Below are 115,343 nucleotides of genomic sequence, written 5' to 3'. Positions count from 1 at the left end.
TGCATGGCGATCTCGATATCCCGGTCGCTCTCGAACTGGAGGCGCTTCAGGTGAGGTGAGCGGCCCATCAACACAACCTCCAGCACGGTGAACGAGAATTGAAACGGTTGTTCCTGGGCGACGAAGGCGATACGGCGTGCGAGTTCGCTGCGTTTGAACGCGCCGATGGGGCGTCCGCTGAAGAACACCGTGCCGCTCTCCGGTTTGAGCAGTCCATCCATGAGCTTCAGCAGGGTGCTCTTGCCGGACCCGTTCGGCCCGAGGATGCCCACCAGTTCACGGCTCCCGATTTCCAGGCGGATCCCTCCGAGGGCCAGGGTGTCTTCGTAGCGATAGCTCACGTCGTCGAGGGTCAGGATCGGTTCCATTGGCTGCCTCGGGTCCGCAGAAGGATCACGAAAAAAGGAGCGCCCAGGAAGGCCGTCACGACCCCGACGGGCAGTTCGCTGGGCGAAACCACCCAGCGCGCGAAGGTGTCGCAGACGATCAGGAGGATGGCCCCCCCGAGGGCCGACACAGGGACGAGAAGCCGGTGATCCGGGCCGAACATCATGCGGGCGAGGTGCGGCACGATCAGTCCGATGAATCCGATCAGACCCGAAAGGGAGACGACCAGTCCGATCATCAGGGATACCAGCAGAAAACAGAGGAGCTTGGTCCTTTCGACGTCCACCCCCATGTGGCAGGCCGTCTCGTCCCCGAGGGTCATGAGATTCAGATCGCGGGCGAAGCCGTAAAGGATCGCCGCCGCCAGGATCACGACGGGCGCGATGATCGCCGACTGGCCGAAATGGCTTTGGGACAGGTCGCCGTAAAGCCAGAAGAGCATGGTGTGCAGACGGCTGTCTGTGGAGGTGGAGACGAAGAACATGATGACGGCGGTGAAAAAGGCGTTGATGATGACGCCCGTGAGCAGAATGGTCGAAGACTCCATCCCCATCCTGCGTCTGCCGAGAAGGAGGACGAGGAGGATGGTCACCAGTGCGCCCGCAAACGAAAAGACCGGGATGCCCAACTGAAAGCTGAAGCCGAGCATGATCCCGATGATGGCGCCCAGAGCGGCCCCGCTCGATACCCCGAGGATGAATGGTTCGGCGAGAGGGTTGCGGAGAAGCGCCTGAAAGACGGCGCCTCCGAGGGAAAGGGCGAAGCCCACGAGGCCGGCGAGCAGGACGCGTGGGAGGCGGACCTTGAGAACGATCAGCTCCGTTGTGCCGCCCGTACTTTCCCCCAACAGGGTGCGGCAGAGTGCCGAGAAGGAGATGTCGGCCGTTCCGAGCCAGAGAGAGAAGAGGATCGCCCCGCCGAGAAGACCGCTCATGACGGCTGAAATAAGAAGGACCTTGCCGGGGGTTACCCGTCGATGCAGGATCATGGCCGCTCCCAGAGGATTTCCGGGTGGATGAACCGGGCCGCCTCTTCGAGACCGTCTACGATGCGGGGCGAAGGGCGGTCGACGAGGTCCGAATCGATCAGGTGTACGCGGTGGCTGCGGGCGGCCGGGATGTCTGTCAAACGCAGCCAGCCCTGGCGGGCCTCTTCGAACCGGCCGCCGCGGTCCATGGAGGAGACCAGGATCACGTCGGGTCTCTGGCGGATGACCTCTTCCAGGCTGATCCTGGGGTAGGTGAAGGGCTCCTCGCTGAATGGGTTCCAGCCGCCGGCCAGGGTGATCAGGTCGTTCAGGAAGGTGTCCCGATTGATCGTCATGATGGGGCGCAGGTTGATCTGCACGAAGACCTTCGGCCGAGGCAGACCGCGGACCTTTTCCGCTACGCGTTCGGCGCGGGCCTTCAGGGCCTCGGCCGCCGCCGCGCCGTCCCGGGTGGCGCCGCAGACGCGCCCCAGGAGCGTGATGGTGTCCAAGGCCTCGTAAATGTTCCGCGGGTTGGTGGTGAAGACCCGGATGCCGGCGGTTTCGAGGGTCTCGACGACGCTCCGGCTGTTCCCATCCGCCGTGGCGATGACGAGGTCCGGGGCGAGGCTGATGATCTGCTCGATGTTCAGGTTGACATAGCTCCCGACCTTAGGCTTGCCGCAGGCCTCCGGCGGGTAGGTGCTGTATTGGGTGACACCCGCCACCCGGTCTCCCAGGCCCAGAAAATACAGGATTTCCGTGATGCTGGGGGCGAGGGAAACGATCCGTCGAGGGGGTGAGGGCACCGTAATGTCTTTTCCCGTTGCGTCTCGAAAAACCCCGGCCGATGCGGGGACCGCAGCCGATGCGAAAACAAGGCAAAGACAGGCGCAGAGATGGCGGATCAGCTTCATAGTAAAAAAAACCCCCGAATCACGTTCTGATCCGGGGATAGCCCTGTTCATATCCGAGAGATCCGGAGACAGCCGTCTTTCCGTCACGGCACGCATCTCCCTATCCAGGCAGGTCTTCTGACTTCTCCGCCCTTACGGCGGCCTTCCCATTCCGGTTACAGCGGAACAGTGGCTATCATGGCCGTAAGGTTCCCGCGTTTTTCAGCGGAGCGGAGTAACAGCGGCGGGCCCATCCCCGATTTGCACGGGGTTCCCTATTAAGCCTCGAAAGGCGCCTGAATAACCTTGAAGGGCTTCCCGCTCCGCAGGGATCGGGGCGCCCGCACACGCTTCAAAACCAGACAGGATGAGATGGATCAACACCGGGAAATGGAGCGAACACACGGCTGAACTTCACACCAAACCTGTCCTGCACCAGGACTCCCCACCAAAGCAGCAACGCCGCCTCGGCGCGATTTCCAGAGTGAAGCGAGTTTCACAATTCTTCCAAAAATTCATTATAACGCGAAAATTGAAATTTTGTCAAGCGGCAAAACACTCCTGGTACCTGGAGGGTGGTGCGGCACAATAAGACCGGGGAACAGCAGCGCCCTTATCTATAGATCAGATCCGTGAAACCAAAAGGGCAAGGCCCACCCGGACGGGTGGGCCTTGCGGATCCGCGAAGGTCTTGCTCCTATCGGCTCAGGAGGAATGCTATTGCAGGATAAAACCGAGGAAAGGCTCGCCGGAGGCCCGGTGACGTTCCATCTGGTTTCTAAGCTGATTGAGAAAGACCCGGAGGTCGAGGGGCGCAGCCTCTCCTACGCCACCTATGAACCCCATCACCTCATCCGTATTTTCGATCACGCCGTAGCCTCCCTGCACGACGCTTTGAACGGCTCCACGATTGGCCTTGACGAGCTGTCGGGCCTGGAGCAGCAGCCTCGGATGGGTCAAAAGCACCCGCAGGAAATTGTCCGCCTGGTTGTAAATCATACCCGAGCAAAACTGCCCGAAGGCGGTCTCGGCCATCACCTTGTCGCGATAGTCGCGGAAGAGGGCGAGGTCCCCGGCGACAGGGAACATGGTTCGATAGGCGGCGTACCAGTCGACGCTGGGGCCGTAGGCGCTCCCGTACTGGTAGGTCCAGTATCCGAACTGCACGTCACCGGCCAACTGGCTGTAGCCGATATTGAAATACCCGCCAAGGCCTCCCCAGGAGGACCCCCAGCTGTTCTTGCAGATAAAGGAACTGTTCGAGTCGTTCCACCCGACGACGAGGACGAAGTGGTTGCCTTCATATGTTCCGCTTGTCTTGGTGTAAACGCCGGTGCTGTAACTGTAAAAATCGCTGTAGACTTTATACCACACAACCACGGGGCCGTTGCTATAGATAGCGTTCTTGATCTCGGTGCTGGTCGCGACTTCACCGCTGTTTGCATAATCCCAATTTGTAAGATAATAGGCGTCATCCTGCCAGTTGGCACAGGCATTCGCGCAGGGTCCTTTGGTTCCGGTGTAGGGATAGCAGGATTCCACCGCTGTGCCGGGGTTCTTCAGGTAATCCGACGCGGTGCTGGCATAGCCGCCGGTGCAGTCACCCGCGGTGCTGCAGGAAAGCACGATCTGCTCCGAGAGGTCGAGAGTGGAGCCGGGAAGGCTGTTGGTGATCATGTACTTGGACTCGAGGGCGGCCACCGTCGCAAAGCAGAAACAGGAGCCGCACCCGCCCTGGTTCTTGACCGAACTGACGTAGTTTGAACCACTTATGTTGCGCCAGTCGTACTGGGATGGGAGGACGGTAAACAGGGGCGCCGCGGCCGGCACCTCGGCCTCGGGGCCGGCCGTCTCTTCCATGGCTCCCAGGAGCTTCCGGCGCTCTTCAGGGGTCATGCGTGTGATGGGGTTTTCGGCTGCGACCCAATCAGCCCCCGCGGCTTCGATGGCTGCGTTGATCTCGTCGATGGTCTCGGTGCAGAGCACGACGTTCGGTGAAACCAGGAACAACGCCGCCAGGATCACGAGGCCGGTGAGTGAAAATAGAGACCGTTTGTAATTTTTCATCCTTCTACCTCCTGATTCAGCAAAAAAAAAGTGGCCGCACCAAGGCGGATCAACATGCTCAATCCTGCTCACTCTGGCCGATCTGCGTATCGATTGGATCCTCCCACGATCCCTTGAATGGACGCAGAGCGCCACGATGTCTTTGGGTGAAAGGTCAGAAGTGAAAAAATCCTCCGGATAGCGCTATGGATAAGGTGAAATCTCTTCAGGTAACGATGAATCAAAACTCTTGGCAACAATTGGTCCGGTTGGGTTGATTGAATGGCTGCCCGATGATCAGGTACAGCTGATGGATTCCACGCATTGGTCAAGGAAATACGCATGGAAAACAAACAAATCAAAGGCTTGAGCGGAAGACATTCCCTGAATTTCCACGCAAGCAGATAGACGGATCAACATGGAAATCGGCCAAAAAGACCATTTCCGGATGGAGAGTGATCAAAAAATCTTCAGGCGAAACGGTGACATCTACCGGGCCTTCTCACTGGACGGACAGGCTTGAGGATTATCGCTGGGTGTTTTCAAAATAATCACTGCGATCAATCCCGGGAAAATCGAAAACGACCGGCGAACAGGTTCCTTTTTGAATGATTCCAAGCGTACAGTCGAAGCTTTTCCCGACCTCGATGCCATATTTCCGGAGAAATTCCGGTCCGGGATGCCAGGAATTGGTCAAGGTGAGCGATTGCTGCTGATTCTCCAGGTGAGCATAGGCGTGATCGAGTGTCTCCCCGGTGGTGAAGAGAAATCTGACTTCATATTGCTGGTAGGATGGTCCGCCTGTGGTTTTGGGGGCGCCGCTCTTCTCGATCGATACGATCTTTGCCTGCCCGCTGTAATGCTTGTAGGTGCATGGGCCGGTTGACAGGGATTTTTCCGTCGCTTGCTGGTGGTTTGCACAGGAAAACTGGGGCACGATGAAAACCAGCAGGGTCATACAAAAAAGCATTTTCCACATGTGTCGGTCCTCCTGAAAGAGATCGCTAGGCAGCCTCCACGAGGCACGGATGGAAGGTTCTCCTGGCTCCATGGCCAACCAGCAGGGTCCCCTGCTGCGCCGAATTCGAGATCGAAGGAAGGAGACTAAAGAATTGATTATCAAACACCTCGAAATTCATATCATCGAAAGCAGAAAGAAGCAATCAAAATTCTACCTTTTTCCATGTAAATCCCTACGGAGGTGCTGCCCATAAGCGGGATCGTTCTTACACGTTCTTAGTCGGTGTCAAGGCTGCGATTCCGCCCGGTTTCCATCCGGAAATGGTCTTTTTTGCCAATCTCGGCGTCAATCTGCACGTTTGCTTGTGCGGCGACCACCAGGTCGCCTCCGCGCAAGCGCTTGATTTCATTGATATTGGCAAAAAATCCTCATTTCCGGATTGGAAACTGGGTTGTACCGGGAAATCATTTCCGGATGGATATGAGGTAGTTTCCATCCGGAAATGGTCTTTTTTGCCAATCTCGGCGTCGATCTGCACGTTTGCTTGTGCGGCGACCACCAGGTCGCCTCCGCGCAAACGCTTGATTTCCTTGATATTGGCCAGACCGGGACCCGCCGCGAAGCGGTGGGACTGAGCACTCGAAGGGTGTGAAGAAAAATCCTCATTTCAGGATTGGAAACTGGGTTCTATAGGGAAATCATTTCCGGATGGACACGAGGTAAGTTTCCCGCCAGCCTGGGTCGGCATCCTGCAGAACGACCAGGAACGGAAGCCTCCCGACCAGGCAGGCAGAGGGCAGGAGAAAACCTCCTGCGGCATGAAATCGGGCGTCACCGGCGGTGCGGGGCCGGCCTTGCCGCCGACGCAGAGGCATGTTATGGTAGAAGCTATCCTCGCCGCGACTGATGTTGCTGCGTGCTGTTTTGCTGAGAAGCTCCGGCGCGGCTGCGTCGATGGGTCCGGAAAGCGACCCTTTGAAGTTCCATCGAGCCGTGGATGTGTGCTGGGAGAGGTAATAGCCATGAGGGATGAAGACAGGACGAAAGAAGAGCTGCTGCGTGAATTGAAGGAACTGCGCGGCCGTTTGGAGGTCTTGGAATCCGATTCGACTGCGGTGTCCGCCGATGATGCTCAACGAAAAAGAATGGAGGCGGAACTGCGCGAGTACGAGCGGAAATGGCGCGTGATCTTCGATCAGACCTTTCAGTTCATCGGTCTTCTGAACCCGGCCGGGACACTCCTGGAGGTCAACAGGACCGCTATACAGTTTACCGGTGCCCAGCCGTCGGATGTCATCGGTAAGCCGTTCTGGGATACGCCCTGGTGGCGGCATTCCAAGGCCCTGCAGGAACAGCTCAAAGAGGCGGTCCGGAAAGCGGCCTCCGGACAGTTTGTGCGCTTCGAGGTGACCCATAAATCAGTTGATGGCGAGGTGCGGTGGATCGATTTCTCACTGAAACCCGTGAGAAGCGAGCAGGGTGAGGTCATCTATCTCATCCCTGAAGGGCGCGATATCTCCGAGCTGAAAAAGGTGGAAAAGGAGCTCCAGCGCTACCGCGAGCACCTCGAACTGATGGTCAGGGAGAGGACGGCTCAACTGGAGGCGGCGAACCGGGATCTCAAGACAGAGACGCAGGAGCGCCGCCGGGCGGAAGAGGCGGTCAGGGAGAGGGAAAAGACCCTGGCCGAGATCGTACAGGGAAGCCCCATCCCGACTTTTGTGATCGACACGGAGCATGCCGTTACCCACTGGAACAAGGCGTGTGAAACCCTGACAGGCATCCCGGCGGGCCGGATGATCGGGACGCACGATCAGTGGCTCGCTTTCTATCCCAGCGAACGGCCGGTGATGGCGGACCTGATCCTCGATCAATCATCCGAGGCCGAACTGTCCGCCTACTACGGCGATTGCCACCGTCCGTCGGTTGTCAGGGAGGGGGCCTGGGAGGCCGAGCGGTTCTTTCCCGCCCTGGGTGAAAAGGGCAAGTGGCTTTTCTTCACCGCAGCGCCTTTGAGGCGTTCCGACGGCGGCATCATGGGCGCGATGGAGACCTTGCAGGATCTCACCGAGCGCCATTTGACCGAGGATGCCCTGAGACTCGACGAGGCCCGCCTCGAGGCCCTCCTGAAGCTCAATCAGATGAGCGAGGGGTCGATGCAGAAGATCGCCGGCTTCGCCCTCGATCAGGCCGTGGCCCTGACGAAGAGCAAAATGGGATATTTGGGCTTCGTCGATGCGGGCGACAGGACGTTGACCATACATGCCTGGTCGGAGGCGGTGGCGCGGGAGTGCACCATGGAGGAAAAACCCACCGTGTTCGCGCTGGATGCCATGGGTCTTTGGGGAGAGGCATTGAGGCAGAGAAAGCCCGTGATCACCAACGACTATTATGCTTCCAATCCTTGGAAGAAGGGCTATCCGCAAGGGCATCCGCGCTTGATCCGGCACATGAACACCCCCATATTCGAAGGCGAAAGGATCGTGGCTCTGGCGGGAGTGGCCAACAAAGCGGATGACTACGACGAGTCGGATGTCCGCCAGATCACCCTTCTGATGAACGGGATGTGGCGGCTTATGGAGCGGAGGCGGGCCGATGAGGAACTGCGGAGGCATCGCGACCATCTGGAGGAGATGGTGCGGGAGCGAACGGCGGATCTGATCGAATCGGAGGAGAAGTATCGCACCCTGGTCGAGAACGTGCCGCTCGTCGTCTACCGCGTGTCAAACGATGGAAAGGCGCTGTTCGTAAACCACTTCGTCAACGAGATCTTCGGCTACACCCCGGGCGAGATATTCCGCCGCCCCGAACTGCTCCTGAAGGATTGCGTATGCAGCGAGGACGTCGAGATCGTCACGGAACTCCGGGAAAAAACGCTCCATCGAGGGCAGGAGTTCCTGGCCGAGTACCGCATCCGGCACAAAAAGGGCCATGTCGTTTACGTGATGGATCACGCCATCCCGTTCGAATCGCCGGACGGCCGGGTCAAAGGTGCAGACGGGATCATCATGGATGTGACCAGCCGGGTCAAACTCCGGGACGAATTGGTGCGCGCCGAGGAGCAGAAGACGATTACAGAGGTCTCCGCGCGGCTGGCCCATGAAATCCGCAATCCGCTGGTGTCGGCCGGCGGTTTTGCGCGGAGGCTTTTGGGGACTATGGATCCAAACGATCCGAACCGCGCGAAGGTGGAGATCATCGTCAAGGAAGTCCGGCGTCTCGAGATGATTCTCCGGATGATCCTCAACTACCTTCAGCCGGTGAAGCTCTACCTTTCGAAAAGCGAGCCCAATACGCTTGTCGAGGACGCCCTGAACGCGGTCGAGACGGAACTGAAAGAGAGCCGCGTCAAGGTGCGGCTCGATCTCAGTCCTGATTTGCCCGAGGTCACCGTCGATCGGCTGCAGGTCGAACTTGTCCTGGAGACCCTGATCAAGCAGGCGATCAACCAGATCAAGGATGGAGAGGAGCTTTTTATCGGCACCTCGGCGGGTGACGGCGTCCTCAAACTGGTGATGAAATACCCGGTCCGGCATGTTGCGAGGGATGACGTCGAGCATTTCTTCTACCCGTTTACGTCCTCCGAAAAGGCCTACGACACGGCGGATCTGCCCCTTTCCAAAATCGTTGTCAACAAGCATGGGGGCGACATCGACGTCAGGCTCGAAAGGCCGGATACGCTTATCCTCCGGATTATGCTGCCCCTCTAGTTTCCATCCGGAAATGGTCTTTTTTGCCAATCTCGGCGTCAATCTGCACGTTTGCTTGTGCGGCGACCTTGCCGGGTCGCCTCCGCGCAAACGCTTGATTGCCTTGATATTGGCAAAAAATCCTCATTTCCGGGGTGGAAACTGGATCGTATAGGAAATCATTTCCGGGGTGGAAACTGGATCGTATAGGAAATCATTTCCGGGGTGGAAACTGGATCGTATAGGAAATCATTTCCGGGGTGGAAACTGGATCGTATAGGAAATCATTTCCGGGGTGGAAACTGGATCGTATTGGGAAATCATTTCCGGGGTGGATACCCTCTCTAGATCCTGTCCGGAAATGGTCTTTTTTGCCAATCTCGGCGTCAATCTGCACGTTTGCTTGTGCGGCGACCTTGCCGGGTCGCCTCCGCGCAAACGCTTGATTGCCTTGATATTGGACAAACCAGGGCTTTGTCGAGCGCGTTCTTCGAACGGTTGAAATTTTGATGAAAGCCATGCTTCGCCCGATAGGCTGCGGATGCCAGGAAATCGATCGGTTGCATGCAGGTCCGGGCGACTGCCCGGCGCGCCTTCAGGGACATGCCCGCATGATCTCACCCGAATTTTCCGCGGCCGAAAGCCCGCAGGCGTCAGTAGATCATACCGCCGACATAGACGCCGGCCCCCACGAAGAGATCGTGGTCGGGCACCCTGTAAATGAAGGTGGTCTTCTTGGCGGGTGTGGTTTTGCCCGGTTTGGGCCACATATAATCGACCCAGCCGCTGCTGCTGCTTCTGGCAAGGTTTACAAAATGGACAAAAAGGGCCTTGCCGGTGGGGTCGGTCAGCAGCAGGACATGATCGTATTTGGTCAGTTCGGGTTGCATGGGATGGGCAAGCATTTTTCCGTTGAGGTCCATCAGAAAAACGTATGAATCCTTCCAGACAAAGGGTCCTTTTGGATCGCCGATGAGCCTGATGGCCTCCTCCTGCCCCTGGGATATGATGGTTGCCGCGGCTTCGTAGCACTTTACGACGCATTCTTCTTTGGTCGCCGTCTCATCGGCGCGGAGAGGCGAGGGCAGAAAAAGCATGATCCCGAGGATCGCGATGACACGAAATAATGGCATGTTACCCTCCTTAAGAAAATGCAGATTTGGACTGTTTCAGAGACTTTCCCGCAGGGCGCCGGACGGCTCTGCCAAGCCTCCATTCGGGCCTGTTTTCGATCCGGCAGGCGGCGTTGTTCCGCGGCACTCACGTTCCGATCTCTACCGGATCCAGGGCCTTCCGACCGGGAGTACATCTCTTCCGAAGACCTGGGCGAAAATGACGTGGGCCATCATGTACCAGGCAGACAGGGCGCAGAACATCAGTTCGTAGCCGGCGATCTTGACCATCTCGGGATATCCGAAATGGGCAAGGTCCAGCAGGATGAAACCGATCAGGAGCAGCGTGAAAGTGACCGCCATGGCGCTGTGGATCTTCATGGCCGGTATCCACATAATGAAGGTGTAGAGCGTCCAGCCGATCAGAAACCATCCGGTGTCCCTGGTGTTGGAATGATAGATGTTGAAATGGTTGAGGATAAAGATGACCCCGAGGGCGATCCAGAAGGATCCGTAGGCTACGAATGCGCTGTATCCAAAGTTGTTCCCGGACTGGTATTCCTGGAACCCGGCGATCATCTGAGCCAGGCCGCCGAAGATAAAGGCGAGGGCGACGATCGGGCCCACGCCGCACCACCCGACGTTGTGGAACTGAAGGATCATCGTCGTCATTCCAAAACCTGCCAGGCCCACGACACCAGGATTCCCCTTGGGGTTTTCTCCGTTGGACATAAGGCACCTCCTCAGCGGCTAAGGTTTACGTTTCGACTGCTACCCGACAAACCACACTGGAGCCGCAGCGGCTTCGCCTCGGATCAGCTCCTTCGCAGCTCCCTGATTCCTTATATACATAGAGGGTCGACGGCATAGGACCTCTCTTTACCCGTGCGGGGTACTGACATCGGATCAAGGAGAAAAGTCGTTCCGTGTTGCTGTTTGGTCGAGATCGATGATCATGTGCCCTGGGACACGTTCGTGAAGCATCAGAAAATAGGGAAGATTCGTTCAATGAGGAATGGGGGGGCTGTTTCAGCCATCCTCGATGCACCGTGAAATCAAAAGAGGCCGTTTCTGCCTGACGGGCTCCGGAGCCTAGTGCGACAGCTCCGCCTGAGCCTGCGCAGATCAGAAACCACTTGCAGCACCATAGCACTTCGGAAAAGAATTGCAAGCGATTCCCGCCCGAGAACCAGGGCGATTGCAGCGCGGGACGGGTTGTCGGGCATCGGAAACCGCCTCGTGGAAAGCCGGCCTCAGTCGAGGGGTCGATTGCAGGTCGACGGTGCCTCATGGGTCACCGGTGAGACGAGGAGTTTCTGGGCAATCCCCCGGCCTAGGGCCATTCGGCTGCAATGGTGAGCGAAGATGAGGCTCCCCTGCCCGGCATTGCTGATGATTTCGATGGTGTCCCCCAGACGGAGCCCGAGGGCGGCCAGCCTGGCGCGCGAGAAGGCGCCGCTCACGATATCGCGGATGAGTACGACCTCGCCCGGTTTGGCCATCGAGAGAGGCATGAGGGGCTTTCTCTGGGCCATACACGCTTCGCAGAGGCCATAGATTTCCAGACGGTGTTGCAGGATGTGAAAGCCGTGCTGGGCGGCGATGGTTATCTGCAGCTTTTCGAGGTCATCGTTCACGAATTCCACGATCTTTCCGCATTTGGTGCAGATCAGGTGGTCGTGGTGGATACCCAGGTGCCGATGTTCATAGCGGATGGGTTGGTCGGCGAATTCCTTCCGCTGAGCAAAGCCGAGATCGACCATCCGGTGGAGGCATCGACGCACGAACTCGGGTTCGATCTCTTCGCCCCTCTTCTTCAGGAGACGGTAGATCTCTTCGAGCGTCATGTGCTCTTCGGAGCTAAGGAAGACGTCGATCACCTTGAGCCGGTCCTCGATTCGGTCGCAGCCGTCTGCTTCGATGAGCCTCCGGAAGTTTTCCTTCTCTAAAAAATCATTATTTCTCATAGTCAATGCGTTTTTTGCCCTTCTTCCTGGTCAATCCGCCGGTGGTTCGGGTACCGGGCTGGAGCCGGATGCCTCTCGGGTTGGGGGGACGAAACATGCCCGGGCGGTGCGTGGTGCTCCCCACCTCATGCTCCGGGGTGCTTCGCCGCTCGAGGCCCGCTCATGCGTGGACGTCGTCCGAGAAATAGCCGAGAAAGCCTTTGACCGCGTTGGCTGTAAAGGTCCTCTCCCGGGCCTGGGTAGGTGGATCCATGCTCTCGAATGCGGCAAGATTCGGGTCGTTTGATAGAAGCTCATCGACGCATCTGGCCAGGACATCTTCGCCACCCCGCCTCAGTTCGGCCTGGATGAGTTCCGCCCATAGCAGAAGCTGATGGCGGAAGGCAGTGAGCCAGTATCTGGAGTGCTCGTTCGAGCCGCAATGGGCATAGCAGATGGGCTGGTCCTCGAAGGAAAGCAGTCGGTCGACGCTTTGAAGACACACGTCGAGGAAAAAACGCGGCGGGGTCGCCGGCCTCAGGTAGTCGCGTCCGGAGATCCTGAAATAATTGCCCGCCGCCTCGCCTGCGAACATGCGGCCTCCGTAAAGGAAGCTGAGGTGATGAACGGCGTGGCCCGGGGTCTCGGCGATCGTCAGGCCTTCGATGGCGGAATCGGTATGGGCGATCAGGACCTCCGGCCGGATCGGACCGGGCGGACCGTAATGCTCGGCCAGTTTACCCAAGACCGCCAGACTGCCCTTCCACAACTTGTCGGGATTGACGAGGAAGGGGATGCCTTTGGCGTGGCAGATGACCTTCGCGGAGGGATAGGCCTCGAGAAGGGCGGCGAGCGCACCGCAGTGATCGATATGGATGTGTGTGAGCAGGATGTAGTCGAGGCGGGTCAGGCCGTGTGCCCGAAGGGAAGCGGTCAGACGGCCGGCTGTTCGGGCGGGGCCGACATCGACGACCAGGTTCACCGGCCCCTCGCAGAGCCAGGCACCGAAAAAAGGGGCAAAACCCGGGATGTCCTGTTCGATGGGAATGAGGTCAAAGGAAACGGAATCGGTCATATTGTGGGGTCGCTTTCATTTGGATACGGACAGGTGAATCCGGTTGTCCGCTCATGTCCCTGAAGACAAATCATATTAAAAGAATCAAAACCGGCAAGTCAAGCCGGCCTTTTGCCGTTGGAGCGACATATGTTCCGGAATACGATCCGGGTTCACCCGGGATGGAAAAGGTGCTATAGTGCCACCCTGGGAAAATGGGAGGGCCGCTTTTTTCCCGGGGGAGCCTTTGGTGTGGTCGCCGATTGCCCTGAAATGGGCAGGCTGTGCATCGAGGGGCTCTACGGCGTCGGGGCAAGATCCGTCAGGTGAACGCTCTCTCCGCTAAGACAGATCCCGTGAAGAAGCGGAAGGTTTTGCGGCCTGAAAGGGTTCCCGTGAGCGGAGGGATATGTCCATTGGGGGCAGGGGTTCACTCGCCGGGAATTGTCATGTGGTCCGGATGTGAAAGGAATATTTGCGAAAATGCCGGATGAAATCAGGAAAGTGGATCCAACGAAGCACCCCTTTCCCGTTCTCCTGGTGGAGGATGAGCCCGTGTCGCGGCGTCTGCTCGAACGTACGCTGCAGGGGGCGGGTTATGATGTCACGGCAGCGGGCGACGGATATGAAGCATTGGCCCTGTTCGATGAGCGTTTCCATCCGATCGTCCTGACCGACTGGGTCATGCCCGAAATGGATGGGCTCGATCTCTGCCGGGCTATTCGCACCAGGTTGGAACAAGGCTATGTGTTTCTGGTCATTCTGACAGCGAGGGATAGCAAGGACGAAATCATTCAAGGCCTCGAGGCCGGGGCGGACGATTATCTGACCAAGCCGTTTCATCGGGCGGAGCTGATCGCGCGCCTCAAGACCGGTGAGAGGATCCTGCGGCTCGAAAGGTCGCTCAAGGAGGCCAATGAGCGGATCAGGCTGCTCACGATCACGGATGCCCTGACGGGTTGCTACAATCGTGGATATCTCGATGAGAGGCTTCCGGAGGAGATTGTCCGGGCTTACCGCTATCAACGGCCCATTTCGATCATCCTCTGCGATCTGGATCATTTCAAGCGCTTGAACGATGTCTACGGACATCAGGCCGGCGACAACGTCCTCAGACAATTTGTCCGAAAGGTGCAGGCGGGGCTCAGAAGCCGGATCGACTGGGTGGCCCGGTACGGAGGCGAAGAATTCCTGATCGTGATGCCCGAGACGCCTTTCGATGCGGGCGTGGCAGTGGCTGAGCGCCTATGCAGGCAGTTGGCGGAGACCTCTATGGACATTGGCCGCGGCCAGGAAGTGGGGGTGACCGCCAGTTTCGGGGTTACGGGCTGCGATCCTCTGGCGGGCGACGAAGCGCCGTTATACGAGACGGTTCTGAACCAGGCGGACGAACTTTTGTATGCGGCCAAGCGCGCCGGCAGAGCGAGGGTCGTCGGGGTGCGATTCGACAAGGCCCGGTGACGGTGCTGCCGCAGCGGTCTTACCCGGTATCGAGGGCCGTGGCGCCCGGCGGTCATGGAGTCCCTGTCCTTAGAACCATCTCTAGAGGGCGCCCCCGGACGTAGATCTGCAGGGATTCGCTGAGCGATGCAGGCAGCGCCTCAGGGCCTCCGCGCACTGCCAGGAAGGTGGCCGGTCTGCCCGGGGCAAGAAACCCCAATTCGCTATCGAGGCCCAGAAGGGCGGCTCCCCGTGAGGTGCCGCACGCGACGGCCGCTTCAACAGGCAGACCTGCCTCCATCAAAAGGGACAATTCCTCGATCAGGCCCCGGCCATGATGGACGCCGAGGCTGCCGGCATCGCTGCCCGCTGCGATGGGGACTCCCAGGACATACGCCCGCGCGATCTGGTTGAGCTGGGCTTCGAGATTCCTGCGGCAGACGGGACGCTCAGGGTTTTGGGGGGCGAGGTTTCGGTCGTAGGCCTGCATGGTGACGGCGGTTGGAACCCAGGTGATCCCTTTTTCCGCCATCCCGGAAAGGTTTGCCTCTCCCATGAAGAAGCCGTGCTCGATGGAATCACAGCCGGCGACGATCGCCTCCTTTACCGGGAGCGCGCCGTTGGCGTGCACCATGATTCGCAGGCCCCGGGATCGGGCGGCGCGGAAGGCTTCCGCGAGTTCGGCGCGGCTGAACTGGGGCGGGGTTTCCCGGCCGAATTCTTTAAGGCTGTTCAGGCCCGACTGAACGATCTTGACGTGATCCGACGGGTCCTGATCGATGGTGATGGCCTGTGCCAGGGTTTGCCCCGGCGCAGGGCTTCGCCCGATGAGTCTGCCGTAGCGCCCGGGAGCATGCCAGGCACGGCCGGCGGCGCGGAGGGAAACCGGAAAAGGGGGGTGGACCGGCAGGTCTTTTTTATACTGGAGCGCGTAGGCGCCATAGTCGCCTCCGTCCCGGATCCCCAGAATCCCGTAGGTCAGGTGTGCGGTGAGATGGGTATGGATCAGGGGCTTCGTCTCTGCATAGGATGCCGCGAGTTGCCGGCGCCTTGCATCTTCGTCTCTTGTCCCGGATAGAGACAGATGCACGTGGCTGTCTATGAGAGGCGGCAGGATCGTGCAGGCGGTCAGATCGGCGACGGACCCGCCGACGCCCTCGCAACCCGTGGCGTCCGCTTGGATCGCCCGGATCAGGCCTTTTTCATCGACGCTCATGAGAACCCGTTTGCGGGCGCGGGCGCCGGCGCCGGTTCCGTCAAGAAACCAGCCTGCGAGGAACTGCCTTGAATGGTCCGATGGCGCGCGGAGATGATTCATACGAACGCTTTCCGAAATCGTGATCGCCGGCGGCTGCAGGTGCGGTGGGGAAGCATGTCTGCCGGTCTTTTCCCAGTTTCCTTCGAGTGCCCTTGTTTTGCAAGCCCTTTTGCGGGTGTTGCGCCTGATGCGCCATCGGGGGGCGGATGACGCTTGCTTACGGGTCTGAACTGTCTTTGCCCTTGACTCCGCTAATGGAATTCAATAAAAATAAACGTTTAATTTTCAGTGCAGACCTGTCTTAAAAAGGCGCCTGGGTCTGTGATTGGCCCAAAAGGCCATTTCCGGAAGGAAACTAACGAGTATCCATACGGAAATGATTTCCCTATAGAACCCAGTTTCCAATCCGGAAATGAGGATTTTTGGCCAATATCAAGGAAATCAAGCGTTTGCGCGGAGGCGACCTGTAGGTCGCCGCACAAGCAAACGTGCAGATTGACGCCGAGATTGGCCCAAAAGGCCATTTCCGGATGGAAACTAACGAGGCGGTGAGCGTGGCAAAAGCGGTGTCGAAAAGTGGAACGGTGATCGAAGAACGACTCGAAAAGGCCGAGAAGTTGAAAACCATGGGCGTGGATCTCTACCCTGCCGGGTTCCGGCCGTCCATGCGTATCGGGGAGGCCGCGGCTCGGTTCGGGGCCTTGGACGCGGACGCCCTGGAGGCCGATGAGGAGCTGCACAGACTTGCGGGGCGGATTGTAGCCTGGCGGGACTTCGGCAAGGCTGCGTTTATCCAGATCAAGGACGGCACCGGCCGCATCCAGGCCTATGTCAAGAAGGACAGGGTCAGCGAACGGGAATTCGAAATCTTCCGCTTGATGGATATGGGGGACCATATCGGATTGTGGGGGCGGTTTTTCCGGACTCGCACGGGTGAGTTGACGCTCCTCGCCGACCGTTTGCAGCTCTTGAGCAAATCCCTTCGTCCGCTGCCGGAGAAGTGGCATGGCCTGACGGATGTGGAAACCCGCTACCGCCAACGCTATCTGGATCTGATCGTAAACGATCCCGTCAAGGACGTTTTTCTCCTTCGCAGCCGGATCATTCAATCGATCCGCTCCTATTTTTTGGCCCGTGAGTTCCTCGAGGTCGAGACACCGATGATGCAGCCGATCCCGGGGGGGGCGACGGCGCGCCCCTTCAAGACCTATCATAATGCCCTCGGGATGCATTTCTATCTGCGCGTTGCCCCGGAATTGTACCTGAAGCGCCTGATCGTCGGCGGCATGGATCGGGTATTCGAGATCAACCGCAATTTCCGCAACGAGGGGATATCGGTCAAACACAATCCCGAATTCACCATGCTGGAATTTTATATGGCCCACGCGACCTTCGAAGACCTGATGGCGTTTACCGAAGGGCTGTTCACGCATGTGCTCCAGGAGATCTTCGGGCGTCTTGTGGTCGAATATCAGGGCGGGCAGATCGATTTCACCCCGCCCTGGAGGCGGCTTTCGCTTTTCGATGCCTTGAAAGAACTCGGCAAGGTCCCGGAGGCGGTCCTGCGCGACCCAGCCGAGGCCGTCCGCTTCGCGGAGCGTCAGGGAATTGCGGCTCAGGACAAGGAGGGGCACGCCAAGCTGCTGACGAAGCTCTTCGATGTCCTCGTGGAGCCGGAGCTGATCCAGCCGACGTTCGTCTCCGGTTATCCAACGGCCGTTTCTCCCCTGTCACGCCGCAACGACGAGGACCCGAGTCTGACCGACCGCTTCGAGTTGTTCATGGGCGGAAAGGAGATTGCCAATGCTTTCACTGAGTTGAACGATCCCGTGGACCAGCGGGGTCGTTTCGAGGAGCAGGTGGCCATGCGGGAGGCCGGCGATGAAGAGGCCCAGTTCATGGATGAGGACTATCTGACCGCGCTCGAATACGGTATGCCGCCCACGGGCGGTGAGGGCATCGGCATCGACCGCGTCATCATGCTTCTGACCGACTCGCCTTCCATCCGGGATGTGATTCTTTTCCCCCACATGAGAAATCGGTAAGCGATGTTTTTTGAGCTTTTCCTCGGGATCCGCTATCTGCGGACGAAACGCAAGGAGAGATTCATCTCCGTCATCTCGATTATTTCCATGGTGGGCGTGATGGTGGGCGTCATGGCGCTTATCGTGGTTCTGTCGGTGATGAACGGTTTTCGCGAGGATCTGCTCGGGAAGATCCTGGGCGTCAACTCCCATATTCTGGTGTTCAGCTATGACGGCCCCTTCAACGACCACGAGTCGGTAGGGGACCGGGTGAAGAAGGTGCCCGGGGTCGTCGCTGCGACCCCGTTCATTTACAGTCAGGTGATGGTGAACCATCACGGAAACGCCTCAGGCGCCATCCTGCGCGGGATCGATACGGCTACGGCGGGAAAGGTGGTCGCGATCCCCGAAATGCTCCGCGGAGGCTCCCTCGATCAACTGGACCCGGCCCCCGGTGCTCAGCCGGGCATCATCATCGGGAAAGAGCTTGCGCGTCAGTTGGGTGCCCTGGTCGGCGACGTGGTCTCGGTCCTTTCCCCGGAGGGCAAACTGACCCCGCTCGGGCGTGCGCCCAACACCAGCGAATACCGCCTGGTTGCCATCTTCGATTCAGGCATGTATGAGTACGATGCCTCCATGGCCTACGTCTCCCTCGCCGAGGCCCAGACTCTACTCGGAATCGGGAACAGGGTGACGGGCCTGGAATTGAGGGTCGAGGATCCGGATCGATCCGACCGTCTGGCCCGGGATGTCCAATCTTTCGTGGGCCCACCGTACTGGACGAAAGACTGGAAGCAGATGAACAAGAGCCTCTTTGCGGCATTGAAACTCGAAAAACTCACCATGTTCATCATCCTGACGATGATTGTTCTGGTGGGGGCTCTCAATATCATCAGCACCCTGGTGATGGTGGTGATGGAGAAGACCAAGGATGTGGCGATCCTGAGGGCGATGGGCGCCTCGGCGCGGAGTGTCATGGCGATCTTCATGCTGCAGGGACTGCTGGTCGGTGTGGTAGGGACGGTGGTGGGCCTGGCCGCCGGGCTCGGGCTGTGCGAACTCCTCGGGCGATATCAGTTCATCGATCTGCCCGCCGATGTCTACTATATCGCCAAGCTTCCGGTGCTGATCCAGCCGGGGGATGTACTGTTCGTAGCCGGCGCGGCGGTGATCATATCTTTCCTCGCCACGGTCTACCCATCCTGGCACGCCTCACGCCTGAACCCCATCAACGCCATTCGCTACGAATAGGCCGCAGGAAGACAATCCTCGGGAGCCCCGGTTTGCTGGTTTTGACGGATATCTACAAATCGTTCGAGCATCGCGGTAAGCGAATCGCCATCCTGAACGGATTGAATCTAAGGCTCGAGGCAGGCGAGTCCCTGGCTGTCATGGGGGCCTCGGGTGTTGGAAAATCCACCCTGCTTCACATCATGGGAAGCCTCGATCCGCCCACCAGCGGAAAGGTTACGTTCAACGGGGTGGACCTGTACGGGATGGACGAGGCCACTCTTTGCAGGTTCCGGAACAGGGAGATCGGATTCGTCTTTCAGTTCCACCATCTTCTACCCGAACTGAACGCGCTCGAGAACGTCATGATGCCGGCCCTCATCGCGCGGGTGCCAAAAGAGAGGTCTGTCAGGCTGGGGGTGGCCGCACTCGAAAAGGTCGGTTTGACCGGGCGGCTGGACCACCGGGCGGGAGAGCTTTCCGGCGGGGAGCAGCAGCGGGTCGCCATCGCAAGGGCGCTCCTGATGGAGCCGAAGCTGATCCTGGCCGACGAACCGACCGGGAATCTGGATGTTCAGACCGGGGAGGAGGTGTCCGACCTCCTGGTCCGTTTGAACCAGGACGAAAACATGGCCATGGTCATCGTGACCCATAACCAGAGGTTGGCGGAGAAGATGTCGAGGCGGATGGAGATCGTCAATGGGAAGATTTGCTGAAGGGGTTTTCTGGATGCTGAAGTCGGCTGGGATCTGCAGCGGGAATGCAGGTGTTGTGAGTGTGCTCCGTCTTGTTTTCGTTTTGGCGGCGTTGCTATCGCTGACCTCTCCAACGTCGGCGAGGGCAGAAGATGGGAAGGTGGCGGTCCTGCCCTTCAGGGTGTACGCCGACGCATCCCTGCAGCACCTCCAGGAGGGGCTTCAAAGCATGATCCGCGAACGGTTGGCCGCGCGGGATTTGGAGGTGCTCGGTACGGAGATGGTCAACCAGCACCCGAAGGTCTTCGATATACCCTTGAGTGCGGAGGCTCTGGCCCGCACGGGTCTGCAACTGGCGGTCCAGCACGTGGTTGCCGGTAGTATCACCCAGATTGGACAGCGCATCAGCATCGACGTAAAGGTCCTGGATATGGGCAAGCCCGAGTCCCCCGCGCTGATTTACATGGTGGCGGACAACGTGAATGCCCTGCCGGATACGACGGACGGCCTCGTCAAGAGCATCTACAACCAGATCACAGGTGCCGTTCAGGTGGATTCCCTGCTGGTGAAGGGCAATCAGCGGGTCGAGAGTGCGGCGGTCCTTGCGGTTGTTTCGACGCGCAAGGGAAGCATTCTGGACTATGCCGAGCTGGACAAGGATCTGCGCAGTATTTACAAAATGGGGTTTTTCACGGATGTCAGAGTCCAAACCGAGGATGGCCCCAGCGGCAGGATCGTCGTCTTCGAGGTGACCGAGAAGCCGTCGATCGGCAAGATCGTCTTCGAGGGCAACAAGAAGGTGGATTCCGAAGAGCTGACAAAGGAGGTTGGCATTCGCGCCTTCTCGATTCTGGACGAGACGGCGATCAAACAGAGCATCAACCGGCTTGCGGAATTCTATCGGAAGAAGGGGTATTACAACATTACGCTCGACTATCGGCTGGAGCCTCTTCCCAACAACCAGGTGCAGCTGACCTATTTGGTCGATGAAAAGGAGAAGGTTTACATCCAGAAGATCGCCTTCACCGGAAATACCCATTTTGAAGAGGATGATTTGAAAGATCTCATGGAAACCAGCGAAAAGGGTTGGTTTTCATGGGTGACGGACTCCGGCGTTCTGGACGAGAAAAAGCTCGAATTCGACACGCACAAGCTGACGGCCTCTTACCACAATGAAGGGTTTATCAAGGCGAGGATAGGGCAGCCCAGGATCGCCTATGACGACAAACTGGAGGGCCTTTCGGTGACGATCGATATCTTCGAGGGCGAGCGGTACAAGGTCGACACGGTCGGCGTCGAAGGGGAGTTGATCCAACCGGAAGAGGAGCTGTTGAAGCGGGTTGCCATCGGCAAGGAGCCTTACTTCAACCGGGAAGTCGTTCGCAAGGATATCCTCAACCTGGTGGACGTGTACAACGATGATGGCTTTGCGTATGCGGAGGTGACGCCCCTTACGAATGAGGACGATCAGGAGCACCTCGTCGATGTCACATACAAGATCACGAAGGGCCCGAAGGTGAGGTTCGAGCGGATCAACATCTCAGGCAACACCATTACGCGCGACAAGGTCATCCGGCGGGAACTCCAGGTGGTGGAAGGCGAGATCTTCAGCGGCAAGAATCTCAAGCGGAGCAATGAAAATCTGAATCGCCTCGGTTACTTCGAGAATGTGGAGGTCAAAACGGAAAAGGGGACCGAAGAGGATCAAATGGTCCTGGATGTGAAAGTGAAGGAAAAGCCGACCGGGTCTTTCAGTTTCGGCGGCGGCTACAGTTCGGTCGACAACGCCTTCGTGGCGTTTCAAATCGCGCAGGAAAATTTCATGGGGTACGGTCAGAAGCTTCAGGCCTCGGTGAGGCTCGGAGGTATATCCACCGAGTTCGACGTCCGGTTTGTAGAGCCCTGGTTTCTGGACAAGCCGCTCTCCCTGGGGGTAGATTTGTACAACTGGGAGCGTGAGTGGGACGAGTACGATAAAGACAGCATGGGCGGAAACGTCTCCCTGGGCTTTCCTGTAAAACTGGACAGCTATACGCGTGGGTTTTTCCAGTACACTTACGATGACTCCAACATTACCGATGTGGCATCCGATGCGGCCTTGATCATCAAGGATATGGAGGGCAGAAACCTCACGAGCAGCCTCACGGGGGGGCTCAAGCGCGATACCCGCGACCAGCCCTGGAATACCAGCCGGGGATCCGTGAACAGCCTCTCCGTGGAGTGGGCCGGTCCGCCGCTGGGAGGCGACGTAGCCTTCACGAAGTATTCCGCCAGATCTGCATGGTATTTCCCGATGCCATGGACTACGGTGCTGCTCCTGCAGGGCCGCTGGGGATATATCCAGGATCGCCCGAGTGACGGGAAGCTGCCGGTCTATCAGAAATTCTTTCTTGGAGGCATCAATACGATCCGCGGTTTCGAATACGGGGATGTCTCGCCTAGGGACCCGGTGACCTGGGATCGGATCGGGGGTGAAAGGGAGATGGTCTACAACGTGGAATACCGCTTCCCGCTCATCAAGGAGCAGGGCGTTGTGGGCCTGGTCTTTTTCGATGCCGGGAATGTCTGGACGGATTACGAGCCCAGCGTGAACGTGAGCGGCCTCCGGACCTCGACGGGTGTCGGCGTCAGGTGGTACTCGCCTATGGGGCCGCTTCGCCTGGAGTATGGCAAAAATCTCGATCCCCGGATGGACGAGGAATCCGGCAAGTGGGAGTTTTCGATCGGCGGGCTTTTCTAGAGAGTTTCCATCCGGAAATGGTCTTTTTTGCCAATCTCGGCGTCAATCTGCACGTTTGCTTGTGCGGCGACCTACAGGTCGCCTCCGCGCAAATGTTTGATTTCCTTGATATTGGCAAAAAATCCTCATTTCCGGATTGGAAACCGGGTCGTGCTGGATAAAGCATTTCCGGATGGAAACTAGAGAGGGCCCGGTTTATGACAGACCCGTTTGATCGAGGATGAATCGTCATTCCGGATTGTGAGTGTGCCGGCTTGCAACGTGTTTTTCCGGGTTGGAAACTTGGTCGTGGTGGACAATCATTTTCGTATGGACACAAGTCTTAAGGAGGGTGGTGTATGATTGGTTTGAAGAGAAGCCTTGGTTTGCTGGGTGTTTTGCTGTGTGTGCTGGTGTGGCACACCGGTGCGACGGCTGCGGGCGCCGGGAAGATCGGTGTCGTCGATCTCCAGCGGTGCATTCAGGAGACTGTGGAAGGTAAGAAGATCTATCAGGATCTGAAGGGGAAAAAGGATGCAATGCAGAAGCGCCTGGACGAAAAGCAGGACGAGCTTCTGCGGCTGAAAGAAGAGCTCGAAAAGCAAAGCATGATGCTGAGCGTAGACGCCAAGGAGGACAAGCAGAAGGAATTCGACCGGAAAGGCCGTGAATTCAAATACATGTATGATGATTTAAGCGAGGAGATGAGAAAGGCCGAGGCGGAGGCCAAGAAGGATATCCTCCAGGATCTGGAATCGGTCGTGACGCGGATTGGTGAAAACGACAAGTATCAGATCATCTTCGAGAGGCGCAGCAGCGGCATCATGTTTATCGACAATGCGGTCGATATTACGGATGCGGTGATCAAAGGTTATGACCAACTGAGGAGATAGCTTCAGCGCGGAGGGACCTCTTCGGCCGATCCTCTGGATCGGCCTTGGGGGAACTTCCGCGGCGGCCTGACCATGCCGGGCGGTTTGAAGACTTCGGCGATCAGGGTGAAAAAAGCCGTTTCTGTCAGGAATCTATGGAGTTGATGAGAGGAACGGCTTTTCTTGGGATGAGAAGGGGGCGTTATCGGAAGGAACCCTCATGACGGGAGCGGCGATTTGCAGATAGAAATCCATGAGATCGCGCGGCAGGTGGGAGGGCGCGTCTGCGGCGACGGGAAGCGCGTCATTGAAGGGATAAAGTCTCTGGAGGCGGCGGAACCAGGCGATATCAGTTTTTTTGCCGATACTCGGTACGCCGATTTGCTTCAAGAAACGCGGGCCGGGGCGATCATGGTGCGGGAGGAGGTGCCCGGATTCAAGGGGCCTCAGGTCATCGTTGCGAACCCCCAGGTAGCTTACGCCAGGGTAGCGGCGCTTTTTCAGAGAGCGTTGCCGCGCTATTCCGGTGTCAGCCCCGATGCCTTCATCCATCCATCCGCACGGATCGGGGCGGGGGCATCCATCCATCCGCTGGTTTTTGTCGGCGAGGATGCCTTTATCGGTGATGACGCTGCACTTTTCCCCGGTGCCTATGTCGGGGCCCGGGCGCGGATCGGGGCGAGGACCGTTCTCCATCCGAATGTCAGCGTCCTGCACGAGTGCATCGTCGGGAACGATGTGATTGTGCATGCCGGAACGGTGATCGGGAGCGACGGCTTCGGCTACGTGCGCGACGGCGGCCGGTCGCTGAAGATCCCCCAGATCGGCATCGTTCAGATCGACGATGGGGTCGAAATAGGGGCCAACAACTGCATCGACCGGGCGGCGCTCGGCCGGACCTGGATCCAGCAGGGTGTCAAGACGGACAATCTGGTGCAGATTGCGCACAACGTGGTGATCGGGGAAGGCAGCCTCGTGGTGGCGCTGACAGGGATCTCCGGCAGCGTGAAAATCGGGCGCGGGGTGATTCTGGGCGGGCAGGTCGGGATTGCCGACCATGTGGAGATCGGAGACGGCGCCATGGTAGGTTCCCAGAGCGGCATCATGCGGTCGATCGAGCCGGGTGAGGCCGTTACCGGTTCGCCGGCGATGCCCCACCGGCAGTTCATGCGGATAGCGGCCTTGACGGCGCGCCTGCCTCAGTTGAATGAGCGTGTCAAGAAGCTCGAAAAGATGATCGAAGCGCTTGGCCCGTCCGTAAAAGGAAGGACATGACCCATGGATTTGCCGCTCGTTTACGAAGACATCGTCAGGATTTTGCCGCATCGCTATCCGTTCCTGCTCGTGGATCGGGTCACCGAGCTGGAACCGGGCAAGCGGATTGTCGGGTACAAGAATGTGACGGCCAACGAGCCGTTTTTTCAGGGGCATTTCCCCGGCAAGCCGATTATGCCGGGTGTGCTGATCATTGAGGGTATGGCGCAGACCGGTGGTGTGCTCGCCGGATGCTCCGCCGCGGGAGGAGGGTCGGCCCAGGGTTTCGAGCAGGTCTTTTTTATGGCCCTCGACAAGGTGAAGTTTCGCCGTCCGGTGGTCCCCGGGGATCAACTGCGTTTCGAGGTGGAGGCCCTGCGTGCTGGCTCGCGTGTATGGAAGCTGGCGGGCAAGGCCTTCGTCGGCGAGAGTCTGGCGGCTGAGGCGGAGATGACGGCCAGTGTGGGCTGAGGTTTTCGAGCCATAAAAAGGGTTGATATGCCGATAGCTGCGTCGATCTGCAAGGTTGCATGCGTGCCGATCCGGCTGTTGAAGTTATTGCGCGATTTTTTGTGCAAAATATCGATGCGGTGAAATCGATCGGGTGGATGAATATGTAAACGGCAGAGCGAAAACCCCGCAGTGCAAAACAGCATCGTTTCAGGAGGGGCGGAAGAAAAGAATTCTCATGGACATACATCCTACCGCAGCTATAGACCCGGGGGCTGAATTGGGGATCGGTGTATCGATCGGGCCCTATTCGACCATCGGGCCGCATGTCGTCATCGGAGACGGGACCGAGATCGGTGCGCACGTAGTGATCGAGGGGCATACCTACATCGGAGAAGACAACCGGATCTATCCCTTTTCTTCCATCGGGACGCCGCCTCAGGATATCGGGTACCGGGGTGAGGACACGCGGCTCAATATCGGCGACAAGAATGTCATCCGGGAATATGTGACGATCCACCGGGCGACCACCAAGCAGTACTGGGAAACGATCCTCGGGGACCAGAACTATATCATGGCCTACGCGCACATCGCCCATGACTGCATCCTCGGGAACAATGTGATCATGTCCAATGTCGCCACCCTGGCAGGGCATATCACCGTTGGGGATCACGCGATCCTGGGTGGGTTGGTCGCTGTGCACCAGTTTGTCCGGATCGGGGATTACGCGTTTCTGGGCGGCAAGTCGGGCATAGACCGGGATGTACCGCCGTTCATGATCACGGCCGGCGAGCGTGCGCGCCTTTACGGCATCAACCGCAAGGGCCTGGCGCGGATGGGTTTCAGCCGGGAGGTGATCGACGGGCTCAAGAAGGCCTATCAGATCATCTGGCGGGAGAAGCGCCGGTTCGAGGAGGGCATTCAGACCGTCCGGGAGCGAATCCCTTCTTTTCCGGAGTTGGAGATGCTACTGAACTTCTTCGAGGGCTCGAAGAGGGGCATCCTGCGTTAGGGCGTCAGGTGGGGGTTCTGAGGTGAAGGAAAAAGGGGCGGTGACGGGTTGGGAGGAGCAAGGCGAAGGACCCTGCGGCAGCCGTCCGCGGGGAGGTTCCATATGACGGAGGGGGCTGCTCCCGTGATCGGGATCATCGCCGGGGGCGGCCGCTTCCCGATCATGGCCGCTGCGTCCGCCAAAGAGAGGGGGATGCGGGTGGTCGCCGTCGCCCACCTGGGGGAGACGGACCCGGCGCTCGAGGCCGAGGCGGACGAGATCGTCTGGGTGAAGCTCGGCCAGTTGGGGCAGGTCATCAAGGCCCTGAAGCAGCGCGGCGTGCGGCAGGCCCTGATGGCGGGAACCATCACCAAGCGGCGCATGTTCGAAGGGATCCGCCCCGACCTGCGCGGCCTGGCCCTCGTGTCGAAACTCGCCATCTTTCATGATGACGATATCCTGCGGGCCGTATCGCGGGAGTTTGCGAAGGACGGGATCGAAATCGTACCGTCGACCGCGTTCTTGCCTGGGCTGGTGGCACCCGGCGGTTGCCTGACGCGCCGGAAGCTCTCGAAGGAAGAACTCGAGGACGTGCGCTGCGGCTGGCGGATTGCCAAGGAGCTCGGGCGGCTCGATATCGGGCAGTGTGTCGTCGTGCGGGAGAAGGCGGTTCTGGCGGTCGAGGCCATTGACGGCACGGATGCCACGATCCGCCGCGGGGGCGGGATCGCCGGTGAGAAGGCGGTGGTGGTAAAGGTTTCCAAGCCTTCCCAGGATCTGCGTTTCGATATGCCGACGGTGGGCCTTCAGACGATCGAACTGATGGCCGATGTCCGGGCGGCGGTCCTGGCGGTGGAGGCCGGGAAGACGTTGATGTTCGACCGGGAGGCGATGGTTGCGAGGGCGGAAGAGGCGGGCATCAAGATCGTTTCGTTCGAGGCCGGCGAGATCGATCGGACCTGAGCCGGGCATGCGGGGATGTGTGCCGTCGGCGGCGTCCGGTTGCGGGCGGCGAATCAGCCCGGGAAGGCAGCAGGCGGGAAGGGGGTTCGCCGAATCGTGATACGTGAAAGACTGCGGGTGGGTGTTGTCGGTGTGGGGCATCTGGGCGAGTATCACGTGCAGAAGTATATGGCCCTGCCCCAGGCGGAGCTGGTCGGCGTGACCGACACGGATCAGCGCCGCGCGGATGAAATCTCCCGCCGCTATGGGACCGCGAATTACGGCGACCTGGACGACCTGCTCGGGCGGGTCGATGCGGTGAGCCTCGCCGTTCCGACGGAGCACCATCATGCAGTGGGGCGGCGGATCCTGGCGGCGGGTGTACACGCCTTGATCGAAAAGCCGATCACCTATGATCTGGCGCATGCGGACGAACTGATCGGCCTGGCCGAGGACAGAGGGCTGGTCTTGCAGGTCGGGCATGTCGAGCGGTTCAACCCGGCTGTCGTGGAGATGAGCGGCATGCTCGAAGGGCCGATCTTCATCGAATCGCACAGGATGAACCTCTTCACGACGCGCGGGACGGATGTGGATGTGGTCCTGGACCTGATGATCCATGACCTCGACATCATCCTGCACGTGGTGCCGGCGGAGGTGCAGGAGGTTCACGCTGTCGGGCTTTCCGTCATCACCTCGCAGACGGACATCGCCAACGTTCGGATCATCTTCGAGAACGGAACGGTCGGGAACTTGACCGCCAGCCGGGTCTCGAACAACATGCTGCGTAAGATCCGGATCTTTCAGCCGGATGCCTATATCTCCGTGAACTGCGCGAAGCGGGAGATCAGCCGCACGGAGCTGGGCCGGGGGCAGAGGGGGGCGGACGGCTTCCCTCAGATCGTCACGCGCAAAAAGAGTTTCCCGGGCAGTGATCCGCTCGCCGATCAGATCGCAGCCTTCCTTGCGGCGGTGCGCGATGGAACCGCCCCCGTCGTGAGCGGGCGGGACGGTCGCAGGGCGCTTCAGGTGGCGCTCGCCATCATCGATCAGATCAAAGAGGGTTGTGGCCATTTCAAGCGCATCCGTTGAGAAGCGCCGTCCAGAGACGGTGATGATCCTCGCCGGGGAAGCGTCGGGCGATCTGCACGGGGCGAGGCTCGTCGAGGCGATTCAGCGGCTGGACCCGGCCGTCTCCTTCGTGGGCATCGGCGGGGCGCAGATGGAACGGGCAGGCGTGCGTCTCCTGGTGCATGCCTCGCAGATGGCCGTTGTCGGTCTGACCGAGGTCTTTCACCGGGGCCGCATTCTCCTCAAGGCCCTGCAGGACGTCAAGCGTTTTCTCCGCCGTGAACTCCCCGCTCTGTTGATCCTGATCGACTACCCGGACTTCAACATCCATGTGGCGGCCACCGCCAAACGGTGCGGCGTGCCGGTCCTCTATTACATCAGCCCGCAGGTCTGGGCATGGCGCAAGGGGCGCATCCGGAAGATCTGGCGGCGCATCGAACGTATGGCGGTCATTCTTCCGTTCGAAGAGGACTTCTATCGCCGCCACGGCGTAGCGGTCGATTATGTCGGCCACCCGTTGATGGACAGTGTGCCTTTGCGGTTGTCCACGCGCGCGGCGGCGCTCGACTGGTCCGAAGCGGGGGATGCCCCTGTAATGGCGATTGTCCCGGGAAGCCGCGAAGAGGAGGTCCGCAATCTTCTGCCCCTTATGATACAGGCGGCCGGGATGCTGAGGAAGCGGTTTCCGGGTCTCCGCGCCCTCTTGCCACTCGCATCGTCCATAGAGGAAGACAAGGTCCGCCAGATCATCGGGGAGAGCCCCGTTCCCGTCGAGGTTTCTCCGGAAGGACTGCCTCGGGTTCTCGGGCGCTGTCATGCAGCCATGGTCACCTCGGGAACGGCGACCCTCGAAACCGCCATCGCGGGGGTCCCGATGGTGGTGGCCTATCAGGTCTCGGCTGTCAGTTACTGGGCAGGGCGCCTCCTGATCGAGGTGCCGTTTATCAGTCTGGTCAATCTGGTTGCCGGCAGGGCCGTTGTGCGGGAACTGATCCAGCATGAGGCCACAGCTTCGAACCTTGCCCGGGAGGTTGGCCGTCTGCTGGAAGATCCGGTCTACAGGCGTGCCATGATCCGTGATCTGGGAGAGGTCAGAGGGCGCCTTGGCGAGGAGGGGGCTTCCGGACGCGTGGCCCGGATCGCCCTCGATATGCTGCAGAAAGGAGCCGGGGGCAGATAAGAGATGGCAAGAAGCATTCTGGTGGTGGACGACGAAGAGAGCATCCTGCAATCCGTCGAGGGCATCCTGTGTGACGAGGGGTTCGAGGTCGTGCGCGCCATGAGCGGCACCGAAGCCTTGGAACGGATCGAAGAGAACATCCCGGACGCGGTCCTGTTGGATATCTGGATGCCCGGCCTCGACGGGATCGAGACCCTGGTCAAGATCAGGGAGATCTGTCCGACGCTGCAGGTGATCATGATGTCCGGCCACGGCAACATCGAGACCGCTGTCAAGGCCACCCGGCTCGGCGCCTACGATTTCATCGAAAAGCCCCTCTCGCTCGAAAAGGTGCTGCTCGCCATCAGCAATGCCCTCGACTACAATCGGCTGGAGGAGGAAATCTCGCTCCTGCGGGAGACGCAGCTTGGACGTTATCGGATCACGGGGCAGAGCAAGGCGATAACACAGCTGAAGGAGCAGATCCGGATCGTTGCTCCGACCAACGCCTGGGTACTCATCTCCGGCGAAAACGGCACGGGCAAAGAACTGGTAGCCCACACCATCCACCGGTTGAGCAAACGCAGCCGGAAGCCGATGGTCGAGGTCAACTGCGCCGCGATCCCGGAGGAACTGATCGAGAGCGAACTCTTCGGGCATGAGAAGGGGGCCTTTACGGGTGCTTCCACCATGCGGAAGGGCAAATTCGACCTTGCCCATGAGGGGACGCTCTTCCTGGACGAGATTGGGGACATGAGCCTCAAGGCCCAGTCCAAGACCCTGCGGATTTTGCAGGAGCAGAAGTTCGAGCGTGTGGGTGGGTCGAAAACCATCAGCGTCGATGTCCGTGTGATTGCCGCGACCAACAAGGATCTGGAGGCGGAGATCGAAAAGGGCCGTTTTCGAGAGGACCTGTACTTCCGTTTGAACGTTATCCCCATGCGGGTCCCGCCGCTCAGGGAGCGGCGCGAGGATATCCCGGAACTCGTGCGAGAATTCATACAGGATTTCGCCCTCGCGATGAACACCGACCCGAAGGAGATCGGCCCCGAGGCGTCGGCGGTCCTCCAGCAGTACGAATGGCCGGGCAACGTGCGCGAGCTGAAAAACCTCGTGGAGCGTCTGATGATCATGACACCGGGGGCGGTCATCGACGCGAAGGATATCCCTTCTCCATACAGCCAGGCGCCCGGGGCCTCTGAAGAGATGCCGGAGGCTCTGCAGGCAGGGACCTTGAAGGAGGCCAGAAGCGCATTCGAAAAGGCCTATATCGAGAGCAAACTGCGGGAATGCAACTGGAACATCTCTCAGACCGCCGAGGTAATCGGGGTCGAGCGGAGCAACCTTCACCGGAAGATCAAGGCCTATGGATTGGATGACGGGCGGTTCAAGGAGGAATAGTCCTGCGGGTTGGCAGCGAGCGCACGGATGGCTTTCCAGATCTCGTCGCGTCCCTGGCGGGTCTTGGCCGAAAACAGGATGGGCGGCATCGGGAGGAGGCCCGAAAGGGCCTCGGTGATCCCCCGGAGGTGCACCTGGGCCTGGTTCCGGGAGAGCTTGTCGGCCTTGGTCAGGATCGGCAGCGCAACAATCCCGTAGGTCGTCAACCATTGCAGGAGTTCTTTGTCGCCGGGGGTCGGGTCGCGCCGGATATCCAGGATGACCACCACAGCCGCCAGATTGGCGCGGTTCAGCAGGTATTCCTCCACCATCCGCCGCCAGGACTGCTTGACCGAAAGCGGGACCTTAGCGAAGCCGTAGCCGGGCAAATCCACAAGATAAAAGGTATCGTCCAGCCGGAAAAAATTGAGGGCTTGGGTGCGGCCGGGGCTTGCGCTGGTTCGGGCGAGGCCGCGCCGATTGACGAGGACATTGATCAGCGAGGACTTGCCGACATTGGATCGCCCCGCGAACGCGATCTCGGGCCGGTCGGGCGGGGGAAAGTGCTCCTTCCGGTAGGCGGTCTTGATGAATGCGGCATCCATGTCAACGGGCCCCGACGAAGCGCTCGAGCCGATCCAGCCCTTCCTCGATGCGGTCCAGGTGGTTGGCGTACGAAAACCGCAGGTACCCTTCTACATGGGCCCCAAAATCGATTCCCGGTGTAACGCCCACGCCCGCCTTCTCGAGGATTTCAAAGGCGAGGTCGTAGGACTTCTCCCCGAGGTGCCGGGCATTGACCAGGAGGTAGAAGGCGCCCGCGGGTTCGACGGGAAGCTGGAACCCCATTTTTTGGATGCGCTCGATCATATACCGGCGGCGCTTGTCATAGATCTCCACCATCTTCCGGACATCCGCTTCGGCCTCTTCGAGCGCCGCCAACCCTGCCCACTGCGAGATGCTGCCGGCGGAGATAAACAGGTTTTGCTGGATCTTCTGGAGCGGCCGGATGAACTCGGGTGGCGCGATGATGTAGCCGAGGCGCCATCCCGTCATGGCGTAGCGCTTGGAAAATCCATTCAGCACGAAGGCGTTGCGGGTGAACTCCAGGATCGAACGCGCCGGGGGGCCGTAGACCAGGCCGTGGTAGATTTCGTCCGAGACGACAGGTAGGCCGAGGGCGGCGATCTCTTCCATCCGTTCCGGGGCGAGGAGATTGCCGGTCGGGTTGGCGGGGGAGTTGATGACGACGGCGCGTGTCCTCGAGGTGATCGCCTTCCGGATGTCATCCGGGCGCAGCTGAAACCCGTCCTCCTCGAAACAGCGCACAAAGACCGGCTCCGCACCGACAAACCGCGCGAAGTTGGGGTAGCAGGGGTAATGCGGGTCGGACAGGATGATCTCGTCGCCGGGTTCGAGGAGCGCCGCAAAGATCATGAAAAGGGCCGGGGAGGTCCCGGAACTGACGAGGATCTGTTCTGGCACCACCGCAACGCCGTAGGTCTGCTGGTGGTGCCGGCAGATGGCTTCACGGAGGGCCGGGAGGCCGAGGCTGTGGGTGTAATGCGTTTCCCCCCGCGCGATGGCTTTGACGGCGGCGTCGCAGATGCACTGGGGCGTGGTGAAGTCGGGCTCCCCGATCTCGAGGTGGACGATGTCCCGGCCGGCCTTTTCCATCTGCTGGGCCTTTTCCAGGATGTCCATGACGATGAAGGGCGGGATGTCGAGGGTGCGCTTGCTGATACGCGCCATGTCGTCTCCTTGGCGGATCCGGGCGGCGGGGCCTCGGTTTGGAATGTTGCCGGGGCCGCGTCTTCCGGTGGGAATCCGCAGCCTGCTTCGGGGTTCGCCTCCGAGTGCTGCAGCCTTTCGGAGCAGCTCATTCGCTTCTCCCGGGTGTCGGGCCCCAGTCGGCCGTGGGCTTCTGCAGCCCGCTCGAGGCCCTCAGCCTTTTCCGGCCTCCGCCGCCGAGAGCGGAAAGCGCTTTTCCCATCGGGTTTTCCCCTATTCCCTGCGGAGGGGGCTATGTATGAAGCCCTCAGATGACCTTGTTCAGGTTGTATTCGATGATCCCCTGAGCGCCCGCCTGCATCAGTCGGGGGATGAGATCCCGCACGGTGCGGGTGTCCACCACTGTTTCGACCGAGACCCAGTCGGTGTTGTAGAGCCCGGCGATGGTCGGGGCGTTCAAGCTGGGCAGAAGGGCGATGATGGCCTCCTTCTTGTCCAGCGGCAGGTTCATCTTGAGACCGACCAGGTGTTCGGCCCGGAGAGCGCCCTTGAGGAGCAGGATGATCTGCTCGATCTTGGCGCGTTTCCAGGGATCCGCATAGGCCTCCCGGTTGGCGATGAGTTGCGTGTTGGTCTGCATGAGTTCGTGGATGATCTTCAGTCCGTGGGCGCGGATCGTGGAGCCGGTCTCGGTGACTTCGACGATCGCGTCGGCGAGACCCGATACGACCTTCGCCTCGGTGGCGCCCCAGGAGAAGGAGACCTTGACGTCGATCCCGCGCTGTTCGAAGAAACGGCGGGTGAAGTTGACGAGTTCGGTGGCGATCTTTTTTCCCTCGAGGTCTTCGAGCCGGCGGATGTCCGAGTCGGCCGGGACGGCCAGAACCCATCGGGCGGGGTTGGCGCTGACCTTGGAATAGACCAGATCGTCCACGACCTCGACGTCGGATTCGTTTTCTTCGATCCAGTCCTTGCCGGTCAGCCCGGCGTCGATGGTACCGCTTTCGACGTAGCGGGACATCTCCTGCGCGCGGCAGATGCTGCAGGCGATGGTTTCGTCATTGATGTCGGGGAAGTAGCTGCGGTCGTTCACATTGATCTTCCACCCCGATTTCTCGAACAGATTGATCGTTGCATTCTGGAGGCTCCCCTTGGGGATGCCGAGCTTCAGCGTGTTCATTTTCCATATACCTTTTCAGGATCGAATATCTTTTTCCCAACGATGGTGACGTTGCCGAGCGTGTCAACCTGTTGATGGAAGCAGGTGTCGTAGCCGGTGTGGCACGCGGCGCCCCCGACCTGTTCCACGCGGAAGAGGACCGCATCGCTGTCGCAGTCCGCGTAGATCTCCTTCACCTTCTGGACATGTCCGGAGGTGCCGCCTTTGTGCCAGAGTTCCTGGCGCGAGCGGCTCCAATAATGGACCTCCCCCGTCTTGAGGGTCATTTCCCAGGATTGCTGGTTGATATAGGCCAGCATCAGGACCTTGCCCGAGCGGTGATCCTGGGCGATGGCGGGAAGGAGGCCGTTTCCCTTCGAGAAATTCAGTTTGATTGTCATAGCGGGTCCTTTGGTATCGGGTTTTCATCCGGCGGGGCCCCGTAATCACCTTAGGTGATTCGCGCAAAGACTGGACCGGTTGTTCGTCAACCTGAGGCGATGGCGCCTGTGGAAACGAACCGCAAGGCCGCTCGACCGGGGGGCTCCCGCAGGGGGCGTTTTTCAGCCGTACAGGAGCCTGATGGAGACCGGCGGGCCGGGAAACGCCGTCGGTGTCGGGAGCGTTTCCGTGGTGGAAGTCTTCGGGCGCTCGAGAACGGTTTCCGACCGGATATCAAAGAAGAAGAATAACATTGATAGAGCCCCCGGTGCAACCCGTATTTCGCCGCCAGCCTGAAAGAGCCGTTTCCCCGCGCGCATGGTGGAGGGTGGATCCGGCTGGCCGGCCCGGGCCTTGGCCGGGTGCCGCCGGGCTTGAGTTCTTTCCTGGACGTACCCCTTGTCGCTGACCGGAATGAGAGGATTTTCGGCAAGGAACACCCGCGTAAAAAATCGGTTGCCGAAGTGGAAGCTCAGGCAGAAGGTTCGGAGCCTTTCATCCCCGCGGGGTTCCAGGCGGACCGGGGTTCGTCCTCATTCTGCCGCCCGCTCAACTGCCCGCAGGCGGCCAGGATATCCTGCCCCTTGCTCTTGCGGATGATCGCTGTGTAGTGGCGCTGGATGAGGATCTCCTGGAAGCGCAGGATCCTTTCCATCTCGGGGGGCTTGAAGGGCGAGCCCGGGTGTGGGTTGAGCGGAATCAGGTTGATCTTGGCCCGTATGCCGCGAAGGAGGGTCGTCAAGCGCTCTGCGTCCCGGTCCGAATCGTTGACCCCTTCGATGAGGATGTATTCGAAGGTGATCATCCTCCGGTTCGGCAGGGGGAACTCGCGGCAGGCCGCAAGGAGTTCGGGAAGGGGATAGCGCCGGTTGACGGGCATCAGGAAATCGCGGGTCTCCGGGTCGGCGGCGTTGAGGGACACGGCCAGGTTGACGATTATCTCGCGCCCGAGTCGGCGCATGACGGGGACGAGGCCGCAGGTCGATAAGGTCACCTTGCGCTGCGAGAGGTTGAGACCGTCATCAGCCGTCAGGATACCGACGGCCTTTTTGACGTTTTCGTAGTTGGCCAGGGGCTCTCCCATCCCCATCAGCACCAGGTTCGTGAGCTCGTCCGGTTCGTCCATCGCCCGCTTGACCTCGAGGACTTGATCTACGATCTCCGCCGGCGAGAGATTCCTGCGGAATCCCTGCCGCGCGGTGAGGCAGAAGCGGCAGCCCATGGCGCACCCCGCCTGGGAAGAGATGCACAGGGTCCAGTGGTCGCGCTCGGGGATCAGGACCGATTCGATGAAAAAGCCGTCATCGAGCCTGAAGAGGTACTTGCGGGTGCTGTCCTCGGAGACTTGGAGGTCGACTGCTTCGAGGCTCGAGAGCCTGCATTCGCCGGCCAGGCGCGCACGCAAATCCTTCGGCAGGCTGGTCATCTCGTCGAAGCTGTGTGCGAGGCGCTTGAAGATCCATTGACGCACCTGTCTTGCACGATACGGCTGGATGCCCAGGGCCTCGGCGCAGGTCTCCGCTTCGCGGTTGTCCATTCCTGAGATCTCAATCATGGGTTTGGCATTCCCCTCTGGTGAAGGCTTGAGGGTTGGGGCACATCGTGCGCAGTTTGGCGAGTTCCCAGACGTAGTCATAGAGGTGGAGGCCCTTGCTGGCGGCGATGATCTCGCCGTCATCGACGCCGATCTCCCCGGCCATGTATTCCTTCAGGAGCTGGATGGCCCCGAGGTTGGCCGGGAACCCGTTCCAGAGGTCCCAGGATCGGAAGTAGACCATGAAATGGAGCCTTCCGTCTCGGACCCGGGTGTCGATGCCGCGCAGGCAGGGCGGGTCCTTGAGCAGGATAGCCTCCGGGTTTCCCACCGTCATGTAGGCCTGATTGGTGCCGAAGCCGTTTTCCCGGTACATGCGGATGACCTCCTGGATCTGTTTTTCCAGATAGGATCCGTAGGTGTAATCCTCGCCGGGCTGCTTTACGGACGTCATGAGGTACGGGAGGTAGCTCTCGAGATAGCCTTCCGCCACCGGGTTCGGGATGCCGAAGGACGGGGGGATGTCCGGGACGAGCGGCCGTGCGCCGGGAAATCGGATGTGGACCGTGATGTAGTCGAATTCGAGCCGTTTTTGTCCTTCATAACTTCCGCGGTCGATGGTATATTCGTGCCCTTTTTCGAGCAGGCGATACACGCATTGGAACCAGGCATCCGGCAGGTCGCGGGCCTGGATGAACTCGGGTTGCATGGCGGGTCTCCTTGCAGCAGAATCGATTTGATGTCTTATATTACCCACGCTCATTCAATAAAGCAATCCAACTGAGGGACCTGAGCCCCGCATCTCGCCAGACATCATCGAAACGTATCTCGCCCCTTCGAAGGGCAGAAGCCTCTGCCGCGCTGGAAACCGGTCGGGCGTCTGAAAGGGCGCTGTGGATTCGTGCGTTGTTATGTCAGGGAGTGCTGCAAAGGGCTTCTCAGCGAAGAGGGGTGGGGATGAGGCGCGGGGTTCTTCAAGGACGGGGTGCGGGTCTTTCTGGAGCGGTGTAAAGGCTTTTGAGACGCTTTTCCTTCAGGCGACCATAGGCGCGCAGGGGGAGAATAAGCCCGAAAAAGGGGATCATGTAGACGGCGGCCAGGGTCGGCTCCAGAGGCCCGAAGAACTGGGCCGCGAAGACGATGATCAGGACGTTGTTCATATTGCCGAACGATATGGCGGCCCCCACCTGTTGGGCCAGGGTCCTACGGGAGGTGGAGAGGATGCCGGCCGCGAGGAGGGCCAGAGCGAGAAGAATCGAGACCATCGTCGCTTCGAGGAGGGTCCCCGGATTCTGTTGGAAAAACCCAGCGTACTTGGAAAAGACGCCGAGGTTGATCAGTGCGAAAATCAGGAGGGATATCGGAAAGCGTCCCTTCATGAGCGCGGCGGTCAGGCCTGGCAGGAGGCGGCGGCTTACCTCCACGGCGGCGATGGGAATGAAGACGGTCAAAACCAGCATCCGGAACATCGGGCCGAAGGGGACATGGAATTCCTGCCCCGGCAGGAATCGGACAAGCACGGGCAGGGTGATGGGCACGAGCGGCGAGGTGAGCACCACCATGGCAAGGACAAGAGGCATGTCCGCTTCCAGGAGTCCGGCCATGAACGGTGCTACGACCCCGGTCGAAACCCCTGCCAGAAGCAGCACGGCGAGGGCGTAATCCGGGTAGAGGGCCCGGCAGACCAGGTACAGGATGAGCGGCAGGAGGACGAGTTTGGCCGCGCAGAGCCAGAGGATCGTGGTCTGGATATCGCGGATGGTTCCCAGGACCGCTTGGACCCGAATGGCAAGAAAACTTAGAAAGAGGAGGAACATCATCAGGTAGAGCGGGTAGGGCTGAAAGACGGCGCAGGGCTCCGGGGCGAGGATCCCCGCCGCCATGGAGGAAAACACCACCATCAAGAGGATGAAGTCATTCAAGCGGAACATGGACGATCAGGCTCCGGGCGGAGTCGCTCTCAAAGGCGCTCACCCTTTCGACGGGGTTGAGGCTCAACCTTCCCAAAAAATGAGGGGGCGGTCGAAAAGGGCCTCGATGAACGCAGGATCCCGTCCCTCACGGCGCTCGGTCGGTCTTTCGATTTCCAAGACCCTCACCCCGACCCTGTGCGGCCCCTCTGAAAAGGACTCCTTCCGCATGGTGAGGGTGAGCCCGCGCTCCTCGCAAAGGTCTTCAGCGAGGTTAGGCACCTCGGGGTTCAAGGTGAGAAGGGGCGACTGCGGGGGGACCGCCTTGCCAAAAAGCCCGAGCCAGGCTTCGACCACGGATGCCGTCTGCTCCCGGGTCAGAAAATGGTAGCCCCGGCCTCGGCTCGCTTCGCTGAAAAAAGGATCCGGCGGGGGCGCTTCCTCGAGGACGTCGGCCAGCAGGGGGCCGCGGCCCTCGGCCTCATCGAGAAGCGCCTCGGCTTCCCTGCCGTTCAACTCGACCCGGGTGGACATGTGCAGGATCAGGTGCCACCGGAGCGCAGCCGAACGCGAGGATGAAGCGGTCTCGCTCCCGCTCCGGATCTCCTGGCGGATCAGCCATGGCGGGGGGTTTTCGTCGTTTCGTGCCAGATAGGCCTTGATGAAGCTCTGATACCCCCGATCCGGATGGTCTCCGATCCAGGTTTGGTACTCGGCGAGGACTGCGCTGAAATCCCCCTCCGGCCTGAGTTCTTCGGGTGGGGAAACGTACTTCAGCCGTTTCATGAGGGCCGGATCCCCGATGCGGGGCGGCTCCATGTACCAGGGTATCCCGGCCGTAAGGCTCTCGCAGGCCGTGAGCACGGATTCGAGGTCGGCCTCGGCCAGCAGGCAGTGAGGAAAAAGGACCATATGTTTCGTATCCAAGAGCGTCTCCTATTTGAATGGGGTCGGACCAACCTATCTATCTGCAATTACAGTAATAACATGCCAAAAAGCCGTATTTTCCAGCCTTAGAAAGGGGTTTTCGGGGATAAAATGGCCTTTCCAGGCGATATGTACGACACTCTTGGGTTATCTTGTCAGCCGCTGAAAAGATTCTCCAAGAAATTCTCCGGTTGGTCTTGTTTGAACCGCATCTCCTCGGGGCGATACCTGATTTTGATCCTTTGAGTAATCGAAAGGCTTCGACTACGTTGGTTTTCAAAGGAGTCCCGAATGGCAATCCCCGTTGGTCAAAAAAATTTCTAGCGGAAATAGTTCATTTAAGCAAATAAAATCATAAATGGGGTCGGACCAAGCTATATATTTGAAATTAAATTAATATATAGCCGAGAAGCCGTATTTTTCTGCCTTAGAAGAGGATTTTTAGGGATCAAAATGGCATTCTTAGGCGACTTGAATTGCACTTTCCCACCATCTTGTTACCCTTTGACAAAATCTTGTGGTTGGTCTCGCGTTGACTGCATCTCCATTGCACAATACCAAATTTTGGCTTTTTGAATAAACGAAGTGCTCCAAATGTTTTGGTTTTCGGTAGGTGACAACTATTTTGTGTCCATCCGGAAATGATTTCCCGGTACAACTCAGTTTCCATCCGGAAATGAGGATTTTTTGTCAATATCAAGGAAATCAAGTGTTTGCGCGGAGGCGACCTGTAGGTCGCCGCACAAGCAAACGTGCAGATTGATGCCGAGATTGGCAAAAAAGACCATTTCCGAATTGGAAACTATCTTGACACAGGGTTTTCGCTGAAGTTTTGAATGGCAATCCACTTTGCTTAGAACAGGTCTTTTGTGGCGGAAATGGTCCATTTAAGCCAATAAAATCATGTAAAAAAAGGTATTTTTCTAATTTGTACAGGTGGTTAGTTTGGTCCGACCCCGCTGATCTCGAGATAAAGACTGACGAGGCCCAGGTAGACCAGGAGGCTCAGGATGTCGTTCGAGGTGGTGACGAAGGGGCCGGTGGCCAGCGCCGGGTCGATATTGAATTTTTTCAAGGCGAAGGGTACCGCCGAGCCGATGAATCCGGAGTTCAGGACGATCAGGCAGGCGGCAAGGGCCACGACAGAGCCCAGACGGATATCCGAAAGCCACACGGCGACGATCGAACCGACCAGGGCGCCGCAGATGACCCCGTTGATAAGGGCGACGCGCAGTTCCATGAGCAGCCTTTTGTGAATGGAGACCATGCTGATGTCGCCTGTGGCGAGGCCGCGCACCACCACGGTCGCCGCCTGCGTGCCAGTGTTGCCGCCCATGGCCATGATCACGGGGAAGAAAAAGGAGAGGGCGATGATCTGCTCGAGGGATGTCTCGAACTGGTTGATGACGGCCGCGGCCAGGATGCCTCCAAAGACACCGGCAATGAGCCAGGGGAGTCTTGCCCGGGATATCTTGAGGCTCGATTCCTCAGCGATCTCCTGAGTCATGACGCCGGCCATGCGCGCGATGTCTTCGTCCATCTCCTCCTCGATGACATCGATGATATCGTCATGAGTGATGCGTCCCACCAGCCGGTGATAGTCGTCCACGACCGGGATGCTGACGAGATCGTATTTGGTGACGAGGCGTGCTACCTCCTCCTGGTCGGTCCATGTGTGGACCGAGATGACCTCCGTGTTCATGATGTCGCTGATCTTGCGGTTGGGCGGTTCGATCACGAGGTCTTTCAGGGATACGACCCCTACCAGTCGGTCGAAATCATCCACCACCCACAGAAAATAGAGATTTTCGACCTCTTCCCGGCGTTGGCGGATGGAATCGATGGCATCCTGCACGGTGAGATCGGCCCGGACGGCGATGAATTCGAGTGCCATGATGCCGCCGGCCGTATCTTCCGGATAGGGCAGGAGCTTCGCCAGGTCATCGGAGACGTCGTTTTCGACGGCCTCGATGATGCTTCGGGCCCTGTCTTCGGGGAGGTCCCCCACCAGGTCGGCGGCGTCATCCGAATCGAGTTCCTGAACGATCTCCGAGATGGTCTGGTCATCCAGGTCCCGGAGTAGAAGATCCTGGGCCGGCGACTCCATCTCGATCAGGACCTCGCCGGCGTCCTGGGGTTCGAGGAGGTTGAAGATGAACAGACGCCCCTCGGGCTCGAGGTGCTCGACCAGGTCGGCGGCATCGGCCGGACGCATTTCGTCGATCAGTCTGCGGAGGCTGTCCTCATCCTTGATGCTGATGAGATGTTCGACCCGTTCGATAAGGGTATGGTCGATATGCGCCGTATAAGTCGCCAATGCTTTCCCCCTGCTCCCTCGAGTCTACTTCGAGCCCTTCAGAAGTTTGAGGATGAACCGCTCCACCTGTTTGACCCCCTTGGCCTCCTTGACGATGTGCTCGAGCGGGATTTCGGCTCGGGCTGCCGAGCGATGCCCGCCGGCCGATGCCCCCAGATGGCCGAAAACCCGCTGGGCGGTCTTGCCGGCATCGGCCCGGAAGCCCGCGTTGCGGAGGATGACGATGACCTTGTCCTGGTAGATGCCGGAGGCGAAACTCCAGGTGACTTCGGCAAGGCGCATGAAAAAATCGGCGATGATGACCAGGGTGTCTGGATTGCTGACGGTCCCCATATGGACATAGGCCTTGTTATTGGTGATGATGACCTTGTCCAGGGCCATTTTGTAACTCGAGAGGATCTTTTTGGTCATCTCCGAGGATTCGATCTTCTTGACGATATTCAGATTCGCGAAGGGGTAGAGGTAGCGGAAGGCGTTGAGGTCGTTCGGCAGGGAGTCCCGGATGAAGTTGGCCGTGTCGTTCTTGATGCCGTAAAAGAGGGCGGTAGCGAGCCGCGGTGAAGGTTTGATCTTTGCAGCCCGCAGATATTCCGTCATCATGGTGGCCGTCGCACCGTAGGCTTCGCGGATATCCATAAATCGCGCTTTGCAACCCTCACAGTGCAGATGATGATCGATGATGATGTCGAAATTCCGCGTTCCGAAGGCCTCGTGGTGATGGGGCTGTGAATCGACGATCGCCCATCGGGTGAATTCGGAGACCTTGAGGCGCCGGATGTGCCGCTGATCGATCTTGAGCAGCTTGACCATCGCCAGGTTGTCGGGCCGCTGGATCGCATTGACGTGGAAGACCCGGATCTTGCGCGCCTTCCGCCAGAAAAAACGCTTGAGGGCCATGGCGGCCGACATCGCATCCGGGTCGGCGTTGATCAGGATGGCGAGGCTGTCCTCAGGGTTCACGATTTCCTGGAGGCGTTTCACTTTTTCGACCATTGGAGTGGATTTCGGAAATGGGTGCTCCATCCAGGTCGTTGCAGCGGTGGCGGTTTCACTTTCCGGCATGGTTCGTCTATCTCCTCGATCTCCAGAACGTTGAGGTCTCCAATCCGGAGTTGAAGATGTCTTCTGCAGTCCGTGTCTGCCAGGCCCCATCCTTGCGGGGTGCATTCCCAAGGGGCCTGGATCGGAAGGTTCATACGATCGGGCGGAGGCGGTTTGCGGGACGTCGCACGCGCGACGCTGCGCATGGGCGACGGGATCGGCCGAACGCGAACTGCCCCTTCGGGTCGCACCTGAGCCTTAGACTATCGAGAAAAAGGGTGTTTCCGGATGGAAACCAGTCTAACAGATGCACCGGCCAGATTCAATGTCCGCGGAGTTACGGGGGCGGGTTCCCCTCACCAGGGCCACAGGGCGCTGAGGGCCTCCAGGGCCGGTTCGAGGTCGCCTTCGCGGTGGGGCTCGAGGGTGATCACCGGCGGTGCGGGGAACAGCGCGGACATCTGTTTGAAAAAGGCCGGAAAGTCGATGCTGCCGGCTCCGATCGCGAGATGCTGGTCGGTCCGGCCGTCATTGTCGTGAAGGTGAAGCTGTCTGATAAAAGGGGCCATGACGTCCACCCAGTGTTCGAGGGGGGCACGGCCGAATGCCGCCTGATGCCCGGTATCGAGGCAGAAACCGATCTCGGGGTGATCGATGGCTTCGAAGATGTGTTTCATGTTTTCAGGCGTCCATTCATAGACGTTTTCAAGCACGAGGCGGGTGGATGTCTCTTTCAGCCTGTCGGCCAGAGCCCTCCAGAAGGAGACGCTTCTTTTGAGCCAGCCCCACTTGAAGGGGCCGTAGCGCGTGACATCGTAATTCGTGTGGGCGACGAGCGTCCTCGGCTCGAAGACCGCCACCCACTCGAGGAGTTGCCTGAAACGGCGGCGGGTGACGCTCCGGATCTGCTCGTCCGGTGAGCCGGGTGATAGATCGGTGAAGGGGGCGTGCAGGGTGATCGTGCGGCCGGCTTCGTGCAGCCTTTTTACCAGGGGCAGGCAATCGCCCGGCTGAAAGCGGTCGAGCACGGCGGCATCGAGCCCGACCTCGGGGTTGAGGCCCTGTTCGAGGAAGCGCTCGCCGTAGCCATCGATAAAGAGGCGGAACGGAAGATTGACCTGGACCAGGCGGCGTAGGAGATTTGGAGTCATGTCCTTTCGAATCGCCTCTGCGAGGGCGGAGGAACTGATTGGGGTTTCCTGGCATGTGAGGGAAATCATATCGCTGGCAGACCTTTCAGCAAAAAATCTCAAAAGGGTTATGAGTTGGATATGGGTTGATAACAGACCCGCTTATTGGGGCGGCGGGGACCCGGAAGGGTCTTTGCCGCGCGGCTTGCTGAGGAGTTCGATGGTCGCGCTGATCTCTTCGGTGGTGACGGTTTGCCGCAGCGTTTCCATCCGGCGCATCACCTCGGCGAACCGGATCCCCTCTGCAGCGCTGATCCACTCGAGCTGGAGCCTCTCAGGGCGGATGCCCAGACGGGCCATCTTTTTGTGGACTTTCTCGATCCGTTTCAACGTCCAGTGGTTGGCATCAATATAATGACAATCTCCGATATGACAACCGCTGACGAGGATCACCGGAGCACCGGCTCGAAAACCGCGCCAGACGAAATCCTCGTCCACACGGCCCGAACACATGGTGCGGATCAGCCTGACGTTGGGCGGGTACTGGAGCCGCGAGACCCCGGCATAATCCGCGCCGGCATAAGAGCACCAGTTGCAGGCAAAGACCAGGATCTTGCCGGAGGGTTCGGCCTCGAGCAGGGTGTCGATCTGGGTCGTGATCTGCCGGTCGCTGTAATGGTTCATAGTGATGGCGTCAAAGGGGCATTCCGCAGCGCAGGTGCCGCAGCCGGCGCAGGCCGCCGTATTGACCACGGCCGGGGTCTTCTTTTTTGGGTCCACCGTTATGGCGTTGTAGGGGCAGACCTCTGCACAGCGGCCGCAGGCCTTGCACTGTTCGGCCAGGATGACCGAGGTGATGGGCTCGGTCGTGATCTCACCCCGGTGCATGAGGCGGATCGCCCGCGCGGCTGCAGCCGATGCCTGCGTGACGCTCTCCTTGATGTCTTTGGGCCCCTCGGCGCAGCCTGCGTAAAAGACGCCGCGGGTGGCGGCGTCCACAGGCTGAAGCTTCGGGTGTGCCTCCAGGAAGAAGCCGTCCGGGGTCAGCTGCAGCCCGAGCATTTCCTGAAGGCGCTGGGTACTGGGAGCGGGTTTCACACCCACGGCCAGGACCAGCATGTCGAGTTCGTGGACCTCGAGCCGACTCGTCGCGGTGTTCTCGACCGCCACGTGGAGGCTCCGGTCATCGGTTTCCTCCACGGTCCCGGGGAGCCCGCGGATGTACTGTACGCCCAGGCGCCGGCTGCGCCGGTAGAGGTCTTCGAACCCTTTGCCAAAGGCGCGTATATCGATGTAGAAGACCTTGACCTCCACCTCGGGGTCGTGCTCCTTGATGAGAAGCGTGCTCTTGATCGTGTTCATACAGCAGATGTTGGAGCAGTATTCGGCGCCTTTGTTGAGGGAGCGGGAGCCCACGCACTGGATGAAGCCGATCGTCTTCGGATGCCGCCTGTCCGTGGGTCGGATCAGTTCGCCCCGGGTCGGACCGCCGGCGTTGACGAGCCGCTCGAATTCGAGGCTCGTCAATACGTTTTCAAAGCGGGTGTACCCGTATTCGTCCATCTCCGTGGGGTCGTAGACCTCGAGACCGGTGGCCACGACGATGGCCCCCACACGCTCGACGCGCTCTTCGTCCGACATGCGGAAATCGATGCAGTGCTTGGCGCAGGCCTCCACACACTTGGCGCATACGGCCGGGTTGTGCCCCAGGCATTCGTTGGCATTGATCATGTAAGCCGACGGGACGGCCTGCGGAAAGGGCGAGTAGATCGCCTTGCGGGAGGAGAGCCCGAGGTTGAACTCGTCCGGGCGGACTACCGGGCAGACCTTGGCGCAGTCGCCGCAGGCGGTGCACTCCTTCTCGTCGACGTAGCGGGCCTTTTTCAGGATCTTGACATCGAAGTTCCCGACGGAGCCTTTGACCTCGACGACTTCACTGAGGGTGTGGAGGGTGATCCGGGGATGTCGACCGACATCCGTCATCTTCGGACCGAGGATTCAGATGGAGCAGTCCATGGTCGGGAAGGTCTTGTCGAGCTGCGCCATGGTCCCCCCGACCGAGCCGCGCTTTTCGACCAGGACCACGTCGAAATCGTTGTCGGCCAGGTCGAGTGCCGTCTGGATGCCGGCGATGCCGCCGCCGATGACGAGCGCCCGCTTGGTCAGCGGCAGCGTTTCCTCCGTCAGCGGCTGGAGTTCGCGCACGCGCGCGACGGCCATTTTGACGAGGTCCATCGCCTTTGCGGTAGCCGCCGGCCCATCGCCCATGTGGACCCAGCTGCACTGCTCCCGGAGATTCGCCATCTCGAGCAGGTAGGGGTTGATCCCGATCGATTGAAGCATCTGCCGGAAGGTGGGTTCGTGGAGCCTGGGGGAGCAGGATGCCACCACCAGGCGGTCAAGGCCGTTTTCGAGGATGTCGGTTTTGATCTGTTGCTGCCCGGGCTCCGAGCAGGCGTAGGGGATGTCCTTGGCGAGGACCACACCGTCCCATGCAGCCGCCGTCTCGGCCACCTGCGCGCAGTCCACCGTCTGGGCGATGTTGAGGCCGCAGTGGCAGACGTAGACGCCGATGCGTGGCTCAACTCCGGGCGCTTCCTTCGTTCGTGCTTCCAGGATGTTTTCCATTTTCTGGGCTGTCCTTGTCATGTTTCAGGCATGTGCTGCGTGCATAGTTCCCGGGCCTTGCGTCCGGGGCTCGAAGGCCGCTCATTCCCACTGGATGGTACGGGCCAGAAGCGTCGTCAGATCCACGGTCTCCATCTCCAACGCTTCGCTCAGGAAAGGATCCTGCATCGCGCAGCGGAGATGGATCTGGCACTTCGGACAGGCCGTCACCAGGAGGTCGGTCCCGGTGGCACGGGCCTGTCTCAGGCGATGGACCTGGAGGGCCTTGCTGAAGGCATCGCAGCCTGTCCAGGCGGTGTTGCCGCAGCAGATGGCGCCTCCGCCGCGGTCCTGCATCTCTTCGAACCCGGCCGAGTTCAGACGTCCGATCAGCTTGCGCGGGAGCGGACTCTTTTTCTCGAAGCGGCTCAGGCGGCAGGGATCTTGAAAGGTGAGGCTCCGGTTGAGCCGTTTGAACCCGACCGCTCCCTTGTCGATTTCACGCTCCAGGAAATCCATCAGCAGGGTGATCCTGAAGGGCGTCTCGATGTCGTTGGCGGGGTAATCATGGGCCAAAGTCCGATACCCTTCCGGGCAGCCGACGATGACCTCCTCCGCCCCGGAGGCGCGGATGGCCTCGACATTGAGGCGGGCGAGCCTCAGGAAGTTTTCCTGATCCCCGCCCCAGTACAGGTCGTGTCCGCAGCACCTTTCCGCGTCCAGAAGGGCGGGGCGGATGTCGAAAAAATTCAGAAGCCGCAGGCTGTCCACGAGGATGTCGCGGGTCGTAACCCCCAGGTGGGTGCGGAAAAAGATGTCGAAGTAGGGTGCGCACCCTCCGAAGAAGAGGATCTTGCACTGCGGATCGGTCTGGATATCGTCCGGAAGCCAGTCCCAGTGCCGGATCGGGAGGTCCTGGTTCGTCATGGTGCGGCTCAGGGATTGAAAGAAGCCGCCGTGGGCCTCGTGCCCTCCGAGGCCGTGTGCCAGGAGGATGCGGCGGACCTCCCGGACGAAGCCGGGAAAGTTCACGGCCGACGGGCAGCGGTCCGAGCAGAGCCCGCAAGTCAGGCAGGACCAGATGTCGCGGTGGACGTCCTCGTCCGCCCATCGCCCCGCGATCAGCGCGTTCGCTGTGGCGCGCGGCGAAAAGGTCTTTCCGGCCAGGGTCAGGGGGCAGGCCGAGGAGCATTTCCCGCAGTCCTGACAGGCGTAGACGTCGTATTCCCGGAGGACTCGGTTCAGGAGCGGGCTGGGGTCGCCCTGCACCGCCGGCAGGGCCTTCGGTTTGACGGGGCTTTTCCCGATGGCCTGGATGTCGTCCGAAAACTGCTGGAGAAACCGGATCAACCCATCGGAGTCGTCTGGCAGAAAAAGCCCCAGGCGGAGCCGGGTGGCCCCGAGGCCGAGGAGATCCAGAATGTCGCGGGTGTCACGGACATTGGCCCGGGCGGCGCTCGTCCCGCTGCCGTATCGGCAGGTGCCCTCATGGCATCCGACAAGGGCGACCCCGTCGGCGCCCATCTCGAAGGGTTTGAAAAGGAGCGCCTTGGTGATCCGCCCTGTACAGGGGATCCTCACCATCCTGACGCCTTCGGGGATCGGGGCGCAGTCGTCCTGCAGGCGCTGGAAGGCGGCGTGGGGCCCCCAGCTGCACAGGAAAAGGATGATGTTACGGGGTGAATCCGGCATGTGAGCGGGCGTCTCCTGCTGCGGTTTTCCGTTCATCGAAACTCGCTTTCCCGGCCGTTGGCGGGCATTCGCCGCTCTAAACCGAGGTTGTTTTTTCCTGTGTCAGCACCTCCTCCAGCAGTTGGACGAGGTAGCCGTGATCGCGATAGGGGCTGTCGGCGGCCTGGGAGGGGCAGACCGATATGCACAAGCCGCAACCCTTGCACAGGGCCTCATCGACGACGGCATGACGGCCGCCTGCCCGGTTCGCTTCGAAATGGATGGCCTGGTGCGGACACACGTCGAGGCAGCGTCCGCATCCGCGGCAATAATCCTTGTTGACCATGACGGTGTATCCGCGGCTGGCCCGGGGGCCGCGGGGCATGACGGCTGCGGCGAGCAGGGCGGCTGCCGCCCCCTTTTTCCGCTCGGAGACGTGGATATCCGGCGGGTTGGCCAGGAAGAGGCCTGAGACGGACGTCGCTCCGGGATAGAGAAAGGGGAGGTCCACCCCGGTTTCGCCCTGCATGGAGGATTGGACGATGCGGTGGGGGAGCCCCTCCTGGGGGACATAAGGGATCATGCGGCGCGACTTCTCGCCGAGGATGACGGCCCCGACCTGAAGGGTCTGCTCAAAGCCGTCGGTGGTCACGAAGAGCTGAAAGTTCCCGAGGCTCCCGGTCAAACCGGTCACGCGGGAGCCCTTGAACCAGTGAATGTTCGGGTGGACGGCCCGGTCCGAGAGCGGGCTTTCCATGCTCCCGAACATGAAGACCTCCAGGCCTGAATCGGCCAGGATCCGGGCGCTCTGAAAGGCCGCCTCGGACTCGCCCACGACGGCAGTCGCGAAGTTGTAATGCCTGGCGGGCGCCGGGAGGGCTTTGAGCCGTGCCGCCCGGTGGATGGATCGGTCAAGGAGGCCCCGAAAGCGCTCGAGGGCGGACTCGGGATCGTTCTGCTTCAGGAACCGCAGGGCCTCGCCGCGCAGGTTGCAGGTCTCGACCATCGAACGGCTGATCCCCGTCCCGTCGAAGAGGGCCTGTTTGAGGCGGCTGCGTTGATCCGTGCAGGCGCTGCAGACGAAGTTGAGCGGGCAGCAGACGCACGAGGCGAGGACGACCCGCGTGATCCCCTTTTCACGGATGGTGTGGACGATCTCCGCGCTGCCCTCCGGGATGCAGGCCGAAGCGGTCACCGTGCTGTAGACGACGTTTTCGCGCTCTCGGAGTTCGAGGACGTACCGGTCCATTTCCGGGAGCCACCCGAGGCTCCCGTTGCAGCGGCAGACGAAGACCCCGATGCGGATGTCGCGCGCGAGTTCCGGGTCGGGAGGCGAGAAGCTCAGTCCCCGCCCTCTGAGGGAGCGGGCTGAACCGCTCAGCAGGATAACGGTCTGGGCGGCGGCATCGAAGCCCCGGGTCATCATGTCGAAGACGTTCGGACGCGCCGACTTCGGGCCGTAAGCCCGGATGACGTCCAGGCCCTTGACATCGGGCGCCATGTCGGGGTCGGCGATGATCACCGCGCCGGCCTGTTCGACCCGGTCCTCGGCAGTCTGGTCGTGCCGGATTGCGTCGATCCCCCGGCACGCCTCCGTGCAGAGGAGGCACTCCGAACAAAGACCGCACTGGAGGCACCGGCCGGCCTCGGAGGCCACCTGTTCGACCGTAAGGCCCAGCGCCACCTCCTCGAAATTCGTGCTGCGGGCGGCCGGCTGCCTCTCCGGCATGGTGGGCCTGGCAAGCGAAGGGATCTCGGCGGGGATGGGCCGGTAGTCCCGGTCCGCTGGGCGCTCCGTCCTGTGCGGGACGGGGTCCCCGCCGCCCAGATCGAGGTGAAGGGTTCTCGCGGCCGTTTTGCCGGCGGCCATAGCGGACACGACCGATCCGGGGCTGGAGACGGCATCTCCGGCGGCATACACGCGGGCGATCGATGTGCGGCCGGAGGGGTCTGCGGTGATCAGACCGGCGGGCGTCGTCTCGACGAAGGCGGGGGCGCCGACACCTTGGCTGACCGTCGCTTGGAGGGCGGGGAAGGCCCCTTTCTGTCCGATGGCGACGAAGGCCCTGTCGAACGGGAGGAGGACCGGTTCCGAACCCGGGACGATGACCGGCCACGGGATGCCCTCCGGGTCCGGTTTCCCTGGTTCGGTGGGACGGCAGTGGAGCACGCGCAGCCGCCCGTCGCTGCCTTCGAATGCCGTTACCTGGAGGCGGTCCATGATGCGGACGCCCTCCTCGACGGCTGCATCGACCTCGCGCGGGTCGGCCGGGATGAGTTCTTTCGGGAACCAGGAGAGCAAGACGACCTCGGCACCCATCCGGCGGAGCACCCTCGCCAGATCGAAGGCCGCATTGCCGTCGCCCACGACGGCTGTCCGTTCATCGAGGGCCGTGATCCCGCCCCGGTAGATCCTCTCGAGAAATGCAAGGCAGCCTTCGACCCCCTCGAGGTCTTCCCCCGGCACGCCGAGGCTCCGGTCCTTCCAGGACCCCGTGGCGAGGATGACACCGTCGAAGGCCGCGCGGAGGCCATCGAGGTCGCGCTCGATCACCACGGCGTGGTCGGTTTCGATGACGACGCCCATCCGGTGGATATATTCCAGTTCATGATCGAGGATGGCGCGCGGCAGGCGATGGGGGCCGATCCCATAGCGGAGAAGCCCGCCGGCCTCCGGTTCGCGTTCGAATACGGTTACGGCGTAGTTCAGGCGGGCGGCCTCGGCGGCCGCGGCCAAACCGGCTGGTCCGGAGCCGATTACGGCGAGCTTTCCGCGGCTCCCGTCGCTCCGGTGAGGCGCGGGGGCGTCGCTTTGCGCGATTTCGTAGTCGGCGAGGAAGCGCTTGATATCGCGGATGGCGATGGATTCGTCCAATTCGCCCCGGCGGCAGGCCGCCTCGCAGGGGTGGGTGCACACCCGGCCGCAGATCCCCGGGAGCACGTTTTCATCACGCACGATCTGGAGCGCCTCCGCATAACGGCCTGCCGCCGCGAGGGCGATATAGGCCTGGGCGTTGACACCGAGCGGGCAATGGCCCTGGCAGGGCGGCGTCCGGCGTTTCTCGAGGAGGATGCGCCCCGGGAGCATGTTCCGGCCGGTGAATTGGATCGGCCTCGCGCCGTCCGGGGCGATGACCGGGCAGACATCGGCGCAGCGGCCGCAGAGGGTGCAGCGCTCCGGGTCGATATACGTCGCGTCGAGGCGCAGATGGGCCTTGAACCCTTGGGGCGTGTGTTTGATGGAGACCACTTCGGCGGGGAGGAGGCATTGGATCGCCGGATTCCTGAGAATGCGGAGGAGCCCCGGCCGGTGGGCGAAGTTCAGTGGCACGCCGCAGGGCAGGCGCCAATGCTCGGAGGAAAGCTTGTGGTCCAGGTCCGCAGCCTGGTCCACCAGCGTGACCGGCACCCCCATTTCAGCCAGCTTGTTGGTCGCCAGGATGCCGGCCGGGGTGGCCCCGATCACGATGACTTTATAAAGGCGTTCTTTGCTTCTGGTCATGAGATCAGGCCCCTGTCTTTCCTTCGGCCTTCTTCTGGCGCCCTTTCAGCAAGGCACGGCCGTAATCGCAGCCTTTGGAAAAGGCCTTCAGGTTCATGGCTTCCGTTCCTTTGGGGACCGAGGCGGCAACGGCCCCGGAGGCCGCCTCGAAGGAGACGGTTTCGGTGACGGCGGTAAAAAACCCCAGCATGATGATGTTGGCCATCATCTTGCGCCCGACCTCCTCGGCCAGGCGCGTGGCGGGGATGTCGAAGTGTTCACGGTCGAAGCCGCGCGGCTGCACCAGATCGGAATCGAGGATCAGGATCCCTTCCGGGGTCAAGGAATCGATAAACTTTTCAAAACCCCCCTGGGACATGCAGACGAGGATGTCGGCCTGCCGGACATAGGGGTAGTGGATCGTGCACTCCGAGATAATGACTTGCGCGCTGCAGGCGCCGCCGCGGGCCTCGGGACCGTAGGATTGAACGAGGGTGCTCTCCTTGTGGTCCCCCAGCGCTACGGCCTGGCCGAGAATTTTCCCTGCGAGGACGATCCCCTGGCCGCCGAAGCCGGTAAAGACGATTTCCGTTTGACCGCCTGAAGCATTGCCCTTTTTCATATGGTGTTCCCGTGGGTTTCGATGCAGTTCATTTGCGGCCTGGCCTTTCGCCCGCCGGGTCCCCCGGGGGCCTCCGGCCCTGCGCTCGCTATCATGCCTGGGCCTCGGCTGAAGACGCATCTGCGAGATCCTTCGGGCGGCAGATCTGATCGTAGCGATCGGTGCAGGTAGGTCGGTGGACATCGACAAACTTGCCGAGGATCACGCCCTTGTCGAAGTCGACTTCGAGTTCAGTGGGATGCGCGTCGTTCCGGACGATGGTCTTCTCCTGGTAAAGGCGCAGGGTCTCCAGGGGCTTTTCTTTGTTCCGTCGTCCGTAGTTGATGGGGCAGGGCGCCAGGACCTCGATGAACGAAAAGCCCGGGCGGAGCAAGGCTTCCACGATCGATTCGGTCAAATCCCTCGTGTGCAGGATGGTCCAGCGGGCCACGTAAGTCGCGCCTGAGGCGTAGGCCAGGAGCGGAAGATTGAAGGGCGTCTCCGGATTGCCGTACGGGGTGGTGGTGGTGCGGGCCCGCAGCGGTGTAGTCGCGGCAACCTGCCCGCCGGTCATGCCATAGTTGAAATTGTTGACGCAGATGACGGTCAGATCCACGTTGCGGCGGGCGGCATGGATGAAGTGGTTGCCGCCGATCGCGAACAGGTCGCCATCCCCGCTGAATACCACGACGTTCAGTTCCGGGTTTGCGAGCTTCATCCCGGTGGCAAAAGGGATCGCGCGTCCATGGGTGGTGTGATAGGAGTCCAGGTTGACATATCCGGCTCCTCGGCCCGAGCATCCGATCCCGGAGACCATCACGGTCTTCTCGAGGTCGATCCCGCTTGTCTTCATGGCATAAAGGGAGGCGGAAAAGACGGTGCCGATGCCGCAGCCCGGACACCAGATGTGCGGGATGCGATCGGTGCGGATGAGATCCTCGAGCGGATGCGGGGGAGGAGGGGCGGCATTTTTCATGGTCGTTGACCCCCTTTGACGGCGGATTGCATGGCTTCGATGACGCGCTCCGGAGGGATGATGGCGCCCCCGGGGTGTCCCACGAGGAGGGTGGCCGCCTTGCCGCCGGCGCAGCGTTCGACCTCGAGGTGGATTTGCCCGAGATTGATCTCGACGGTCACGAAGGCCTTGACCCGCTCCGCCATCTGCCGGATGGCCCGCTCCGGGAACGGCCAGACGGTGATCAGCCTGAAAAGGCCGGCCTTGATCCCGGACTGGCGGGCCTCGTCCACGGCGGCGTAGGCCGTGCGTGCCGAAACCCCGTAGGAGACCACGACGATCTCGGCATCCTCCAGACGGTACCCGTCGGTCAGGATGATCTCGTCCTCGTGGTCGCGGATCTTCCCGACCAGCCGGGTGATCATTTCATCCTGGGCCTCGACGGTCATGGTCGGGTAGCCGCGCTCGTCGTGTGTCAGGCCCGTTACGTGAATCCGGTAGCCCTCACCCGCGGAGGCCATGGGTGCTATGCCGTCGGGCCCCGCTCTGAAGGGCTTGAACCGGTCTTTGCGCCCTTTGGGCGCGGGGCGGCTGACGAGGTGGATACCCTTCGGTTCGGGGATGACGACGCGCTCGCTCAGGTGCCCCACGAATTCATCGGTCATGATGAGGACCGGGACGCGGTAACGCTCGGCCAGATTGAAGGCCGTGATGGTCTGGTAGAAGATCTCCTGCGGCGAGGAGGGGGCCAGGGCGATGATCTCATAGTGCCCGTGGGATCCCCAGCGGGCCTGCATCATGTCCGCCTGGGCACCCAGGGTCGGAAGCCCCGTGGATGGCCCGGCGCGCTGGACGTTGACGACGACGCAGGGCGTCTCGGTGCAGACCGCCAGGCCGATGTTTTCCATCATCAGGCTGAAACCCGGACCGGAGGTGGCCGTCATGCTCTTGACACCGGCGCAGCTCGCCCCTAGGACGGAGGCCATCGCGGCGATCTCGTCCTCCATCTGGATGAAGGTGCCGCCGACCTGCGGAAGCCGCTCCGACATGTGCTCGGCAATCTCCGTCGCCGGTGTGATCGGGTAGCCCCCGAAGAAGAGGCAGCCCGCGGCCAGGGCACCTTCGGCGCAGGCCTCGTCCCCGGTCATGAAGTGTTCACCTGTGAGAACGGCTGGTTTCATGAATTCGGTTCCCTGTAATGGTTTCCCCGGACCTCCACCCGGAATCGGGGTGAAGGCGGTTTCAGGACGGGGCTTCCACCGAATAAATGGCGAATTCGGGGCAGATGATCTCGCAAAAATGGCAGTTGACGCACTGCTCCTTGTCGGATACGACAGGCGGGTGGTATCCTTTCTTGTTGAAGCTCCTGGAGAATTCGAGGATTCTTTTGGGGCAGAACTCGATGCAGTAACCGCAGCCTTTGCACCGGTCTTCGATAATGTATACGATGCCGCGCGTCACCTGGATATCGTCGGCATCGAGTGGGGCCCGCCAAAAAACCATGGGATTTCCCTGATAAAATCGTTCCGGGGATGAATACGGAAATCAATGGGTGCCATTATAGGAGGATGCCCTGGCATGTCAAGGCAAATGGGAGTTCGGTTTTCATCTTGAGAGTGACACCCCCCGATCGTTGAGGGGAGTGTCTCTTCAATGCGCTCAGAAAGCCCGCCCAACCAGTGGCTGCAGGTTCCGTTCGCAAAGAAGGGCACACCTGCTTCGTCCGGGCTTTGGCGGATGATGGAGACCAACCCGGAATCGGAAGGCCGGGTTGCATGCCCGATCGCGTCGGCGGGTTTCGAAGGTCTGGGGGGACCTGATTTCAGGATCGATCGAGTGAAGGGCAATCTGTTTTTGGTCGAGGGTTTTCCCGTCGCAGGATCCATTTGTTGGCCTGCTGTGCGCACACGGGGTCGAGAACCCTCCGGCGTGGTGCCCGACCAGGCCCGGAGCTGGGGGCGAAGCAGACGGCGTCGGACCAAAATGGTTGACATGCCGGTAGGTTTCCGCTAGGTTCCCCCGTGGATTGCGCCGTTGCCGGCGCTCTGGATGGGATGGAGGTCGGGCGGTATCCCGGTTATGCGCCGATAAGCCTCCCCAGCGGCCTGGCAAGGGAATGCCGGGATGGGCCGCGAGGCCGCTGCCGGGTCAAAATGGTCAGCTGTGACGATTGGAGAAGACTGAGATGTCCAATATGGTTGTAGTCGGAACCCAGTGGGGTGATGAAGGCAAAGGCAAGGTGGTCGATCTTCTGACGGCGAAGTCGGATATGGTCGTGCGGTTTCAGGGGGGGAACAATGCCGGGCACACACTCGTTGTGGAAGGAAAACAGTTCATTTTTCATCTGATCCCTTCCGGCATCCTCTATCCGGACAAGAAATGCCTGATCGGCAACGGTGTCGTGGTGGATCCGGAGGTCCTCCTCGAGGAGATGGCGAAACTGGAAGATGCCCGTATCGACGTCACCCCGCGGCGCCTGTCGTTGAGTGAGAAGGCGCACCTGATCATGCCCTATCACCGGGCGATCGATCATGCCCGCGAGGCCCGGAAGGGCAAGGCGATGATCGGGACCACCGGGCGGGGGATCGGCCCTTGCTATGAAGACAAGGCGGCGCGCACGGGCATCCGGGCCATAGATCTGACGGAGCCGGAGGTCCTCGAGGAGAAGGTCAAGGTCAACCTCGAAGAGAAAAACTTCTACCTGACGCGGTTTCTGAACGCCGAGGCCCTGGAGGCCGAACCGATCGTGGATGCCTACCTCAAAATGGCGGAGCGGTTGAAGCCTTATATAACGGATGTGTCCCTCGAACTCGACCGGGCGGTGAAGGCCGGGCGCCGAATCCTCTTCGAAGGCGCCCAGGGGACCCATCTCGACGTGGACCACGGGACCTACCCCTTCGTGACCTCGTCCAACCCCGTGGCGGGTTCGGCCTGCGCCGGGGCCGGCATCGGGCCGAATCAGCTCACGCACGTCATCGGGATCGTCAAGGCTTACACCACCCGTGTGGGTGCGGGGCCTTTCGCAACGGAGTTGTCGGATGCCACGGGCGATTACATTCAGGAAAAGGGGCACGAGTTCGGAGCGACGACGGGAAGGCGGAGGCGTTGCGGATGGCTCGATCTCGTAATTGTGAAGGACTCCGTGCGGCTGAACGGCCTGGGCAGCATCGCTATCACCAAATTGGACGTCCTGACCGGCCTCGAGAAGGTCAAGCTCTGCGTCGGGTATGAAGTCCGAGGGGAGGCCGTGGACCACCGGCCGGCGAGCATCCGCCGGATGGCCCTCTGCCAGCCGGTTTACCGGGAGATGCCGGGATGGCGCGAGGATATCTCGGGGGTTCGGAAGCTCGATCGGTTGCCCCCCGAGGCGCGGGCCTATCTGAATGTCATCGAGGAGATCAGCGGGGTTCCCATCTCGATCGTGTCGGTGGGGCCGGCCCGCGAGGCGACCATCGTCGTGAAGGACGTTTTTTGACGGGTCTCCAGCCGAAGCCGGTTGTCGGCCCGATTAACTTCTGAATTCGCGGTGCGGCCGTGGTATTTTCATCCGATCCAGATACATACGACGTCATCGTAGTCGGGGCCGGGCATGCCGGGTGTGAGGCGGCGTTGGTCGCGGCCCGCATGGGCCACCGCACGTTGCTTCTGACCATCAACCTCGACCATGTCGCCGCGATGAGCTGCAATCCGGCCATCGGCGGGCTGGCCAAAGGGCATCTGGTCAAGGAGATCGATGCGCTCGGCGGGGAGATGGCCCTGAACGCCGATGCCACGGGGATCCAGTTCCGGCGCCTCAACACCCGCAAGGGCCTGGCGGTGCAGGGGTCGCGCTCCCAGAACGACCGGGACCTCTACCGCAGGCGCATGAAACGGGTGGTGGAAAGCCAGCCGAACCTGGATGTTCGCCAGGCCATGGTGGACCATCTCCTGGTCAAGGACGGGCGCGTGGAGGGGATCGAGACCCACCTGCACGAAGCGATCCGGGGCCGGACGGTGGTTCTGACAACGGGCACCTTCCTCGGGGGGCTGATCCATATCGGCCTCAACCGTTTCCCGGCCGGCCGCATGGGGGACCCACCCTCCCTGAAGCTTTCGGAGCAGTTGGCGGGGCTCGGCTTCCAGGTCGACCGGCTCAAGACCGGGACGACGCCCCGCCTGAACGCGCGCAGCATCGATTACGAGGGCCTGACGCCGCAGCCGGGGGATCCGGTTCCGAAGCCCTTTTCTTTTCGCACCCGCGAAGTCGCGCTGCCCCAGGTCCCCTGCCATATGACCTACACCACGGCCGAGACCCATGAGGTCATCCGTTCGGGGCTGGACCGCTCGCCGCTTTTCTCCGGCGTTATCAAGGGGGTGGGGGCCCGCTACTGTCCGTCGATCGAGGACAAGGTTGTGCGGTTCGCCGAGAAGGAGCGCCACCAGGTCTTCCTGGAGCCCGAAGGGCTCGACACGGTCGAGGTCTACCCGAACGGGCTCGCCACGAGCCTGCCGATCGACATCCAACTGCGCATGGTCCGCTCCATCCCCGGCCTCGAGCGGGCCGAGATCCTGCGGCCGGGCTATGCCATCGAATACGACTACATCGATCCGATCCAGTTGAAGCCGAGCCTCGAGACCAAGCGCATCGCCGGCCTGTTTCACGCTGGACAGATCAACGGCACCTCCGGCTACGAGGAGGCGGGGGCGCAGGGGCTGATGGCGGGGATCAACGCCGTCCTGCAGGTCCGCGGGGAGGAGCCTCTGATCCTCGGGCGCGAACAGGCCTACACCGGCGTGCTGATCGACGACCTGGTCACGAAGGGGACCCGCGAACCCTATCGGATGTTCACCTCGCGGGCGGAGTACCGGCTGCTGCTCCGCGAAGACAACGCCGATTTCCGTCTGACGGAGATCGGGCGGCGCTTGGGTCTCGTCCTCGACGAGGTGTATGACGCCTTCCGACACAGGCGCGAGTGGATCGAAGGGACCCTGGAGCGGCTGAAATGCGTGATGCTGAAGCCGGGGCCTTCCATCCAGGAGAGCCTGAGGGCGATGGGTTCGGCCCCGATCAAGAATCCGATCACCCTGGCGCAGCTGCTCCGGCGAAGCGAGGTCGTCTTCCAGGATCTGCGGGTCTTCGACCCGGGGCTTGCCGGGGTCGAGGAGGCGATCGCCATCGAGGTCGAGACGCGCGTCAAATATGAAGGATATATCGAACGGCAGGAGCAGCAGGTCGAAAGGCTCCGGAAGATGGAAAACTCCCGCCTGCCGGAGGACCTGGATTACCGCGCGGTTCATGGGCTTACGACGGAAGTGCGCGAAAAACTGGCCCGCGTCCGTCCATCATCCATGGGGCAGGCATCGCGCATATCCGGCGTAACCCCAGCGGCCCTGATGGCTATCCAGGTCCATCTGAAGCGCGCCGGCGCCGTCAGAGAAAACCCTCTCTGACTCGCTGCGCCGCGGATGTCGGGCCCGGTGCCGGATCCATCGATGGAGGGCGCGACGGGATTGTGCGGGAGGCCGGGGTGTTCGGGGCCGGCCGCCGCCGGCGGGGGCCGAAGGCGGGAATGGCCTAACGCATGCGGCTCTGGATCGCAGCGCCGAAGGCCGAGCAGGAGACCTCTTTTACGTTTTCCATCTGGCGGGCAAGGTCATAGGTCACGATGCCGTCCGCTATGGTGTCCTGAAGGGCCTTCACGATGAGGTCACCCGCCTCTTCCCAGCCCATGAAACGGAGCATCTCGACGCCTGAGAGTATCAATGAGCCAGGATTGACTTTATCCATCCCCGCGTACTTCGGGGCCGATCCGTGCGTCGCCTCGAACACCGCACACCGGTCTCCGATATTGGCGCCTGGGGCCATGCCGAGCCCTCCCACCTGCGCCGCTGCGGCATCCGATAAATAATCCCCGTTCAGGTTCGGTGTCGCCAGCACGCCGTATTCTTCCGGCCGCAGCAGCAGTTGCTGGAACATGGCATCCGCAATCCGGTCCTTGATCACGATCCTGCCGGGCGGCATCCGGCCGCCGAAGCCCTCGAAAAGCTCTGTTTCGGTGAGGGTGCGCTCACCGAACAGCTCACGCGCTGTCTCGTAGCCCCAGTCACGGAAGGCCCCCTCGGTGTACTTCATGATGTTGCCCTTGTGCACCAGGGTGACGCTGTCATAATGATGATCGAGGGCGTATTGGATCGCCCTCGCGACGAGACGCCGCGTGTTGCGGCGGCTCATGGGCTTGATGCCGACGGCGCTTTCGATCGGCAGAGGTGGCTTGCCTTCCGATGAGAGTCTGGCATTGATCTGTTCGAGGATCTCGCGGGCGGCCGGCGATTCCGCTTCCCATTCGACACCGGCGTATACATCCTCCGTGTTTTCCCGGAAGATCACCAGATCGACCCTTTCAGGGTGCCGGACGGGGGCCGGGATCCCGGGCACGTAGCGAACGGGTCGGATGCAGGCATACAGATCGAGCCTTTGGCGAAGGGTGACGTTCAGGGAGCGGAATCCGCCGCCGACCGGGGTCGTGAGGGGTCCCTTGATGGCAATCCCGTATCGGGCCAGGGCCTCGAGGGTTTCATCGGGCAGGAGGCAATCTGGGCCGAGGGCATCCTGCGCCTTAGCGCCTGCCAGGAGTTCCAGCCAGAGGATCTTTTTTTTGCCGCCATAGGCCTTCCGGACCGCTGTATCGAAAACCGGCCGCGCAGCGCGCCAGATGTCGGGGCCGGTGCCGTCTCCTTCGATGAAGGGGATGACGGGGTTGTCCGGGACGATAGGTCGGCCGTAGGGATCCCAGGATATGGTATTTCCTGTTTCGGGGGGGTCGGGTTTTCTCTGTGGCATAACAGGTGTTCCTCCTTTGTGCGCAGTGATACGGCTCAAGTGCTATTCCCAACGATCACCATCCCGTCTGCGCATTTCGATTGTGGTGACCTGTCCCTGGTCATTGATGAAACTGCTCAACGCCCAATTGAAGATGCTGATGATCATTGAACCGAGCAGCGCATATCCAAAACTTTCGACGACAAAACCAGAAACGGCTCCGGAAGCCATCATCAACAGAAAAGCATTGATGACGAAGGTGAAAAGTCCAAGGGTAAGCACATTGATGGGTAGTGTCAAAAGAATCAGGAGAGGGCGGAGGAAGGCATTCAGGATGCCGAGAACCGCCGCCGTCAGAAAGGCACTGAAAAACCCGCTTACATGGATGCCTTCGATCAGATAAGCGGTCACGAGAATCGCCGTGGTGAGCACCAGCCATCGCACTAGAATGCCTTTCATGCCTTCCTCCTGCTGTTCTCTTCTTTCGTTCGATCAACCATTGCGGCCCCCCTTGAAAGGGAATGAGGGCTTTTCCCGACCGCTACGCCTTCGAACCCCAAGCGCGCGGGAGAGGGGCCCGATTAGGCCGGTGCAGAGAATGTCGAATCGCTGCAAGGGCCGAATGTGCGGGGAACGTCGCGGAGGGCGGCCCGGATACGACATATCCGCAGCAATGGAACCTTTCCGGATAGACGCGCCAGAGGGTATCTTCATGGCGTCAGTTTTCGGGTCGACGGGACGAATGGAGTCGAGGGTTGACGGAATCGCCCGGGGATCGGCCGACAGAAATTCTAAGGGAGTCGGATCGGTCACATTTGGAAGGATAAAACGGTTTCTCCTAACCCTTGTTTTTATCCTGCCAGAGGTATTATAACAATCCGGACAGGTTCTCAGGAATCTTTTTTTGCGTTGTTGCGGGGATGCCCGCGTGCAAGTGGAAATGAGAGATCCGCTGCAGACAAGCTTCGACTCTTGATATCGATTGATGAAATAGCTCGTCTGCGTTTTCCGAATGCTGGGATACACAGCTTGGTCGAAGGTTGCCGGCAGGGGGAATTCACAGATTTCGGATATATTGTTCAGATTTTGAACATTTGAATCTGTATGGAAGGGGCAGGATGCCGGCGCGGTAATAATAGTGGATCGGTGAAAGCCTTTCAGAAATTGGAATGGGATTTTTGGATCGGTAGTGAATTTTTTAGCTTCGACATGGAACAAATGTATTGACTCATACATGATTATTGATTATCGTTCTAAGAAATGCCTATTATGAAATTAACACCAGCGGCTAACTGAAAGGAGGACTTTAGTATGTCAAAAACACTCACCGAGATGGCGGTCGATATTGCGACCGCGCAGTCATCCCATGCAACAATGTCGGCAGAGGAGATCCAGGACTTTCTTAGAAAGACCTTCAGCGTCTTGAAAGACATGGAATCCACTGAGCAGGGTGCTGCCTCCGAGGTATCGGTATTTGCGGAGAGAGAGGCGGCAGTCCCGTTCGAGGGAATGGATCCCAAGAAATCCATTCAGCGGAATAAGGTTATTTGCCTCGAGTGCGGGAAGGAGTTCAAGCAGATCACCAACCGGCATTTGAAGGATCACGGTTTGGATGCCAAAGAGTACCGCAAGAAGTGGGGTTTCCCGGCCCGGCAGGCGTTGGCTGCCAAGAGCTTGACCGCGAAACGCAGAAAGACGGCGAAGGATCTGGGCCTGGGGGAGCGGCTGAAGAAATTTCGGGCCAAGAACAAAAAGGCCTGATCGATCCGGCCTTCGATTGCACGAGGCATGGGGGCCGATTTCCTTCATACTGTGAAAAGGGCGGATTTATTGCCTGCACGGGCAAGCGAAGGGTTTAAATCAGGTCTGTTTTGTGCCTGTTATACTGCGCTTCCGATGAAAGGCCCGGTAGTGGGGTACGCGTCCGGTTTGCCGGCGCGGAATGCCCGATCTTTCCCGGGGGTCCATGAGCCGCTTCATGCGACGGCAGGTTCGGACGGCTGTCCGTGTGTCCCATGTGCGAGAGTGGCTGTGTGTTTCTCGGGAATACCTGAAGGATCCCATCGGACTGCTGTCAAGGGAGAACTTCGCGGCTTGGGCATCGTGCTGATCGAGGGTGCGTAGAAGATTGCCGGGCGGACTTGTGATAGACAAGAAACGGCGCTGGTTTTCACAAACCAGCGCCGTTTTGCTTTAGAGCAGGGCGACCGCGGCAGAGGCCGCTTCCTCCTGTAAGGTGGCCTTTGCCGCGGCGACCGGAGGGTCTGGGACCAGGGGAACGGTCAGTCGCCCTCTTCGCTGTCAAAACGGGGATGAGATCCACAGGCATTGAAAAGAAGGCCTTTCTGTGTCACACTGGATTTCGGTAGGTGTCGCCACAGTGTTTTACAATCAGGCACCGAAGGCGCAGCGGAAAGGACGTTCAGACATGATGGCGTTCTGGCTCTGTTTCGTTCCACTGTTCGTGGCGGTTGACGCCATTGGGCTTTTTCCCATATTTCTAGGGCTTACCGAAGGGATGGGGGAAAAGGAGATCCGGCGCACCGTCCGGCAGTCGGTCATCACCGCCGCTTTGGTCGCGCTGGGTTTCCTTGGCGGCGGAAACGCCCTTATGCGACTTCTCGGTATCACCGTTGCAGATTTCATGGTGGCGGGCGGGGTCCTGCTCTTCGCCATCTCCCTGAGCGATCTGCTGACCACGAAAAAGCGTCTGCGCAAGACGGACGGGGAGAGCCTCGGGGCGGTTCCCCTTGGCGTGCCCCTGATCGCCGGACCGGCCGTGCTCACCACCACCGTCCTCCTCAGCAACGAGTACGGCGCCCTGCTGACGGCCCTGGCGCTGGTGAGCAACATCTGTCTGGCCGGTGCGGTTTTCTGGTTCGCTCCCGAGATCAACCGTCTCCTCGGGCAGGCGGGGGCTCGGACGGCCTCGAAGATCTCGAGCCTGCTCCTGGCCGCCATTGCGGTCATGATCGTTCGGAAAGGGATCCTCGCCTTCCTGGCCGCCGGATTCGAACACGGGCCGGGATGATCAGACCTCCTTCTCCTGCAGGGATCTTTCAACAACGCAATGAAGCCCTTCACCCATTCGGGTGGCCCTGAGGCACAGGTTCTCCGAAAGGCACGTGGATGGGCGTCTGTCCCCTTCCATCCAGCGCTCGATGAGGTGAGGCTCGCGGATAAGCGGGCGGCATAGAGAGATGTAGTCGGCAGTGCCTTCCTGCACGAGTTTTTCGGCCGTTTCGTAGGAGCGAATCCCCCCGACGAGCATCAGCGGTGTCTCGATCCGTGCCTTGAAGCGGCGGGCGGCCTCGAGATAGTAGCCTTCCGCCTCCGGCCCTTCGATCGTGCCGCGCCGAATGGGGTGGTATTTCCCCGAAAAACCGGTGCCGCCGCTCAACTCTATGGCATCGATCCCCAAGGCCTCGAGGTTGACGCATACCTGGAGCATGTCGTCCTGCGTGAGGCCCGGCTCAAGAAAATCCTCGGAGTTCAGCTTGACCGTGACGGGAAAAGCCTCCCCGACAGCGTGTCGGATGGCTTTGTAGACTTCGATGAGGAGGCGGGAGCGGTTTTCGATGGCCCCCCCATAGCTGTCCGTGCGCTTATTGAAGTAAGGGGAGAGAAATTGACTCAACAGGTATCCGTGGGCGGCGTGGATCTGGACACCGTCGAAGCCGGCCCGTTTGGCTCGATCTGCGGCCTCGGCAAAGGCCCCCACGACGGCTGCGATGTCGGCGGGGCTCGTTTCCCGGCAGGTTTCACTCTTGGGAGGGGCGAAGGGGCTCGGGCCGATCGACGGGAGACCGCTCGAGGAGGTGGCGGCCTGGTTTCCGGCGTGGGCCAACTGCAGGAAGATGGCCCCGCGCGCCTTGTGGACGGCCTCGGCCATGCCCTTCAGGCCCGGAAGCATGTCCTCGCTGTGAACGCCGAGCTGCCAGGGCCCCGCCTGCCCCTCGCGGCTGACATAGGCGTGTCCCGAGATGATCAGGCCGACGCGGCCCTCGGCCAGGTCGGCCATCATTTCGAGGAGTTTGGGTGTGCATTCGCCCGTTTGGGTGGCAAGGCCCTCCCAGGTGGCGGAGCGCACGAAGCGGTTGCCAAGGCTAAACCCTGCAATGGTCGTGGTTTCGAAGAGTTCAGGCATCCGTTCCTCCTGTCGCTCGGGATTCAAGCCGGCTTCTTCGTCAACTGCCAGCAGTGGTGGATGTTTTCGTGCCTCGAAAAATCCTTCGGCAGGGTGGCCCGGGTGATGTCCTTGATGCTGCAGGGGCCAAAAGGCTGATCACTCAGTTTGAAGCTCCGCCGGTTGGTGGAAAAGATCAGGTCTCCTTCCGGGGCGAGCAGTTTGAGGGCGTGGGCGAGCAACTCCGGATGGTCGCGCTGGATGTCGAAGGTCTCCTCCATCCGCTTGGAATTGGAGAAGGTGGGGGCATCGAGGAAGATCAGATCGTATTGACGTGAGGGCGGATTCTCCGCCGATGCCTCGGCAAGCCATTGAAGGCAGTCGGCCTGGATCAATTCCTGTTCTTCCATGTTGAATCCGTTCAGTTCGATGTTGCGCCTCGCCCAGTCGAGATAGGTGGCGGACAGGTCCACCGTCGTGGTGCTTCGGGCGCCGCCCATGAGCGCATGGACGGTGGCGGTTCCGGTGTACCCGAAGAGGTTCAGGAAGCGTTTTCCGCCGGCCATGGTTCGTATGAGGTCCCGGGTAATGCGGTGGTCCAGGAAAAGCCCCGTGTCGAGGTAATCGGTCAGGTTCACCCAGAAACGGCACGGGCCCTCCTTGACGATGTAGAAACGGCCTCGGTCGTCCTGTTTCCCATACTGCCTGGCCCCTCTCTGACGCTGTCGGACCTTGAAGAAGACGTGGTCCGCCGGGATGTCGAGTACGGTGGGAATGACGGCCAAGGCTTCGGCGCGGCGCCCCTCCGCGCGGCGGGGGCTTACCGTGAGCGGGGCTTCGTATTCCTGGACGTGGGCCCAGAGGGTCTCCCCGCGGTAAAGGTCAACAGCGAAATTGTATTCCGGGAGATCGGCGTCGTAGAGACGATAGCAGTCGACGCCGACGCTCCGGGCCCAGCGGGAGAGGGTCTTCAGGTTCTTCTTGAGGCGGTTGCCGAGCATCTCGCCGCCCGGGCCGATTTCAGGGGCGGCCGGTTGGGGCGTTTCCGGCTGAGGGGGGGTGGTGAGGGGGCCGCTTCCCGGGATGCGGCGCACCCGGCTCCCGGGCGGGATCTCGAAGGTCAGGAGTTCGCAGCGCAGGGGACCGTTGTAAAAAACGTGGGTCTTCTCGGGGCGGATGCCGATTTCCCGGCCGAGACGTGGGTTGCCCGTGAAAACAGCGGCTTTCCATCCGCCGAACCGCTCCTTCAGAACGTGCCCGATTTCGCCGTAAAGCGGGATCAAAGCGGTTTCGTCTCCGATACGTTCACCGTAAGGAGGGTTGGTGACCAGGAGCCCCGCAGGAGTCCCTTTGGGGGGGATGGTGGAGGTGAGTTCCCTCCTTTCGACCTGAATCCGGCCCTGAAAGCCGGCCCGGGCGGCATTGGCAAGACTCACCGAAACCGCGGCCGGGTCTCTGTCACAGCCGATGAGGAGAGGGAGTCTCTGCATTCCAGCCTCGCGCCTTTCGCGGGCTTCTTTGAGGCATTTTTCCCAGAGGCGCGGGTCGTGGCCTTTCCAGCCCAGGAACCCATAGTAAGGCCTGAGAAGGCCGGGGGCCACGTCCGCCGCTATGAGGGCGCCTTCGATCAGGAGGGTGCCGGAGCCGCACAACGGATCGAGGAGGGGGCCGCCCTGAGCGGCGATTTCCCGCCATCCCGCGAACGCAAGCACCGCTGCGGCCAGGTTTTCCTTCATGGGGGCGAAGATGTGCTCTTCGCGGTAGCCCCGGAGGTGGAGGCTCGACCCTGCGAGATCGAGGCTTACCATGACGTGGTCGTTCTTGATGTAGGCATTGACACGTACGCTCGGCCGCAGCAGTTCGACCGAGGGGCGGGAGCCGCTTGCCTCCCTGAACTGATCGACGATGGCATCCTTGATCTTGAGGGCGGCATAACGTGAATGGGTAATGGCGGAATCCTCGACCTTGCAGTCGACCGCGAGGGTGTCCGAAGGCCCGAGGTGCAGGGACCAGTCGATCTTTCGGATCCCGTCGTAAAGCGCCTCGGGCGCGTCCGCTGGAAACCTCGTGATGGGCATCAGGACGCGGTTTGCCAGGCGGGACCACAAACAGACGCGGTACGCGCTTTCGAGGGGGCCCTCGAAGGCCACTCCGGCGCGGCCAGGGACGATCTTCCGGGCCTTGACGCCCTTGAGTTCCTCCGCGAGAAGACTGCCCATGCCCTTCGGGGCCGTTGCATAAAATCGGTAGGAAGCCTGCAAAAAGATCTCCTCAGTTTTTCAATCGCCAGGGCGGGCCGGGGGAGCGGCCTGCAGCGGCTTGGAATGCTTCGTCCGCATGGATGCCGTCAACAGGATGTAAAGGCAACAAAGCCTCCGCGCCGTGGATCCGTTGAGATGCGACGGCAGGAGGCTATTGATCGGTCAAGCGAATAAGGCTAATTTTCAATAATCATAGTTCAAACGCCTCAGGATTGCAACCCCTCTTTCGCCTGGATTCCCTCGCCTGACCGCTCGAGCAGGATGGTTCTTCTCGGTCTGGTGGATGCGGCCGGCTCGAGATTTTTCCCTGAAAGCAAAAAGGCCAAGCCTTCTAAGGCCTGGCCCTCTTGGACCAATCAGGGATTGGCGGATGGATGGGTTATGCTATTTAATGTCGATTTTCCTGGTTTTTTCGCCTTCTTTCTTCGTCATGAACACGGTCAGGACACCGTCCTTGAATTGGGCGTCCACCTTGGTTTCATCGATTGCCGTGGGAAGACGGAAACTTCTGCTGAAGGAACCATAACGGGATTCCCTGACATAGTAGTCGGCGCCTTCCTCTTCCTTTTTGGATTCTTTCTTTCCGGTGATCGTCACAACGCCGTCTTCGTAGGTTACGCTGATATCGTCCTTAGTCATCCCGGGAAGCTCGGCCTTGAGCGTGTACTTCCCTTCCTTTTCGCTGAGGTCAACACTCGGAGTCCACTCTTCACCCATGTTCCTCATCCACTCGGGCCACAAACGATCGAAGAATACATCTCCCCACCCTTCGCGCCCGAAGGGCGTCATCCATGACGGCCTGCGAGTCCTTTTAACCATTTCCGTTGTCATTACGACACCCCCTTTCTGTTGCAGGCGGATCCATCTTCTCTGATTTTTTCTCTGCCGCCTGCTTGCAACTCACTTTATTATTAAGCACCATGCTCTGCTTGTCAACAGGCGAGGTACATTTCTTTTTCGCCCGGTCTCACCAGTTTCAATCCGGATCGTGCCGGATAAAGCCTTTCCGGGACGGATACTCGCGATAGAGAGATCCCATGCCGGTAACGGAAGGTGGAAAAGGTGTGCCTTCAAGGGGCGTTTGCACCGATCATTGCCTGAAGTACACCGCCGATGGACTCATGGATGACCAGATCGGCATGTTCGTCCAGATGCGTCGGATCCCGGTTGACGATGATGAGGCGGGCCCCGTGACGCAGGGCCTCTTCGGGGATGGAGGCGGCGGGGTGGACGACAAGGGAGGACCCGAGCACGAGGCAGAGATCGCAGATCGCCGCGATGCGCATGGCGCGCTCCATTTTGTCCATGGGCATGCTCTGGCCGAAGGAGATGGTGTCGGGCTTGAGGATGCCGCCGCATTCCTCGCAATAGGGGGCCTTGACGCCGCTGCGCAGGACCGCCTCGATCGCTTCCCGTTCGTAAGACTTCCCGCAGGTGAGGCAGGAGACCGTGAAGGCCGTACCGTGGATCTCGATGATCCGCTCCGGGGAATTGCCGGCCTTGTGGTGCAGGTGATCGATGTTCTGGGTGACGACCGCCTCGATCTTCTCCTCCTCTTCGAGTTGCTTGACCGCGAGATGGGCTGGATTGGGAAGGGCGTCCCGCATGGTCAGCCAGTATTCCGAGCTCATCCGCCAATAGGCTTCCCGTGCGCTCTCATCCGAGATGATTTTGTGAAAATAGAAGTCGGACGGGTCGTAGCGGCTCCAGATGCCCCCGGGGCTCCTGAAATCCGGGATGCCGGATTCGGTGCTGAGACCAGCGCCGCTGAAAACCAGGATTCTTTGGGCACGGTCGATGAGTGTTCTGCCTTGGTCCAAAAACGCATCCATCATTTTGCCTCCAACGGATGGGACTGAAGGGTCGTTTGGAAACAATCGTAAGCGTATCCGCGTTGGAAGAGTCGGCCAATCTCATGGCCTTTTTGCGAAGCATAGGGTAGGCTGAAAAGGAAATCAAGTGCAGACGGTTTGGCCGGCGGTTCTCCGTCGAGCGGTAAGATGGGGAGGAAGGCATTCATGGCGAGCTACGAAGGGCTCGTGATCGGTATTCCAGAGGAAGGCAAGGCTGAGGTGGCCGTTCGGCGTCGATCGCTGCACGGGACCTGTGCCTTGGCACCGGTATGCGGCCCTGAGCATAAGAGGCCGGATGATCTCACGGTCTTGGAGGGTGCGAATCCAGTCGGGGCCGAGGTGGGGGACACGGTGCTGCTGGTGGGTCCCGGGGACTCGCACGCCCATCATTTCACGCTGTTCATGGGGCTCATAGCGATCGGCGGCCTGATCGGGTTCCTGATCTTCCGCCTGGTGGACAATCAGTGGGCCTTCAGTGCCTATGCAGGAGCCCTGGTGTGGCTGTTGGCGCTTATCCCGGGGGTGGCCGCTGCGGTCTTCTTCCTCCACCGGAGCGGGCGGGGCGGCGGGTTTATCATCGACCGGGTCCTGAAGAAGGCTTCACCGGAGGGGTCTGTCCCCGAGGGGAAGACTCGTTGATCCGGCATGGCCCAAAGAGGAGTTTTCGTGGGGGGCTGACGGGTGCAGGGCTGGCCTGAGCGGGGGGAGGCCCGATCGAGTGGAGGATATGGGCGATGCCTGAGAGGCTGATTTTAGTGAGCGCTTTTCAGTCATCTGGTTATTTGACGGCTTCTGTGCTATATCTTCGCAATCGAGTCGTATCGGTTCCCTCCAGCGGTTGCAGGCAGCGGTCCGGAAAGCGTCTTTTCAGACGGATTTCGAGCGGTTTTAATGGGTGAGGTCATAGACCTTCACCGATCTCTGAAGGACGGCCGGCCGATGGAGCATGCCCACATGACCCTGGCCGACAGGGAGGGCGAGGGCTTCGGAGGGAATCCGACTACGGGAAACCTCTTGAGATTCGCCCTTGCCGGGATTGACACGAGCCTATTGATCGAATCCTTTGAAGGAGGCTGTTGCATGACAGGACAATCGAAAATGGACCCTGAGACGCTGTCCATGGTGATGGAGACCATCGCGAAGCTCGAAAGGGAGCGGCTTCCCCTCGAAACGAAGCTTGCCCTGGATCAGGCCGGGAAATTTCCCATGGACCTTATCCGCTTCATGTTGGGTCCGGACGTGGCGCTCCACCTGATCTTCATCCCCGAAGAATACGGCGGACTGGGGGCCGGCGCGACCGAGATCGCCCTCGTGAGCGAGCGCATGGCCAGGATGGACCTGGCCATAGCGACCTCGTTCCTGGCGATCTGCCTCGGCATGGACCCGATCCGGGTGGGGGGCACCCCCGAACAGCGGGCCAAATACATCACGAAGATCGCCGAGGAAGGCCTGATCGTCGCCTATGGGGTGACCGAACCCGATGCGGGGTCCAATGTCCAGGCCCTGAAGACGAAGGCCGAACGGGTGCTGGACGATGCGGGCAACATCATCGGTTACCGCCTGAACGGGCAGAAGCAGTTCATCACGAACGGGGGGGTGGCCGATCTCTACACGATCCTTGCCGACACGCCCGATGGGCCGTCTTTCTTCGTCGTGGAGGGCGGGGCGGAGGGCCTCGTTCCAGGGAAACACGAAGACAAACACGGGATCCGGGCTTCCGACACCTGCCCCTTGAGCCTCGAGGACCTCTTCGTTCCTGCGGAGAACCTCCTGGGCCGTGTCGAAGGCCAAGGTCTGAAGCAGGCCAACCAGGTCTTCGGGTACACGCGCCTCATGGTGGCGACCTTCGGGCTCGGCGGAGGCATGGCCTCCCTCGAGCGGGCCATCCGCTACTCGAAGGAGCGCATCCAGTTCGGCGGGCCGCTCTCGGAAAAGCAGGGATACACCCACCGGCTCCTCGTGCCGCATGCCGTGCAGCTCGAGGCGGCCCGGGCCTATATCGAGTGGGTCGGCCGCCGGCTGGACACCGTCGAGGAGGACCTGCAGGTCGAGGGCTCCATCGCCAAATATTTCGCCACGGAGGCCGGTGACGCCATGGCGAACGACGGCATCCAGGCGTTCGGCGGGTACGGCTACATCCGGGAATACGAGGTCGAAAAGATCAAGCGTGATGTGAAGATCCTGACTATCTACGAAGGGACGAGCGAGATCCAGCGAAGCATCATCGCCATGTTCCGCATGCGCGAGACGGTCCGCTCCAAAGGCGGATTCTATGAAGAGATGGCCGCCCGGGCGCTCGAACTTCCCGTCTCGACCGGCGGGCCCCATCTGTCCGATGCCCTGAAGGTCTTGAACGATCTGATCCTCGGGGCGCGGAAGGCGAAGCTGACCCGTTCGCAATACGTCATGTTTCTTCTCGCGGATATGATGACCTGGTGCGAGGTGGCCTTCGGCCTCTGCCGGAAGGCCGCCGAGGATTCGGGCGAGCGGCGTTACTCCAGGAATTGCATGGAAGCGGTGTCCAGGCTTTTTGTCTGTGAGACGCTCGAGACCGTCTATGTCAAGGGGCTGCGACTTTCCCAGGGCGCCGGCGATGAACCGGTGCCGGCGTTGATGGGGGCGCTCTCGGCGCTGCCGCTGGCCGAGTGCCTGCAGGGAATGTTGAGAGATATGGATCTGGTGGCTGCGGAGTTCGTGGCTTGAGAGACGGGCGAAATGGGGAAGGGGCCCCCGGCGCGTGATGGAAGGGAAGAGACCCTATAGAAGGCGCCCCGTGCGGAAGGGAAGGCCACCCGCCCGGGCGTCCCGGGAGAAACACACCCCGCCTGCGCTGCGCGCCCAGCTGGACAAGAGCCTCAAGCCGGTGTTCGCCAGGATCGGTGTGCCCGAGCCATCTCCTTTCCGGCCGGACCCGTTCCAGTTGGAGGCCCTTGCGCAGATCCGGGATTATGATGTCCTGGTGAGCGCGCCCACGGGGGCCGGCAAGACCTGGATCGCCGTTCAGGCGATCCACGCCGCCCTCGCCGAGGGTCGCCGCACCTGGTATGCCTCCCCTCTGAAGGCGCTTTCGAATGCCATCTACCAGGAGTTCATCCAGGAGTTCGGTGGCACGAACTGCGGCATCCTGACAGGGGACCGAAAGGAGAACGCGGATGCGCCTGTGATCGTCGGGACGACGGAGATCCTCCGCAACCAGCTCTACGACGCCATGCACGAGGGCACCCAGGTGCGGGCGGATCTGGTCGTCCTGGACGAGGCCCACTACTTGAGCGATCCCGACCGGGGCGTCGTCTGGGAGGAGGTTCTGATCTACCTGCCTTCGCGGGTGCGGCTCCTGCTCCTTTCGGCCACCCTGTCGAATGCGCGGGAGATCTGCGGCTGGCTCAAAGAGGTCCGGCAGACGGAAAACCGGGTTGTCCGGGCCGTCGATCGGCCCGTGCCGCTCGAGATGCTTTTCCTTTTTCCGGACCATTTCATCGGGCCGCTCGGCGGGGCGAAGGGCCTGAGCCCGCGGATCAAAAAGTTTATGGAGTCGCCGGGGGGCAAGGGGCGGAGGGACAGCGGGCGGATGGATTTCGGCGCCGTCATCGCCGCGCTGAGGGAATACAATCTGCTCCCGGCCATCTTTTTCCTGAAGTCCCGGGCCGATTGCGACCGGGCCATCCTGACCTGTCCACCGGTGGAGGACCCGGAGAAAACGCGGCCCGACATGGAGGCGGCGATCGAGGCCTTTCTGACGCAGTACCCCCACCTGCGGGGCCACCGTCAGATGGGCCCGCTGATAGACGGCCGCGTCGCGTCCCACCACGGCGGCCAGCTGCCCTACTGGAAGCTGCTCGTAGAAAAGATGATGAACCGGGGCTGGCTCGAGGCCATCTTTTCCACCTCGACGGTGGCGGCAGGGGTTAATTTCCCCGCGCGGACGGTGGTTCTGCTCCAGAGCGATCGATACAACGGTCGAGAATTCATCGATCTGACCTCGACCGATCTCCACCAGATGATCGGCCGGGCCGGTCGGCGCGGGAAGGACTTCATCGGTTTCGCCCTCCTCGTGCCTGGCAGGCACCTGGACGCCCAGCTGATCTATGACCTAAAGGATGCCCCTCCGGAGCCCCTCGTCAGCCAGATCCACATCAACTTTTCGATGACGTTGAACCTGCTCCTCTCCTATGGGCCGGAGGAGATCCGGACCCTCCTCGATCGCTCCTTCGCCGCGTTTCAGGAATCCCGCTTCGGGTCGAGCGTGCAGCAGCGCTGGGATGCCATGGTCGCGCGCCTCACGCGGGTCCTGCCGGAGGGCCGCTGCGACACCTCCGACCCGTTTGCCATCATCGAGAACATTCAGAAGACGGCGGAGCTTCAGCGCGATGTCCGTAAACTCGACCGTGCGGTCCGGAACGAAGCGCTGGCGGCGCTCTACCAATCCTATTTGAAACCCGGGCGCCTGTTTCTGCACAAAAACGGCGCGGTCTACGTCGTTTTCCGGACGCAGCGGGAGCACCGGCAGCTCGTCTGCGCGGCCTACAACCTCAAACGCCTGCCGCAGGCGCGCAGGGGGCGGATTCCCCTGCGCAAGGTGCCGGTCCATCAGATCAAGACCCTGTATGACTATCGGGTCGAGCTGCCGGAGGCCTTCGAGCCGGGTGAAGTCGGGGGCTTTTTTGCCGATATCCCCACGGAAGGCCTCCCTGTGTTGAACGTGGATGTCTCCGAGGCGGATCTGGGAGGCGAAGAATTGGAGCGCATCCGGGAAAAGCTTCACGCCTTGCCGTGCGAGCGCTGCGAACACCGCAAGACCTGCCACCGGGAGAAAAAGGGCCCTATCCGGCAGCTTCTGAGGGAGCTCGAAGCCTTGGCGGTGCACATGGAAGAGATGGAGGGAGGGCTCTGGCTCAGCTTCAGCCGGCATCTACGTTTTCTCAAGGAAACCGGATTCGTGGATAGCCTGAACCGGCTCACGCAGGACGGGGAATGGGCCTCCAAGCTGCGGCTCGACCAACCCCTGCTCATCGCGGAACTGATCCGCAAGAAAGGGCTCGAAGAGGCGACCCCGGAGCTTCTGGCAGGGGCTCTGGCGCCGTTCGTGTGGGACCGGGTCCAGGAGGTGGAACTGCGGTTCGGCGGGGGCGTTGCTTTGGACCGGATGGAGGGGCTTTTCGACCGCATCCTCGATATCATCGATCCCATTCGGGAGCTGAAAACGCGGCGGGGCTTCGACAACCCCCCGATCCTTTTCTGGCCTGCCGCGGCCCTCTACCTCTGGGCGCGCGGGGTTCCCTGGGAGGAACTCCTGCGGTTGGTGGCGATCGATGAAGGGGATATGGCCTCTCTGGTCATGCGGACGGCGGATCACCTGCGCCAGGTTGCCAACCTGCGTGAAACCCACCTCGATCTCGCCCTTACGGCCGAAGCGGCCATCGAGCGGATCCTGCGGGAGCCCGTTTTCATCGAATAGCCGTCTTGTGTCGAGGCAGAATTGCAGCTTTTACGGTGGCGCCGATCTTCTAGCCGTCGACTGAAGGTGGGTCGCCTTCCTGATTTTCCCCCAACCTTTTGAAGCGCAGGACGAGGATCGTGATGTCGTCGGCCTGTGGGGCCTTCCCGGCAAAGATGTGCACGTTCGCCATGATCGTGTGAACCATCTGATCGATCGGCATATGTTTGACTTCCCTCAATTTCTGTTCCAGGCGCGCTTCTGAATACAGCGTCTCGTTCACGTCCATCGCTTCCGTCACCCCGTCTGTATACAGGAACAGCATCTCTCCCGGACCCAGCCCGACGCTTTTCGAGCGGAAGACAAAGTCCTCCATGACTCCGAGGGCCATGCCGTTCGTCCCCGGAAGCTGCGTGACGGATCCGTCGCTGCGCAGGATGTAGGGCGGATTGTGGCCGCCGTTCGAGTAGGTGACCTCCCCTGTTTCGATGTCCAGGATGCCTAAAAAGAGGGTCACGAACATGAGGGAGGGGTTGTCGAGCGACAGGTCCCGGTTGACCCGTTCGAGCACCACGTGGGGGGCAAGCCCCTGTGTGGCCTTCGTCTTGACCAGGGTCTGCGTGATAGCCATGAAAAGGGAGGCCGGCACCCCCTTGCCGCTGACGTCGCCGACCGTAAAACAGAGGTGGCGCTCGTCGAGGAAAAAGAAGTCGTAAAGGTCTCCTCCGACCTCCTTGGCAGGTTCCAGCGCGGCGCAGATCTCGAACTCGGTGTGGTCCGGGAACGGCGGAAAGACCTTGGGAAGGATCCCCATCTGGATCTCATGCGCGATGCGGAGTTCGCTTTCGATCTTTTCCTTGGCCGCGGTCGTTTCAGTGAGGTCCTGGATGTATTGCTTGAGGGCCTGCTGCATGTAGGCGAAGGAATCGGCCAGATGACCGACCTCGTCGCCTGAACGTTTTGCGGGCAGAGGGGCATCCAGGTTGCCGGCGGCGATGTCCCGGGCCGCTGACGTGAGGGATCGAAGCGGCCGCGTGATCGACCGGGCGATTCCGGCGATGACGAAGAGCAGCAGCAGAAACCCGGCCAGGACCAGCGTCCACACCGTCCGGTTCAGGGCGTCGATGTCGGCCATAAGCTCGCTTTGCGGGAAGAGGACCGCCAGTGACCAGCCGCTGGATGCGAGAGGCGAGTAGCCCATCCAGCAGGCCTTGTTCGTCATGGTGCAGAAAAAGGGTGTGTAGCCGGACTGCTCGTTGATCATGGCCCGCCCGACCTCTCGCAGCGCCGGGTCCCCGCGCGCCTCGGCCAGGCTGAAGATGGTTTCGTTCATGATCAGGTCCCGGCGCGGGTGGGTCACAAACGTGCCGTTTTTGGAGAGTAGGAAGGCATAGCCGGTTTCGGCTATCTGGATGTCTCCCACGATCTTCTGCAGCCAGTCGAGGGAGATGTCGGCGGTGACGATGCCGATGATCCGGCGCTTTCCCAGCACTTCACGGTAAAAGGGCACGGAATAGGTGGCCATGATGATGTCGCCGCCCCCCTCGTCGTAGTAGGGCTCGCTCCAGACGGGGTGCCCCAGTTCGTGCGGGATCTGGTACCAGTCGTCATAGAAATAATCGGAAGACAGATATCTGAAGGCGACTCCGTCGGCGCCTTTGAAGTAGTAAGGGGCGAAGGCGAGGGTATTCCGGTTGTAGCTGTAAGGTTCGAAGGAGATGCAGGCGCCGTAAATCTCGGGGTTGTTCTCCACCAGGGTCTTCAGGATGTCCATCATCTGGCCGCCGTCGCAGGGGGCGCTCTCAAGGAAAAACGCCAGGTTCTGAGGGACCTTCTCGACGGCGCCAAGGACGCGGTCAAGCTGATTGGTCGTGGCGATCATCAGTTCGGCCGCGTTTTTCTCGATGTTCTTCGCAATCAGGCGGCGGGAGACGCCATAGTTGTACCAGAAGGTGAGGCCGAAAATCACGCAGCAACTGAGCAGAACGAGGCAGACCAGCTTGAAGGCGATTCCTTTATGGCGCGGCATCGGGGGTGCAGTCCTCGTGGAAGGTGGTGAATTCGGGGATCGCGTCGATAAAGCCCTCTTTCTGCATGATTTCGGCGACGCGCAGATAATCGGCCTCGATCAATGTGCCCATGTCGGCCCAGGAGCCGGATGGAGGCAGCATGAGGTCACGCATCCGTCCGAGCATCCACTTCTGGTGCACGCGGGTGGCCGGGACGTGGGCTTCTCTCAGGTTTTTCATGACAATATCGAGGGCCTCTTCCACGTGGTCGAAGGCATAGATCCACCCCTCGACGGACGCCCTCATGAATGCGCAGCAGAGCGCCGGATCCGCCTGGAGCGTTTGCTCCAGGACATAGATGCCTTCCTCCGGGAAATTCAGGCCGTAATCATGGTAGAAGAACGGCACGAGTTCATCGGGGTTGAGTCCGGTATTGAGGATGGTGTGGTATTCGTTGTACCACATGGCCGAGGCTGCATCCACACCGTCCCGCAGGAACAGGTTTACCGAGTACGATTGGCGGATGAATCGGACGTCCAACCCGAGCTTCTGGAAGAGGGCCCGCGGCTGGAGTTGGAAGATTGGACCCCAGACCCCGATCTTTTTGCCTTGCAGGTCTTCGATGCTCCGGATGCCGCTCGCCTTTTTGGCGACCAGCATCAAGGCCGAGCGCTGCGCCATCTGTGCGATGTTGACGACCGGGATGCCTTGGCCCCGCAATTCCAGTCCGGTGCAGAGCCAGAGGGTGGCGAACTGCGCCTGCCCGCTGGTGAGGCAATCGGCGGGCGGGTTCGCGGGGCCCCCGCAGATGATGGTGAGATCGATGCCGTGCGAGCGGTAGAATCCCTTTTCGAGCGCTACGTAATAGCCGGCGAACTGGGCTTGCGGCACCCACTGCGGGATGAAGGCGGCCTTCTTGAGGGATCCGGGCGCATCATCGGCCGATGCCGGCAAGGCCCACAGAAGTAGGGCAATGAGGCACAACGGCATTTTTCTTCTGCCCATCGGGATCTCGTGGTATGGTAGCGAGGTGAATGACAAGGGTGGATGCTGCTTCGCGTTCGAGGAGGGTCTTTTTCGCTCGAATGCCCGGAGCATTCCCAAAAACACGCGCAGCATAACAGAATCGCGCTTGTTTTCCAAGCAGGATCCGCTTTTTTCACAGCGGGTTTGCAGTGGGAAAGGGCCTTGGCAAAAAGTCCTCATTTGCGGATTGGAAACTGGGTCGTGCTGGATCATCCTTTCCGGATGGAAATCGGAGAACCAGCCTGACAGGCCCCTGGAGAGGATGGGATGATCGACACACGGGTATCCGTTCGCTTCAATGAACCGGCTGCGGAAGGCATCTTCCTGATGGGCCTCGAGGCCCCGGCGATCCTTCGTTCGGCGCGCCCCGGGCAGTTTGTCATGATCGGACTCGGGGAAGGGATCGATCCGCTGCTGCGCCGGCCTTTTTCCATTTGCGGGAGGACAGGCGACGATACGCTCCTGATCCTTTACCGGGTCGTCGGCCGGGGAACGGCGATGCTGTCCCGACTGAAGGAAGGGGCCGAACTCGCCTGCCTCGGTCCCCTGGGGCGGGGTTTCGTCCTGCCGGAGGATGGCAGAGCGATTCTCGCCGTGGCGGGAGGGATCGGAATCGCCCCGCTCGTGGGCTTGATGCAGTCCTTGAACGGCCGGCCGTGCGAGTGTCTGATCGGCTGCCGGACCCTCGCGGAGCTCGTTCCGCTCGATCGCTTCCAGCTGCGGGACGTTACGGTCCGTATCGTTACCGATGACGGGAGTTCCGGTCGAAGGGGTTTGGTCACGGATCTGCTGGAGGAGAGGCTGGGCCGAAAAGGGGATGGCGCTCCGTCCCTGGTCTGCGCCTGCGGGCCGCAGGCGATGCTCCGCGAAGTGGCCCGTTTGGCCGTCCAGGCGTCCGCCCCTTGCCAGGTCTCGCTCGAGGCCCGGATGGCCTGCGGCGTCGGCGCTTGTCAAGGATGTGTCGTGGGCGCGGCAGCCGGCGCAGGGTATCTGCGGGTCTGCCGCGAAGGGCCGGTTTTGGACGCCGCAGGCGTGGACTGGAGGCAATCGTATGCCCTCTGATACGGTCGTCGATATGAGGGTCTCGCTGGGCCCGCTGCAGCTCAAGAATCCGATTGTCGCGGCCTCCGGGACCTATGGCTATGGCGAGGAGTACGCGGAGCTGGTGAATCCCTCCCTCCTGGGAGGCATCGTGGTAAAAGGCCTGTCGTTGAAGCCGAGGGAGGGCAATCCCCCGCCCCGCATCGTGGAGACGCCGTGCGGCATGCTGAACGCGATCGGGCTGGCGAACTGCGGCCTCGACCGATTCCTTGCCGAGAAGGTCCCGCTGCTGAGCGCCCTTGACACGACGGTCATCGTCAATATATACGGGCACAGCACCGCGGAGTACGGCGCCCTCGCAGGCGCCCTCCAGGGCATCGACGCGGTCGACGCCCTGGAGGTGAACATCAGCTGCCCGAACGTCGAATGCGGCGGCCTCGCCTTCGGCACCGACCCGGTGGCCGCGGGGAGGGTGACGGAGAGCGTCGTACGCAATGCCGACAAACCGGTGATCGTCAAGCTTTCGCCGAATGTCACCGATATCTGCGTCATCGCCCGGGCGGTCGAGGCGGCGGGGGCCGATGCGCTTTCCCTTATCAACACCCTGACGGGTATGGCGGTGGATGTGGAGACCCGGCGGCCGGTCCTGGGGAACCTCTCAGGGGGGCTCTCCGGCCCTGCGATCAAGCCTGTGGCGCTTTATATGCTCTACCAGACGGTGCGGGCGGTCAGGATCCCGGTCATGGGGATGGGCGGCATCATGGATGCGAGGGATGCCCTCGAGTTCCTGATTACCGGTGCCGCGGCTCTGCAGGTGGGGACTGCACACTTCGTCAATCCGAGGGCCTCGGTCGAGATTGCGGCGGGCATCGAGGGTTACTGCCGCGAAAAAGGCATCCGGAGAGTGGCGGACCTGTCAGGGACCCTGCTGACTCGTGTCCATCGGGAAATGATTTCGCGGTAGAACCCAGTTTCCAATCCGGAAATGAGGATTTTTGGCCAATATCAAGGAAATCAAGCGTTTGTGCGGAGGCGACCTGTAGGTCGCCGCACAAGCAAACGTGCAGATCGACGCCGAGATTGGCCAAAAAGACCATTTCCGGATTGGAAACTAACTCGCTGAAGCCGCTGACAATCGCCGCCCGGAGGCGTCTTTCCGGCCCTGAAGGGGCCGGGCGTGAAAGGACAAGGAAAATGGAAGAAAAACGGCCTGACAAGGAAGAAATGACCAGGCTTCAGAACAAGCTTGTCTACAAGCCGGTCCTGGTATGGGATGCCTTTGGCTTCGATGAACGGGAGGCGGTCTTTCAGTTTGCCGAGGCGTACAAGGGGTTTCTGGATGCCTCCAAGACGGAGCGCGAGGCGGTCGAAAACATCCGGCGGCTGGCCCTTGAAAACGGATTTGCCGAAGGCCCCGGAGCTGGAAGCGGAAGGACCCCGTTTTTCCGGGCTCATCGCGGAAAATGGGCGGCGCTGGTGCGGCCCGGAACGGGCAGCTTGTCGGATGGGCTCCAGGTGATCGTCTCGCACGTGGATGCCCCGCGGTTGGATCTCAAACAGCGTCCGGTCTACGAAGAGGTGGATCTGGCCTTCCTGAAAACCCACTATTACGGCGGCATCAAGAAATACCAATGGCTCGCGCGGCCCCTGGCCGTTCATGGCCGGATCATGCGCGCGGACGGCACCCGGCTCGATCTCTCTGTAGGGGAGAATCCCACCGACCCGGTCTTTACCGTGCTCGATCTCCTGCCGCACCTGGCCGCGAAATCCCAGTACGAGAAAAAGCTCGGGGAGGCGATCGAGGGGGAGAAGCTCAACGTAGTTGCAGGCGTCCTCCCGCTGGGGGACGACGAGACCAAGGAACGGTTCAAACTGGCTCTCCTGGTGCACCTCTATGAAACACTGGGCCTGCTGGAGGAGGATTTTGTCAGCGCCGAGATCGAAGTCGTTCCGGCGGGTCCGGCGCGCGATGTCGGCTGGGACCGCGGCCTGGTGGGGGCCTACGGGCAGGATGACCGGGCCTGCGTCTATACGAGCCTCAGGGCGCTTCTGGATATGACCCGCACGGAGAAGACCGCGCTCGTCCTCTTTGTGGATAAGGAAGAGATCGGCAGTGAGGGGGCGACAGGGGCAAGGTCGAGATTCCTCGAGGGGGTGGTGGGGGACTGCCTGGAGGCGGCCGGGGAAGAGGCCACCGCCAGGGCGGTCGCGCGGGTCCTGGCCGCCTCGCAGGCCCTTTCAGCGGATGTGGCGGGGGCGCTCGACCCGGATTACCAGGACGTGCACGAGAAGAGGAACGCCGCACGGTTGGGATACGGGCCCTGCATGATCAAGTTTACCGGCCACAGGGGGAAGATCGGTGCAAATGACGCCGATGCGGAGTACCTAGGCTGGCTGCGTCGTCTCTTCAACCGCGAACGGATTGCGTGGCAGACCGGAGAATTGGGCAAGGTGGATGAAGGTGGCGGCGGAACGGCGGCCAAATACCTTGCCATCCACGGTGTAAGGATTGTGGATTGCGGCCCGCCGGTCCTCTCGATGCACTCGCCCTTCGAGATCGCGCACAAGGGCGACATCTACATGACGTACCGGGCCTATAAGGCCTTTCTCGAGCGTGGCTCCGCTGCTTGAAATCCTGGGTCGGCAGGGTTTGATGGTGAGGAATGGCGGCTTTTGGGACCGCAAGGGGTTGGACCTCCGATCTCTGGGTCAACCGGTTCGGTCTGCCGTCCGCGACCGTACGCGGATGCTTTCCTCACCAGGTGTGCAGAGGCGGGTTCGAGAGGCCTGCCGCCTGGCAGGAGGGTCATTCACCCCGTTTGTACAAGGGATCCTCTTCCTCAGCCATGTCCTTTTCAAAATGCCCGATCGGTCTCCGGAACGTGTATTGCGCCGGGTCGGCCACGAGATATCGGTAGGTCTCGTCCGTGTTGCCTCCCCAAGCCGCGAAGGGATAGGAGACCACAAAGGCGATACTGCCGAGGGCCGTGCCGACGATCCCGAGCGGTCTGATGAGGGCGATGTCGAGCAGCATTTTTTCCGCGGTCTGAGGCTCTACGTAAAATTCATCTGATTGGGCGGCCGATGCCGTCCCCACGATGGTCAACAGGAGGAGGGAGAGGGGAACGGCCAGGAATGCCCGGCGTGCCTTGGTGTGTTTCATGTGACTATCTCCGTTTGGATTTCATGGGGGCGGTTGTCTTTAACGGCCGCCGGCAAAAAGCCGGCGGAACAGATCTCTGAGCGTGTGAACGCCCTCCATTCCACGCCTTTCGGCCTTCCCTGCCGGCCCGGCCTGCGGTGCATCGTCAGACGACCACCACTCGACGGCTGCAAATGAGCAGGAGAGGATCGATTCCAGCGCCGGCATGAGGTGCCTTTCGAGCAGAAGCCTCTCACGGCCCTCGAGGGCCTTGAAATAGACATTCACTTCTTCGACGTACCAGTCGTCGAGGGGCGCCATGAAATCGAGGGGGACTTTGACGCACAAGTCTGCCAGGCCCCTGAGCCGCGCGGAGATCGCCTGTTCGGACAATTGTCCGAACAGATCCTTGACGGCGTTTCGGTCGGCGGGGTCGCTTTCGGTATCCACGAGGAACGTGAGTGTCAGGTATCCGCTTCCATCAGCACGGCAAGAGGCGGATATCTTCAGGATGCCTTGCTTGGGCGAGGGAAGATGTTCAGAGAGAAGGCTGAAACCGGCATAAGCGATCATCCGCTCGTCGGCCTTCAAGGCAAGCGCGCTTTCCCTCAGATCCAGAATGTCCTGCATGGAGTGATGCCTCTCGACGCACGCACTGTTACAACCGACCGGGTGGAGAATAGCACGTGACGCCGTTTTTTCCTATCCCGGGGTGCGCCCGCTCTTCCGAAAAAAAGCGTGCGGACCAAATCATTCCTGTCCGGGCGGGAGGAAGAAGAAAATGATTCAGATGACACGCCATGGTCGAAAATGCTATGGTTCCATTCGTTCGACAACGATTTCAATCTGACAAATGATGTGCTGCTCCGAAAACACCCGTATTCGCCCTGCATCGACTGAATCGTGAAGGCGAACAGCGCCGCCTCTGCGGGTCAGTCTGGAGCCGATGCTGCGGCATCGACCGGAGACGTCGAAAAAGACCGAAAGGCGGCCTTGCTGCTATTCTTTCACGATAGACAAAGGCCATTGGCGTGTCAACTGATATCTCCCGGCAACGGCTGGGATCCGCGGCCTTCTCTGAGCTGCTTTGCAGGTGGTTTGAAGCACCACCAGTGCAGGGAGGCCCCCGCCGAGGATTTTGTTGTCGATCGGTCCGACGGATGGGAGCGCGGGGGCTCCCATGTGGTCGAGGGGGGGCTTTTGTCTGAAGGCGCCGCGAAAAACAACCGGTGGGGAAAGCTGGTTTTCCTCAGATCCACCTGCGTTCTGGAGATACGTTCGAAAGAATTCTTCATGTGGACTGGCTCAAGGGGAAACAAAATTGACAAAGGTGGGTAAAGCAGTCTAAACTGGCTCCTGTCATGAAAAAAATGAATGTGGGGTGTCCATCTTTGACAGACGATCCTTTCCAATCAGATGAACTTCCTGGACGGCGCCCCGAATCAGTGCATGGAAAATTCTTATATGTGGCAAGAAAGAGAAAAAGACCTATATGACCGATGAATCCCTGTCAGATCAGACGATCACGAGTTCAGAGCCCCAGCGTTTTTTGACCCGGAAGACTTTCGAATCCTTCAATCTCGAGGAAAAGGTGTTGGCCGGCATTCGAGATGCCGGTTTCACACACTGTACGCCCATACAGGCCCGTGCCCTGCCGGTGGCGCTGGAGGGCCGTGATGTGGCCGGTCAGGCCCAGACAGGGACCGGCAAGACGGCCGCCTTTCTGGTGACGATCTTTTCCCGCCTCGATGAGAGCCGTTTTCTGCCGGGGCTTCCGTCGGCGCTCATTGTCGCACCGACCCGGGAACTGGCGCTTCAGATATACAATGAGGCGAAGGTCATCGGAGGACATACAGGCCTCAAGCTCGCGCTGGTCGTAGGGGGAATCGATTACCAGAAACAGGCGCAGACGCTGAAGGCGGGCGTCGATATCGTGATCTGCACGCCAGGCCGCCTCATCGACTATATGAAGCAGGGGATCTTCAAACCCGAAGGCATCCAGATCGTTGTAGTCGACGAGGCCGACCGCCTGCTCGATCTCGGGTTTGCGAAGGATATGCGGCTCATTCTCCGGAAGCTCCCCAGCTACGAAAAGCGGCAGTCGCTGCTTTTCTCGGCGACCCTCAGCTACCGGGTCCTGGAGTTGACCTACGAGTACATGAACCTGCCGGAGTTCATCGACATCTCCCCCGACGAGGTGACCGTCAAGGGCATCGAGCAGGTGTTGATCCATGTCGGCATGGAGGAAAAGCTCAAGCTTCTTCTGGGGCTCCTCAAGCGGGAGGAATGGGAGCGGCTCCTGATCTTTGTCAACACGAAGGCCGAGGTGGAGCGGCTTACCAGAAAGCTCAAGGGCAATGGGTGGCCGGCTGAGGGAATTACGGGGGACGTCCCGCAGATAAAACGCCTGGCCCTCATGGAGGCTTTCAAGAGCGGCAAGACGAAGATCCTGGTGGCGACGGATGTTGCTTCCCGGGGCATTCATGTCGAGGATATCAGCCACGTGATCAACTACGATCTCCCGCAGGATGCCGAAAATTATGTCCATCGGATCGGACGCACCGCCAGGGCGGGGAAGACCGGCAAGTCCATCTCCCTGGCCTGCGAAAAGTTCGTCTACCATCTCGAACCGATCGAAGAGATCCTCGGCTACAAGATTCCGGTCCTATGGCCTGAGGACGACTGGTTTGTCAAGGACGAGGCCGGCCCGGTGAGGATCGAAGGCGCCCGGGCCAAGCGTCCGCGCAAGGAAAAGCCGAAGGCGGAAAGGCGGGCGGCTCCGAAGCCGGAGAGGCGTCCGGCGCCGAAGGAGGCGGCCCAGGAGGCGCCCGAAGCAACGGTGGAAGAGGTTGTCGAGCAGTCTGCGATCGAAGAACCTGCCAAAAAGCCGAGGATCGCGGCGAAAACCGCGGAAAAACGCAAACCGGCCGGACGTGGAAAAGGAATTGCCATGTCCTCGCAGCCCGGCGGCATTTTCGGCCTGGCGCCGTTATCATTCCCTGCGCCTGGAGAAGAGGCGGCGAAGCCGGCGGCCGCGAAGAAGCCCAGGAAGAAATCCCGGCGCAGACGAAAGCCTGCGGCGGAGGGCGAGGCCAAAGCGGAGACCCCCACGACCGCGCCGGTTGAACCGGAGGAATAAGAAGAAAGCCTCCGGGCGATGGCCGCTGGTCGCGCCGGCAGCTATAAAAGGGCACCGAAGGAAGGGACGCTGTTTCCGCTCAGCATCCATTCCTTCGGCGCCCTTTTTCGTTTGTCCATTTTCCCCGAAGAAAAACAGCCGGGGGATTGGAACCTATGAGCCTGCTGCCGCTTTGGCCGCTGCCTGGACGGCCTCGACGATCTTCTTGTAGCCGGTGCAGCGGCAGATGTTCGAGGAAACGGTCCGGATCACGTCCTGCCTGGTCGGGGTCTGATTACGGTCGAGGAGTTCCTTGGTGTTCATGATCATGCCGGAGGTGCAGAAGCCGCACTGGACCGCGCCCTTTTCCATGAAGGCCTCCTGCAGGGGGTGGAGTTCCTTGCCCTTCGCGAGCCCTTCGATGGTTTCAATGGATGATCCCTCGACCTCCGGGGTCAGGACCAGGCAGCTCCGGGTGGGCACCCCGTCAATGACCACCGTGCAGGCCCCGCACGACCCCATGCCGCAGGCCTCCTTCGCCCCGGTCAGATCGAGACGGTCCCTGAGCGTCTCGATCAGCGTCTCGTAAGGGCGCACCTGAGAGGTGCAGGTTTCGCCGTTGATATCAAAGGTCACTTTCCTGGTTTTCATCACTTTGCCTCCTGCATGGTCTTTCTGATGGCCCTTTGCGCGAGGACCCGCACCATTTTCTTGCGGTAGGCGGGTGTGAGCACGGCGTTGGCCACCGGCTTTGCGTCCTGGCAGGCCTTGTCCGCGGCCTCCTCGAGCGTGTCGCCCTCGAGGTCTTTCAGATCGTAGACGAGGGGTTCGAGGCCGATGCCTCCAACCGCGACCCTCCCTTTGCCGCCGAGGACCGAGACCGCCGCTCCCACCAGGGGATAATCGATGGAGCCGCGGACTCGCAGCTTCTCGTAGGCTCCTTGCGATTTTTTGAGCGGGATGTGGATCTCCGTCAGGATCTCCCCGGGGAGGAGGGTGAACGGGTTTTTCCCCTTGCCGCTGAAGAGCTTCTCCAGCTTGATCTTACGCTCCCCCTGCGGGCCGGAGACGGCGAGGGTGGCCGAAAGGGTGAGGAGCGGCAGGGCGTTGTCGCTGCAGTAGTTGGAGAAGCATCGCTTTGCACCGGGGGCGGCGTTGCAGATTTCACCCCCCATCTTGAAGCAGAGGCCCCGCGCCGTTCTCCAGGCAAGGGACTGGTTGTAAAAGAGGCAGCGCGTATTTTGAAGGATATTCCCGCCGATAGTCCCCCGCATCTGGAGGGCCTCGCAGGAGGTCGCCTCGAGCGATGCCCGGAGCGCCGGAAAATATTCCTGGACCGTTGCATCGTTCTTGAGGGCGAAGAGGGTGGCGTTGGCGCCGATCACGAGCGAGCCGCCGTGCCGGGAAATCGTTTTCAGGGCTTCCACCCCCTTCAGATCGATTACGGCGGTCGGTGTGGAGAGTCTCGACTTCACCCGAGGGATCAGGTCCGTTCCCCCGGCGAGATAAGACGCCTGACCCTTGTAGCCTTCGTAGAGGGCGATCGCCGCCGTGACGCTGTCCGCCTTCCGGTATTCAAACTTGGGCATGATCATTTCTTTACCCCCTTTTTGCCTTCCAGGGCAGCCAAGACCCTGTCAGGGGTGAGTGGAAGTTCGCTGAACAGAGCGCCCGTGGCGTTTGCCACGGCCGAAGCGACGGCGCTGTAGGCGTTCATCCGGACGGTGAGGCCGCCTTCCTTGGCGCCGAACGGACCCTCGGGATCGACCGAGCTGATGATGATCGTTTCGATCTCCGGCATGTCGCAGGCGAGGGGCACCTTGTATTCGAGCAGGTCCGGGTTCAGCAGAAACCCCTTGTCCCAGAGGTTTTCCTCCATGATCGTGGCAACCCCCGCCTGCTGGATGGAGCCTTCCATCTGCCCTTCGACGGCCATGGGGTTGATCGGCCGGCCGCAATCGTGCGCCGCCGTGAAGCGGGGGATCGTGATCCGGCCGGTTTCGGGATCGATGCTGACCTCGGCGACCGAGGTGCCGAAGGAGAAGGTTCCCGCCATCTGGCCGCGGGGGCGCGACACCCATTCGCGCTCGAAATCGATCTTCGGGAAATAGGTGCCCGTCGCTACGATCGGGTCTCCGCGGAAGAAGGCCTCCCGCACGACCCAGGAGATGGGCATCTTGGTGGAGGGGTTCTTCTTCGAATAGGCCAGGCGGTTTTTCAGGTCGACGTCGTCTTCGGGGATGCCGAGCTTCTCCGCGGCGATGGCGACGAGCCGCTTGCGGGCATTCTCGCAGGCGACGCGGACGGCATTGGCCCCCACGAAGGCCGCCGCCTGCGAATAGGCGCCGGGGTCGAGGTTGGTCACCTCTGTGTCGGCGTTGACGAGGTTGATGTCCTGCATGGGGACTCCGAGGACCTCCGAGGCGACCTGGATGACCATCGATTCGTTGCCCTGTCCGTTGTCGACCAGGCCCGTTACGAGCGTCACCTGCCCATCGTCGTTCAGCTTGACGTAGCACGAAGACCCCGAACGGAACCCCATCGGGAATCCGCACATGATGGCTACGCTCCCCATGCCGATTCCGTTCAGCCCCTTCGGGTTTGCCCACCGCTGCTTGAAATCGGTGGATTTGGCCGCAGCCTCTATCGTCTCCTTCAGACCGCAACTCGAGATCCGGGACTCGGTGGCGGTCATCTCCCCGGATTTCAGCCCGTTCTTCAAACGGATCTCCACGGGGTCCAGACCGAGTTCTTTCGCCATCAGGTCCATCTGGGCCTCGTTGCCGGCAAGGAACGCCCTCCCGTGGCACCCGTACATGCCCCGGATGCCCTTGTTGGTGAAGACCCGGTAGCCGTTGTAGCGGACGTTCGGGAGGCGGTAGCATTCCTCGTAGACGTAGAAGGGGATCGAGGTGGCGATCGGGCCGGTGGAGCTGTACGCCCCGCCGTCATAAACGACCCGGTAATCCTTGGCGAGGATCGTCCCGTCCTTTTTCATGCCGGTCTTGATGGTGGCCAGCATCTCGTGCACCTGCCGGGTGCTGGTGGCGTTTTCCTCCCGTGAGAGGACCAGTTTCACCGGCTTGCCTGTCTTGATGGAGAGGAGGGATGCGACGAGGTCGCCAGGGGAGACCTCGGAGCGGCCGCCGAACGCGCCCCCGGAGTCGATGTGGCGCACCCGCACGCGGTTGAGCGGCATTTTGAGAAGATTCGAGAGGGCTTTGGCCCTTACGTGGGGCCCGGCATTCGGCATCCACAGGTCAAGGAAGCCGTTCCTATAAGAGGCGACCACCGCATAGGGTTCCATCATCGCGTAGGCCTCGCCGCCTGCCCGGAAGGTGTCTTCCCTGACGAGGAAGGCCTCTTCCATAGCCTTGTCCACCTCGCCCACATCGATGTGGACGTGGATGTTGATGTTGTTCTCGTACCCCTCGTGGATCTGCGGGGCGCCCTCCTGCATGGCCGCTTCGGGATCGAAGACGGCCGGGAGAAGCTCGTAGTCCACCTGGATGCGGGAGAGGGCCTCGAGGGCGCTCTCTTCATCGACCGCCGCGACCGCCGCAATGTCCTCTCCGATGTACCGGGCCTTGTCCCTCGGCAGCATCTCATGGTCCTGTGTGTAGCGGAAGACCCCCCACTTGATTCCATGGGTGTCGGAGCCGCTGACGGCGGCCTTGACGCCCTTGACCTCGAGGGCGCGCGTCAGGTCGATGCCGCGGATCCTGGCATGGGGGTACGGGCTCCTCAAGACCTTGGCGACGAGCATGTTGGGAAATTTCAAATCCGCTGTATAGCGCGCCGCTCCGGTGACCTTGGCCAGGGAGTCGCTTCTGACGACCCTGTTGCCGACGATATTCAGATCATTTTTCATAACGTTCCCCTGATGGCTGATGGGTTGATGATGTCAGAGGGTTAGTACAGACCCGGGTGCCCGCCGTTCACCGCGCGCGAAACGGGTGCCCGCATTCATCTCATTCACTTGTCGATAAAAAGATTCCTCCATTTTTAGAAAATTTCGGACAGGATCCAAACAGGGCACGGACGCCGCTCCTGTCACCTGGCATCTTCCATCTCGAACTCTCCGTCCAGCAGCTCTGTCAGGACCCCGTGGAGATTGATTGGGTGGTGGACAAAGGCATACCGGTTGCCGAGCAGTTCCCGCGGTTTGTCGTCGATCAGCTTCACGTTTTTCTCCTTCAACTCCGCCATGGCCTTCGGCAGATCATCGACCTTGTAAGAAATCAGGAAGAACCCCTCCCCCTCCCGGTCGATGAATTTGGCCACCTCGCCATCCGGTGCAGTCGATTCCATGAACTCCACTGCAACCTCACCGATATAATATCGCGCAACCTTGATCTTCTCGGACTCCGCAACATACTCGCAGGCCGGCGTCAATCCGAAATCCTCCTGGTAGACCCGCTTTAAATCTTCCAGGTCTTTCACCGCGAAACAGATATGGTCGATTTTTTCAATTTTCATAACCTACCTCGTCTCCATCCGGAAATGATTTCCCGTACAACCCAGTTTCCAATCCGGAAATGAGGATTTTTTGCCAATATCAAGGAAATCAAACGTTTGCGCGGAGGCGACCTGGCGGTCGCCGCACAAGCAAACGTGCAGATTGACGCCGAGATTGGCAAAAAAGATCATTTCTGGATGGAAACTACCTCGCAAGTTCAGTATGGCCATTCCCTTATCTTTATCGAACTGGGTAACACAAAGACCAAGATTCTAACCAACAAGCTGAAGGCAAAAAATTAGATAGAAAGTGAATGATGCTTTATATGAAATATTTATCTTGCTTATAATAATTTATAAATAATTATGGATGAACTGTTAAATGCCTACCTCATTATCGGAAAATACCCCTAGTAAATATCTCGACGAACATATTAGCTAGTTCTTCTAAGCTGATAACCCCATCGCGATTATACCAGCGTACAGTATAATGAACCATGCCGAAGAAGGCGAATGTTGCGACAGTATGATGAATTGGTTTCATTTTATTTTGATCGGTGAGTTCTTGCAAAATAGAATAAAACAACTGGACATAGTGACGTTGCTTTTCGTTAAGAATCTTTTGGTGTTGCTCATTAAGAGAGTTCATTTCACTCAGCAGAAGAATTTCACGCTCTTGTTCACCTGCAAAATACCGACTGTAAAAATTGAGAACCTGACTCAGCTTATCTTCAGGTGACAGATCAGAGGCGCAAATACCTTCAATAACGCCCAAAGAATCTTCCATCGCCCCATTCATGAGCCGGAAGAGCATTTCTTCTTTACTCTTATAATAATAATAGAGAGAAGCCTGATTCATACCCAGTTCGTGCGCGATGTCCCGCATAGAAGTGGAATGATACCCCTTCCGAGCAAATAGGTGGGCGATCACGCGGTCGATTTCGAAAATTTTCTGAGTATTTTTAGGCCGTGCCATGTCTCTCTGATTATTTATGAAACGAACATTTGGTAAATGAATAACGGGTTAGAAAGATGCTGTCAAGCAATTTTTTTCGCGCACGAAATCAATGAAATTCAGTCGTATACAACTTTTCAAGAAAACAGAATGGGTTGCACAACTCGCGAAAGAACCTGGGTATGTAGAGAAAGGAAGCGGATAGCTGCTAATCCGTATCTTTTTGAAAATAATGGCTAAATGACTATAGAAAATGCTTTTCCGAAAGATGAAGGTTTCTCCAAATCAAGTCGACAGATAATGCCCCGATCGATCTAGTTTCCATCCGGAAATGGTCATTTTTGGATGGAAACCAAACATACGCTGTAAAGGTATCTTTGTAGGCTCAAGAGAACCGGGAGAAGTGAAGCATCGAAGAAAATACGGACAAAGAAATTTATAACATTTTGGAATTTTATTACTTTTTTAAGAATTTGATATACGCAAAAATTTTTCTTGACAGGTCTTATCGACGAGACTATTTATCAAACAAATGTTTGGTGGAAAAACGATGGCCGAATTTTTAGACCAAAACATAGAGAAAGAATTTGAAGATCGACCTCGTGATTATCTCCCCTTGTGCAAGGGATAGTTATCAACCTGGCTCCATACGGAACGTTGGCTCCGCCTTGCACCTGACTCAATTTCCTTTGTATTACCGCGATAAAATCGGGCAACGTTGGGTTTTCTGTTTCGCAGCACGCCTTACAGAATGTTTTCGCCCATTCTCGGGGATACTCGCTCCTATCGATTATTGTCACAATGTAGGTTCAAGAATCTGGATATTCTTCAGATTTTGCATAGATGTAAACAAGAGTATTTTCAGTATTCAGTCTGAATTAGAATCCTGTAGCATCTAAATATAATCTAGTTTCCATCCGGAAATGGTCTTTTTGACCAATCTCGGCGTCAATCTGCACGTTTGCTTGTGCGGCGACCGCCAGGTCGCCTCCGCGCAAACGCTGGATTTCCTTGATATTGGCAAAAAGTCCTCATTTCTGGATTGGAAACTGGTTTGTACCAGGAAATCATTTCCGGATGGAAGTTAATATATAGAATGTCGGTGTTATTTTTTACGATAGATTGTTGTAGAAATGATGGAGCTTTAGAATAGATGTGATTTTTATATAGTTATTTTATCTGGTAATCAAAGTGTACGATGAAAAAACTTTTTAAAAGAGGAGGGTGGCAAACGATGCGGTATGTTATCGGAGTTGATGTCGGTGGAACGTTTACCGATCTAGTCTGCCTTGATGAAAAAGGTCGAATTAATGTTACCAAAACACCATCGACGCCAAGGGATCCTTCAATTGCTATTATGGAAGGATTATCCAAAATGGCAAGCATGCTCGGTAAAGATGTTAAAACGCTATTCAGAGAAACAACTCATATCACTCATGGTACTACTGTAAGCACCAATACCGTACTTACATGGAGCGGTGCTAAGGTCGGTCTTTTATGCACTCGTGGTTTTAGAGATACTCTTGGAATTCGGTTCGGTATCCGCGAGAATCCGTATAACTTCACAATACCACAGCCCGACAGTCTTTGCCCTCGTTATTTGCGTATGCCTGTTCAGGAGCGCATAAATTTTGCAGGTGATGAAGTCACGCCGCTTAGTGAAAAAGATGTATATCAGGCGTGTGATTTCTTAAAACAACAGCAGGTTGAGGCAGTTGCGATCTGTTTCTTGTGGTCGTTCAAAAATCCGGCTCACGAGCGGAGGGCGCTCGAGATCTGTCGTACAGAACTGCCCGACTGTTATGTTTGTGCTTCATTCGAAATCCAACCAGAGATTCGTGAATATTGGCGTATGAGTACTTCGGTGATCAATGCTTATGTCGGTCCTAAGCTTTCTGCCTATCTGACAAATCTTATGCGTTCTCTGAAAGAAGAAGGGTTTGACGGTCAGTTGCTTATAACGCAAAGCAATGCGGGAGTCATTTTCCCCGAAGTGGCCATCGAGCAGGCGGTCCGAACGGTACTTTCGGGACCTGCATGCGCTCCTGCGGCAGCAGCTTATGTAGGTCGAGCCCTGGATCTTAAAAATGTAATCACGGTGGATATGGGAGGTACCAGTTTTGACGTCTGTCTTATTAAAGAAGGCAAACCCATGACCACTCTTGAGAGCGCTGTCGGCGGTATCTACCACATGAAATTGCCTCTGGTAGATGTTCATACTATTGGCACGGGTGGGGGGAGTGTAGCGTGGTTGGACAAAATGGGAGTGCTGCATATGGGGCCGCAGAGCGCTGGATCCGATCCCGGGCCGGCGTGTTACGGGAAAGGTGGACAAAAGCCGACCAGCACCGATGCCGATCTTGTCTTGGGCTATCTCGACCCCGAATACTACCTTGGAGGGGAGATGGCTCTTTATCCTGAACTCGCCCAGAAGGCTATAGAAGAGGAGATTGCACGCCCGCTAGGTCTTGATGTGGTAGATGCCGCTTGGGCTATGCGTCGGATCATTGATCATCAAATGGTCGATGGAATTTCTATCGTCTCCGTCCAGCGTGGCGAAGATCCGCGCCGTTATACCTTGGTGGTAGCAGGCGGCGCCGGTGCGCTGCATGCTGCGAGCCTCGCTCGCGTTCTCGGAATTCGACGTTTGCTGGTGCCCAAAACATCATCGGTTTTTTGTGCACTGGGCGGTGTTATAGCTGATGTTCGTCATGATTTTGTGCGCTCAATCACTTGCCGTATGGGTAACGTTGACTTAGGTCAGCTCAACTACGGATTCGAGGAGATGCGTTCGACCGGCGACGAGTACTTGGAGCGAGAGGGAATTTCTATCCCCGACCGCTATTACATAAAATCTTTAGATATGCGCTACAAGGGTCAGTATCACGAATTGGAAGTCCCCATTCGGATTAAAAATGTTGGAGGAAATTACGGAGATTTAGATACATCTGCATTAAATGACTTGGTGGATGAATTCCACCAGTTGCACGAAAACCTATATTCCTATCGCGATACTACTGAGACGGAAATTCTCAACTTGCGTATGGCGGCTTGTGGCATCGTACATACCCCTCCATTGGAAGAATCTGCATTTGTAAGTCGTGATGCATCGGCTTTTATAAAGGGACAACGCCAAGCATACTTTGAGGAAAGGGGCGGGTTTAGCTCCACTGTTGTCTATGATGGTGAGAGTATGGAGGTTGGCAATGTGATAAACGGTCCTGCTATCGTGGAGATGATCACTACTACCGTCCTTGTTCCACCAGATGCCTTCTTGGAAGTAACCCCGTATTCAAGCTTTTTAATGGAACTGACTAAATAGACAGGAGGTCCATCCTATGACAAAGCAATATGAAATCCGGGTAAACCCGGCGGACTTCTCGGTTTTGACCTCGGCCGTTTTCACCATTGCGCGCGAGATGGGACTCAATATGGAACGGACAGCGCGTGCCCCTATCTATTTCTCGGCACACGATTTCTGCACCTCTCTCCTGAGTTTGGACGCAGAGGTTATAGCCTTAGCAGAGTATATCCCTGTGTTGACGGGGGCTACGCCTTTTGCTGTGAATGCTGTCAGGAAATATTTCGGGGATGATGTTGGTGAGGGGGATGTTTTTCTGGTGAATGACCCTTATACCTTGGATGGCGGGAATCAGTTGGCTGACTGGTGTATTGTATATCCAATCTTTTATCAAAAGGAACAAATCTTATGGGTCGCAAATAAAGCTCATCAACAGGACACAGGAGGTGGTGCGCCTGGTGGCTATAACCCGCACGCCATCGATATCTATGCAGAGGGATTACGTATTCCGCCGCTTAGGATTTATAAAGCCGGGCGCGAACGGCGTAGCGTTGTAAATCTGATTATGACCAATGTGCGTATCCCTGATGTTCAACATAGTGACCTGTTGTCCCTCATCGGCGCTGCCCGTGTGGCTGAAAAACGCGTCCGGGCAGTCATGGATAACTATGGCCGTGATGTCTTTAAAATCTTTCTTGAGGATTTGCTTGCTTATGGTGAATGCTTGATGCGCGCCGAAATAGAGAAAATTCCGGATGGCATTTATCACAGTGAGATTCACGGTGATGTGTCAGGTGCTCCTGCTATAGTATGTGACATGACAGTAGAGGGTGATGAACTCACGGTCGATTTTACAAAAAGTGGCCCTATGAGCCGCGAATACATAAATAGCCCTATTGCCAACACATATAGTTCCGTATACCAAGCCATTCTTCAGTCTCTTGGAAAACGTTTAGATGTTCGTTGCGGTGGATGCTATCGACCAATCCATATTCGTACCACCCCCGGTACAATAACACATGCAACCTTTCCTGCTACTCACGGTAATTGCACGAACTTCGTTGCTAAACAGATCATAGAAGCTGTTTGGGCGGCTCTGGCTCAGGTTTTGCCTCATGAAACTCCAGGAGGCTGGGGGTCTATCCCCTACTGGGTTTTCAGCGGTGTCGACCCGCGTCGCGGAGAGGGCTACGGTTCTCCGGACTTTCTTTCATGCGCCTCTGGTGCCGGTGCTATGTGGGGTGTGGATGGTTGGTCAACGAACGGGCCGGTTATCTGCAGTGGAACCCTTTATTATCCCGAATTGGAGGTGTGCGAGAGCCTTTATCCTATTCTATGGGAACGCTGGGAATGGGCAACCGATTCGGCCGGCCCCGGGCGCTGGCGAGGTGGTTTAGGAGTCCACAATGAATGGATCGCCAATGGTGGCACTCAGCCTATTTTCGTCCATTATGCCGCTGATCCTTATGACTACCATGCTGCTCCGGCTATAGAAGGTGGCCAAACCCCCCCGCCAAACGTCAAAGAACTTTTCTTACCCGAAGGACGTCACGTCGGCAACCAGGAGGTGCGCGACAGCAAAGCCTTTGTCCTGACCAGCGGAGCCAGGGTGGTGGATTTTGTCCAAGGGGGTTGTGGTGTAGGTGATCCATTGGCGCGGGAGGTGGAGGAGGTGTGGAAAGACGTGCGGGACGGTTTAGTATCATTAGAAAGTGCTGAAAGATATTACGGGGTAGTCATCGATTCTATAACTTTTTCAGTTAAACAAAAAGAGACTGATGAGTTGCGTCAAAAGATCAGAATGGACAAGTGATAATTTTTGAATTTATAACTTATGGGTTTCCGAATTACCCTCTTATCCCCTCATTGTTAATGTATGTAATTTGTAAAAAATTGGCGTTATGAGCATGCATATTAGACTGGTTTCCATCCGAAAATGGTCGTTTTTATCAATATTGGCCTCGACCTGTACGTTTGCTTGTGCGGCGACCACCAGGTCGCCTCCGCGCAAACGCTTGATTTCCTTGATATTGGCAAAAAATCCTCATTTCCGGATTGGAAACTGGGTTCTATAGGAAAATCATTTCCGGATGGAGACTAGCTATGGGACAGAGAGCTGCTGAAGGCATTGATCGTATTCTCGGCAACAATTTTTTGCTCCAAGGACGCAACAGTAAAACGCTACAAATCCCAGCAGTACTGGATCAGGACGAGAATTTCTTCAACAGGCGGTTGACGGCAGAGTTCCTATCCCCGAGTCAGTGGCTGAAGGGGTTCGAACAAGTGGAACTTGGTCTCAATGAAAAAGATGCGGTGAAAGAAGCGAATCGCTGTTTGCGCTGCAGTTTACGATTAGATCTTTAAGCTCGCGGTACCGGAGGAATATTGGAATAGGGAGGATCAGAAATGATTATAGGCGATGCACTCAAACGCTGTGCACGAAATTACCCCGATAAACTGGCTGTCAAAGACGAATACGGAAAGGTGTTCCCAAGGGGTTTTGGGTACACCTATGGCGAACTGGATATTGCAGTCAATCGGTTGGCGCAAAGCTTTTTGAAGCTTGGTCTTTACCCAGGCGACCGAGTGGCGGTGCAGACTGGCACCGGAATTGGTCACTATCTTTCTCTTTTTGCGCTTGCCAAGGTAGGTATGGCTATAGCACCAATCGATCGTTCGTTTATGCCTGAAGAAATTGCATATCAGATTGAAGACAGCGGAGCTCGGGCCTTTATTGTTGACGGAGATATTTATGTCCAGAAAATTAGAGATATACGGTCTCGTCTCAAAAATTTAGAAATTTATGTTGGAATAGGCGGCGGAAAACCATGTGAATATGATTTCGAAACCCTTGTTGCTGAAGGAAAGCCCGATAATCCGGGTATAGATGTCCATGAAGACGATATCGCTACATTGATTTACACCAGTGGAACCACAGGACGCCCTAAGGGCGCACCCTTGAGGCATCGTAACTGGACTTTCAGCGCAATCGTTTGGGCCGCTGAAATTGGCATTCATCCTAATACTCGCTGGGCATTGCTTTTGCCGATGCATACTTCGGGAGGTACGGGACTTAGCATTGTTGCAGCAATGCGCGGCTGTTCATTGGTTTTGAGCGATCCGGACGCTGAGAAGATATTACGAATCATTGACCAAGATAAAATAACATTTACTCAATTCAGCCCAACTTTGCTGGCTAAAGTTATTCGTCATCCCCAAGCTAAAAACACGGATTTTTCACATTTGGAACATTGGTTCACTTCGGCTGCTCCGATATCAGCAGGATTGTTAAAAGAGGCCGCGGCAATACTGGGAAAAAAATTTATCCAACTCTACGGTACTACTGAAACAGGACTTCTCGGAACGGTTCTACGGCCCAACGAAGTAGCCCTGGAAGGGCCTACGGCCCGTCGTCTCACGTCTATCGGACGTGCTTGCCTTGGATACGAAACGATGGTTGTCGACGATGACGGTAATAGAGTTCAGGCTGGAGGTACAGGGGAACTGGCTATCCGCGGGGACGCCGTCTCGAAAGGCTACTGGAACCGACCGGATGCTGATGATTTTCGCGATGGCTGGTGGTTCTCCGGTGATTTAGTGCAGGTGGATGAGGACGGGTTTTATTACGTTGTAGATCGTAAGAAGGACATGATCGTGACTGGCGGACTGAAGGTGTATCCTCGGGAAGTGGAGGATGTTCTTTCGGGTCATCCGTCGGTTAATCTTGTCTGTGTCATTGGCGTTCCAGATAAAAAGTGGGGCGAAAGTGTGAAGGCAGTTGTAGTGCTGAAGGATGGTACAGCTGCTACTGAAGAGGAGATTATAGAATTTTGCAAAGTTCGTTTGGCCAGTTATAAAAAGCCAAAATCTGTTGATTTTATCGATATTTCAGAAATGCCGATGCTTGGTGGCGGTTACAAATTGCTAAGGCGTGAGCTGCGTGATCGTTATCGGAAACGCTTCGAATCAGAATCCAAAACTGCCTGGGGCGCAGTATAAGATTTGTAAGTTTGTTTCCATCCGGAAATGGTCTTTTTGACCAATCTCGGCGTCAATCTGCACGTTTGCTTGTGCGGCGACCTGCAGGTCGCCTCCGCACAAACGCTTGATTTCCTTGATATTGGCCAAAAATCCTCATTTCCGAATTGGAAAGCGAATCATGCTGGATAAAGTATTTCCGGATTGGAAACCGGGTTGTACCGGGAAATCATTTCCGGATGGAGACAAGCTAAAGTGCTTTCGGCTGTATTCGAATATACAGCCGAGGATTTTGGAAAACTTAACTGAGAATAGCCTGTAATGGATGGTTCCAATGATATAATTTTTAAGTATGAAAAATATTCATAGATTTATAGCATTGAAGGATTGATAAAATCACATATTCGCAATTTACTATAGGAATGCTGATAAAAATCTAAAAATCATATCTGGCTAGTCTATATCCGGAAATGAGCTTTTTTGCCAATCTCGGCGTAAATCTGCTCGTTTGCTTGTGCGGTGGCCTACAGGTCCCCTGCGCTCAAGCATCTGATTTGCTTGATATTGGTAAAAAATTTACATTTCCGGGTGAAACTGGCTAAGAGTTGGTAAAAGAAGGGATGTCATAATGCAATTTCAACTGACAAGGGAACAGAAGGATATTCAGAAAGCCGCACGTGAGTTTGCCGAAGGGGAGTTTCGAGATATAGCCCGGGAGTGTGAGCAAAAAGAGGAAGTGCCCCGTGCGCTTATTAAAAAGGGGGCTGAACTGGGTTTTGTTGGGGTATTTATCCCGGAAGCTTATGGTGGGGCAGGTCTTGGTTTTTTGGAGCAAACGTTGATTGCTGAAGAATTTTGGCGTATCGATCCAGGCATTGGGCAGCAGTTCAGTTCCGTTACCTTTGGGGCGGAGGAGTTCATCCTTTATGGAACAGAAGAGCAAAAGCGCAAATACCTGACCAGGCTGGTAACAGGGGATGCCGTTATGGGTTTCGCCATAACCGAGCCAAATGCTGGCAGTGATGCTGGCGCGGGGACCACGAGCGGCATTCTGATGGATGACCAATGGATCGTCAACGGCAACAAGGTTATGATTGGCAACGGAACTGTTGCCGATTTTATGCTTGTTTTTTGTCAGACTGATGCGGAGGCAGCTAGCAAGTCCAAGCGTCACAGCATCATCGTCGTGGAGACCGACAATCCGGGATATGAAGCGGACAAAATCACAGGAAAGATGGGCATTCGGGCCTCAGACACTGGCAACGTATTTTTTGCAGACGTACGCGTGCCCAAGACCAATTTGATTGGCACACGTGGCAACGGTTTTAGCCAGTTGATGAATTTTTTTGATCGTTCAAGATGTTATGTTTCAGGTCACGGAGTAGGCCTGGCGCAAGGCGCTCTTGAAATGGCAATCAGGCATGTGAAAACCCGAGAACAATTTGGACAAAAGCTTGCCGGTTTTCAGGTTACACAATTTAAAATTGCCGAGATGGCAACCAAAATTGAGTTGGCGCGCACCCTTGCGTACCGAGCGGCAGGGCAATTGGATAGCGGGGTTGTGGATGCCAAGATTGTAGCTATGGCGAAAATGAATGCAGGCCGGACTGCTGTCGAGGTCGTGGACGAGGCGCTACAACTTCATGGTGGATACGGGTATATGGATGACAGTGATGTAGAACGCTTTTACCGTGCAGCCAAGGTCCTTGAAATTTACGAAGGTACGAAAGAGGTTGAGAAGATCGTTATTGGGCGGCGCCTGCTTGGACGATTTTAAAGATTGCGTGGTTGTAGATGTTTAAAAATTACTTTGCTTGATCACTTTTGAATCCATAGTTTTTTATAATCTTAAGTTATTTGATTTATTTTAATAAAGCGGATTGAAGTGTGTTAATGTCAATGCTATGTTCTGAGTGTAAAAAATCGCTTTTTTTACCTATAATATTGTGTTTTTAATTAACAAACCCAAGCTGTAAATATTATGGCAATAGATTGGCTCGTGCCTGTTTTTAGAGGTGAAGCTTATGTGTATGAGGATTATTCAATTGCTCATATTTTGTGTGTTCGTGTCTTTGATTTGCTCCAGACCGACGATGGCAGGTCATTTTGAGGCTACTATGCCTCAAGGATATTGGATGGAGGTCTGGATGATGAGATTTCATTCAAATGAGTTCATGGATACAGAAGGTCACGAAATAAATATGGGTGATGGGAAACACATCGATCTGACGCAGGACATTTTGCTCTTACGGCCGATTTATTCTACTAAATACTGGATATTCGATTGCCAGATTCCAGTGTCCCGGTTGAAGATAGATAATTTCCCTGGTTGTGATAATTCATCTTCCGGTATGGGTGATGTTTGGGTGAATGCCTGGATACGAAATGAAAACGCTGAAAAAAAATGGAGGCCTTTAGGAATAAATTTGGCTCCAGGTTTCGGCATCAAATTCCCTATTGGGGAATTTGATTGCGATAGAAGTGTAAATCTTGGCAGCAATCAATATGATGCACGGTTCGATCTACGTTTCTCCAAATTTTTCTTTGATGGTTGCCCTCTTGGTGGAACTGGAAAATGGGCCATTGAGGGTGCTGTAGAGTATACCTATCGTTTCGAAAATCAGGATATAAACATTAAACCCGGAAACCGTGTCGATTGGCTTATAGGTCCGGCTGTCAGCGTTGGCCAAAGCATGCGAGTTGGCTGGGATATCGGTGGAAATTTTAAGGAGAGAGACGAAACCGACAGCGGTCGTGAGTTAACCGATTTTCCCGGGCAATCGTGGGGTAGAAAAATTTGGACAGGTCCGACATTTTATTATGTTATCACGCCACAAATTTATCTGAGTGCTTATGCGGCGATCGATATTGATGCGAGAAATCAGGCAAAAGGTGCCTTATATTACTTACGATGGATTTTCTACTGGCCTAAAAATTCATGACCAAGCACCTTTATGAATCTCTGAGTTATTTAACCTGTTTTCGATAGAATTTCCGGTATATAATAATTAACTTTCCAGTATATGCGATAGAGGAATAAAGATGATGGGAAAAAATTTGCTCCAAGGGAAAAGGATTCTCTTGGTTGATGATGAGTCGGATGTGCTCGATGCGCTTCAGGAAGAATTGGATATGGCACATTTGAGTAGAGCTTCCACATTTGAAGAAGCTAAATTACTACTAGAAAATCAAGATTTCGATATTGCAATTCTAGATATCATGGGTGTCAACGGATATGAGTTATTGAAAATTGCACGGAAAAAGAATATTATTTCTTTGATGCTTACAGCGCATGCGTTAAGCACCGACAATATTGTAAAAGCTCGGCAGGAGGGCGCTGCTTCCTTTTTACCAAAAGAGGAAATGAAAAATATCACTGAACATCTGTCGGACCTATTGGAGGCAAAGGAAAAAGGTAAGGACTATTGGTGGTGTTGGTATGAAAAGATGTCCAATTTCTGCGGTGATAAATTTGGACCAAATTGGCAGGACAAGGATCGGGAATTTTGGGAGGCGCTAAGGAAATTGTCTTTGTGATCTGTTTGATACAGGATTAGAGAAAATTATATCATAGTAATTGTAAAGTGAATTTCACTTTCTAAGCTTATATTTATTCTGGCATCATAGTGGGCACGAAATCATCCGGTAGCTTGCTCAGCCAATTTCACGGATCTGATGGTAATACGAATTGTTGAGATTTAAGACTTTGTGATGTGTATCGGGTTTATGGTGAGAAGATCAATGCAATTGTCCGTGAGACTGGGGACTCTAGAAACACCGTAAAGAGGATCTTGAACAGTGAGTATAGCGGCTATAAGCAAAGGGAGCAGCATCCCCTTCCGGTCCTGCGATCCTTCTTGCCGCGTCGGGGCGAAGCTGATATTTTTCGATCATGACCTCTCTCCGACTGGAGAGGAAAGTTAGTGTCCATCCGGAAATGATTTTCTTATAGAACCCAGTTTCCAATCCGGAAATGAGGGTTTTTGGCCAATATCAAGGAAATCAAGCGTTTGCGCGGAGGCGACCTGTAGGTCGCCGCACAAGCAAACGTGCAGATTGACGCCGAGATTGGCCAAAAAGACCATTTCCGGATGGAAACAAGTTAGCATGCGGATTGAACCAAAGGCGATCGAATCCTCTTTTGCAATCCGCTTCGCTGCGGACTGCGGCTGTTGCGGTGGCGTTGAAGCAGACAGTCGCGCTGATTGGTTCTGTAATCTATGGTCGGAGATAAGCTTTTCGCGCTGTCACTGGCGCTTCCGGGCACGCTGGCATTCCTTGTTTCCTGTGCAAGAAAAGCGGGGTTACAGAGACAGTGTTGACCTATGTGAACGCTGCGCCGTTTGCCGGGTCTGATACTGATCAATCTTACGATACAGGTTTCGAACGCTGATTCCCAGGATTTCAGCGCTTTGAGTCTTGTTCCATCTGGTTGTGTCGAGGACCTTGAGGATGTGCTCTCTTTCAACGTCTGCGAGCGATCGGAGATCCACGCGCTCAACAGATGTTTTTGAGAAAGGCAAGTCTTTGGTGTCGATGTAATCTCCGTCGGACAAAATGATCGCTCTTTCAACAACGTTTGCCAACTCGCGGATATTGCCGGGCCAGCCGTAGCTCATAAAACTGTCTCTGGCGTTGGGCCTGATGGTTTTGTTCATGTTCAGCAGGCGGTTTTTCTTTTCGAGAAAATAGTCCAAAAGTAGCGGGATGTCCTCGGGACGGTCCCTGAGGGGTGGAATCGTGAGCTGCACCACGTTCAGGCGGTAATAAAGGTCATGCCGGAAACGTTTTTCGGATACCTCCTGCTGAAGGCTCCGGTTGGTTGCTGCTATGATCCGCACATCCGCACGCAGCTCTTGGTGCCCGCCCACCCGTCGAAAGGTTTTCTGCTCCAGCACCCGGAGGACTTTTGCCTGTGCCGATGCACTCATTTCCCCGATTTCGTCGATGAATAACGTTCCCTGATTGGCGATTTCGATCAGACCGCATTTGCGCTGGTCTGCGCCGGTATAGGCCCCCTTTTCATGGCCGAACAATTCGTTTTCCACCAGTTCTTCCTGGAGGTTGGCGCAGTTAATGACGATGAAGGCTTCGTCATGCCGCCGGCTCAGCCTGTGAATCAGGCCTGCCGCAAGCTCCTTGCCCGTCCCGCTTTCCCCCTGGAGGATGACAGGCGTATCTGTGCCTGCCACCCGCTCCAGGTCCACCATGAGGTGCTTCATCCTGGGGCTTTTGTAAAGCAGCATGTCTTGTGAAGTCTTGTTTAGAAGCGCCTCTCTCAAAAGGAGATTCTTTTGTTGCAGGGTGTTTTTCTCAAAGGCTTTGTCGACGATGATTTCCAACTCGGGTAGGTGGCAGGGTTTTGTGAGATAGTCGTAAGCGCCGAGTTTCATTGCCTGGACGGCTGATTCGATACTGCCGTAAGCGGTGATCATGATGATCTCCATCAGGGGGTCCAGTTCTTTGGCCGCTTTCAGGAAATCAATCCCGCTCATGCCGGGCATGCGGATATCGGCGAGGGCGATGTGAAAAGACTGCTTTTCCATAAGTTTGAGCCCCTCTTCCGCGGTCGAAACGCCTTCCACCTGACAGCCCTTACGTTTCAAGCGACGCTGGTACAGGGTTCTCAGGGGGACCTCGTCTTCGAGGATGAGGATATGCTTGCCTTGTTCCATGCGGATATCCTATTTCATCGGAAGGTTGACTTTGAAGATTGTTCCCGCCCCTTTCCGGCTGACAACTTCGATTTCCCCGCCGAGCCTTTCCACAATGCGATAGCAGATGGCGAGCCCGAGCCCGGTGCCTTTGTCCGGCGGTTTGGTTGTGAAGAACGGGTCGAACATGCGTTCCTGTTCCTCTTTCGTCATGCCGATTCCGGTATCCTTGAAAATCGTGGAGACGAAACCGTTGCGAACTTTCGTCCGGATCAGGATGGTTCCGCTCTCTTCTGTGGCATCGAGGGCGTTCTTGAGAATATTCAGAAAGACCTGTTGGACCTGAGAGTAATCGGCCTGAATGGATGGCAGGTCAGGGGCGGGTTCAAAAGCGACCCGGCCCTTGCCATACTGGGCGGGAAAACCTGCGAGCGCGAGGACACTGCGAAGAATTTCGTTGAGGTCCACCTCCAGGAGCGAGGGCGCGTTCACGCGAGCGAAGTCCAGCAGGTTTTGCGTGATATCTTTGCAGCGGTAGGACTGGTCACGCATAATCCTCACCAGTTCTTGAAGATCTTGCAACTGCTCAGGCTGCATGGAGGGGGCCCATTCTTCCAGAAGGTCCAGGACCTCCTCGGCGCAGCCCGCGATAGTGGCAAGGGGGTTGTTGATTTCGTGTGCGACTCCGGCGGCGAGTTCACCGAGCCCTGAAAGTTTGCTGGCCTGAAGGAGCTGTTTTTCCAGCCGCAGCCGCTCCCGGATGTCGCGCATGATGAACTGCAGGGCTATGATTTCCCGGTCGACCAGGACGCGGGAGACGCTTAATTCCACCGGCACGGGCTCCCGGGTCCGGCCAGCAAGCCGGATTTCGAACGGCTGTGTTTGTTTGCCCTCACGGATAGCAGCCAGATTGGCGCTGAATCGCTCCTGGTCCCCGGGATGGACGAGATCCTGGATGTGCTGGTGCTGGAGGTCGCTCCAACGTGTCTGAAAAAAGATCAGGGCCTTGGTGTTTGTGGACAGAAACCGTCCGCTGGTTTCGGTCACGGCGATGCCGTCTTTGGCACCGTCAAAGAGGACTTGGTACTGGATTTCAATTTTTCGCTTCTGGGTGATGTCTTCGAAAAAAAGGATCACGCCGGCCCGCTGCTGGTTCTCGTCAAAAAGGGGCATGAGTTTCAAATTCAATGAGAGAAATCCTCTCACCGGGCTGCGCAGGGCGACCTTTTCCAGGTTGAAGGTTTCGCCGTTTTCCAGGCTTTTCCGGATATGTTCCTTGATATTTAGAAGACCCATCCGTTTCAAACAGGGGTCCAGTGCCAGGCCGATGGCTTCAGCCGATGAAACCTGGAAAATCGTGGACATACCGTTGTTCCAAGTGAGGACGTGCCGATCCAGGTCGATGACCATGAGACCGTTAGTGATGGACTCGATGATGTTCTGGTTGTATTGCTGCAGTTTTTCGAGTTCCCTGAGGTAACGCGTCTTTTCCGTGGTGTCTTCGAGGATACAGAGGAGCCCTTCGATTTCGCCCTGCTTGTTGCGAAGGGGCACGCCTTTCAGCGTCATGAAAAGAGGACGTTTTGTCAGGTAGGCTGTGTACGGAAAGTCGACAACTTCGAAGCTTTCGCCTTCCAGCCCTTTTTCCAGGTAATGGTTCAGCCCCGATTTGATGACATTCGGCGAGTCGAGCCAATTCATGCCCATGAGTTTGTCGAGCGGCGGGTCGCCGGCGATCTTCAGGTGGGCCGGGTTGGTGCTGGTGATGATCCCTGACCGGTTCAGGGTGAAAATGGCTACCGGGGCGTTGAAGAGGATGTTGTAGTTGAACTCGCTGACCTCTTTGTAGGTTTCGCTGGCTTTCACCCGCGAACTGACATCCTGTATGATCTCCACGCAGGCCGAGACCCGGCCGCTGTCGTCCCGGACGGGTGACGCCACAACGTGATAGTGCACCCTTCCGCCGTTTTTGCTGACGATTACCTGTTCGCAACTTGCTGGCCGCCCCGAAGCAAAGGCATTCAGGGCGGCGCAGGTTTTACAGGGCTCCTTTTTGTGCAGGATTTCGTAGCAATGGCGGATGTCGGCTGCAGAAGAGGGCCAATTGGCTATAAAAGGCCGGTGCCAGAGAAGCTTCAGGTCGCGGTCCACCATCAGACAACCCAAGGCCGGCCCCGGCATCCCGTCGAAGGAAATGGCAATATCTTTGGGAAGGGGGTTTAGCTGCGCTTTCATCCCTAGTAATTCCAGAAGGGTTTTATCCATCATGATGCTATGTCAAACCGGAACGATTCCCGATCCTGGTCTGTCCTCCTCAAGTTTGCAACGTTCCTGTGTGTAAGTCAAGTTGACTCAGGCCGCCTTGGGCCCTGTGAGAACAATTATCAAATTACGTGCCACTGTTTGGATGTTTACGTTTTATCTGCATGATATAATTGTGAAAATTCTGTATGACTTGTGCGGTAACCACACGTTTGCGGGATCCTGGATGTGACATTCTGTCATATCTGTGGTCTCGTTGTCATGTCCTGTCATAGTGTGACAAGGTGGCATCCTGGCATATGCCGCAGGATACGAAAAGGTTTGAAGGGCTGAAACAAAACGGGTTGCCTTATTGTTATTTCATATAGTTACACTTTAGTGGGTATTTGGCACATCTCTTGAACATTCCGGGATTGAGTGTTTCCGGCTGAGCTGCCGCGGAAACGTGGGTGGTTGCCTGGAAAGAGTCAAGTCCAGAACGATTCACATTTTTGGACTAAATCCTGTTGTCGTATAGAAAGGAGAAAGCAATGCCTGGTAAAATGCCATACACCCCATACGATCTGGATCATTATTTCGAGACCTATCGTGATGTCCCCAAGGAAGTGATCATCAAAGAAGATCTTCTGAGGCTCGGTGTTTCTTTCACCCCCGAGGCCCTGGATGAATCCTCCAAATTCGCCACCAAGTCCTATTACCTCTTTTCTTATGACGCCATGGACGTGGAGGAAATGAAGAAACAGGAATTCATTAAAGCTCCTGAGTGCTTTAAATTCAAAGATGGACCTTATGCTTTGAGACTATCTAACAATAAATCCTGCCTTGAACAGCCTGAGAAGACCCCCTACAAGGTGGATTGTGTGGACGGAAAGCTCCAACTTTTTTGGGAGAACAACTATCTGGCTGATGTGGAACTTCGCTCGAAGCCTCCTTATTACAACTATAAATTACCGGATGGGACTCCTTATTCAGACGTGGCTGCCTCGGTTTTCTGGGGGTATCTGACTTTCTGCACGATTCTTAGAAGCTGCCAGTACTGGGGCGCAAAGGAGGAATGCGTATTTTGCGACATCAACAGCAATGCACGAAAGCAGTCCAAGACCGGACGCCCCTATCTGATCCACAAAAGCATCGACGACGTCGTGACGGTGCTGGACACCATCTTCAACAAGGAGCGTGAACCCATTAATCACAGCATCCTGTTTACGGGAGGGGCCATCTACCGGTCATCGCAGCAGCTCAAAGACAAGGACAACATCGATTTTTACGCCGAGTACATCCGCGCCGTCCGCGAGAAGATCGGCTGGCGTTGGACGATTCACATGCAGACCACGGCGCTCACGGAAGCAGAGTGCAAGATTCTCAAAGACGCTGGTGTGAATTGCCATCATGCCAATATCGAGGTATGGGATAAAGAGCTTTTCAAGCAGTATTGCCCTGGCAAGAACGCCAAGATCGGCCGTGACGAGTGGGTCAAGCGGGTCTGCGATTCGGTCAACGTTTTTGGGGAGGGTTGTGTCGTCCCGACTTTCGTTTCGGGTTGTGAACTGGCGAAGCCATGGGGGTTCGACAAGTGGAGCGATGCGGTGAAATCCATGAAAGAAGCCTGGGAGCACCTGATGAGCCATGGCGTGACGCCAAGAAGTTCGAGCTGGGTCATTGAACCTGGAAGCGTCCTTGGCAAGTACGACCAGCCGCCCATCCCCCTGGAGTATTATCTAGAAGTGGATATCGCGTGGTACGAAACATGGAAAAAGTACAATCTGCCCCCTATTTACAATTTTACACCCATGGGCCCCGGGCGGAGCCTGAGCATCAACAGCGGGCATCTGGATATGGGGTCATAGGATTAATTGCTTATTGGAAAAGTCATTTTCGTTGAATTCTTATAATATATATGATTTTTTATGTAAATAATCATCATAAATTAAATGCCGTTTATTATATGTATTATCAAGACAATCTATGCTATTTCACTAATGTTTTTTTATATATCATCTATGACTATACAATTATTTATATCTACGTTTTTTAGTTATCAGAACTGCGTTCTACACAAAGCATGGATCTAATACAAAACACTATTATAGAATAATTGATGATATTTTGGTGATGGAGTCATTAACTGCAAAAGCAAGCTCTATTTATAAGTATACTAGATTCTTCGGTAGTCTTATATAATAAGGAGATCTGAATGATTGCTGGAAATCAAATAGCATCTTTTGCCATTCCCCAAAGATTAGAGCGTTTACCAATGACGGGTTACCAAAAGCGTATTGGGATTATAATTATATTCTCTGTTTTTTTTGATGCTGTTGATATGGGTGCACTGGGCTTTTTACTCCCGTCACTCATTAAAGAATTCGGGTTAACACATGCTCTTGCTGGCTTGCTTGGGTCTATGAGCATGGGGGGGATGCTGGTTGGCTCAATCGTAGCAGGAAAACTGGCCGATAAAATTGGCAGAAAAATCATGCTTCAATGGTCCATGATAATTTGGGGCATTTCTGGGTTGATGCTTGCTCTCTCGTGGAATTTTACTTCGCTTTTGATTTTCAGATTTCTCCTCGGTGTAGGTTTAGGCGCAGAATACCCCGTTGCGAGTGCCATGCTTTCAGAATTCCTCCCTAAGAGCTCGCGAGGACGGTATATGACAGTCATGGAGGGGCTGGCGCCAATTGGTGTCATATCAGCAGGACTGGTTGCCTATCTCCTTCTCCCGCAAATTGGTTGGCGTTGGGTCTTTGTCGCTGAAGCACTTCCTGCCATATGGCTGTTCGTTATCCGAAGACGTCTTCCTGAATCCCCTCGTTGGTTAGAATCGATCGGTCGAAACGCCGAAGCCAATGAAACCCTAGAGAAAATCGAACAGGAAGTATCTAAACGCTGCGCTAGCCCCTTACCTCCGATTCCGGTTGCCTCTTTTATGGAAAAGCATGGCCCAGCTCGATTCGCCGAGCTTTGGTCAAAAGATTATGTCAGGCGTACTATTATGCTTTGCACGTTATGGCCAGCGGCTCTATTTGGCTATTGGGCGATTAATGTTTGGATCACGACTCTTCTAGTAGAGAAAGGCTTTGCGATTATCAAATCAATTGAATATGTTATTTGGATCACGAGTGCAGGAATTCCAGGATTCCTTTCCGCGACATATCTCATAGATAAAATCGGACGTAAGGCTTTGGTCGTATGCTCACTTCTTGGAAGCGGTATATCTGCTTATTTTTACGGCAACGCCGCTAGCTTGGGTACCATCATTGCTTGGGGACTCGTTATGCAATTTTGCATGTGGAACTTATGGCCAGCTATCTATGCTTATACACCTGAACTTTATCCTACGCGGATAAGGGGAACGGGTACAGGATTGTGTATGGCTTGTGGGCGCATGGGAGCAATTTTGGGCCCTTACGTGACTGGGATTATCGTCGCATCTTCTTGGGGAAACAATGCAATGGTATTTGCTGTTGGAGCAGCTGTCTTTCTTCTGGCAGCATTTATCGTTTTCATTCTTGCACCTGAAACAAAGGGACTTGTTTTAGAAGAAATAAACAAGTAAAACACAGAAAAATTTATTTTTGAATTGGTTATATCTATAACCTCACTGCCATACATGCCTTATACTGTGATACATCAATCTTGTCCAAATTAGTTAGTATCTATCCGGAAATGATTTCCCGGTAGAAGCCAGTTTCCAATCCGGAAATGAGGATTTTTGGCCAATATCAAGAAAATCAAGCGGTTGCGCGGAGGCGACCTGGTGGTCGCCGTACAAGCAAACGTGCAGATTGACGCCGAGATTGGCCAAAAAGACCATTTCCGGATAGAAAGTTAAACAGCTTTTTGGAAGGCAGCTACTTTCTTAAAGGTTGCACATTATTGATTGGAATCGGCGCCGCACCATTGGGTGCGGCTACTTTTCTTGATGGCACTGGTTGCACAGCACGGGGGCGTCTTTCGTGCCGGTCTCCTTGTTGTGTGCGGCGTGGCAGGTGCGGCAGTTTTTGTGCATGGCCTGCTGGTATTCATCCTTGTCTTCCGGGCCGGCGGGAACAGGATGACACTCGGCGCATTTTTGAACGGGGTCGTCTACGGCCAAATCCGCCAGGGGTTCCCCGTTCTCATCGTGATGGCATTCGCCGCATCCGACGCTGTATTCGCTGACATGGATGGCATGCGAGAAGGGCACAGGCCCTTTCTTGTGCTCCAGGTAGGACGCGTTGTAAATCGTGATCGTCTTCAATTCCTGAGGGAAATCCACGCCGGCCGAAACAGCCGGGTCAGCGGAGGCCTCGCCGCTGATCGGCTTCTCGGGCTCAGCCGCTTCCTGGGTGGTTTTCTCCTCCGCCTCCGGCGGGGCCGGAGGTTCTTCGGCCTGCGGTTCATCCTCTACGGCCTGCGAAGGACTCTTTGCGAGTCCTGGTTCCGTTGACGGGGCGGCTTCTTCCACCTGCTCCACCTCGCCGGCCGGGGCGTCCACGGGCTTTTGGTCCGCCACGATAGCTGCAGGCGTTTCCTGCGCTTTTTCGGGCTCCTTCGGTTCCTGGGAATTTTGGCCGCAGGCCCCTGCCGAGAATGCAAGAACGATGCTCACGAGAAGCATTGCAGCCAACTGCGCCAATGACCATTTCATGTTGGACCTCCTTCCTGGCTATGGGTTTTCAGAATGCACCCGCGTCGGTTCGCGGGTGAATCGCTGCTTGTACAGCCTCGGAGCGCTGTCCCCCGGGTTGTAGGCGCCTCTGAGCGTCCGAAGAACCGCGCTCTGTATGCCATCGGTCTCCCCCTCGAGCGGCCGCGGTCCTCACTTGCTCAAGTCCAGGGTGATGATGTATTGGCCGTTTTCGATCGTCTTGCCGATTTCGAAGCCGAACCGGCGGGCGAGCGCCAGCATCTGATAGTTTTCGGCCAGCACCTCGCCGGTGATCTTCTTGATGCCTTCCTCCCTCGCAATGGCGAATAGCCGCTCCATCAGGGCGGCGCCGATCCCCAGGCCCTGCCAGGGGCTCCCCACCGCCACGGCGAAATTCGCCTCCTCCTTCCGCGGGACGGCCATGTAACGCACCACGGCCAGGACCTTTTCCTCTTCCTCATCCGGGTCGAAGGCCACCAGGGCCATTTCCCGGTCGTAGTCGATCTGGCTCAATCTGGCCAGCATCTTCGTCGAAAGGGATTTCAAGGGGCTGAAGAACCGGAAATAGATGCTGAGGGGGGAGAGGGCCGAAAAGAGCCCGGTCAGAAGCGGGGCATCCTCCGGTTTGATGGGGCGGACGAAGATCCGCTTCCCGCCTTTGACGGTGATGAACCCTTCATAGTGGTTCGGATAGGGGCTGATGACCAGGTGTTCGGGAGACGGCCGGTCCGCCTGCCTGATCAGGATATGGGCATCGACCGCCATACCGCCGCCCGGGCCGATCATGAAGGGGTTGATGACCAACTCTGTGATCTCGGGAAAATCGGTGACGAGCTGCGCCAGCCTGATCAGCACCTCTTCCAGCAGTTCGAGAGCCAGGGCGGGATTGCGCGTGTGGCTTTGGAGCAGGCGGTAGATCCGCGTCTCCTCCATCAGTCGTCTTGCCAGGAGGCGGCTCAGGGGCGGCAGCGCGAGCGAATAATCCTCGTAGAGTTCGGTGAGAAGACCGCCCGCGCCGAAAAGGATCACCGGGCCGAAATCGGGAACCGTCTTCGTGCCGATGAGCAGTTCGTGCATCCGGCCGCGGAGCATGGGCTGAACCGTCACGCCGTCGATGCGCGCGTCGGGGTGGGCGGTGCGGGCTGCCGCGATGATCTGTTCGTAGGCCTCGCGCACCTCGTCGGGTGTCCTCAGATTCAGCTCGACGCCGCCGGCATTGGACTTGTGAGGGATGTCGGGCGAGGCGATCTTCATCGCCGCCGGAAAACCGAGCCTCGAGGCGATCAGCGCCGCTTCGTCGGCGCCGCGCGCGATTTCCGCAGGGTTGACCGGAATCCCGTAGGCGTCCAGGACGCTCCTCGACTGACCCGTGTCGAGCATTCCGCCTCCGTTTTTCAAGGCCTCCTGAACCACGGCCTTGACCTTGGCCTGATCGAAGTCGAGCGACCGGTTGAACTTCGGCGGGATCTCCTGAAGCATTTCCAGATTGCGGGCGTAGGAGAGGGCATACGTGAAGGCCGCGACCGCCCGCTCCGGCGAATCGTAGGTGGGGAAGGCGGACCGGTTCATGGTTTCCCGGCCGGGGTCGGCCCCTTCGCCTCCCATCCAGACGGAAAAGAGCGGGATGCTCACCCCTTTTTCCTTGAAGGCGGAGACCAGGGCTTCGGCCACATCGGCTGAGGGGTTGTGCACCTGGGGGACGTAGACCGTCATGAGGGCATCCAGCTCCCTGGCAGACAGGCAGATCTTTGTCGCCTCTTTCCACCGTTCGGGGGTGGCGTCTCCCAGGAGGTCGATCGGGTTGCGCCGGCTCCAGATCGACGGGAGCAGCCTGTCGAGGGTCTCCAGGGTGTCCGGTTCGAGGGCGGCCGGTTTGAGACCGTAGGAGGCAAGAGCGTCCACCGCCATGACGCCGGGCCCGTCTCCGTTCATCAGGATGCAGAGCCTGTTCCCGCGCGGGTTGTGCTGCTTGGCGAAAAGCTCGGCGCAGTCGAAGAGCTCGTCCATCGTCTTGACCCGGAGCATGCCTGCGCGTTTGAAGGCCGCGTCGTAGACGGCGCTTTGCTCCAAAAGGACGCGCTGTTCCAAACCGTCCGCAGCTTCATCGTCGTTCGCCGAACAGCCGGATTTCAGCACGACGATCGGTTTGACCCGCGAAACGGCGCGGGCGGCGCTCATGAACTTGCGCAACGCGGTGAGCGTTTCGGCGTAGAGCACAATGGCGCTGACACCCGGGTCGTTTCCCAGATAGTCGATCAGGTCCCCGACATCGATATCCAGGACAGTGCCGACGCTGACGAAATAGCGGAAGCCGATCCTCTCGCGGGCGGAGAGGTCGAGGATCGCGGCGCTCATGGCGCCGCTCTGGGAGATGAAGGCGAGCCCGCCGCTCAGGTGCCCCCGTTCGGCAAAGGTGGCGTTGAGCTTTGCCGGTGTGCTCACGACCCCCATGCAGTTCGGGCCGATGATCCGGATTCCGGCGGCATCCGCATGCTCACGGATGGCGTTTTCGATGGAGCGGCATTCCTTGCCTGCTTCTTTCCCTGCGGCTGAGATGATGATGGCCCCGCCTACGCCCGCTTCGGCGCATTCGTCGAGGACCCCCGGGACCTGCTCGACAGGCACGGCGATGACCGCAAGATCCACCGGCCGCCGGATTTCCCGGAGAGAGGGGTGGCATTCGAGCCCCATCAAGTGGTTGTATTTCGGGTTGACGGGAAAGACCGCACCTTCGAACGGCGTCCCGAGCAGGTTTCGCAGCAGAACTTCACCGATGGAACCGGACTTTCCACTTGCCCCGATCACGGCCACGCTCGACGGTATGAAGATCTTTTCGAGATTGAAGATACTCACCGGCTGCCTCCACAAAAACGCCGTAAAAGGGAAAGAATGCCATCCCGTCGCGGATTCGCCGCGATGGAGCGCCCCGAAAGCATAGCATTTTTGCGCACGGACTTCTACCTCGGGCGCGCAGGGCCGCTCTTCTTCGGACAGCCCGCAGCGGCAACGATGGACTATTCGAGGCAAGCTGCAGGAAGCGATCGTCGAGGCGGATCCTAGCGCGCTTGGGGGCGATCCCCGTGGGAGCGTTTTTTATGCATGCATTTGAAATCTTTAAAATAATAAAATGATTTAGCGCTTGACATCGGGCATGTGTGTATGAGATACAATACTTATACACACTCAGATCAGGAGGTGATTTTATGCGAACCAATATTGTGATAGACGACGATCTGATGAATGAAGCCATGACTCTCAGCCAGCTTAGAACCAAAAAAGCTGTCGTCGAAACCGGCCTGAAATTGTTGATCCAAATCAAAAAGCAAGAGCGAATCAAAGGTCTGCGTGGAAAGCTAAAATGGGATGGCGACCTCGATAAAATGAGGTTGGACAAGTGATACTTGTCGACTCATCCGTATGGATCGATTATTTCAACGGGATTTCAACATGGCAGACAGACTTGCTTGACGATTACCTTTCGAATGTCCCTGTCGTGATAGGAGATCTGATCCTTGCCGAGGTTCTTCAGGGTTTCAGATCGAACAAAGATTTCGAAACTGCCAAGAACCTCCTTAGCGCTCTCACATTCCGGCAAATTGGCGGATACAATGTCGCAATTCAAAGCGCCCAAAACTACCGTTACCTCCGAAAATCCGGTGTTACGCCAAGGAAAACGATTGACGTGATTATAGCGACTTTTTGCATCATCGAAGGGTTGACTTTGCTCCATGATGATCGCGATTTCGCCCCTATGGAAACGCATTTTTCACTGAAAACATCGACCCCGTCATAGCTTTGCTGCATTTCCATCCAGTGCCGGGAAATCGAGGGAGTGGAAATCAGCCTCGTCTATTTTGCAGTAGAGGAAAAAACGGCCGCATGCGAATCATTGCGCCACATGTGCTCCAGGACCTGCGGAAGAAAATGGTCTTCAGTAGGGTAGCCGATCAGGTTGGAAAGGCGACGCAGGCCTAAGACATTCTTATCGGGGAGTTTCCCGAAGGGCGCTATTTCAACTGCGACTTCGATGAAGACCGTCGGGATATCTTCAAGCCCTATGGTGCGCGGCGGCTCGAAACGAAGAGGGCGACCAAGGCGGCGGTGCATTCGTGCAGTCAGGTGGAGAACAGAAAAGCCGGGGGGTAACCCCGGCTCGTTCTTTTGGTCTGGTTTTGGTCAGGTCTTCAGCCCGTGTATCCGTCGGAGGCTGTGTCCAAAAACCTCGCTGCTTTTGTGGTGGTGGGCGGTACAGGATTTGAACCTGCGACTTCCACCGTGTGAGGATGGCACTCTCCCGCTGAGTTAACCGCCCGATAAATAACAATCATAGGGAAGGATGGGCCTTTTGTAAACAAAAAAATGGCGCTTCCTGTTTTTGGGCGGGCACGGGCAGAAAGGTCAGGCAAGCCCCACCATGCTGCGCAGGTCCTCCACTTCGGCCAGGGTGAGGAAGCGGTACCGGCCGATCTTGAGGTCTCCGAGGGCGAGGGGACCGAAGCCGATGCGGATCAGGTGAATGATCTTGTACCCGAGGGTTTCGAGCATGCGGCGTACCTGACGGTTTCTCCCGCGGGTGATGGTAATCCGGATGACGCTCTGTTCGGGGCTGCGCGAGACAACGGTGACGGTGGCAGGGCCGGTCGGGCCGTCCTGCAGGGGGACGCCGCGCCGGAGGGCCGCCAGATCGGCTTCGGTGATTTCGCCCGCGAGGGTCGCCTTGTAGGTGCGCGGGACGCGGTAGCGGGGGTGGCTGAGGCGGAAGGCCCATTCCCCGTCGTTGGTGAAGAGCAGGAGCCCCAGGGTGTCGAAGTCGAGTCGGCCGACCGGGTAGACGCGGACCGGCAGGTCCTTCAGGTATTCCGCGACGGTCGGCCGGCCCTCCGGGTCGCTCAGGGAGCACATGACCGCGAAGGGCTTGTTCAGCATGAGATAGACGCGGGCGGCGGGGGCGGGGATTGGCCTTCCATCTACCGCGATGCGATCGATTCCCCACCGTGCCTTGGCCCCGGCCTCGGTGACGGCTTTTCCGTTGACCGTGACGCGGCCTTCGGCGATCCATTCGTCGGCCTTCCGCCGGGAGGTGACCCCGGCCAGGGAAAGGATGCGGTTCAGGCGCTTTTCTTCGCCGCTTTCGGCGGGCGGCCCGAAATCAGGGATCTCCTTCGTCGTTGTCTGCGTCGAGCGGGTCGCCGAAGGGCGCCTGGGCTGGGAGGATTTCCTCCGCGGCTTCATCGATGGGCGCCGCCGTTCTTGGGGGCTCTTCTTCATAGGTTCCCAATTCCTGTAAATCTTTCAGTTGAGGGAGGGCGTTCAGGTCCCTGAGGTCGAAGACCTCGAGGAACCGTTTGGTGGTGCCGTAGATGAGCGGCCTCCCGGGGAGGTTTTTGCGGCCCATGATCCGGATGAGGTCCTTTTCGAGGAGTGTCCTCAGGATACTCCCCGTGTCGACCCCGCGGAGCCGTTCGATCTCGTGCCGGATGATGGGCTGCTTGTAGGCAATGATCGCGAGCGTCTCGAGCGCGGCCCGGGAGAGCCTCGCCGGAGAGGTGCTCAGCATTTTCAGGATCGCCTGGGAATATGCGGTGCGCGTCCGGAACTGAAAGCCGCCCGCCACCTCCCGGAGGTGAAAACTCCGCCCGAGGGATTCGTATTCGCGCACGAGCCCTTCGAGGGCTGCCTTTATGCGCTCGAACGGTTCATCGGGGAGCCAGGCCTGAACATCCCGTGCCGACAGGGGGCGGGCCGCGCTGAAAAGAAACGCCTCGATCGTCCTTTCGAGCTCGTCAGCCATCCGGGATGTCCCTCGGGGTGTTTTCGGGGCACGTCAGGATCTGGATATCGCTCTCGGGGCTCGGCTGAAAGGTCCGCACCAGCCCCATACGCACCATCTGGAGGAGCGCCAGAAAGGTCACTACGCACTCGAGGCGGCTCATGCCGCCCCCCAGAAGTTCGGCGAAAAAGAGCGGGCCGTGGTCCCGGAGGCGGTCGAGGATGTGGGCGATCTTGTCCTTCACGCTCCACAAATCCATCTGCATCCGCAGCTGCCGTTCCGGAATGCGCTGATCGGCCACGCGCTTGAAGGCTTGAATGAGGTGGAAGAGGCTCACCTCGAGCTCCGGTTCGATCCTGCCCGAGATCTCCTGCAACTCTTGAAAATCCTGTCGCACGAAGACGTCCCGCTCCAGGATCTCCCGGTCGGAAAGGGAGCGCGCCGCCTCCTTGAAGGAGAGGTATTCGAGCAGCGGACGGGTCAGCTCCACACGCGGGTCTTCGGCATCCTCCTCGCCGCGCAGCTCCGGCAGGAGCATCCGCGACTTGATGTGGAGCAGGGTGGCGGCCATCACCAGGAAGTCGCCGGCGAGGCTGACGTTCAGCTCCTTCATCCGATCGATGCAGGCGAGATACTGCTCGGTGATCACGGCGATGGGGATGTCGAAGATGTCCACCTCGTTCTTGTGGATGAGATGAAGCAGAAGGTCCAGCGGGCCCTCGAACACCTCCAATTTGATCTCGTAGTCCATGCCGCCGAGCCTGGACGGATGTTTCAGATCTTGACCACGCTCCGCACCTGCTCCATCGTCTTGCGGGCGATCGCCCGCGCGCGTTGGTTCCCCTCCTCCATAATGCCATCCACCCGCTCCGGATCGCTTTCGAGTTCGCGCCGCTTCGCCCGGATGGGCTCGAGGCCCTTCTTCAGCCCTTCCGCCATGCGCTTCTTGCAGTCGACGCAGCCGATCCCGGCCTTGCGGCACTCGCGGCCGATCTCTTGGACCGCTTCGGGGTCGGTGTAGATCTCGTGGAACGCGAAGACGTTGCAGATGTCGGGATTCCCGGGGTCCATTCGCTTCATCCGCTGGGGGTCCGTGATCATCTGGCCCACCTTCTGATCGATCTCTTTGTCGGAGTCCGTCAGATAGATGGCGTTGCCGTAGCTCTTGCTCATCTTGCGCCGGTCGATCCCAAGAAGCCTGCTCGTGGGTGCGAGCAGGGTGTCCGGCGCAGGGAAGACCTCCGCCCCGAAGACATGGTTGAACCGGCGGGCGATCTCGCGGGTGAGCTCCACGTGAGGGGCCTGATCCTCGCCGACCGGCACCCCGTCCGCCTTGTACATGAGGATGTCCGCCGCCTGCAGGACAGGATAGCCCAGAAAGCCGTAGGTGAAAAGATCCTTTTGACTGAGTTCGCGGAGCTGCTCTTTGTAGGTCGGGTTCCTCTCCAGCCAGGGAAGCGGGGTGATCATGGAAAAGATCA

At 58.3% G+C, this 115,343-nt stretch carries 101 protein-coding genes, 1 tRNA gene and 1 riboswitch (2 of these 103 cut by a window edge); of the genes, 44 read left to right on the top strand and 58 right to left on the bottom strand.

Annotated features, from left to right (window positions below; genetic code table 11):
* The 5 genes from ACZ500_RS10405 to ACZ500_RS10385 all read right to left on the bottom strand — a co-directional run.
* On the bottom strand, nt 1-368 hold the start of the coding sequence (locus ACZ500_RS10405; RefSeq protein WP_464232426.1) for an ABC transporter ATP-binding protein. Its footprint begins 454 nt before the window's first position; only the first 368 of its 822 coding nucleotides appear in the window; its start codon is at nt 366-368; the stop codon falls past the left edge of the window.
* Nucleotides 353-1,375 (bottom strand): FecCD family ABC transporter permease, encoded by a 1,023-nt coding sequence (locus ACZ500_RS10400; RefSeq protein ID WP_464232425.1) that lies wholly within the window; start codon nt 1,373-1,375, stop codon nt 353-355. Before ACZ500_RS10400 ends, ACZ500_RS10405 begins: the two co-directional genes overlap by 16 nt.
* On the bottom strand, nt 1,372-2,358 hold the full coding sequence (locus ACZ500_RS10395) for a cobalamin-binding protein (protein WP_464232424.1): 987 nt from the start codon (nt 2,356-2,358) through the stop codon (nt 1,372-1,374). Before ACZ500_RS10395 ends, ACZ500_RS10400 begins: the two co-directional genes overlap by 4 nt.
* 3 nt (nt 2,359-2,361) lie before the next feature.
* Nucleotides 2,362-2,565, bottom strand: a riboswitch (cobalamin riboswitch).
* Nucleotides 2,566-2,967: 402 nt separating this feature from the next.
* On the bottom strand, nt 2,968-4,317 hold the full coding sequence (locus ACZ500_RS10390) for a C1 family peptidase (RefSeq protein ID WP_464232423.1): 1,350 nt from the start codon (nt 4,315-4,317) through the stop codon (nt 2,968-2,970).
* A gap of 505 nt (nt 4,318-4,822) precedes the next feature.
* A complete protein-coding gene (locus ACZ500_RS10385) occupies nt 4,823-5,275 on the bottom strand; it encodes a hypothetical protein (RefSeq protein WP_464232422.1) in 453 nt (150 codons plus the stop codon).
* 302 nt (nt 5,276-5,577) lie between these two features.
* Here ACZ500_RS10385 and ACZ500_RS10380 point away from each other — a divergent pair, with 302 nt between their 5' ends.
* The 4 genes from ACZ500_RS10380 to ACZ500_RS10365 all read left to right on the top strand — a co-directional run bounded on the left by ACZ500_RS10380 (nt 5,578) and on the right by ACZ500_RS10365 (nt 9,448).
* Nucleotides 5,578-5,892, top strand: coding sequence for a hypothetical protein (locus tag ACZ500_RS10380; RefSeq protein ID WP_464232421.1), 315 nt, complete (start codon nt 5,578-5,580; stop codon nt 5,890-5,892).
* 387 nt (nt 5,893-6,279) lie between these two features.
* The gene (locus ACZ500_RS10375) at nt 6,280-8,967 is read left to right on the top strand and encodes a PAS domain S-box protein (RefSeq protein WP_464232420.1); all 2,688 of its coding nucleotides are present in this window, start codon (nt 6,280-6,282) and stop codon (nt 8,965-8,967) included.
* A 13-nt stretch (nt 8,968-8,980) separates the two neighbouring features.
* Entirely contained in the window at nt 8,981-9,121 is a 141-nt protein-coding gene (locus ACZ500_RS10370; protein ID WP_464232419.1) for a hypothetical protein, read from the top strand.
* Between the two features lie 186 nt (nt 9,122-9,307).
* The gene (locus ACZ500_RS10365) at nt 9,308-9,448 is read left to right on the top strand and encodes a hypothetical protein (protein WP_464232418.1); all 141 of its coding nucleotides are present in this window, start codon (nt 9,308-9,310) and stop codon (nt 9,446-9,448) included.
* Nucleotides 9,449-9,599: 151 nt separating this feature from the next.
* On the opposite strand, the gene ACZ500_RS10360 is transcribed toward ACZ500_RS10365, so the two are convergent.
* The 4 genes from ACZ500_RS10360 to ACZ500_RS10345 all read right to left on the bottom strand — a co-directional run bounded on the left by ACZ500_RS10360 (nt 9,600) and on the right by ACZ500_RS10345 (nt 13,079).
* Entirely contained in the window at nt 9,600-10,079 is a 480-nt protein-coding gene (locus ACZ500_RS10360) for a cache domain-containing protein (RefSeq protein ID WP_464232417.1), read from the bottom strand.
* Nucleotides 10,080-10,220: 141 nt separating this feature from the next.
* Nucleotides 10,221-10,790: an acetate uptake transporter gene (locus ACZ500_RS10355; protein ID WP_464232416.1), complete on the bottom strand. Its 570-nt coding sequence runs from the start codon at nt 10,788-10,790 to the stop codon at nt 10,221-10,223.
* Between the two features lie 521 nt (nt 10,791-11,311).
* A complete protein-coding gene (locus ACZ500_RS10350; protein ID WP_464232415.1) occupies nt 11,312-12,025 on the bottom strand; it encodes a transcriptional repressor in 714 nt (237 codons plus the stop codon).
* Nucleotides 12,026-12,185: 160 nt separating this feature from the next.
* Nucleotides 12,186-13,079: an MBL fold metallo-hydrolase gene (locus ACZ500_RS10345; RefSeq protein WP_464232414.1), complete on the bottom strand. Its 894-nt coding sequence runs from the start codon at nt 13,077-13,079 to the stop codon at nt 12,186-12,188.
* 441 nt (nt 13,080-13,520) lie between these two features.
* Here ACZ500_RS10345 and ACZ500_RS10340 point away from each other — a divergent pair, with 441 nt between their 5' ends.
* Nucleotides 13,521-14,519, top strand: coding sequence for a diguanylate cyclase (locus tag ACZ500_RS10340; RefSeq protein WP_464232413.1), 999 nt, complete (start codon nt 13,521-13,523; stop codon nt 14,517-14,519).
* Nucleotides 14,520-14,571: 52 nt separating this feature from the next.
* On the opposite strand, the gene ACZ500_RS10335 is transcribed toward ACZ500_RS10340, so the two are convergent.
* Both ACZ500_RS10335 and ACZ500_RS10330 read right to left on the bottom strand, forming a co-directional pair.
* Complete coding sequence (locus ACZ500_RS10335; protein ID WP_464232412.1) at nt 14,572-15,816, bottom strand: amidohydrolase family protein; 1,245 nt, start codon at nt 15,814-15,816, stop codon at nt 14,572-14,574.
* Between the two features lie 218 nt (nt 15,817-16,034).
* Nucleotides 16,035-16,280 carry a hypothetical protein gene (locus ACZ500_RS10330; protein ID WP_464232411.1) on the bottom strand — a complete coding sequence of 82 codons (246 nt, stop codon included), beginning with the start codon at nt 16,278-16,280 and terminating at the stop codon, nt 16,035-16,037.
* A 6-nt stretch (nt 16,281-16,286) separates the two neighbouring features.
* On the opposite strand from ACZ500_RS10330, the gene lysS reads away from it, so the two are divergent.
* From lysS to ACZ500_RS10265, 13 genes are all read left to right on the top strand, one after another.
* Nucleotides 16,287-17,801: a lysine--tRNA ligase gene (gene lysS, locus ACZ500_RS10325; protein ID WP_464232410.1), complete on the top strand. Its 1,515-nt coding sequence runs from the start codon at nt 16,287-16,289 to the stop codon at nt 17,799-17,801.
* Between the two features lie 3 nt (nt 17,802-17,804).
* A complete protein-coding gene (locus ACZ500_RS10320) occupies nt 17,805-19,031 on the top strand; it encodes a lipoprotein-releasing ABC transporter permease subunit (protein WP_464232409.1) in 1,227 nt (408 codons plus the stop codon).
* 32 nt (nt 19,032-19,063) lie between these two features.
* Entirely contained in the window at nt 19,064-19,726 is a 663-nt protein-coding gene (locus ACZ500_RS10315) for an ABC transporter ATP-binding protein (protein ID WP_464232408.1), read from the top strand.
* Nucleotides 19,710-22,445 (top strand): outer membrane protein assembly factor BamA, encoded by a 2,736-nt coding sequence (bamA, locus tag ACZ500_RS10310; RefSeq protein WP_464232407.1) that lies wholly within the window; start codon nt 19,710-19,712, stop codon nt 22,443-22,445. Before ACZ500_RS10315 ends, bamA begins: the two co-directional genes overlap by 17 nt.
* A 17-nt stretch (nt 22,446-22,462) precedes the next feature.
* Complete coding sequence (locus ACZ500_RS10305) at nt 22,463-22,606, top strand: hypothetical protein (protein ID WP_464232406.1); 144 nt, start codon at nt 22,463-22,465, stop codon at nt 22,604-22,606.
* 177 nt (nt 22,607-22,783) lie between these two features.
* Nucleotides 22,784-23,317 carry an OmpH/Skp family outer membrane protein gene (locus ACZ500_RS10300; protein WP_464232405.1) on the top strand — a complete coding sequence of 178 codons (534 nt, stop codon included), beginning with the start codon at nt 22,784-22,786 and terminating at the stop codon, nt 23,315-23,317.
* A gap of 216 nt (nt 23,318-23,533) precedes the next feature.
* Entirely contained in the window at nt 23,534-24,571 is a 1,038-nt protein-coding gene (gene lpxD / locus ACZ500_RS10295; RefSeq protein ID WP_464232404.1) for a UDP-3-O-(3-hydroxymyristoyl)glucosamine N-acyltransferase, read from the top strand.
* 3 nt (nt 24,572-24,574) lie between these two features.
* Entirely contained in the window at nt 24,575-25,021 is a 447-nt protein-coding gene (gene fabZ, locus ACZ500_RS10290; RefSeq protein ID WP_464232403.1) for a 3-hydroxyacyl-ACP dehydratase FabZ, read from the top strand.
* A gap of 217 nt (nt 25,022-25,238) precedes the next feature.
* Nucleotides 25,239-26,012 carry an acyl-ACP--UDP-N-acetylglucosamine O-acyltransferase gene (gene lpxA, locus ACZ500_RS10285; protein ID WP_464232402.1) on the top strand — a complete coding sequence of 258 codons (774 nt, stop codon included), beginning with the start codon at nt 25,239-25,241 and terminating at the stop codon, nt 26,010-26,012.
* A 102-nt stretch (nt 26,013-26,114) separates the two neighbouring features.
* A complete protein-coding gene (locus tag ACZ500_RS10280; protein ID WP_464232401.1) occupies nt 26,115-26,954 on the top strand; it encodes an LpxI family protein in 840 nt (279 codons plus the stop codon).
* Nucleotides 26,955-26,969: 15 nt separating this feature from the next.
* Entirely contained in the window at nt 26,970-28,022 is a 1,053-nt protein-coding gene (locus tag ACZ500_RS10275; protein ID WP_464232400.1) for a Gfo/Idh/MocA family oxidoreductase, read from the top strand.
* A 22-nt stretch (nt 28,023-28,044) separates the two neighbouring features.
* Nucleotides 28,045-29,181, top strand: a complete 1,137-nt coding sequence (gene lpxB, locus ACZ500_RS10270; RefSeq protein ID WP_464233030.1) for a lipid-A-disaccharide synthase — start codon at nt 28,045-28,047, stop codon at nt 29,179-29,181.
* 3 nt (nt 29,182-29,184) lie between these two features.
* Nucleotides 29,185-30,561, top strand: coding sequence for a sigma-54-dependent transcriptional regulator (locus ACZ500_RS10265; RefSeq protein WP_464232399.1), 1,377 nt, complete (start codon nt 29,185-29,187; stop codon nt 30,559-30,561).
* Here ACZ500_RS10265 and yihA read toward each other — a convergent pair.
* The 19 genes from yihA to ACZ500_RS10170 form a co-directional block, all read right to left on the bottom strand.
* A complete protein-coding gene (yihA, locus tag ACZ500_RS10260; RefSeq protein WP_464232398.1) occupies nt 30,525-31,145 on the bottom strand; it encodes a ribosome biogenesis GTP-binding protein YihA/YsxC in 621 nt (206 codons plus the stop codon). The genes ACZ500_RS10265 and yihA overlap by 37 nt on opposite strands.
* Nucleotide 31,146: 1 nt before the next feature.
* Nucleotides 31,147-32,292: a pyridoxal phosphate-dependent aminotransferase gene (locus ACZ500_RS10255; RefSeq protein ID WP_464232397.1), complete on the bottom strand. Its 1,146-nt coding sequence runs from the start codon at nt 32,290-32,292 to the stop codon at nt 31,147-31,149.
* Between the two features lie 286 nt (nt 32,293-32,578).
* A complete protein-coding gene (gene hisG / locus ACZ500_RS10250) occupies nt 32,579-33,451 on the bottom strand; it encodes an ATP phosphoribosyltransferase (protein WP_464232396.1) in 873 nt (290 codons plus the stop codon).
* A complete protein-coding gene (hisI, locus tag ACZ500_RS10245; RefSeq protein WP_464232395.1) occupies nt 33,448-33,831 on the bottom strand; it encodes a phosphoribosyl-AMP cyclohydrolase in 384 nt (127 codons plus the stop codon). Before hisI ends, hisG begins: the two co-directional genes overlap by 4 nt.
* A 512-nt stretch (nt 33,832-34,343) precedes the next feature.
* Nucleotides 34,344-35,426: a dual-specificity RNA methyltransferase RlmN gene (gene rlmN / locus ACZ500_RS10240; RefSeq protein WP_464232394.1), complete on the bottom strand. Its 1,083-nt coding sequence runs from the start codon at nt 35,424-35,426 to the stop codon at nt 34,344-34,346.
* Nucleotides 35,419-36,114 carry a thymidylate synthase gene (locus ACZ500_RS10235; RefSeq protein WP_464232393.1) on the bottom strand — a complete coding sequence of 232 codons (696 nt, stop codon included), beginning with the start codon at nt 36,112-36,114 and terminating at the stop codon, nt 35,419-35,421. Before ACZ500_RS10235 ends, rlmN begins: the two co-directional genes overlap by 8 nt.
* A 265-nt stretch (nt 36,115-36,379) precedes the next feature.
* Nucleotides 36,380-37,336 carry a bile acid:sodium symporter family protein gene (locus ACZ500_RS10230; protein ID WP_464232392.1) on the bottom strand — a complete coding sequence of 319 codons (957 nt, stop codon included), beginning with the start codon at nt 37,334-37,336 and terminating at the stop codon, nt 36,380-36,382.
* Nucleotides 37,337-37,399: 63 nt separating this feature from the next.
* On the bottom strand, nt 37,400-38,242 hold the full coding sequence (locus ACZ500_RS10225) for a hypothetical protein (protein WP_464232391.1): 843 nt from the start codon (nt 38,240-38,242) through the stop codon (nt 37,400-37,402).
* A 659-nt stretch (nt 38,243-38,901) separates the two neighbouring features.
* On the bottom strand, nt 38,902-39,030 hold the full coding sequence (locus tag ACZ500_RS10220; RefSeq protein WP_464232390.1) for a hypothetical protein: 129 nt from the start codon (nt 39,028-39,030) through the stop codon (nt 38,902-38,904).
* 152 nt (nt 39,031-39,182) lie between these two features.
* Nucleotides 39,183-40,559, bottom strand: coding sequence for a magnesium transporter (mgtE, locus tag ACZ500_RS10215; protein WP_464232389.1), 1,377 nt, complete (start codon nt 40,557-40,559; stop codon nt 39,183-39,185).
* Between the two features lie 24 nt (nt 40,560-40,583).
* Nucleotides 40,584-41,621 carry a DHH family phosphoesterase gene (locus tag ACZ500_RS10210; protein WP_464232388.1) on the bottom strand — a complete coding sequence of 346 codons (1,038 nt, stop codon included), beginning with the start codon at nt 41,619-41,621 and terminating at the stop codon, nt 40,584-40,586.
* Nucleotides 41,622-41,956: 335 nt separating this feature from the next.
* Nucleotides 41,957-42,751, bottom strand: coding sequence for a sugar phosphate isomerase/epimerase family protein (locus ACZ500_RS10205; RefSeq protein ID WP_464232387.1), 795 nt, complete (start codon nt 42,749-42,751; stop codon nt 41,957-41,959).
* A gap of 141 nt (nt 42,752-42,892) precedes the next feature.
* Complete coding sequence (hdrA2, locus tag ACZ500_RS10200; RefSeq protein WP_464232386.1) at nt 42,893-45,358, bottom strand: CoB-CoM heterodisulfide reductase HdrA2; 2,466 nt, start codon at nt 45,356-45,358, stop codon at nt 42,893-42,895.
* Nucleotides 45,359-45,439: 81 nt separating this feature from the next.
* Nucleotides 45,440-47,065, bottom strand: coding sequence for a hydrogenase iron-sulfur subunit (locus ACZ500_RS10195; RefSeq protein WP_464232385.1), 1,626 nt, complete (start codon nt 47,063-47,065; stop codon nt 45,440-45,442).
* Between the two features lie 40 nt (nt 47,066-47,105).
* Nucleotides 47,106-50,510, bottom strand: a complete 3,405-nt coding sequence (locus ACZ500_RS10190; RefSeq protein WP_464232384.1) for an FAD-dependent oxidoreductase — start codon at nt 50,508-50,510, stop codon at nt 47,106-47,108.
* A 4-nt stretch (nt 50,511-50,514) separates the two neighbouring features.
* Nucleotides 50,515-51,111 (bottom strand): 2-oxoacid:acceptor oxidoreductase family protein, encoded by a 597-nt coding sequence (locus ACZ500_RS10185; RefSeq protein WP_464232383.1) that lies wholly within the window; start codon nt 51,109-51,111, stop codon nt 50,515-50,517.
* A gap of 91 nt (nt 51,112-51,202) precedes the next feature.
* Nucleotides 51,203-52,066: a 2-oxoacid:ferredoxin oxidoreductase subunit beta gene (locus ACZ500_RS10180; protein WP_464232382.1), complete on the bottom strand. Its 864-nt coding sequence runs from the start codon at nt 52,064-52,066 to the stop codon at nt 51,203-51,205.
* Nucleotides 52,063-53,226, bottom strand: coding sequence for a 2-oxoacid:acceptor oxidoreductase subunit alpha (locus ACZ500_RS10175; protein ID WP_464232381.1), 1,164 nt, complete (start codon nt 53,224-53,226; stop codon nt 52,063-52,065). Before ACZ500_RS10175 ends, ACZ500_RS10180 begins: the two co-directional genes overlap by 4 nt.
* Before the next feature lie 61 nt (nt 53,227-53,287).
* The gene (locus ACZ500_RS10170) at nt 53,288-53,548 is read right to left on the bottom strand and encodes a 4Fe-4S dicluster domain-containing protein (RefSeq protein ID WP_464232380.1); all 261 of its coding nucleotides are present in this window, start codon (nt 53,546-53,548) and stop codon (nt 53,288-53,290) included.
* Nucleotides 53,549-54,230: 682 nt separating this feature from the next.
* Here ACZ500_RS10170 and ACZ500_RS10165 point away from each other — a divergent pair.
* Nucleotides 54,231-55,520: an adenylosuccinate synthase gene (locus ACZ500_RS10165; RefSeq protein WP_464232379.1), complete on the top strand. Its 1,290-nt coding sequence runs from the start codon at nt 54,231-54,233 to the stop codon at nt 55,518-55,520.
* 59 nt (nt 55,521-55,579) lie between these two features.
* The gene (mnmG, locus tag ACZ500_RS10160; protein WP_464232378.1) at nt 55,580-57,475 is read left to right on the top strand and encodes a tRNA uridine-5-carboxymethylaminomethyl(34) synthesis enzyme MnmG; all 1,896 of its coding nucleotides are present in this window, start codon (nt 55,580-55,582) and stop codon (nt 57,473-57,475) included.
* 124 nt (nt 57,476-57,599) lie between these two features.
* On the opposite strand, the gene icd is transcribed toward mnmG, so the two are convergent.
* Together icd and ACZ500_RS10150 are read right to left on the bottom strand one after the other, a co-directional pair.
* A complete protein-coding gene (gene icd, locus ACZ500_RS10155) occupies nt 57,600-58,865 on the bottom strand; it encodes an isocitrate dehydrogenase (NADP(+)) (RefSeq protein WP_464232377.1) in 1,266 nt (421 codons plus the stop codon).
* 42 nt (nt 58,866-58,907) lie between these two features.
* A complete protein-coding gene (locus ACZ500_RS10150) occupies nt 58,908-59,303 on the bottom strand; it encodes a phage holin family protein (RefSeq protein ID WP_464232376.1) in 396 nt (131 codons plus the stop codon).
* A gap of 852 nt (nt 59,304-60,155) precedes the next feature.
* Here ACZ500_RS10150 and ACZ500_RS10145 point away from each other — a divergent pair.
* A complete protein-coding gene (locus tag ACZ500_RS10145) occupies nt 60,156-60,605 on the top strand; it encodes a Ros/MucR family transcriptional regulator (protein ID WP_464232375.1) in 450 nt (149 codons plus the stop codon).
* A gap of 667 nt (nt 60,606-61,272) precedes the next feature.
* A complete protein-coding gene (locus ACZ500_RS10140; protein ID WP_464232374.1) occupies nt 61,273-61,875 on the top strand; it encodes a MarC family protein in 603 nt (200 codons plus the stop codon).
* On the opposite strand, the gene ACZ500_RS10135 is transcribed toward ACZ500_RS10140, so the two are convergent.
* From ACZ500_RS10135 to ACZ500_RS10120, 4 genes are all read right to left on the bottom strand, one after another.
* The gene (locus tag ACZ500_RS10135) at nt 61,876-62,991 is read right to left on the bottom strand and encodes an oxidoreductase (RefSeq protein ID WP_464232373.1); all 1,116 of its coding nucleotides are present in this window, start codon (nt 62,989-62,991) and stop codon (nt 61,876-61,878) included.
* Nucleotides 62,992-63,014: 23 nt separating this feature from the next.
* Nucleotides 63,015-65,231, bottom strand: coding sequence for a bifunctional 23S rRNA (guanine(2069)-N(7))-methyltransferase RlmK/23S rRNA (guanine(2445)-N(2))-methyltransferase RlmL (gene rlmKL / locus ACZ500_RS10130; RefSeq protein ID WP_464232372.1), 2,217 nt, complete (start codon nt 65,229-65,231; stop codon nt 63,015-63,017).
* Between the two features lie 384 nt (nt 65,232-65,615).
* Nucleotides 65,616-65,948: an Hsp20/alpha crystallin family protein gene (locus ACZ500_RS10125; RefSeq protein ID WP_464232371.1), complete on the bottom strand. Its 333-nt coding sequence runs from the start codon at nt 65,946-65,948 to the stop codon at nt 65,616-65,618.
* Between the two features lie 353 nt (nt 65,949-66,301).
* Nucleotides 66,302-67,066 (bottom strand): SIR2 family NAD-dependent protein deacylase, encoded by a 765-nt coding sequence (locus tag ACZ500_RS10120; protein WP_464232370.1) that lies wholly within the window; start codon nt 67,064-67,066, stop codon nt 66,302-66,304.
* A 183-nt stretch (nt 67,067-67,249) separates the two neighbouring features.
* Between ACZ500_RS10120 and ACZ500_RS10115 the strand changes: the two genes are divergently transcribed.
* The 3 genes from ACZ500_RS10115 to ACZ500_RS10105 all read left to right on the top strand — a co-directional run bounded on the left by ACZ500_RS10115 (nt 67,250) and on the right by ACZ500_RS10105 (nt 72,539).
* Nucleotides 67,250-67,723, top strand: a complete 474-nt coding sequence (locus ACZ500_RS10115) for a SoxR reducing system RseC family protein (RefSeq protein ID WP_464232369.1) — start codon at nt 67,250-67,252, stop codon at nt 67,721-67,723.
* Nucleotides 67,724-67,975: 252 nt separating this feature from the next.
* Nucleotides 67,976-69,787, top strand: a complete 1,812-nt coding sequence (locus ACZ500_RS10110; RefSeq protein ID WP_464232368.1) for an acyl-CoA dehydrogenase family protein — start codon at nt 67,976-67,978, stop codon at nt 69,785-69,787.
* Between the two features lie 70 nt (nt 69,788-69,857).
* Nucleotides 69,858-72,539, top strand: coding sequence for a DEAD/DEAH box helicase (locus ACZ500_RS10105; protein ID WP_464232367.1), 2,682 nt, complete (start codon nt 69,858-69,860; stop codon nt 72,537-72,539).
* A gap of 49 nt (nt 72,540-72,588) precedes the next feature.
* On the opposite strand, the gene ACZ500_RS10100 is transcribed toward ACZ500_RS10105, so the two are convergent.
* Together ACZ500_RS10100 and ACZ500_RS10095 are read right to left on the bottom strand one after the other, a co-directional pair.
* Nucleotides 72,589-74,547: a SpoIIE family protein phosphatase gene (locus ACZ500_RS10100; protein WP_464232366.1), complete on the bottom strand. Its 1,959-nt coding sequence runs from the start codon at nt 74,545-74,547 to the stop codon at nt 72,589-72,591.
* Nucleotides 74,534-75,532, bottom strand: coding sequence for an ABC transporter substrate-binding protein (locus tag ACZ500_RS10095; protein ID WP_464232365.1), 999 nt, complete (start codon nt 75,530-75,532; stop codon nt 74,534-74,536). The genes ACZ500_RS10100 and ACZ500_RS10095 overlap by 14 nt, the downstream gene beginning before the upstream one ends.
* A gap of 288 nt (nt 75,533-75,820) precedes the next feature.
* On the opposite strand from ACZ500_RS10095, the gene ACZ500_RS10090 reads away from it, so the two are divergent.
* From ACZ500_RS10090 to ACZ500_RS10080, 3 genes are all read left to right on the top strand, one after another.
* A complete protein-coding gene (locus ACZ500_RS10090; RefSeq protein ID WP_464232364.1) occupies nt 75,821-76,615 on the top strand; it encodes a dihydroorotate dehydrogenase electron transfer subunit in 795 nt (264 codons plus the stop codon).
* Complete coding sequence (locus ACZ500_RS10085) at nt 76,605-77,558, top strand: dihydroorotate dehydrogenase (RefSeq protein ID WP_464232363.1); 954 nt, start codon at nt 76,605-76,607, stop codon at nt 77,556-77,558. Before ACZ500_RS10090 ends, ACZ500_RS10085 begins: the two co-directional genes overlap by 11 nt.
* A gap of 230 nt (nt 77,559-77,788) precedes the next feature.
* Nucleotides 77,789-79,225, top strand: a complete 1,437-nt coding sequence (locus ACZ500_RS10080) for an aminopeptidase (RefSeq protein WP_464232362.1) — start codon at nt 77,789-77,791, stop codon at nt 79,223-79,225.
* A 175-nt stretch (nt 79,226-79,400) separates the two neighbouring features.
* Here ACZ500_RS10080 and ACZ500_RS10075 read toward each other — a convergent pair whose 3' ends face one another.
* Both ACZ500_RS10075 and ACZ500_RS10070 read right to left on the bottom strand, forming a co-directional pair.
* A complete protein-coding gene (locus ACZ500_RS10075; protein ID WP_464232361.1) occupies nt 79,401-79,757 on the bottom strand; it encodes a hypothetical protein in 357 nt (118 codons plus the stop codon).
* Nucleotides 79,758-79,796: 39 nt separating this feature from the next.
* Complete coding sequence (locus tag ACZ500_RS10070) at nt 79,797-80,366, bottom strand: hypothetical protein (protein ID WP_464232360.1); 570 nt, start codon at nt 80,364-80,366, stop codon at nt 79,797-79,799.
* 862 nt (nt 80,367-81,228) lie between these two features.
* Here ACZ500_RS10070 and ACZ500_RS10065 point away from each other — a divergent pair.
* Nucleotides 81,229-82,875 carry a DEAD/DEAH box helicase gene (locus tag ACZ500_RS10065; RefSeq protein WP_464232359.1) on the top strand — a complete coding sequence of 549 codons (1,647 nt, stop codon included), beginning with the start codon at nt 81,229-81,231 and terminating at the stop codon, nt 82,873-82,875.
* A gap of 153 nt (nt 82,876-83,028) precedes the next feature.
* Here the strand turns inward: ACZ500_RS10065 and ACZ500_RS10060 are convergent, their stop codons facing one another.
* From ACZ500_RS10060 to ACZ500_RS10035, 6 genes are all read right to left on the bottom strand, one after another.
* Nucleotides 83,029-83,505, bottom strand: a complete 477-nt coding sequence (locus ACZ500_RS10060) for a (2Fe-2S)-binding protein (RefSeq protein WP_464232358.1) — start codon at nt 83,503-83,505, stop codon at nt 83,029-83,031.
* Nucleotides 83,505-84,443: an FAD binding domain-containing protein gene (locus tag ACZ500_RS10055; RefSeq protein WP_464232357.1), complete on the bottom strand. Its 939-nt coding sequence runs from the start codon at nt 84,441-84,443 to the stop codon at nt 83,505-83,507. The genes ACZ500_RS10060 and ACZ500_RS10055 overlap by 1 nt, the downstream gene beginning before the upstream one ends.
* A 2-nt stretch (nt 84,444-84,445) precedes the next feature.
* A complete protein-coding gene (locus ACZ500_RS10050; RefSeq protein ID WP_464232356.1) occupies nt 84,446-86,725 on the bottom strand; it encodes a xanthine dehydrogenase family protein molybdopterin-binding subunit in 2,280 nt (759 codons plus the stop codon).
* A gap of 182 nt (nt 86,726-86,907) precedes the next feature.
* On the bottom strand, nt 86,908-87,333 hold the full coding sequence (locus ACZ500_RS10045; protein WP_464232355.1) for a VOC family protein: 426 nt from the start codon (nt 87,331-87,333) through the stop codon (nt 86,908-86,910).
* A gap of 3 nt (nt 87,334-87,336) precedes the next feature.
* The gene (locus ACZ500_RS10040) at nt 87,337-87,504 is read right to left on the bottom strand and encodes a hypothetical protein (protein ID WP_464232354.1); all 168 of its coding nucleotides are present in this window, start codon (nt 87,502-87,504) and stop codon (nt 87,337-87,339) included.
* A 202-nt stretch (nt 87,505-87,706) separates the two neighbouring features.
* Nucleotides 87,707-88,288: a TetR/AcrR family transcriptional regulator gene (locus tag ACZ500_RS10035; RefSeq protein WP_464232353.1), complete on the bottom strand. Its 582-nt coding sequence runs from the start codon at nt 88,286-88,288 to the stop codon at nt 87,707-87,709.
* A 902-nt stretch (nt 88,289-89,190) separates the two neighbouring features.
* On the opposite strand from ACZ500_RS10035, the gene ACZ500_RS10030 reads away from it, so the two are divergent.
* From ACZ500_RS10030 to ACZ500_RS09980, 11 genes are all read left to right on the top strand, one after another.
* Entirely contained in the window at nt 89,191-89,355 is a 165-nt protein-coding gene (locus ACZ500_RS10030; protein ID WP_464232352.1) for a hypothetical protein, read from the top strand.
* 146 nt (nt 89,356-89,501) lie between these two features.
* Nucleotides 89,502-91,589 (top strand): hydantoinase/oxoprolinase family protein, encoded by a 2,088-nt coding sequence (locus ACZ500_RS10025; protein WP_464232351.1) that lies wholly within the window; start codon nt 89,502-89,504, stop codon nt 91,587-91,589.
* 16 nt (nt 91,590-91,605) lie between these two features.
* On the top strand, nt 91,606-93,381 hold the full coding sequence (locus tag ACZ500_RS10020) for a hydantoinase B/oxoprolinase family protein (RefSeq protein WP_464232350.1): 1,776 nt from the start codon (nt 91,606-91,608) through the stop codon (nt 93,379-93,381).
* 123 nt (nt 93,382-93,504) lie between these two features.
* The gene (locus ACZ500_RS10015) at nt 93,505-93,669 is read left to right on the top strand and encodes a hypothetical protein (RefSeq protein ID WP_464232349.1); all 165 of its coding nucleotides are present in this window, start codon (nt 93,505-93,507) and stop codon (nt 93,667-93,669) included.
* 2 nt (nt 93,670-93,671) lie between these two features.
* On the top strand, nt 93,672-93,932 hold the full coding sequence (locus ACZ500_RS10010; protein WP_464232348.1) for a hypothetical protein: 261 nt from the start codon (nt 93,672-93,674) through the stop codon (nt 93,930-93,932).
* 42 nt (nt 93,933-93,974) lie between these two features.
* Nucleotides 93,975-95,567: a class I adenylate-forming enzyme family protein gene (locus ACZ500_RS10005; RefSeq protein WP_464232347.1), complete on the top strand. Its 1,593-nt coding sequence runs from the start codon at nt 93,975-93,977 to the stop codon at nt 95,565-95,567.
* A 27-nt stretch (nt 95,568-95,594) separates the two neighbouring features.
* Nucleotides 95,595-95,738 carry a hypothetical protein gene (locus tag ACZ500_RS10000; protein ID WP_464232346.1) on the top strand — a complete coding sequence of 48 codons (144 nt, stop codon included), beginning with the start codon at nt 95,595-95,597 and terminating at the stop codon, nt 95,736-95,738.
* Between the two features lie 278 nt (nt 95,739-96,016).
* Entirely contained in the window at nt 96,017-96,148 is a 132-nt protein-coding gene (locus ACZ500_RS09995) for a hypothetical protein (protein WP_464232345.1), read from the top strand.
* Nucleotides 96,149-96,174: 26 nt separating this feature from the next.
* A complete protein-coding gene (locus ACZ500_RS09990) occupies nt 96,175-97,323 on the top strand; it encodes an acyl-CoA dehydrogenase family protein (protein WP_464232344.1) in 1,149 nt (382 codons plus the stop codon).
* A gap of 316 nt (nt 97,324-97,639) precedes the next feature.
* Nucleotides 97,640-98,488, top strand: coding sequence for a transporter (locus ACZ500_RS09985; RefSeq protein ID WP_464232343.1), 849 nt, complete (start codon nt 97,640-97,642; stop codon nt 98,486-98,488).
* A 100-nt stretch (nt 98,489-98,588) separates the two neighbouring features.
* Entirely contained in the window at nt 98,589-99,083 is a 495-nt protein-coding gene (locus ACZ500_RS09980; protein ID WP_464232342.1) for a response regulator, read from the top strand.
* A gap of 383 nt (nt 99,084-99,466) precedes the next feature.
* On the opposite strand, the gene ACZ500_RS09975 is transcribed toward ACZ500_RS09980, so the two are convergent.
* From ACZ500_RS09975 to ACZ500_RS09965, 3 genes are all read right to left on the bottom strand, one after another.
* Nucleotides 99,467-99,631: a hypothetical protein gene (locus ACZ500_RS09975; protein ID WP_464232341.1), complete on the bottom strand. Its 165-nt coding sequence runs from the start codon at nt 99,629-99,631 to the stop codon at nt 99,467-99,469.
* 219 nt (nt 99,632-99,850) lie between these two features.
* Nucleotides 99,851-101,221: a sigma-54-dependent transcriptional regulator gene (locus ACZ500_RS09970; RefSeq protein WP_464232340.1), complete on the bottom strand. Its 1,371-nt coding sequence runs from the start codon at nt 101,219-101,221 to the stop codon at nt 99,851-99,853.
* Nucleotides 101,222-101,230: 9 nt separating this feature from the next.
* Nucleotides 101,231-103,468: a PAS domain-containing protein gene (locus tag ACZ500_RS09965; RefSeq protein WP_464232339.1), complete on the bottom strand. Its 2,238-nt coding sequence runs from the start codon at nt 103,466-103,468 to the stop codon at nt 101,231-101,233.
* Nucleotides 103,469-103,992: 524 nt separating this feature from the next.
* Between ACZ500_RS09965 and ACZ500_RS09960 the strand changes: the two genes are divergently transcribed.
* Both ACZ500_RS09960 and ACZ500_RS09955 read left to right on the top strand, forming a co-directional pair.
* Nucleotides 103,993-105,309 (top strand): radical SAM protein, encoded by a 1,317-nt coding sequence (locus ACZ500_RS09960; RefSeq protein ID WP_464232338.1) that lies wholly within the window; start codon nt 103,993-103,995, stop codon nt 105,307-105,309.
* 347 nt (nt 105,310-105,656) lie between these two features.
* Entirely contained in the window at nt 105,657-107,018 is a 1,362-nt protein-coding gene (locus ACZ500_RS09955; RefSeq protein ID WP_464232337.1) for an MFS transporter, read from the top strand.
* 93 nt (nt 107,019-107,111) lie between these two features.
* Here the strand turns inward: ACZ500_RS09955 and ACZ500_RS09950 are convergent, their stop codons facing one another.
* From ACZ500_RS09950 to ACZ500_RS09940, 3 genes are all read right to left on the bottom strand, one after another.
* Nucleotides 107,112-107,276: a hypothetical protein gene (locus ACZ500_RS09950; protein ID WP_464232336.1), complete on the bottom strand. Its 165-nt coding sequence runs from the start codon at nt 107,274-107,276 to the stop codon at nt 107,112-107,114.
* 96 nt (nt 107,277-107,372) lie between these two features.
* Entirely contained in the window at nt 107,373-108,092 is a 720-nt protein-coding gene (locus tag ACZ500_RS09945; protein WP_464232335.1) for a cytochrome c3 family protein, read from the bottom strand.
* Between the two features lie 171 nt (nt 108,093-108,263).
* Nucleotides 108,264-110,945 (bottom strand): bifunctional acetate--CoA ligase family protein/GNAT family N-acetyltransferase, encoded by a 2,682-nt coding sequence (locus ACZ500_RS09940; RefSeq protein ID WP_464232334.1) that lies wholly within the window; start codon nt 110,943-110,945, stop codon nt 108,264-108,266.
* Nucleotides 110,946-111,295: 350 nt separating this feature from the next.
* Between ACZ500_RS09940 and ACZ500_RS09935 the strand changes: the two genes are divergently transcribed.
* Nucleotides 111,296-111,490 (top strand): type II toxin-antitoxin system VapB family antitoxin, encoded by a 195-nt coding sequence (locus ACZ500_RS09935; RefSeq protein WP_464232333.1) that lies wholly within the window; start codon nt 111,296-111,298, stop codon nt 111,488-111,490.
* Complete coding sequence (gene vapC / locus ACZ500_RS09930; RefSeq protein WP_464232332.1) at nt 111,487-111,885, top strand: type II toxin-antitoxin system VapC family toxin; 399 nt, start codon at nt 111,487-111,489, stop codon at nt 111,883-111,885. The genes ACZ500_RS09935 and vapC overlap by 4 nt, the downstream gene beginning before the upstream one ends.
* Nucleotides 111,886-111,941: 56 nt before the next feature.
* Here vapC and ACZ500_RS09925 read toward each other — a convergent pair whose 3' ends face one another.
* From ACZ500_RS09925 to trpS, 6 genes are all read right to left on the bottom strand, one after another.
* A complete protein-coding gene (locus ACZ500_RS09925; protein WP_464232331.1) occupies nt 111,942-112,199 on the bottom strand; it encodes a hypothetical protein in 258 nt (85 codons plus the stop codon).
* A gap of 130 nt (nt 112,200-112,329) precedes the next feature.
* Nucleotides 112,330-112,404 (bottom strand) — tRNA-Val (locus ACZ500_RS09920).
* 86 nt (nt 112,405-112,490) lie between these two features.
* Nucleotides 112,491-113,324 (bottom strand): pseudouridine synthase, encoded by an 834-nt coding sequence (locus tag ACZ500_RS09915; RefSeq protein WP_464232330.1) that lies wholly within the window; start codon nt 113,322-113,324, stop codon nt 112,491-112,493.
* Nucleotides 113,242-113,883 (bottom strand): SMC-Scp complex subunit ScpB, encoded by a 642-nt coding sequence (gene scpB / locus ACZ500_RS09910; RefSeq protein WP_464232329.1) that lies wholly within the window; start codon nt 113,881-113,883, stop codon nt 113,242-113,244. The genes ACZ500_RS09915 and scpB overlap by 83 nt, the downstream gene beginning before the upstream one ends.
* The gene (locus ACZ500_RS09905) at nt 113,876-114,613 is read right to left on the bottom strand and encodes a segregation and condensation protein A (protein WP_464232328.1); all 738 of its coding nucleotides are present in this window, start codon (nt 114,611-114,613) and stop codon (nt 113,876-113,878) included. Before ACZ500_RS09905 ends, scpB begins: the two co-directional genes overlap by 8 nt.
* A gap of 23 nt (nt 114,614-114,636) precedes the next feature.
* On the bottom strand, nt 114,637-115,343 hold the 3' portion of the coding sequence (trpS, locus tag ACZ500_RS09900) for a tryptophan--tRNA ligase (RefSeq protein WP_464232327.1). Its footprint extends 280 nt past the window's final position; only the last 707 of its 987 coding nucleotides appear in the window; its start codon lies beyond the right edge, outside the window; its stop codon occupies nt 114,637-114,639.

Source organism: Desulfatiglans parachlorophenolica, from assembly GCF_055394735.1.
Note: the sequence above shows the minus strand (reverse complement) of the source record. Positions and strands in the feature narration are given on the sequence as shown.

Excerpts from the sequence above, each read along its gene's own strand:
- ACZ500_RS10205 (WP_464232387.1), bottom strand. The coding sequence starts at position 42,751 with ATGACTCCAAATCTCCTACGCCGCCTGGTCCAGGTCAATCTTCCGTTC.
- ACZ500_RS10170 (WP_464232380.1), bottom strand. The coding sequence starts at position 53,548 with ATGGTTTTTTGGCGGGCCCCACTCGATGCCGACGATATCCAGGTGACG.
- ACZ500_RS09970 (WP_464232340.1), bottom strand. The coding sequence starts at position 101,221 with ATGGAACAAGGCAAGCATATCCTCATCCTCGAAGACGAGGTCCCCCTG.
- ACZ500_RS10230 (WP_464232392.1), bottom strand. The coding sequence starts at position 37,336 with ATGTTCCGCTTGAATGACTTCATCCTCTTGATGGTGGTGTTTTCCTCC.
- ACZ500_RS10085 (WP_464232363.1), top strand. The coding sequence starts at position 76,605 with ATGCCCTCTGATACGGTCGTCGATATGAGGGTCTCGCTGGGCCCGCTG.
- ACZ500_RS10345 (WP_464232414.1), bottom strand. The coding sequence starts at position 13,079 with ATGACCGATTCCGTTTCCTTTGACCTCATTCCCATCGAACAGGACATC.
- ACZ500_RS10010 (WP_464232348.1), top strand. The coding sequence starts at position 93,672 with ATGGGACAGAGAGCTGCTGAAGGCATTGATCGTATTCTCGGCAACAAT.
- ACZ500_RS10135 (WP_464232373.1), bottom strand. The coding sequence starts at position 62,991 with ATGCCTGAACTCTTCGAAACCACGACCATTGCAGGGTTTAGCCTTGGC.
- lpxB (WP_464233030.1), top strand. The coding sequence starts at position 28,045 with ATGATCCTCGCCGGGGAAGCGTCGGGCGATCTGCACGGGGCGAGGCTC.
- ACZ500_RS10070 (WP_464232360.1), bottom strand. The coding sequence starts at position 80,366 with ATGCAGGACATTCTGGATCTGAGGGAAAGCGCGCTTGCCTTGAAGGCC.
- ACZ500_RS10035 (WP_464232353.1), bottom strand. The coding sequence starts at position 88,288 with ATGGCACGGCCTAAAAATACTCAGAAAATTTTCGAAATCGACCGCGTG.
- ACZ500_RS10360 (WP_464232417.1), bottom strand. The coding sequence starts at position 10,079 with ATGCCATTATTTCGTGTCATCGCGATCCTCGGGATCATGCTTTTTCTG.
- ACZ500_RS10055 (WP_464232357.1), bottom strand. The coding sequence starts at position 84,443 with ATGCCCAAGTTTGAATACCGGAAGGCGGACAGCGTCACGGCGGCGATC.
- ACZ500_RS10080 (WP_464232362.1), top strand. The coding sequence starts at position 77,789 with ATGGAAGAAAAACGGCCTGACAAGGAAGAAATGACCAGGCTTCAGAAC.
- ACZ500_RS10175 (WP_464232381.1), bottom strand. The coding sequence starts at position 53,226 with ATGAAACCAGCCGTTCTCACAGGTGAACACTTCATGACCGGGGACGAG.
- ACZ500_RS10355 (WP_464232416.1), bottom strand. The coding sequence starts at position 10,790 with ATGTCCAACGGAGAAAACCCCAAGGGGAATCCTGGTGTCGTGGGCCTG.
- ACZ500_RS09975 (WP_464232341.1), bottom strand. The coding sequence starts at position 99,631 with ATGGTCTTTTTGGCCAATCTCGGCGTCAATCTGCACGTTTGCTTGTGC.
- ACZ500_RS10390 (WP_464232423.1), bottom strand. The coding sequence starts at position 4,317 with ATGAAAAATTACAAACGGTCTCTATTTTCACTCACCGGCCTCGTGATC.
- ACZ500_RS09950 (WP_464232336.1), bottom strand. The coding sequence starts at position 107,276 with ATGGTCTTTTTGGCCAATCTCGGCGTCAATCTGCACGTTTGCTTGTAC.
- ACZ500_RS10265 (WP_464232399.1), top strand. The coding sequence starts at position 29,185 with ATGGCAAGAAGCATTCTGGTGGTGGACGACGAAGAGAGCATCCTGCAA.
- ACZ500_RS10095 (WP_464232365.1), bottom strand. The coding sequence starts at position 75,532 with ATGGGCAGAAGAAAAATGCCGTTGTGCCTCATTGCCCTACTTCTGTGG.
- ACZ500_RS10025 (WP_464232351.1), top strand. The coding sequence starts at position 89,502 with ATGCGGTATGTTATCGGAGTTGATGTCGGTGGAACGTTTACCGATCTA.
- ACZ500_RS10235 (WP_464232393.1), bottom strand. The coding sequence starts at position 36,114 with ATGCAACCCGAGTTCATCCAGGCCCGCGACCTGCCGGATGCCTGGTTC.
- ACZ500_RS09965 (WP_464232339.1), bottom strand. The coding sequence starts at position 103,468 with ATGATGGATAAAACCCTTCTGGAATTACTAGGGATGAAAGCGCAGCTA.
- ACZ500_RS10150 (WP_464232376.1), bottom strand. The coding sequence starts at position 59,303 with ATGAAAGGCATTCTAGTGCGATGGCTGGTGCTCACCACGGCGATTCTC.
- ACZ500_RS09935 (WP_464232333.1), top strand. The coding sequence starts at position 111,296 with ATGCGAACCAATATTGTGATAGACGACGATCTGATGAATGAAGCCATG.
- ACZ500_RS10040 (WP_464232354.1), bottom strand. The coding sequence starts at position 87,504 with ATGATCTTTTTTGCCAATCTCGGCGTCAATCTGCACGTTTGCTTGTGC.
- ACZ500_RS10060 (WP_464232358.1), bottom strand. The coding sequence starts at position 83,505 with ATGAAAACCAGGAAAGTGACCTTTGATATCAACGGCGAAACCTGCACC.
- ACZ500_RS10005 (WP_464232347.1), top strand. The coding sequence starts at position 93,975 with ATGATTATAGGCGATGCACTCAAACGCTGTGCACGAAATTACCCCGAT.
- ACZ500_RS10195 (WP_464232385.1), bottom strand. The coding sequence starts at position 47,065 with ATGAACGGAAAACCGCAGCAGGAGACGCCCGCTCACATGCCGGATTCA.
- ACZ500_RS10020 (WP_464232350.1), top strand. The coding sequence starts at position 91,606 with ATGACAAAGCAATATGAAATCCGGGTAAACCCGGCGGACTTCTCGGTT.
- ACZ500_RS10275 (WP_464232400.1), top strand. The coding sequence starts at position 26,970 with ATGTGTGCCGTCGGCGGCGTCCGGTTGCGGGCGGCGAATCAGCCCGGG.
- ACZ500_RS10370 (WP_464232419.1), top strand. The coding sequence starts at position 8,981 with ATGGTCTTTTTTGCCAATCTCGGCGTCAATCTGCACGTTTGCTTGTGC.
- ACZ500_RS10280 (WP_464232401.1), top strand. The coding sequence starts at position 26,115 with ATGACGGAGGGGGCTGCTCCCGTGATCGGGATCATCGCCGGGGGCGGC.
- ACZ500_RS09955 (WP_464232337.1), top strand. The coding sequence starts at position 105,657 with ATGATTGCTGGAAATCAAATAGCATCTTTTGCCATTCCCCAAAGATTA.
- ACZ500_RS09925 (WP_464232331.1), bottom strand. The coding sequence starts at position 112,199 with ATGCACCGCCGCCTTGGTCGCCCTCTTCGTTTCGAGCCGCCGCGCACC.
- ACZ500_RS09960 (WP_464232338.1), top strand. The coding sequence starts at position 103,993 with ATGCCTGGTAAAATGCCATACACCCCATACGATCTGGATCATTATTTC.
- ACZ500_RS09990 (WP_464232344.1), top strand. The coding sequence starts at position 96,175 with ATGCAATTTCAACTGACAAGGGAACAGAAGGATATTCAGAAAGCCGCA.
- ACZ500_RS09945 (WP_464232335.1), bottom strand. The coding sequence starts at position 108,092 with ATGAAATGGTCATTGGCGCAGTTGGCTGCAATGCTTCTCGTGAGCATC.
- ACZ500_RS10075 (WP_464232361.1), bottom strand. The coding sequence starts at position 79,757 with ATGAAACACACCAAGGCACGCCGGGCATTCCTGGCCGTTCCCCTCTCC.
- ACZ500_RS10320 (WP_464232409.1), top strand. The coding sequence starts at position 17,805 with ATGTTTTTTGAGCTTTTCCTCGGGATCCGCTATCTGCGGACGAAACGC.
- ACZ500_RS10300 (WP_464232405.1), top strand. The coding sequence starts at position 22,784 with ATGATTGGTTTGAAGAGAAGCCTTGGTTTGCTGGGTGTTTTGCTGTGT.
- rlmN (WP_464232394.1), bottom strand. The coding sequence starts at position 35,426 with ATGATTGAGATCTCAGGAATGGACAACCGCGAAGCGGAGACCTGCGCC.
- ACZ500_RS10140 (WP_464232374.1), top strand. The coding sequence starts at position 61,273 with ATGATGGCGTTCTGGCTCTGTTTCGTTCCACTGTTCGTGGCGGTTGAC.
- ACZ500_RS10255 (WP_464232397.1), bottom strand. The coding sequence starts at position 32,292 with ATGGCGCGTATCAGCAAGCGCACCCTCGACATCCCGCCCTTCATCGTC.
- ACZ500_RS10350 (WP_464232415.1), bottom strand. The coding sequence starts at position 12,025 with ATGAGAAATAATGATTTTTTAGAGAAGGAAAACTTCCGGAGGCTCATC.
- ACZ500_RS09985 (WP_464232343.1), top strand. The coding sequence starts at position 97,640 with ATGGCAGGTCATTTTGAGGCTACTATGCCTCAAGGATATTGGATGGAG.
- hisI (WP_464232395.1), bottom strand. The coding sequence starts at position 33,831 with ATGACAATCAAACTGAATTTCTCGAAGGGAAACGGCCTCCTTCCCGCC.
- ACZ500_RS10120 (WP_464232370.1), bottom strand. The coding sequence starts at position 67,066 with ATGATGGATGCGTTTTTGGACCAAGGCAGAACACTCATCGACCGTGCC.
- ACZ500_RS10190 (WP_464232384.1), bottom strand. The coding sequence starts at position 50,510 with ATGACCAGAAGCAAAGAACGCCTTTATAAAGTCATCGTGATCGGGGCC.
- lysS (WP_464232410.1), top strand. The coding sequence starts at position 16,287 with ATGGAAACTAACGAGGCGGTGAGCGTGGCAAAAGCGGTGTCGAAAAGT.
- ACZ500_RS10220 (WP_464232390.1), bottom strand. The coding sequence starts at position 39,030 with ATGGTCTTTTTTGCCAATCTCGGCATCAATCTGCACGTTTGCTTGTGC.
- ACZ500_RS10145 (WP_464232375.1), top strand. The coding sequence starts at position 60,156 with ATGTCAAAAACACTCACCGAGATGGCGGTCGATATTGCGACCGCGCAG.
- scpB (WP_464232329.1), bottom strand. The coding sequence starts at position 113,883 with ATGGCTGACGAGCTCGAAAGGACGATCGAGGCGTTTCTTTTCAGCGCG.
- ACZ500_RS09915 (WP_464232330.1), bottom strand. The coding sequence starts at position 113,324 with ATGAAGCCGCGGAGGAAATCCTCCCAGCCCAGGCGCCCTTCGGCGACC.
- ACZ500_RS10030 (WP_464232352.1), top strand. The coding sequence starts at position 89,191 with ATGGTCTTTTTGACCAATCTCGGCGTCAATCTGCACGTTTGCTTGTGC.
- ACZ500_RS10185 (WP_464232383.1), bottom strand. The coding sequence starts at position 51,111 with ATGAAAAAGGGCAATGCTTCAGGCGGTCAAACGGAAATCGTCTTTACC.
- fabZ (WP_464232403.1), top strand. The coding sequence starts at position 24,575 with ATGGATTTGCCGCTCGTTTACGAAGACATCGTCAGGATTTTGCCGCAT.
- bamA (WP_464232407.1), top strand. The coding sequence starts at position 19,710 with ATGGGAAGATTTGCTGAAGGGGTTTTCTGGATGCTGAAGTCGGCTGGG.
- ACZ500_RS10045 (WP_464232355.1), bottom strand. The coding sequence starts at position 87,333 with ATGAAAATTGAAAAAATCGACCATATCTGTTTCGCGGTGAAAGACCTG.
- ACZ500_RS10305 (WP_464232406.1), top strand. The coding sequence starts at position 22,463 with ATGGTCTTTTTTGCCAATCTCGGCGTCAATCTGCACGTTTGCTTGTGC.
- ACZ500_RS09995 (WP_464232345.1), top strand. The coding sequence starts at position 96,017 with ATGAGCTTTTTTGCCAATCTCGGCGTAAATCTGCTCGTTTGCTTGTGC.
- ACZ500_RS10050 (WP_464232356.1), bottom strand. The coding sequence starts at position 86,725 with ATGAAAAATGATCTGAATATCGTCGGCAACAGGGTCGTCAGAAGCGAC.
- ACZ500_RS10000 (WP_464232346.1), top strand. The coding sequence starts at position 95,595 with ATGGTCTTTTTGACCAATCTCGGCGTCAATCTGCACGTTTGCTTGTGC.
- yihA (WP_464232398.1), bottom strand. The coding sequence starts at position 31,145 with ATGGATGCCGCATTCATCAAGACCGCCTACCGGAAGGAGCACTTTCCC.
- ACZ500_RS10065 (WP_464232359.1), top strand. The coding sequence starts at position 81,229 with ATGACCGATGAATCCCTGTCAGATCAGACGATCACGAGTTCAGAGCCC.
- ACZ500_RS10110 (WP_464232368.1), top strand. The coding sequence starts at position 67,976 with ATGGGTGAGGTCATAGACCTTCACCGATCTCTGAAGGACGGCCGGCCG.
- ACZ500_RS10330 (WP_464232411.1), bottom strand. The coding sequence starts at position 16,280 with ATGGCCTTTTGGGCCAATCTCGGCGTCAATCTGCACGTTTGCTTGTGC.
- ACZ500_RS10210 (WP_464232388.1), bottom strand. The coding sequence starts at position 41,621 with ATGCCGGAAAGTGAAACCGCCACCGCTGCAACGACCTGGATGGAGCAC.
- ACZ500_RS09905 (WP_464232328.1), bottom strand. The coding sequence starts at position 114,613 with ATGGACTACGAGATCAAATTGGAGGTGTTCGAGGGCCCGCTGGACCTT.
- ACZ500_RS10365 (WP_464232418.1), top strand. The coding sequence starts at position 9,308 with ATGGTCTTTTTTGCCAATCTCGGCGTCAATCTGCACGTTTGCTTGTGC.
- ACZ500_RS10380 (WP_464232421.1), top strand. The coding sequence starts at position 5,578 with ATGGTCTTTTTTGCCAATCTCGGCGTCAATCTGCACGTTTGCTTGTGC.
- ACZ500_RS10100 (WP_464232366.1), bottom strand. The coding sequence starts at position 74,547 with ATGCCGCGCCATAAAGGAATCGCCTTCAAGCTGGTCTGCCTCGTTCTG.
- ACZ500_RS10015 (WP_464232349.1), top strand. The coding sequence starts at position 93,505 with ATGGTCGTTTTTATCAATATTGGCCTCGACCTGTACGTTTGCTTGTGC.
- icd (WP_464232377.1), bottom strand. The coding sequence starts at position 58,865 with ATGCCACAGAGAAAACCCGACCCCCCCGAAACAGGAAATACCATATCC.
- ACZ500_RS10180 (WP_464232382.1), bottom strand. The coding sequence starts at position 52,066 with ATGAAAAATGCCGCCCCTCCTCCCCCGCATCCGCTCGAGGATCTCATC.
- ACZ500_RS10375 (WP_464232420.1), top strand. The coding sequence starts at position 6,280 with ATGAGGGATGAAGACAGGACGAAAGAAGAGCTGCTGCGTGAATTGAAG.
- ACZ500_RS10385 (WP_464232422.1), bottom strand. The coding sequence starts at position 5,275 with ATGTGGAAAATGCTTTTTTGTATGACCCTGCTGGTTTTCATCGTGCCC.
- ACZ500_RS10335 (WP_464232412.1), bottom strand. The coding sequence starts at position 15,816 with ATGAATCATCTCCGCGCGCCATCGGACCATTCAAGGCAGTTCCTCGCA.
- ACZ500_RS10125 (WP_464232371.1), bottom strand. The coding sequence starts at position 65,948 with ATGGGTGAAGAGTGGACTCCGAGTGTTGACCTCAGCGAAAAGGAAGGG.
- ACZ500_RS10090 (WP_464232364.1), top strand. The coding sequence starts at position 75,821 with ATGATCGACACACGGGTATCCGTTCGCTTCAATGAACCGGCTGCGGAA.
- ACZ500_RS09980 (WP_464232342.1), top strand. The coding sequence starts at position 98,589 with ATGATGGGAAAAAATTTGCTCCAAGGGAAAAGGATTCTCTTGGTTGAT.
- hisG (WP_464232396.1), bottom strand. The coding sequence starts at position 33,451 with ATGAACACGCTGAAGCTCGGCATCCCCAAGGGGAGCCTCCAGAATGCA.
- ACZ500_RS10400 (WP_464232425.1), bottom strand. The coding sequence starts at position 1,375 with ATGATCCTGCATCGACGGGTAACCCCCGGCAAGGTCCTTCTTATTTCA.
- lpxA (WP_464232402.1), top strand. The coding sequence starts at position 25,239 with ATGGACATACATCCTACCGCAGCTATAGACCCGGGGGCTGAATTGGGG.
- ACZ500_RS10165 (WP_464232379.1), top strand. The coding sequence starts at position 54,231 with ATGTCCAATATGGTTGTAGTCGGAACCCAGTGGGGTGATGAAGGCAAA.
- ACZ500_RS10115 (WP_464232369.1), top strand. The coding sequence starts at position 67,250 with ATGGCGAGCTACGAAGGGCTCGTGATCGGTATTCCAGAGGAAGGCAAG.